105 protein-coding genes, 4 tRNA genes and 1 pseudogene (2 of these 110 only partly in view) are annotated in these 114,402 nt (G+C 65.6%); 44 read left to right on the top strand and 66 right to left on the bottom strand.

All coding sequences use genetic code 11. The features are described 5' to 3' along the window. Both O1A05_RS07785 and rpoB read right to left on the bottom strand, forming a co-directional pair. Positions 1–3,352, bottom strand: partial view of a DNA-directed RNA polymerase subunit beta' gene (locus O1A05_RS07785; RefSeq protein ID WP_270107457.1) — the 5' portion only. The gene continues 539 nt to the left of window position 1, outside the view; 3,352 of the gene's 3,891 nt are visible here — the first part of the coding sequence; it begins with the start codon at positions 3,350–3,352; its stop codon lies beyond the left edge, outside the window. A gap of 63 nt (positions 3,353–3,415) precedes the next feature. Further along, positions 3,416–6,934: a DNA-directed RNA polymerase subunit beta gene (rpoB, locus tag O1A05_RS07780; protein ID WP_270107456.1), complete on the bottom strand. Its 3,519-nt coding sequence runs from the start codon at positions 6,932–6,934 to the stop codon at positions 3,416–3,418. A gap of 345 nt (positions 6,935–7,279) precedes the next feature. Here rpoB and O1A05_RS07775 point away from each other — a divergent pair, with 345 nt between their 5' ends. From O1A05_RS07775 to O1A05_RS07745, 7 genes are all read left to right on the top strand, one after another. Beyond that, entirely contained in the window at positions 7,280–8,191 is a 912-nt protein-coding gene (locus O1A05_RS07775; RefSeq protein ID WP_270107455.1) for a MurR/RpiR family transcriptional regulator, read from the top strand. Positions 8,192–8,320: 129 nt separating this feature from the next. Further along, on the top strand, positions 8,321–9,061 hold the full coding sequence (locus O1A05_RS07770; RefSeq protein ID WP_270107454.1) for a tyrosine-protein phosphatase: 741 nt from the start codon (positions 8,321–8,323) through the stop codon (positions 9,059–9,061). Next, positions 9,058–9,921: a metallophosphoesterase family protein gene (locus tag O1A05_RS07765; protein WP_270107453.1), complete on the top strand. Its 864-nt coding sequence runs from the start codon at positions 9,058–9,060 to the stop codon at positions 9,919–9,921. The genes O1A05_RS07770 and O1A05_RS07765 overlap by 4 nt, the downstream gene beginning before the upstream one ends. Before the next feature lie 4 nt (positions 9,922–9,925). Then, positions 9,926–10,978, top strand: coding sequence for an ABC transporter substrate-binding protein (locus tag O1A05_RS07760; protein ID WP_270107452.1), 1,053 nt, complete (start codon positions 9,926–9,928; stop codon positions 10,976–10,978). Next, entirely contained in the window at positions 10,975–12,621 is a 1,647-nt protein-coding gene (locus O1A05_RS07755; RefSeq protein WP_270107451.1) for an ABC transporter permease, read from the top strand. Before O1A05_RS07760 ends, O1A05_RS07755 begins: the two co-directional genes overlap by 4 nt. A 38-nt stretch (positions 12,622–12,659) precedes the next feature. After that, on the top strand, positions 12,660–13,775 hold the full coding sequence (locus O1A05_RS07750; RefSeq protein WP_270107450.1) for an ABC transporter ATP-binding protein: 1,116 nt from the start codon (positions 12,660–12,662) through the stop codon (positions 13,773–13,775). 2 nt (positions 13,776–13,777) lie between these two features. Continuing rightward, on the top strand, positions 13,778–14,320 hold the full coding sequence (locus tag O1A05_RS07745) for a histidine phosphatase family protein (RefSeq protein WP_270107529.1): 543 nt from the start codon (positions 13,778–13,780) through the stop codon (positions 14,318–14,320). Here the strand turns inward: O1A05_RS07745 and O1A05_RS07740 are convergent. The 4 genes from O1A05_RS07740 to O1A05_RS07725 form a co-directional block, all read right to left on the bottom strand. Continuing rightward, on the bottom strand, positions 14,292–15,557 hold the full coding sequence (locus O1A05_RS07740; RefSeq protein ID WP_270107449.1) for an acyltransferase family protein: 1,266 nt from the start codon (positions 15,555–15,557) through the stop codon (positions 14,292–14,294). The genes O1A05_RS07745 and O1A05_RS07740 overlap by 29 nt on opposite strands. 145 nt (positions 15,558–15,702) lie before the next feature. Then, the gene (rplL, locus tag O1A05_RS07735) at positions 15,703–16,092 is read right to left on the bottom strand and encodes a 50S ribosomal protein L7/L12 (RefSeq protein WP_270107448.1); all 390 of its coding nucleotides are present in this window, start codon (positions 16,090–16,092) and stop codon (positions 15,703–15,705) included. 84 nt (positions 16,093–16,176) lie between these two features. After that, the gene (gene rplJ / locus O1A05_RS07730; RefSeq protein ID WP_270107447.1) at positions 16,177–16,704 is read right to left on the bottom strand and encodes a 50S ribosomal protein L10; all 528 of its coding nucleotides are present in this window, start codon (positions 16,702–16,704) and stop codon (positions 16,177–16,179) included. A 262-nt stretch (positions 16,705–16,966) separates the two neighbouring features. After that, complete coding sequence (locus O1A05_RS07725) at positions 16,967–18,151, bottom strand: acyl-CoA dehydrogenase family protein (RefSeq protein ID WP_270107446.1); 1,185 nt, start codon at positions 18,149–18,151, stop codon at positions 16,967–16,969. Positions 18,152–18,260: 109 nt separating this feature from the next. On the opposite strand from O1A05_RS07725, the gene O1A05_RS07720 reads away from it, so the two are divergent. Both O1A05_RS07720 and O1A05_RS07715 read left to right on the top strand, forming a co-directional pair. Continuing rightward, the gene (locus O1A05_RS07720) at positions 18,261–20,009 is read left to right on the top strand and encodes an AMP-binding protein (RefSeq protein WP_270107445.1); all 1,749 of its coding nucleotides are present in this window, start codon (positions 18,261–18,263) and stop codon (positions 20,007–20,009) included. Between the two features lie 63 nt (positions 20,010–20,072). After that, positions 20,073–20,615, top strand: coding sequence for a MarR family winged helix-turn-helix transcriptional regulator (locus O1A05_RS07715; protein WP_270107444.1), 543 nt, complete (start codon positions 20,073–20,075; stop codon positions 20,613–20,615). Between the two features lie 11 nt (positions 20,616–20,626). Here O1A05_RS07715 and O1A05_RS07710 read toward each other — a convergent pair whose 3' ends face one another. The 4 genes from O1A05_RS07710 to O1A05_RS07695 are packed head-to-tail and all read right to left on the bottom strand — an operon-like array spanning position 20,627 to position 24,996. After that, positions 20,627–21,430 carry an enoyl-CoA hydratase gene (locus O1A05_RS07710; protein WP_270107443.1) on the bottom strand — a complete coding sequence of 268 codons (804 nt, stop codon included), beginning with the start codon at positions 21,428–21,430 and terminating at the stop codon, positions 20,627–20,629. 2 nt (positions 21,431–21,432) lie between these two features. Beyond that, positions 21,433–22,374 (bottom strand): 3-hydroxyisobutyrate dehydrogenase, encoded by a 942-nt coding sequence (gene mmsB / locus O1A05_RS07705; protein ID WP_270107442.1) that lies wholly within the window; start codon positions 22,372–22,374, stop codon positions 21,433–21,435. A gap of 32 nt (positions 22,375–22,406) precedes the next feature. Next, entirely contained in the window at positions 22,407–23,498 is a 1,092-nt protein-coding gene (locus O1A05_RS07700) for an enoyl-CoA hydratase/isomerase family protein (protein ID WP_270107441.1), read from the bottom strand. A 1-nt stretch (position 23,499) separates the two neighbouring features. After that, positions 23,500–24,996, bottom strand: coding sequence for a CoA-acylating methylmalonate-semialdehyde dehydrogenase (locus O1A05_RS07695; RefSeq protein WP_270107440.1), 1,497 nt, complete (start codon positions 24,994–24,996; stop codon positions 23,500–23,502). Positions 24,997–25,096: 100 nt separating this feature from the next. On the opposite strand from O1A05_RS07695, the gene O1A05_RS07690 reads away from it, so the two are divergent. Continuing rightward, complete coding sequence (locus tag O1A05_RS07690; RefSeq protein ID WP_442867672.1) at positions 25,097–25,870, top strand: SDR family NAD(P)-dependent oxidoreductase; 774 nt, start codon at positions 25,097–25,099, stop codon at positions 25,868–25,870. A gap of 91 nt (positions 25,871–25,961) precedes the next feature. On the opposite strand, the gene rplA is transcribed toward O1A05_RS07690, so the two are convergent. The 5 genes from rplA to O1A05_RS07665 form a co-directional block, all read right to left on the bottom strand. Then, positions 25,962–26,669 (bottom strand): 50S ribosomal protein L1, encoded by a 708-nt coding sequence (gene rplA / locus O1A05_RS07685; RefSeq protein ID WP_270107439.1) that lies wholly within the window; start codon positions 26,667–26,669, stop codon positions 25,962–25,964. A gap of 74 nt (positions 26,670–26,743) precedes the next feature. Beyond that, on the bottom strand, positions 26,744–27,175 hold the full coding sequence (gene rplK, locus O1A05_RS07680) for a 50S ribosomal protein L11 (RefSeq protein WP_270107438.1): 432 nt from the start codon (positions 27,173–27,175) through the stop codon (positions 26,744–26,746). A gap of 127 nt (positions 27,176–27,302) precedes the next feature. Beyond that, positions 27,303–28,145 carry a transcription termination/antitermination protein NusG gene (gene nusG, locus O1A05_RS07675; RefSeq protein ID WP_270107437.1) on the bottom strand — a complete coding sequence of 281 codons (843 nt, stop codon included), beginning with the start codon at positions 28,143–28,145 and terminating at the stop codon, positions 27,303–27,305. A 90-nt stretch (positions 28,146–28,235) separates the two neighbouring features. Next, positions 28,236–28,499, bottom strand: a complete 264-nt coding sequence (secE, locus tag O1A05_RS07670; RefSeq protein WP_270107436.1) for a preprotein translocase subunit SecE — start codon at positions 28,497–28,499, stop codon at positions 28,236–28,238. Positions 28,500–28,561: 62 nt separating this feature from the next. Next, positions 28,562–28,634, bottom strand: a tRNA-Trp gene (locus O1A05_RS07665). A gap of 230 nt (positions 28,635–28,864) precedes the next feature. On the opposite strand from O1A05_RS07665, the gene O1A05_RS07660 reads away from it, so the two are divergent. The 3 genes from O1A05_RS07660 (at position 28,865) to O1A05_RS07650 (ending at position 32,034) form a co-directional block, all read left to right on the top strand. Beyond that, positions 28,865–30,070, top strand: a complete 1,206-nt coding sequence (locus tag O1A05_RS07660; protein ID WP_270107435.1) for a pyridoxal phosphate-dependent aminotransferase — start codon at positions 28,865–28,867, stop codon at positions 30,068–30,070. A gap of 163 nt (positions 30,071–30,233) precedes the next feature. Beyond that, complete coding sequence (locus O1A05_RS07655) at positions 30,234–31,265, top strand: 6-phosphofructokinase (RefSeq protein WP_270107434.1); 1,032 nt, start codon at positions 30,234–30,236, stop codon at positions 31,263–31,265. Further along, entirely contained in the window at positions 31,255–32,034 is a 780-nt protein-coding gene (locus O1A05_RS07650) for a GNAT family N-acetyltransferase (protein WP_270107433.1), read from the top strand. Before O1A05_RS07655 ends, O1A05_RS07650 begins: the two co-directional genes overlap by 11 nt. A gap of 19 nt (positions 32,035–32,053) precedes the next feature. On the opposite strand, the gene ygfZ is transcribed toward O1A05_RS07650, so the two are convergent. The 5 genes from ygfZ to O1A05_RS07625 form a co-directional block, all read right to left on the bottom strand. Then, positions 32,054–33,223 carry a CAF17-like 4Fe-4S cluster assembly/insertion protein YgfZ gene (gene ygfZ / locus O1A05_RS07645; RefSeq protein WP_270107432.1) on the bottom strand — a complete coding sequence of 390 codons (1,170 nt, stop codon included), beginning with the start codon at positions 33,221–33,223 and terminating at the stop codon, positions 32,054–32,056. Continuing rightward, positions 33,224–33,886: an FABP family protein gene (locus O1A05_RS07640; RefSeq protein ID WP_270107431.1), complete on the bottom strand. Its 663-nt coding sequence runs from the start codon at positions 33,884–33,886 to the stop codon at positions 33,224–33,226. Positions 33,887–34,063: 177 nt separating this feature from the next. Continuing rightward, the gene (locus O1A05_RS07635; RefSeq protein ID WP_270107430.1) at positions 34,064–34,399 is read right to left on the bottom strand and encodes a hypothetical protein; all 336 of its coding nucleotides are present in this window, start codon (positions 34,397–34,399) and stop codon (positions 34,064–34,066) included. Positions 34,400–34,403: 4 nt separating this feature from the next. Beyond that, entirely contained in the window at positions 34,404–35,363 is a 960-nt protein-coding gene (locus O1A05_RS07630; RefSeq protein ID WP_270107429.1) for a hypothetical protein, read from the bottom strand. An 84-nt stretch (positions 35,364–35,447) separates the two neighbouring features. Continuing rightward, positions 35,448–36,497, bottom strand: a complete 1,050-nt coding sequence (locus O1A05_RS07625; RefSeq protein WP_270106554.1) for an IS30 family transposase — start codon at positions 36,495–36,497, stop codon at positions 35,448–35,450. 147 nt (positions 36,498–36,644) lie between these two features. Between O1A05_RS07625 and O1A05_RS07620 the strand changes: the two genes are divergently transcribed. From O1A05_RS07620 to asd, 8 genes are all read left to right on the top strand, one after another. After that, positions 36,645–37,379, top strand: a complete 735-nt coding sequence (locus O1A05_RS07620) for a winged helix-turn-helix transcriptional regulator (protein WP_270107428.1) — start codon at positions 36,645–36,647, stop codon at positions 37,377–37,379. Then, the gene (gene mshD, locus O1A05_RS07615; RefSeq protein ID WP_270107427.1) at positions 37,376–38,371 is read left to right on the top strand and encodes a mycothiol synthase; all 996 of its coding nucleotides are present in this window, start codon (positions 37,376–37,378) and stop codon (positions 38,369–38,371) included. Before O1A05_RS07620 ends, mshD begins: the two co-directional genes overlap by 4 nt. Positions 38,372–38,438: 67 nt before the next feature. Continuing rightward, entirely contained in the window at positions 38,439–39,464 is a 1,026-nt protein-coding gene (locus O1A05_RS07610; protein WP_270107426.1) for an NUDIX hydrolase, read from the top strand. A 42-nt stretch (positions 39,465–39,506) separates the two neighbouring features. Next, on the top strand, positions 39,507–39,875 hold the full coding sequence (locus O1A05_RS07605; protein WP_270107425.1) for a GNAT family N-acetyltransferase: 369 nt from the start codon (positions 39,507–39,509) through the stop codon (positions 39,873–39,875). 2 nt (positions 39,876–39,877) lie between these two features. Further along, on the top strand, positions 39,878–40,705 hold the full coding sequence (locus O1A05_RS07600) for a thymidylate synthase (protein ID WP_270107424.1): 828 nt from the start codon (positions 39,878–39,880) through the stop codon (positions 40,703–40,705). Between the two features lie 70 nt (positions 40,706–40,775). After that, positions 40,776–41,342: a dihydrofolate reductase gene (locus tag O1A05_RS07595; RefSeq protein WP_270107423.1), complete on the top strand. Its 567-nt coding sequence runs from the start codon at positions 40,776–40,778 to the stop codon at positions 41,340–41,342. Next, positions 41,335–41,568: an NF038396 family protein gene (locus O1A05_RS07590; RefSeq protein WP_270107422.1), complete on the top strand. Its 234-nt coding sequence runs from the start codon at positions 41,335–41,337 to the stop codon at positions 41,566–41,568. The genes O1A05_RS07595 and O1A05_RS07590 overlap by 8 nt, the downstream gene beginning before the upstream one ends. Positions 41,569–41,600: 32 nt before the next feature. After that, positions 41,601–42,782 carry an aspartate-semialdehyde dehydrogenase gene (gene asd, locus O1A05_RS07585; RefSeq protein WP_270107421.1) on the top strand — a complete coding sequence of 394 codons (1,182 nt, stop codon included), beginning with the start codon at positions 41,601–41,603 and terminating at the stop codon, positions 42,780–42,782. Positions 42,783–42,797: 15 nt separating this feature from the next. Here the strand turns inward: asd and O1A05_RS07580 are convergent, their stop codons facing one another. The 4 genes from O1A05_RS07580 to O1A05_RS07565 all read right to left on the bottom strand — a co-directional run bounded on the left by O1A05_RS07580 (position 42,798) and on the right by O1A05_RS07565 (position 45,162). Then, positions 42,798–43,913 carry a UDP-N-acetylmuramate dehydrogenase gene (locus O1A05_RS07580; RefSeq protein WP_270107420.1) on the bottom strand — a complete coding sequence of 372 codons (1,116 nt, stop codon included), beginning with the start codon at positions 43,911–43,913 and terminating at the stop codon, positions 42,798–42,800. Then, entirely contained in the window at positions 43,910–44,383 is a 474-nt protein-coding gene (locus O1A05_RS07575) for a MaoC/PaaZ C-terminal domain-containing protein (protein ID WP_270107419.1), read from the bottom strand. Before O1A05_RS07575 ends, O1A05_RS07580 begins: the two co-directional genes overlap by 4 nt. Then, complete coding sequence (locus O1A05_RS07570; RefSeq protein WP_270107418.1) at positions 44,383–44,844, bottom strand: FAS1-like dehydratase domain-containing protein; 462 nt, start codon at positions 44,842–44,844, stop codon at positions 44,383–44,385. The genes O1A05_RS07575 and O1A05_RS07570 overlap by 1 nt, the downstream gene beginning before the upstream one ends. A gap of 69 nt (positions 44,845–44,913) precedes the next feature. Continuing rightward, on the bottom strand, positions 44,914–45,162 hold the full coding sequence (locus O1A05_RS07565) for a hypothetical protein (protein ID WP_270107417.1): 249 nt from the start codon (positions 45,160–45,162) through the stop codon (positions 44,914–44,916). A gap of 88 nt (positions 45,163–45,250) precedes the next feature. On the opposite strand from O1A05_RS07565, the gene O1A05_RS07560 reads away from it, so the two are divergent. Next, positions 45,251–46,606, top strand: a complete 1,356-nt coding sequence (locus O1A05_RS07560) for a Na+/H+ antiporter family protein (protein WP_270107416.1) — start codon at positions 45,251–45,253, stop codon at positions 46,604–46,606. Positions 46,607–46,613: 7 nt separating this feature from the next. On the opposite strand, the gene O1A05_RS07555 is transcribed toward O1A05_RS07560, so the two are convergent. Then, complete coding sequence (locus O1A05_RS07555) at positions 46,614–48,230, bottom strand: DUF5129 domain-containing protein (RefSeq protein ID WP_270107415.1); 1,617 nt, start codon at positions 48,228–48,230, stop codon at positions 46,614–46,616. Between the two features lie 274 nt (positions 48,231–48,504). Between O1A05_RS07555 and O1A05_RS07550 the strand changes: the two genes are divergently transcribed. Continuing rightward, a complete protein-coding gene (locus O1A05_RS07550) occupies positions 48,505–48,771 on the top strand; it encodes a TM2 domain-containing protein (RefSeq protein WP_270107414.1) in 267 nt (88 codons plus the stop codon). Positions 48,772–48,871: 100 nt separating this feature from the next. Here the strand turns inward: O1A05_RS07550 and O1A05_RS07545 are convergent. Beyond that, a pseudogene (locus O1A05_RS07545) lies at positions 48,872–49,705 on the bottom strand (amidohydrolase family protein). A 124-nt stretch (positions 49,706–49,829) separates the two neighbouring features. On the opposite strand from O1A05_RS07545, the gene O1A05_RS07540 reads away from it, so the two are divergent. Together O1A05_RS07540 and O1A05_RS07535 are read left to right on the top strand one after the other, a co-directional pair. Beyond that, complete coding sequence (locus O1A05_RS07540) at positions 49,830–49,919, top strand: helix-turn-helix domain-containing protein (RefSeq protein ID WP_270107413.1); 90 nt, start codon at positions 49,830–49,832, stop codon at positions 49,917–49,919. Next, the gene (locus O1A05_RS07535) at positions 49,920–50,507 is read left to right on the top strand and encodes an IclR family transcriptional regulator (protein WP_270107412.1); all 588 of its coding nucleotides are present in this window, start codon (positions 49,920–49,922) and stop codon (positions 50,505–50,507) included. A 284-nt stretch (positions 50,508–50,791) separates the two neighbouring features. Here the strand turns inward: O1A05_RS07535 and O1A05_RS07530 are convergent. The 5 genes from O1A05_RS07530 to O1A05_RS07510 all read right to left on the bottom strand — a co-directional run bounded on the left by O1A05_RS07530 (position 50,792) and on the right by O1A05_RS07510 (position 56,163). Next, positions 50,792–50,868 (bottom strand) — tRNA-Met (locus O1A05_RS07530). A 47-nt stretch (positions 50,869–50,915) separates the two neighbouring features. Beyond that, positions 50,916–50,987, bottom strand: a tRNA-Thr gene (locus O1A05_RS07525). A 139-nt stretch (positions 50,988–51,126) separates the two neighbouring features. Beyond that, on the bottom strand, positions 51,127–53,124 hold the full coding sequence (locus O1A05_RS07520; RefSeq protein ID WP_270107411.1) for a DEAD/DEAH box helicase: 1,998 nt from the start codon (positions 53,122–53,124) through the stop codon (positions 51,127–51,129). 283 nt (positions 53,125–53,407) lie between these two features. Beyond that, positions 53,408–54,580 (bottom strand): cystathionine gamma-synthase, encoded by a 1,173-nt coding sequence (locus O1A05_RS07515; protein ID WP_270107410.1) that lies wholly within the window; start codon positions 54,578–54,580, stop codon positions 53,408–53,410. 62 nt (positions 54,581–54,642) lie between these two features. Next, a complete protein-coding gene (locus O1A05_RS07510; protein ID WP_270107409.1) occupies positions 54,643–56,163 on the bottom strand; it encodes a pyridoxal-phosphate dependent enzyme in 1,521 nt (506 codons plus the stop codon). 59 nt (positions 56,164–56,222) lie between these two features. On the opposite strand from O1A05_RS07510, the gene O1A05_RS07505 reads away from it, so the two are divergent. Further along, a complete protein-coding gene (locus tag O1A05_RS07505; RefSeq protein ID WP_270107408.1) occupies positions 56,223–57,230 on the top strand; it encodes a DNA-3-methyladenine glycosylase family protein in 1,008 nt (335 codons plus the stop codon). On the opposite strand, the gene trxA is transcribed toward O1A05_RS07505, so the two are convergent. The 3 genes from trxA to O1A05_RS07490 form a co-directional block, all read right to left on the bottom strand. Beyond that, positions 57,231–57,635, bottom strand: coding sequence for a thioredoxin (gene trxA, locus O1A05_RS07500; RefSeq protein ID WP_270107407.1), 405 nt, complete (start codon positions 57,633–57,635; stop codon positions 57,231–57,233). Positions 57,636–57,715: 80 nt separating this feature from the next. Next, on the bottom strand, positions 57,716–58,324 hold the full coding sequence (locus O1A05_RS07495; protein WP_270107406.1) for a FadR/GntR family transcriptional regulator: 609 nt from the start codon (positions 58,322–58,324) through the stop codon (positions 57,716–57,718). 126 nt (positions 58,325–58,450) lie between these two features. Then, positions 58,451–58,532, bottom strand: a tRNA-Tyr gene (locus O1A05_RS07490). A gap of 191 nt (positions 58,533–58,723) precedes the next feature. Between O1A05_RS07490 and O1A05_RS07485 the strand changes: the two genes are divergently transcribed. Further along, positions 58,724–59,212 (top strand): YajQ family cyclic di-GMP-binding protein, encoded by a 489-nt coding sequence (locus tag O1A05_RS07485; protein ID WP_270107405.1) that lies wholly within the window; start codon positions 58,724–58,726, stop codon positions 59,210–59,212. A gap of 33 nt (positions 59,213–59,245) precedes the next feature. Then, positions 59,246–59,755, top strand: coding sequence for a hypothetical protein (locus tag O1A05_RS07480; RefSeq protein ID WP_270107404.1), 510 nt, complete (start codon positions 59,246–59,248; stop codon positions 59,753–59,755). A gap of 90 nt (positions 59,756–59,845) precedes the next feature. On the opposite strand, the gene htpX is transcribed toward O1A05_RS07480, so the two are convergent. The 3 genes from htpX to O1A05_RS07465 all read right to left on the bottom strand — a co-directional run bounded on the left by htpX (position 59,846) and on the right by O1A05_RS07465 (position 63,583). Next, positions 59,846–60,733, bottom strand: coding sequence for a zinc metalloprotease HtpX (gene htpX / locus O1A05_RS07475; protein ID WP_270107403.1), 888 nt, complete (start codon positions 60,731–60,733; stop codon positions 59,846–59,848). 75 nt (positions 60,734–60,808) lie between these two features. After that, positions 60,809–62,146, bottom strand: coding sequence for an MFS transporter (locus O1A05_RS07470; RefSeq protein WP_270107402.1), 1,338 nt, complete (start codon positions 62,144–62,146; stop codon positions 60,809–60,811). Positions 62,147–62,170: 24 nt separating this feature from the next. Then, entirely contained in the window at positions 62,171–63,583 is a 1,413-nt protein-coding gene (locus O1A05_RS07465; protein WP_270107401.1) for an FAD-dependent oxidoreductase, read from the bottom strand. Positions 63,584–63,763: 180 nt separating this feature from the next. Between O1A05_RS07465 and O1A05_RS07460 the strand changes: the two genes are divergently transcribed. From O1A05_RS07460 to O1A05_RS07445, 4 genes are read left to right on the top strand one after another with little or no spacing between them, the layout of a single operon-like run. Continuing rightward, a complete protein-coding gene (locus O1A05_RS07460) occupies positions 63,764–65,431 on the top strand; it encodes an L-lactate permease (protein WP_270107400.1) in 1,668 nt (555 codons plus the stop codon). Positions 65,432–65,485: 54 nt separating this feature from the next. Beyond that, entirely contained in the window at positions 65,486–66,217 is a 732-nt protein-coding gene (locus tag O1A05_RS07455; RefSeq protein ID WP_270107399.1) for a FadR/GntR family transcriptional regulator, read from the top strand. Between the two features lie 9 nt (positions 66,218–66,226). After that, a complete protein-coding gene (locus O1A05_RS07450; RefSeq protein WP_270107398.1) occupies positions 66,227–66,769 on the top strand; it encodes a hypothetical protein in 543 nt (180 codons plus the stop codon). After that, positions 66,766–67,263, top strand: coding sequence for an HIT family protein (locus O1A05_RS07445; protein WP_270107397.1), 498 nt, complete (start codon positions 66,766–66,768; stop codon positions 67,261–67,263). Before O1A05_RS07450 ends, O1A05_RS07445 begins: the two co-directional genes overlap by 4 nt. Before the next feature lie 10 nt (positions 67,264–67,273). Here O1A05_RS07445 and O1A05_RS07440 read toward each other — a convergent pair whose 3' ends face one another. Together O1A05_RS07440 and O1A05_RS07435 are read right to left on the bottom strand one after the other, a co-directional pair. After that, entirely contained in the window at positions 67,274–68,350 is a 1,077-nt protein-coding gene (locus O1A05_RS07440) for a polyprenyl synthetase family protein (protein ID WP_270107396.1), read from the bottom strand. A gap of 10 nt (positions 68,351–68,360) precedes the next feature. Then, positions 68,361–69,725, bottom strand: a complete 1,365-nt coding sequence (locus O1A05_RS07435; RefSeq protein WP_270107395.1) for an NAD(P)/FAD-dependent oxidoreductase — start codon at positions 69,723–69,725, stop codon at positions 68,361–68,363. A gap of 21 nt (positions 69,726–69,746) precedes the next feature. Here O1A05_RS07435 and O1A05_RS07430 point away from each other — a divergent pair, with 21 nt between their 5' ends. Continuing rightward, positions 69,747–71,156: an isochorismate synthase gene (locus tag O1A05_RS07430; RefSeq protein WP_270107394.1), complete on the top strand. Its 1,410-nt coding sequence runs from the start codon at positions 69,747–69,749 to the stop codon at positions 71,154–71,156. 24 nt (positions 71,157–71,180) lie between these two features. Here the strand turns inward: O1A05_RS07430 and O1A05_RS07425 are convergent, their stop codons facing one another. From O1A05_RS07425 to O1A05_RS07415, 3 genes are all read right to left on the bottom strand, one after another. Continuing rightward, positions 71,181–71,780, bottom strand: coding sequence for a PadR family transcriptional regulator (locus O1A05_RS07425; RefSeq protein WP_270107393.1), 600 nt, complete (start codon positions 71,778–71,780; stop codon positions 71,181–71,183). Positions 71,781–71,855: 75 nt separating this feature from the next. Next, positions 71,856–73,595: a 2-succinyl-5-enolpyruvyl-6-hydroxy-3-cyclohexene-1-carboxylic-acid synthase gene (gene menD / locus O1A05_RS07420; RefSeq protein ID WP_270107392.1), complete on the bottom strand. Its 1,740-nt coding sequence runs from the start codon at positions 73,593–73,595 to the stop codon at positions 71,856–71,858. Between the two features lie 10 nt (positions 73,596–73,605). Beyond that, positions 73,606–74,640 carry an o-succinylbenzoate synthase gene (locus O1A05_RS07415; protein WP_270107391.1) on the bottom strand — a complete coding sequence of 345 codons (1,035 nt, stop codon included), beginning with the start codon at positions 74,638–74,640 and terminating at the stop codon, positions 73,606–73,608. Between the two features lie 243 nt (positions 74,641–74,883). Between O1A05_RS07415 and O1A05_RS07410 the strand changes: the two genes are divergently transcribed. Further along, complete coding sequence (locus tag O1A05_RS07410; RefSeq protein WP_270107390.1) at positions 74,884–75,960, top strand: phosphatase PAP2 family protein; 1,077 nt, start codon at positions 74,884–74,886, stop codon at positions 75,958–75,960. Between the two features lie 60 nt (positions 75,961–76,020). Here O1A05_RS07410 and O1A05_RS07405 read toward each other — a convergent pair whose 3' ends face one another. From O1A05_RS07405 to O1A05_RS07395, 3 genes are read right to left on the bottom strand one after another with little or no spacing between them, the layout of a single operon-like run. Then, positions 76,021–77,424: a dihydrolipoamide acetyltransferase family protein gene (locus O1A05_RS07405; RefSeq protein ID WP_270107389.1), complete on the bottom strand. Its 1,404-nt coding sequence runs from the start codon at positions 77,422–77,424 to the stop codon at positions 76,021–76,023. Between the two features lie 2 nt (positions 77,425–77,426). Then, the gene (locus O1A05_RS07400; RefSeq protein ID WP_270107388.1) at positions 77,427–78,521 is read right to left on the bottom strand and encodes an alpha-ketoacid dehydrogenase subunit beta; all 1,095 of its coding nucleotides are present in this window, start codon (positions 78,519–78,521) and stop codon (positions 77,427–77,429) included. Further along, on the bottom strand, positions 78,518–79,714 hold the full coding sequence (locus O1A05_RS07395; RefSeq protein WP_442867681.1) for a thiamine pyrophosphate-dependent enzyme: 1,197 nt from the start codon (positions 79,712–79,714) through the stop codon (positions 78,518–78,520). The genes O1A05_RS07400 and O1A05_RS07395 overlap by 4 nt, the downstream gene beginning before the upstream one ends. A gap of 178 nt (positions 79,715–79,892) precedes the next feature. On the opposite strand from O1A05_RS07395, the gene O1A05_RS07390 reads away from it, so the two are divergent. Further along, positions 79,893–80,366 carry an Lrp/AsnC family transcriptional regulator gene (locus tag O1A05_RS07390; protein ID WP_270107387.1) on the top strand — a complete coding sequence of 158 codons (474 nt, stop codon included), beginning with the start codon at positions 79,893–79,895 and terminating at the stop codon, positions 80,364–80,366. Between the two features lies 1 nt (position 80,367). On the opposite strand, the gene O1A05_RS07385 is transcribed toward O1A05_RS07390, so the two are convergent. Then, positions 80,368–81,642, bottom strand: a complete 1,275-nt coding sequence (locus O1A05_RS07385) for an MFS transporter (RefSeq protein ID WP_270107386.1) — start codon at positions 81,640–81,642, stop codon at positions 80,368–80,370. Between the two features lie 48 nt (positions 81,643–81,690). Between O1A05_RS07385 and O1A05_RS07380 the strand changes: the two genes are divergently transcribed. After that, positions 81,691–83,154, top strand: a complete 1,464-nt coding sequence (locus O1A05_RS07380; protein ID WP_270107385.1) for an NCS2 family permease — start codon at positions 81,691–81,693, stop codon at positions 83,152–83,154. A gap of 27 nt (positions 83,155–83,181) precedes the next feature. Here O1A05_RS07380 and O1A05_RS07375 read toward each other — a convergent pair whose 3' ends face one another. After that, positions 83,182–84,486 (bottom strand): glycine cleavage T C-terminal barrel domain-containing protein, encoded by a 1,305-nt coding sequence (locus O1A05_RS07375; RefSeq protein WP_270107384.1) that lies wholly within the window; start codon positions 84,484–84,486, stop codon positions 83,182–83,184. A 305-nt stretch (positions 84,487–84,791) separates the two neighbouring features. Between O1A05_RS07375 and O1A05_RS07370 the strand changes: the two genes are divergently transcribed. Beyond that, entirely contained in the window at positions 84,792–87,026 is a 2,235-nt protein-coding gene (locus O1A05_RS07370; RefSeq protein WP_270107383.1) for a S9 family peptidase, read from the top strand. A gap of 7 nt (positions 87,027–87,033) precedes the next feature. Here the strand turns inward: O1A05_RS07370 and O1A05_RS07365 are convergent, their stop codons facing one another. From O1A05_RS07365 to O1A05_RS07355, 3 genes are read right to left on the bottom strand one after another with little or no spacing between them, the layout of a single operon-like run. Beyond that, on the bottom strand, positions 87,034–90,201 hold the full coding sequence (locus O1A05_RS07365) for an FtsX-like permease family protein (protein ID WP_270107382.1): 3,168 nt from the start codon (positions 90,199–90,201) through the stop codon (positions 87,034–87,036). Further along, positions 90,198–90,935 carry an ABC transporter ATP-binding protein gene (locus O1A05_RS07360; RefSeq protein ID WP_270107381.1) on the bottom strand — a complete coding sequence of 246 codons (738 nt, stop codon included), beginning with the start codon at positions 90,933–90,935 and terminating at the stop codon, positions 90,198–90,200. The genes O1A05_RS07365 and O1A05_RS07360 overlap by 4 nt, the downstream gene beginning before the upstream one ends. Further along, positions 90,932–91,504 (bottom strand): PadR family transcriptional regulator, encoded by a 573-nt coding sequence (locus O1A05_RS07355; RefSeq protein WP_270107380.1) that lies wholly within the window; start codon positions 91,502–91,504, stop codon positions 90,932–90,934. The genes O1A05_RS07360 and O1A05_RS07355 overlap by 4 nt, the downstream gene beginning before the upstream one ends. A gap of 111 nt (positions 91,505–91,615) precedes the next feature. Here O1A05_RS07355 and O1A05_RS07350 point away from each other — a divergent pair, with 111 nt between their 5' ends. Genes O1A05_RS07350 through O1A05_RS07340 form a run of 3 tightly spaced genes read left to right on the top strand, consistent with a single transcriptional unit; the run spans position 91,616 to position 94,707 of the window. After that, on the top strand, positions 91,616–92,578 hold the full coding sequence (locus O1A05_RS07350) for a 1,4-dihydroxy-2-naphthoyl-CoA synthase (protein ID WP_270107379.1): 963 nt from the start codon (positions 91,616–91,618) through the stop codon (positions 92,576–92,578). Beyond that, a complete protein-coding gene (locus O1A05_RS07345) occupies positions 92,578–93,834 on the top strand; it encodes an AMP-binding protein (protein ID WP_270107378.1) in 1,257 nt (418 codons plus the stop codon). Before O1A05_RS07350 ends, O1A05_RS07345 begins: the two co-directional genes overlap by 1 nt. Then, the gene (locus O1A05_RS07340) at positions 93,835–94,707 is read left to right on the top strand and encodes a 1,4-dihydroxy-2-naphthoate polyprenyltransferase (protein WP_270107377.1); all 873 of its coding nucleotides are present in this window, start codon (positions 93,835–93,837) and stop codon (positions 94,705–94,707) included. Here O1A05_RS07340 and O1A05_RS07335 read toward each other — a convergent pair. Beyond that, positions 94,681–95,040: a DUF4229 domain-containing protein gene (locus tag O1A05_RS07335; RefSeq protein WP_270107376.1), complete on the bottom strand. Its 360-nt coding sequence runs from the start codon at positions 95,038–95,040 to the stop codon at positions 94,681–94,683. The genes O1A05_RS07340 and O1A05_RS07335 overlap by 27 nt on opposite strands. Positions 95,041–95,144: 104 nt before the next feature. Between O1A05_RS07335 and O1A05_RS07330 the strand changes: the two genes are divergently transcribed. Next, on the top strand, positions 95,145–95,570 hold the full coding sequence (locus O1A05_RS07330) for a PLD nuclease N-terminal domain-containing protein (protein ID WP_270107375.1): 426 nt from the start codon (positions 95,145–95,147) through the stop codon (positions 95,568–95,570). A 366-nt stretch (positions 95,571–95,936) separates the two neighbouring features. Here the strand turns inward: O1A05_RS07330 and ccsB are convergent, their stop codons facing one another. The 5 genes from ccsB to O1A05_RS07305 all read right to left on the bottom strand — a co-directional run bounded on the left by ccsB (position 95,937) and on the right by O1A05_RS07305 (position 100,936). Then, positions 95,937–97,067, bottom strand: a complete 1,131-nt coding sequence (ccsB, locus tag O1A05_RS07325) for a c-type cytochrome biogenesis protein CcsB (RefSeq protein WP_270107374.1) — start codon at positions 97,065–97,067, stop codon at positions 95,937–95,939. A 45-nt stretch (positions 97,068–97,112) separates the two neighbouring features. Then, the gene (resB, locus tag O1A05_RS07320) at positions 97,113–98,735 is read right to left on the bottom strand and encodes a cytochrome c biogenesis protein ResB (protein ID WP_270107373.1); all 1,623 of its coding nucleotides are present in this window, start codon (positions 98,733–98,735) and stop codon (positions 97,113–97,115) included. Further along, entirely contained in the window at positions 98,732–99,487 is a 756-nt protein-coding gene (locus tag O1A05_RS07315; protein ID WP_270107372.1) for a cytochrome c biogenesis CcdA family protein, read from the bottom strand. Before O1A05_RS07315 ends, resB begins: the two co-directional genes overlap by 4 nt. After that, positions 99,484–100,101: a TlpA family protein disulfide reductase gene (locus O1A05_RS07310; RefSeq protein WP_270107371.1), complete on the bottom strand. Its 618-nt coding sequence runs from the start codon at positions 100,099–100,101 to the stop codon at positions 99,484–99,486. Before O1A05_RS07310 ends, O1A05_RS07315 begins: the two co-directional genes overlap by 4 nt. Before the next feature lie 166 nt (positions 100,102–100,267). After that, positions 100,268–100,936 carry a histidine phosphatase family protein gene (locus O1A05_RS07305; protein WP_270107370.1) on the bottom strand — a complete coding sequence of 223 codons (669 nt, stop codon included), beginning with the start codon at positions 100,934–100,936 and terminating at the stop codon, positions 100,268–100,270. A gap of 118 nt (positions 100,937–101,054) precedes the next feature. Here O1A05_RS07305 and O1A05_RS07300 point away from each other — a divergent pair, with 118 nt between their 5' ends. Next, positions 101,055–101,870 (top strand): hypothetical protein, encoded by an 816-nt coding sequence (locus tag O1A05_RS07300; RefSeq protein WP_270107369.1) that lies wholly within the window; start codon positions 101,055–101,057, stop codon positions 101,868–101,870. On the opposite strand, the gene O1A05_RS07295 is transcribed toward O1A05_RS07300, so the two are convergent. From O1A05_RS07295 to O1A05_RS07275, 5 genes are all read right to left on the bottom strand, one after another. Beyond that, positions 101,842–102,516, bottom strand: coding sequence for a redox-sensing transcriptional repressor Rex (locus O1A05_RS07295; protein WP_270107368.1), 675 nt, complete (start codon positions 102,514–102,516; stop codon positions 101,842–101,844). The two genes, O1A05_RS07300 and O1A05_RS07295, sit on opposite strands and share 29 nt — an antisense overlap. Further along, on the bottom strand, positions 102,516–102,794 hold the full coding sequence (locus O1A05_RS07290) for a glutaredoxin family protein (protein WP_270107367.1): 279 nt from the start codon (positions 102,792–102,794) through the stop codon (positions 102,516–102,518). Before O1A05_RS07290 ends, O1A05_RS07295 begins: the two co-directional genes overlap by 1 nt. 99 nt (positions 102,795–102,893) lie before the next feature. After that, positions 102,894–102,992 (bottom strand): 30S ribosomal protein bS22, encoded by a 99-nt coding sequence (locus tag O1A05_RS07285; RefSeq protein ID WP_009882927.1) that lies wholly within the window; start codon positions 102,990–102,992, stop codon positions 102,894–102,896. A gap of 167 nt (positions 102,993–103,159) precedes the next feature. Next, positions 103,160–103,378 (bottom strand): helix-turn-helix domain-containing protein, encoded by a 219-nt coding sequence (locus O1A05_RS07280; RefSeq protein WP_270107366.1) that lies wholly within the window; start codon positions 103,376–103,378, stop codon positions 103,160–103,162. 283 nt (positions 103,379–103,661) lie between these two features. After that, entirely contained in the window at positions 103,662–104,894 is a 1,233-nt protein-coding gene (locus O1A05_RS07275) for an acetoin utilization protein AcuC (protein ID WP_270107526.1), read from the bottom strand. Positions 104,895–105,047: 153 nt separating this feature from the next. Here O1A05_RS07275 and O1A05_RS07270 point away from each other — a divergent pair, with 153 nt between their 5' ends. Together O1A05_RS07270 and O1A05_RS07265 are read left to right on the top strand one after the other, a co-directional pair. Beyond that, a complete protein-coding gene (locus tag O1A05_RS07270) occupies positions 105,048–106,520 on the top strand; it encodes a TrkH family potassium uptake protein (protein WP_270107365.1) in 1,473 nt (490 codons plus the stop codon). Between the two features lie 28 nt (positions 106,521–106,548). Beyond that, positions 106,549–107,187: a potassium channel family protein gene (locus O1A05_RS07265; protein WP_270107525.1), complete on the top strand. Its 639-nt coding sequence runs from the start codon at positions 106,549–106,551 to the stop codon at positions 107,185–107,187. A gap of 4 nt (positions 107,188–107,191) precedes the next feature. Here O1A05_RS07265 and O1A05_RS07260 read toward each other — a convergent pair whose 3' ends face one another. The 5 genes from O1A05_RS07260 to topA all read right to left on the bottom strand — a co-directional run. Then, positions 107,192–109,057, bottom strand: coding sequence for a BCCT family transporter (locus tag O1A05_RS07260; protein ID WP_270107364.1), 1,866 nt, complete (start codon positions 109,055–109,057; stop codon positions 107,192–107,194). 81 nt (positions 109,058–109,138) lie between these two features. Beyond that, positions 109,139–109,981, bottom strand: a complete 843-nt coding sequence (gene proC, locus O1A05_RS07255) for a pyrroline-5-carboxylate reductase (protein ID WP_270107363.1) — start codon at positions 109,979–109,981, stop codon at positions 109,139–109,141. Continuing rightward, the gene (locus O1A05_RS07250; protein ID WP_270107362.1) at positions 109,978–110,868 is read right to left on the bottom strand and encodes a sugar phosphate isomerase/epimerase family protein; all 891 of its coding nucleotides are present in this window, start codon (positions 110,866–110,868) and stop codon (positions 109,978–109,980) included. The genes proC and O1A05_RS07250 overlap by 4 nt, the downstream gene beginning before the upstream one ends. Further along, the gene (locus O1A05_RS07245; RefSeq protein WP_270107361.1) at positions 110,861–111,892 is read right to left on the bottom strand and encodes a Ppx/GppA phosphatase family protein; all 1,032 of its coding nucleotides are present in this window, start codon (positions 111,890–111,892) and stop codon (positions 110,861–110,863) included. The genes O1A05_RS07250 and O1A05_RS07245 overlap by 8 nt, the downstream gene beginning before the upstream one ends. An 18-nt stretch (positions 111,893–111,910) precedes the next feature. After that, positions 111,911–114,402, bottom strand: partial view of a type I DNA topoisomerase gene (gene topA, locus O1A05_RS07240; RefSeq protein WP_270107360.1) — the 3' portion only. Its footprint extends 295 nt past the window's final position; 2,492 of the gene's 2,787 nt are visible here — the last part of the coding sequence; the start codon falls outside the window, past its right edge; the stop codon is at positions 111,911–111,913.

Raw genomic sequence — 114,402 nt, 5'->3', positions numbered from 1 at the left:
AGACGTCTTGGACCTCCTTGACGAGGAACTTCTGTGCGGCACGGGGGCCGAGCACGCGAAGCACCTGCTTGGGGTCGACGGCGCCAGCCACCAGCTGGGTGCCGACGGCGACGTGCTCGCCGTCTTCCACCAGCAGACGCGAACGACGCAGCACCGGGTAGATGATCTCCTCGGAACCATCGTCCGGAGTCAGCACCAGACGGATCTGGGACTGGTCGTCCTCGATGCGCACACGGCCGGCCACCTCGGAGATCGGAGCGACACCCTTGGGGGTACGCGCTTCGAAGAGCTCCTGAATACGGGGCAGACCCTGGGTGATGTCGTCTGCGGAGGCGACACCACCGGTGTGGAAGGTACGCATGGTCAGCTGGGTACCGGGCTCACCGATGGACTGGGCGGCGATAATGCCCACGGCCTCGCCGATGTCCACCAGCTGGCCGGTGGCCATGGAGCGGCCGTAGCACTTGGCGCAGGTGCCGACAGCGGACTCACAGGTGAGCACGGAGCGGACCTTGATCTCGGTGATCCCGGCCTGGATGAACTTCTCGATGAGCACGTCGCCCACGTCTTCGCCAGCGGCGCCGAGGACGGTGCCCTCGGAGTCGGTGACGTCGACAGCCAGGGTGCGAGCGAAGGCGGAGGTCTCCACGTTCTCGTCGCGCACCAGCTCGCCGTTGTAGTTGGCGGAGGCGATGGTTTCGGCCAGACCGCGGGAGGTGCCGCAGTCTTCCTCGCGAATGATGACGTCCTGGGAGACGTCGACCAGACGACGGGTGAGGTAACCGGAGTTCGCGGTCTTCAGCGCGGTATCGGCCAGACCCTTACGTGCACCGTGGGTTGCGGAGAAGTACTCCAGCACCGACAGGCCCTCGCGGTAGGAGGACTTGATCGGACGCGGGATGATCTCGCCCTTCGGGTTGGCCACCAGGCCACGGATACCGGCGATCTGGCGGACCTGCAGCCAGTTACCACGAGCGCCCGAGGACACCATGCGGTTGATGGTGTTCAGACGCCCCATGCCGGCCTGCATGGCTTCGGCGACCTCGTCGGTGGCCTTGTTCCAGATGTCGATCAGCTCGGCACGACGCTCCTCGTCGGCGATCAGACCGGTGTCGTACTGCGACTGCACCTTCTGCGCCTGCTCTTCGTAGCCCTCCATGATGGAGGCCTTATCGAAGTCGGAGGTGATGTCGGAGATCGCCACGGTCACGCCCGACCAAGTACCCCAGTGGAAACCGGCATCCTTGAGGTTGTCGAGGGTGGCAGCGGTCTGCACCATCGGGTAGCGCTCGGCGAGATCGTTGACCAGTGCCGAGAGGGTGCCCTTGGTGGCCTGACGGTCCACCCACGGGTAGTCCTCCGGCAGCAGATCGTTGAACAGCACCTTGCCCAGGGTTGTGGTGATCAGGGCGGTCTGACCGGGCTCCCAGCCTTCCGGCGCCGGAGCGTCGGCCGACGGCACGAAGCCGTCGATAGCGATCTTCACAGGAGCGTTCAGGTGCAGCGCCCCACCGTCGAAGGCCATGATGGCTTCGGAGACGGTGGAGTACTCGTTGCCTGCGCCTTCGGCGTCATCACGAGCGGTGGTGAGGTGGTTCAGGCCGATGATCATATCCTGAGCCGGAACGGCCACAGCGCGACCGTCCGAGGGCTTCAGGATGTTGTGGCTGGAGAGCATCAACAGGCGTGCCTCGGCCTGAGCCTCGGGGCTCAGCGGCAGGTGTACGGCCATCTGGTCACCATCGAAGTCGGCGTTGAACGCGCCACACACGAGTGGGTGCAACTGCAGAGCCTTACCCTCAACGAGCTGAGGTTCGAAGGCCTGGATGCCCAGACGGTGCAGGGTGGGTGCACGGTTGAGCAGCACCGGGTGCTCGGTGATGACCTCTTCGAGGACATCCCACACCTGTGGGCGGAAACGCTCCACCATCCGCTTGGCGGATTTGATGTTCTGAGCGTGGTTCAGATCCACCAGCCGCTTCATGACGAACGGCTTGAAGAGCTCCAGCGCCATCTGCTTGGGCAGACCACACTGGTGCAGCTTCAGCTGCGGGCCGACGACGATCACGGAACGACCGGAGTAGTCCACGCGCTTACCAAGGAGGTTCTGACGGAAACGACCCTGCTTACCCTTGAGCATGTCGGAGAGCGACTTCAGCGGACGGTTACCCGGTCCGGTGACCGGACGACCGCGACGGCCGTTGTCGAACAGCGAGTCAACCGCTTCCTGGAGCATGCGCTTCTCGTTGTTCACGATGATCTCGGGGGCCCCGAGATCCAGCAGGCGCTTCAGGCGGTTGTTGCGGTTGATCACACGACGGTAGAGGTCGTTGAGGTCCGAGGTGGCGAAACGGCCGCCGTCGAGCTGGACCATCGGGCGCAGTTCCGGCGGGATCACCGGGACGGCGCCGAGGACCATGCCCTCGGGCGAGTTGTCGGTGGTCATGAAGGCGTTGACGACCTTCAGTCGCTTCAGCGCACGGGTCTTGCGTTGGCCCTTGCCGTTCTGGATGATCTCACGCAGCGACTCAGCTTCGGCTTCGAGGTCGAAGTTCTGCAGACGTCGCTGGATGGACTCGGCACCCATGGAGCCTTCGAAGTACTGGCCGTACTTGTCACGCATCGCACGGAAGAGACCCTCGTCTCCCTCGAGGTCGGAGACCTTGAGGTTCTTAAAGCGGTCCCAGATCTTCTCCAGGCGCTCCAGCTCGGCGTCGGCGCGCTTACGCACCTGCGCCATCGTCTTGTCGGCGAGGTCGCGAGCCTTCTTCTTCTCGGGTGCCTTGGCGCCCTCGGATTCCAGCTTGGCGAGGTCCTGCTCGAGGTCAGCAGCCACCGCAGCGATGTCGGCGTCGCGCTGATCGGCCAGGTACTTGGCTTCCTGGTCGTACTCAGCCTGCAGGTTCGGCAGATCCCGATGGCGAGCTTCCTCGTCCACGGAGGTGATCATGTAGGCAGCGAAGTAGATGACCTTCTCGAGGTCTTTCGGCGCCAGGTCCAGCAGGTAACCCAGGCGTGAGGGCACGCCCTTGAAGTACCAGATGTGGGTCACGGGTGCGGCGAGCTCGATGTGGCCCATGCGGTCGCGACGCACCTTGGAGCGGGTCACCTCTACGCCACAGCGCTCACAGATGATGCCCTTGTAGCGCACGCGCTTGTACTTGCCGCAGTAGCACTCCCAGTCACGAGTGGGTCCGAAGATCCGCTCACAGAACAGGCCGTCCTTCTCGGGCTTCAGAGTGCGGTAGTTAATGGTCTCGGGCTTCTTGACTTCGCCGTAAGACCAGTTTCGAATATCTTCGCCGGTGGCCAGGCCGATGCGCATAAGGCCGAATGAGTTTTCAGTGGACATGGTCCGTTGAACTCCTGATGTCTAAAAGTGGATGACGTCTTGTGCGGGCTGGTGAACCGGGTCTCAGACTTCCTCGACCGAGCTGGGCTCGGCGTGGGAGAGGTCGATTCCCAGCTCATCGGCGGCCCGGAATGATTCCTCATCCGAGTCACGCATTTCGATGGTCTGGCCTTCGGTGGAGAGGACCTCCACGTTCAGGCAGAGTGACTGCATCTCCTTGATGAGCACCTTGAAGGATTCGGGAACGCCCGGCTCCGGGATGTTCTCGCCCTTGACGATGGCCTCGTAGACCTTGACGCGTCCGTGGATGTCATCGGACTTGATGGTGAGCAGCTCCTGCAGCGTGTAGGCGGCGCCGTACGCTTCCAGGGCCCACACTTCCATCTCACCGAAGCGCTGACCGCCGAACTGCGCCTTACCGCCCAGCGGCTGCTGGGTGATCATGGAGTACGGTCCGGTGGAACGCGCGTGGATCTTGTCATCCACCAGGTGGTGCAGCTTCAGCATGTACATGTAGCCCACGGAGATCGGGTCCGGGAACGGCTCACCGGAGCGGCCGTCGAACAGTTGCGCCTTACCGTTGGTTCCCATCAGACGATCGCCGTCGCGGGTCTTGTTGACATGGCCGAGCAGTCCGGTGATCTCGTCTGCTTCTGCACCGTCGAAGACGGGGGTAGCAACGGTGACCTTGCCGGATTCGCGAGGCAGGTTCGGCAGATTCTTGATCCATTCGGGCTCTCCCTCGATGGTCCAGCCGTTAGCGGCGGCCCAACCGAGGTGCAACTCCATGACCTGGCCTAGGTTCATACGACCGGGCACACCCAGCGGGTTCAGGATGATGTCGACGGGGGTGCCGTCCGCGAGGAACGGCATATCCTCCATCGGCAGAATCTTCGAGATGACACCCTTGTTGCCGTGGCGGCCGGCCATCTTGTCACCGTCGGTGATCTTACGCTTCTGCGCCACGTAGACGCGGACCAGCTGGTTCACGCCCGGGGGCAGATCGTCGTCTTCATCGCGGTCGAAGATGCGCACACCGATGACGGTGCCGGACTCGCCGTGGGGCACCTTCAGGGAGGTGTCACGAACTTCCTTGGACTTCTCACCGAAGATGGCGCGCAGCAGGCGCTCCTCCGGGGTCAGCTCGGTCTCACCCTTCGGGGTCACACGACCCACCAGGATGTCGCCAGCTTCCACCTCGGCACCGATGTGGATGATGCCGCGCTCGTCGAGCTGGGACAGCACCTCATCAGAAACGTTGGGGATGTCGCGGGTGATTTCCTCGGCACCGAGCTTGGTATCGCGGGCATCGACCTCGTACTCCTCAATGTGGATCGAGGTCAACACATCGTCGGAGACCATGCGCTGGGAGATGATGATGGCGTCCTCGTAGTTGAGGCCCTCCCACGGCATGAAGGCGACCAGCAGGTTCTTACCCAGGGCCAGCTCACCATTGTCGGTGGAGGGACCGTCGGCGATGACCGAGAGCTTCTCGACGCGATCGCCCTCGGTGACCCGGACACGCTGGTTGTATGCGTTGCCCTGGTTCGAGCGGGAGAACTTCATAATCGGGTAGTGCTGGGTGGTGCCGTCGTCGTTCATGACGGTCACCAGGTCAGCAGCAACTTCGGTGACCACACCGGGGGCGTCAGCGGTGACGGAGTCACCGGCATCCACGGCCACATACTTCTCCATACCGGTACCGACCAGCGGAGCCTCCGACTCCAGCAGCGGCACCGCCTGACGCTGCATGTTCGCGCCCATGAGCGCGCGGTTGGCGTCGTCGTGCTCGAGGAACGGAATCAGCGCGGTTGCGGCAGACACCATCTGGCGCGGGGAGACGTCCATGTAGTCGATCTCATCGATGGCAGAAAGCACGGGCTCACCGTCACCGCCACGCTGGCGGCAGAGCACGAGTTCTTCGGCGAAGGTGCCGTCTTCGTTGAGCTGCGCGTTGGCCTGAGCAATCTGTGCGTCCAGCTCATCGTCAGCGGTCAGGTACTCGACCTGGTCGGTGACCTTACCGTCGACCACCTTGCGGTACGGGGTCTCGATGAAGCCGAAGGCGTTGATACGACCGAAGGTCGCCAGCGAGCCGATCAGACCAATGTTCGGGCCTTCAGGGGTCTCGATGGGGCACATACGGCCGTAGTGCGAGGGGTGCACGTCACGGACTTCCATGCCGGCGCGGTCACGAGACAGACCGCCCGGGCCCAGCGCGGACAGACGACGCTTGTGCGTCAGGCCAGCCAGCGGGTTGTTCTGGTCCATGAACTGCGACAGCTGCGAGGTTCCGAAGAATTCCTTGATCGAGGCCACCACGGGGCGGATGTTGATCAGGGTCTGCGGGGTGATCGCTTCGACGTCCTGGGTGGTCATGCGCTCGCGCACGACGCGTTCCATGCGAGACAGGCCGGTGCGGATCTGATTCTCGATCAGCTCGCCGACCGCGCGGATACGACGGTTGCCGAAGTGGTCGATGTCGTCGCGCTCCACGCGAACGTCGACCTCTTCACCGTTGCGCTGGCCCTTGATGGTCTTCTGACCGGCGTGCAGGGCGCAGATGAAGCGGATCATCTGAGCGACGTCGTCTTCAGTGAGCACCGAGGAAGCCGGGTCGCCCAGCGGGGCGTCGACGCCGAGCTTGCGGTTCAGCTTGTAGCGGCCGACCTTAGCCAGGTCGTAGCGCTTCTCGGTGAAGTACAGGTTCGACAGCAGCGACTGTGCGGCGTCAACGGCAGCGGGCTCGCCCGGACGCAACTTGCGGTAAATGTCGAGCAAGGCCTCGTCCTGGCCTTCGGTGCCGTCCTTCTCCAGGGTCAGACGCATGGAGTCGTAGTCGCCGAACTCTTCCAGAATGCGGGACTCGGACCAACCCAGGGCCTTGAGCAGCACGGTGACGGGCTGCTTGCGCTTGCGGTCCAGACGGACGGAGACCTGATCACGGCGGTCAATCTCCAGCTCGAACCAGGCGCCGCGCGAGGGGATGATGCGCGCGGTGAAGACGTCCTTGTCGGTGGTCTTATCCGGAGCCGACTCGAAGTAGGCGCCCGGGGAGCGAACGAGCTGCGACACGACGACACGCTCGGTGCCGTTGATGACGAACGTGCCCTTGTCGGTCATCAGCGGGAAGTCGCCCATGAACACGGTCTGCTGCTTAATCTCGCCGGTGTTGTTGTTCATGAACTCGGCTTTGACGTACAGCGGCGCGGCGTAGGTGGTGTCGCGTTCCTTGCACTCGTCCACCGGCATCTTCGCATCAGCGAACTCCGGCTCCGCGAAGGAGAGTGACATAGTGCCCTGGAAGTCTTCGATCGGAGAAATCTCCTCGAAGATGTCGGCCAGGCCGGAGGTCGCGGCGATCGAATCGTCGCCGATCTCCTGGGCGTGGGCGACGCGTGCGGTCCAGCGCTCGTTGCCGACGAGACGGTCGAATGACTCCGTCTGCAGTGCCAGCAGATCCGGCACGTCCAACGGCTCATGGATCTTCGCGAACGAAATACGTCCGGCGCTGGCGGCTGAACGAGGCGAAACGTTCTGGTTGTTAGCGGCTGAATTTTCAGAGGTGCTCGAAGCGACCAAGAGGGATCCTTTCACAGACCTTCTTTGTTTTCGTTCGTGTCCACCGCTTCCCGACTCCCTGCCGTCGAGAAACGATCACCACGGTGGCCCACCGCTATATGAAGGCTCATACCGTGTACCGTGTATCTTGGTTGCATCACCTGGTCGCGCGGGGCCGATCTCACCGAAGTGACGTTGACTCGAACGCAAGCAGGCACAGCGAACCCAAGATGGGGATACGCAAAGAACCAGCATAGCTGACGACGCCACGCGCGTCCACCCCAGCACTCGTCAACCGCGCAGAGATGTGTTATTGAGGTGCAGCCGCTCCCCTGGTAGCACCAGAAGCGGCACTAGGATTGCGACATGACTGACATCAGCCCGCCGCGCACCCATCAGGCATTTATTGCTCATGTTCGCGCCAGCGCCGGCCAGTTCGGCCCCGCGGAGAAACGGGTGGCCGAGGCTCTCGTCTCCGACATCGACGAGATTACAGCGCTGGCCACCTCTCAAATTGCTCGCCGCGCCCAGACGTCCGCAGCAACGGTGGTGCGGACCTGTCAGCGATTAGGTTACAGCGGCTACAACGCGCTGAAGGCGGAGCTGACACGGTTCCAATACCTGCAACCCAGCACAGCAGACGCCGACACTCCATCCACCGACATCGACTCCCCCTCAACGATCATCGACCGCGTCTTCTCAACCGCGCAGGCCGATCTCGCCAGCGCCGTCACTCTACTGGACCGAAAGTCCTTCGATCGCGCCGTCGATGTATTGAGCTCCGCCCAGCGCATTCTCTTCGTCGGATCCGGTGAGTCGGCGACCCCTGCCCAGGACGCGGCGCTGCGCTTCACCATGGGCGGCCGGCAGGCGGTGGCACCGGTGGAGACTCTCTCACAGCAGTTCACGGCTCGACTCCTGAGCAAGGAGGACGCCTGTGTCGCGATCAGTTTCTCCGGTGCCAACAGACACACCCTGGACGCGGTCTCGGCGGCCCGCTCGGCCGGGGCACGGATCATCAGCATTACCAGTTCCGGGGTCTCCCCCTTGGCCCAACGGGCCGACGTTTCACTGGCCACAGGATCTCCGACCCAGGAAACTGACGTGTTCGTGGGCCGCATCGCGCATACTCTGGTGCTCAACGCACTCAACCTCGCGATCCAGCAACAATCCGGCGAACCTGCTTTCGGCCCGTCCCAAGACCTGATAGACGTGTTCGCGCGCACACTTCGCCCCGAAATCCCGTCCGAGTTAGACGTGCCAGACGCGCAGCAGTGAACAGGGTTATTCCGACCTTCACGTCCGGGTGACCCCTCGTTCACCTGACGTCCACATCGGTCCGCTGAGATCATTTCGTAACGCCGTTTCATGAGTTGTGAAACGCTGTAACGAAAGGATCAACGCCCAGTGACCTCCCTCCCGGCCCAAGCCCAGGAGTCGCCCCCGATCGCCAATCTGCGAGCGCTCCCGGCGATTTCGCCGCTTCGAGTCTTTCGCTCGGCTGCGTTGCATCGGCTCGGCGCCGCCGGGCGAGAGGCACTCACCAATTTGGACCTGGCCGCTGTTATCGATCTACGCGAACTCGGCGAGATCATGGATGCACCAGATGAGCTCGAAGGATCCTGCGCTTCGGCCGCCTGGATCAGCATTCCGCTGTACCAGGGTCCGGTGCCCCTGAGCACCCCGATCGATCGCGTCTACCGAGACCTGCTCGAGCGACGGCAGCCACAGCTGTGCGCCGCCGTCAGCGCCCTCGCCCGCTACGCCGCATCCGGAGTACTGGTGCACTGCAAAGCAGGGAAGGATCGCACCGGCCTGGTCGTCGGTCTGTCGCTGGCCGCCGCGGGGGTCTCCCGCGACATCATTGCCACAGATTATGCCCGTTCCGGCTCCGCGCTGCCTCCCGAGTATCGAGAGCACGTGACGGCGATGGTCCAGGCAGCGGGTCTAGACGGCGCGGAGGCAGCCACCGCGCATGAGCTGCACCTGGAGAGCCCTCCGGCCGCACTGCTTTCCGCGCTGGACTTCGTCGATACTACGTACGGGTCGGTCTCCGAATATCTGCACGCCGGAGGGGTCACTGCAGCCGAACTGGACGCGCTTGCCACCCCGTTAACCGAGCGCTCCGTCCAGGAGTCCACATCGTGACCGGCCCTCGCCCCGCTCACCGTCTGGTACATCTCACCGACCCGCATCTCACCGCGGAGCAGGTGCTGCTCCACGACCGGTTGGAGCCCTGGTCGCGGCTGTTCTCTGCGTTGTCCGCTGCTGCGCAGTTCGCCCCCGATGCCGTGCTCCTGTCGGGAGATGTCGGCGAACGCGGACATGCCATCCATGACCGCGCCGCCCAACTGCTGCGTCAGGCCGAAAAGCAATTGGGGTGTCCGGTGATCACCGTACCGGGCAATCATGACGCTCCGGGGGCCATCGGGGCAGGGTTTAACACCAGCCGCACCGATACCGGCCCGAACCCTACGGACACGGTTCACGAGGTCAACGGTCTGCGGGTACTGGCGCTGGACAGCCACGGCTACAACGAGCCGCGCGGCAAGCTGGACCCGGAACAACTGGACTGGGTGACCTCAGTGCTCGCAGAACCGGCACCGCACGGCACGGTGATGGTCCTGCACCATCCGCCCATCCCCACGATCGACCCGTTCCTGGCCACGGTCGGCCTGGCCGACCCCGCCGCCTTGGCTGCGCGGTTACAAGGCGCCGACGTCCGAGTGATTCTCAGCGGCCACCTGCATCTGAGCACTGCTGGCTCCCTTGGATCGGTTCCCGTCTGGTCGGGCCCGGCGCTCTCTTATAACCACAACCCGTTCACCCCCGTAGGCACCCTGCAGGGCCTGGATTCCAGCTGGATGAGTGTCGTCGATCTACATGAGTCCACCGTGGTGACCTCCGCCGTGCCCATGCAGACGCCCGCCGCCGTCTTCACGCGCCATCTGCCCCCACCGATTCCATCCCCCACCACCCCCACAGAACCCCACACCACTCAGGAGTAACCCCATGCAGCGTTCCACCACATCCCGACCGATCGCCCGCACCCGTTCCGCAGTGCTCTCGCTGACCGCGGTCTCCGCTCTCGCCGCGCTCACAGCCTGCGGGTCCGCGGCCGGCGACGACACCGCCGACGCCGGAGGTGAAACAAATCAGACCATCACCGTCTACACGTCCGAGCCCCAGGCCAAGATCGACGAGATCGTCAGCGCCTTCGAAGAGCAGCACGACGGCGCCAACGTGGAGGTCTTCCGGGCCGCGACCGGCGAACTGAAGGCGCGCCTGGCTACCGAGCAGGAATCCGGTGGCATCCAAGCCGACGTCCTGCTCGCCGCCGACGTCCCCACTTTCGAGGCCTACGCCGCCGAGGGTGCCCTGGCTGAGCTCGACATCGACAACGCCGGTGATTTGGAAGACAACCTCGTGGACAAGGAGGGATTCTGGGTGGGCACCCGCATCATCCCGACCGTCATCGCCTACAACACCGAGGTCATCTCCGATGCACCCACCAGTTGGGCCGAGCTGACGAATGCAGAGTATTCCGGGCAGATCGCCATGCCGAACCCTGACGTCTCCGGCGCGGCCGCCTTCAACACCGCGGTGTGGCTGGCGGAGGATGATCTGGGTGAGACCTGGTTGGAAGACTTGGTGGCCAATGACCCGACCGTGTTGGAGAGCAACGGGCCGGTAGGCCAAGCAGTGGCCGGAGGGACCAACGGAATCGGCATCGTCGTCGACTATGTCATCCGTGAACTGGCCGAGCAGGGCTCACCCGTCGACCTGGAGTACCCCACCGACGGTGTCCCCTATGTTTCCCAACCGGCGGGCGTTTTCGCTGACTCGGAGAACCAGGAGACCGCCAACGCATTCGTCGATTTCCTCATCTCGGAGCAAGGCCAACAACTGGCCGTCGAGCAGTCCTACTTGCCGGTGCGCGGTGACGTGGGTGTGCCGGAAGGTGCACCCGAACTGGCCGAGTTGAATCTGCTGGATCCGGACCTGAACGAAATCGCCGCCACCCAGAACGACGCGGTGGATCTGTTCAATTCGATGGTGCGATGAGCGCAATCGGCATCAGACCGCTCACGGGTCCCGATGGGGTGCGCTGGCTGCGTTGGGCCGCCTTCGCCCTCCTCGGGCTCGTGGTGGTTTATCCACTGATCGAGCTGACGCTGATGGGCGCTCGTCCCGACGCGCTGGCCGCGCTGGCCCGCCCCGCCGTCGGCCAGGCCACCCTCAACTCGGTAGCCTCGGCTGCTGGTTCCGCTCTCGGGGCCACCGTACTGGGTGCATTCTTCGCCCTGGTCCTGGATCGTTTCCTGCTCCCGGGTCGGCACGTGTTGCGCTGGCTGATCCTATTGCCGTTCCTCATTCCGCCGTTTATCGGTGCGATGTCCTGGATGGCGCTGCTTGGAGTCAATGGCCCGGTGAATCAACTGCTGGCCGCCGTCGGGCTGGACACCCGGCTGTCCATCTTCGGTGGTTGGGGCGTGGTCTTCCTTCTCACCGTGCATTCCTACCCGATGGCCTACCTGGTGATCTCGGGCACCCTGAAACGCATCCCGGGCAATCTCGAAGAAGCCGCGCGCATTTCCGGCGCCGCTCCGTGGCGCGTGCTGACCACCGTCACCCTGCCTTTGATGCGCCCCGGACTGACCGCCGCGTTCATCCTGACTTTGGTAGCCAACCTGTCGGATTTTGGCATCCCGGCGCTGATCGGGCTCCCCGAGCGCTACACCACGCTGACCACGCTGGTGTATCGGGAACTCTCCTCGACGTCGACGACGAACCCGCTGCCCGCCGTCTCCGCCATCGGGCTCGTCCTCATGGTGCTCGCCGTGATCGCTATCCTCGCACAGCGGCGCCTTCCAAGCGATACTCAACTCACCGCCAGTTCGGCCTCCAGCCGTTTCGACGTCGGCTGGGTGGGTGGCACGGCCCTCTCTGCCGCGGCATGGGGGTGGGGGTTGCTGATCTGTGTGCTTCCACTCCTGGCACTGACATCACAGGCGCTCCTGCCGGCCCCTGGAGTTCCGCTGACCTGGGAGAACCTCACGTTGGACAACATCAGCAGGGCACTCGGTTCTCCCGGCGCCCTGTCCGGGGTGCAGAATTCGGTGATGCTGGCTGGCGGCGCCGCGGTCATCTGCATGGTCCTGGGCTTGGTGATCGCAGTGCTCCTAGTCCGAGTACCGCATCGCAGCAACGCGCTTCTGGACGGACTCACTACCCTCCCCCAGGCGCTGCCCGGTCTAGTGATCGCAGTGGGCTGGCTGCTGGTCGCCCCGCAACTGGGCATCTTCAACACGCCGTGGGTGATCCTGGGAGCGTATGTCATGGCGTTCCTGGCAATCGTCGTCCAGCAGGTCCGAGCGCCGCTGAGCACCATCTCCGCGTCTCTGGAGGAAGCCGCCCTGACTTCCGGAGCCTCCCGCCTCCGCGCGCTGGCCGATGTGAGCGCCCGCATGGTGCTCCCGGTGGTCGCTTCCGGCGGCCTGGTGGTGTTCCTCACCGCGGTCCGAGAGCTGACGATCTCCATTCTTTTGGTGGCGCCGGGAAGTCAGACCCTGGGCGTGACAATCTTCAACTTGCAACAGGCCGGCGACTACAACTCAGCCTCCGCCCTGGCGCTGGTGGTCGTCATTGTCGGGATTATCGGCCTGAGTATGGCCGCCGCAGTGACCTCACGACAGTCGAAAAACTGACCCGCTCGCCCTTCACAACCCGCAGATCAGGACACACGATGGCAACCATCTCCCTTTCGCAGCTGACCCACCGCTACGCCAACGGCCATGTGGGCCTGCACGACATCGACCTTGCAGTGGCCGAGGGCGAGTTCGTCGCCCTGGTGGGCCCTTCAGGATCAGGCAAGACCACCCTGCTGCGCACGATCGCCGGGTTCCTGCGCCCCAGTTCGGGAACGATCTGCATCGGCGAGCGCACTGTCGTTTCTGACGACGAGGGCGCTTGGATCCCGCCGGAACACCGCCGGCTAGGTATGGTGTTCCAGGATCATGCGGTATGGCCGCACCTGACGGTCCAAGACAATGTCGCTTACCCGCTGCGACGGGCACGGTGCCCACGCCGCGACATCACGGCACGAGTCGACGCGGTGATCAGCCAGGTCGGGCTGAGCGATTACGCTCGGCGTAAGCCCGGTCAGCTTTCCGGGGGACAGCGGCAACGAGTCGCCCTGGCCCGGGCCATCGTCGCCCGTCCACAAGCGTTGCTTCTCGATGAAGCGCTCTCCGCCTTGGACGAGCCACTGCGCGCCCGGTTGCGGAGGGAGATCAAGCGCCTCACCCGAGAAGAGAATCTCACCACAGTCCACGTCACCCACGACCGGGCCGAAGCCCTTGCGCTTGCCGACCGGCTGGTGGTTCTAGATCGCGGCGGAATCGTCCAGATCGGCACGCCGCACGAGCTACTCACACAGCCGAACTCCAGCTTCGTCGCCTCCTTCCTTGCCGACGCGTCCGTATTCTCCGGCGTGGTGTCCGGCGGGCGGTTCTACCCTGAGCACCCATACTTCCGTCCGCCGGCAACAACCACCTGGGTGAGCGACGGCGTGCACGACGGCAGCACTCACCACGCGATCGCCACAGTGGCGCCCGAAGACGTACGACTTCGTCGCCTCGACCCCTCGGTCGCGCCACCCGAGGACCACGCTACGGTCGTGTCGGTGTTGCGCGGACAGTACGGCGTCGAGGTCAGCATCGACTGGGCCGGCACCACGGCGCGCGTCTACCAGAGGAGCACCGACCTATCGGAGGCAGATCTCGTGCAAGTCGACCTGGCCGCCGCGCGGCTCTTCGTCGGTATCTCAGCTCGGCACGGTGCCGAGACCGGAGCACGGTGAGCATGCGGTGGGCCCTGGTCCGACACGGTCAGACGGAGTGGAATCAACGGCGGCTACTGCAGGGAGTCACCGACAACCCGCTCAATGTGGCGGGACAACACCAGGCCACCATGGCCGGTGAAGAGCTGGCACGGTCAGGAGTCTGGGATCGGATCGTGTCGTCTCCCCTGTTGCGAGCCCGTCAGACCGCGGAACGCATCGCCGACATCCTCGGGGTGTCCTGCGTCGAGCTTGTCGCCGAACTGTCGGAACGTGATTTCGGTACCGCCGAGGGAGCCTCGGTCGCCGGACTCGACGACGCGGCCCGCAGTCAACTCATGGCCCAGGGCGAATCGGAGCCGGCGGTTCTCCTCCGTGCGCACGCAGCTCTCGACCAACTCGTCCAGTGTTTCCCAGAAGATCGGATCGTCATCGTCACCCATGGCACGTTGATGCGGACCGTCTTGGACCACGCCTATCAGACAGCCACGCCGCGGGTAGACAACGGTCAGGTTGTCTCCGTCGATGCGGCACTGCTCACTCGGCCGATGTCCCTGCCGAAGTGACGGCCCCGTCGGCCATCGATGCGGGGCCCAGACGGCGCCGCGGCTCCAGTAATTTCAGCGTGCCGCTCCGCAGCCGCGGCCCCCAGGAGCGTTCGACCCAGCGGTGCACGAGCGCTGCGGCAACCACGACCGCGCCGAGCGCAATCAGCAGCACTACCGGCGCCGGTAGATGCTCGGACAACAACGAGATGATCCACCACCCCCACAGCTGGTGCAGCAGATACACCGGGTAGGTCAGATTCCCGGCGATCGAGGCCCCCGGAATGCGCCACCGAGCGCACGGAGTGAGAGTCACCATCGCCACCACCGCGAAAAGTGCTCCGACGACGATCCAGTATCCCCACCACGGATGGTGATGGCCCGTCAACTCCGGAGTCTCCCGCATCGCTGTGGTCGCGCTCGTGGCTGCCGCTATCACCGCATTCAGCCCGATGGCACCCCATCGAGCCAGGCTGTGGCCCTCGCGATACACCAGGTAGAGCACCATGCCTCCGGCGAACAGCGCAGCGTACTCGGGGAACATCACCTGCTGCAGCAGGTCACGCAGCCAGTCGGGCACTCCCAGCATCGGTCCGACCACCTGGACGATCTGGCCGGCCACGGGCCACGCCACGGCGAGGATGAGCACGCGACGGGCGGTGATGCCGAGCCAGCAGAAAACCGTCATCAGCAGGTAGAACTTCAACTCCACCCACAGGGTCCAATAGACCGCGTCCAGATGACCCACCCCGGGCATCCCGCCCTGGAACATGGTCAGGTTGGGCAGGATCTCCCAGGTCTCGCGGTTGGTGCCCATCTGTGGCCAGATCACGAATTGCAGCAGCGCCGCCGCCAGCACGGCCACCAGATAGGCCGGATACAGCCGTCCCACGCGGGAGGCGATGAAGCGTGCCGGACTGCGGCCCCAGCAGCTGAGCAGGATCACGAATCCGGAGATGAGGAAGAACAGCTGCACCCCGAAGTTGCCCCACGAGGTGACGACGCTCAGTCCGGGCCACACATCCCCCGCGGCCTGTTCCCGTTGGGTGCTGTCCCAGTACGTGTGATGGAACGCGGTCCAGTGAAAGAGGACCACGGCCAGTGCGGCCACGAGCCGGGTGATGTCCAGAGCCGCCAGCCGTCGCGGCTCACCACCGGCGGCCGGGACGACGGTTCGTGCACCGCTGGACGCAGAAGCAGACTCAGAATGCGTCGGTGTCGTCGATGCTGGGTCGGAGGGTGGGGCGAGGGAAGACATCAGCGAACACCATAGAAACAGCAGGTGGGTGCGCCCTGATGACTTCCTGAATGCCCGGTGACGATGTGCAGACAGTCAACGGCCCCGAGATCCGAATCGGATCTCGGGGCCGTTGAGGTACAGCTAGCGGCTCAGGCCGCGATCATCACTTCAGGGTGACGGTCGCGCCAGCGCCCTCGAGCTGCTCCTTGGCCTTGTCGGCGGTCTCCTTGTTGACGCCCTCGAGGACAGGCTTCGGAGCGCCGTCGACGAGCTCCTTGGCTTCCTTCAGACCCAGCGAGGTCAGAGCGCGAACTTCCTTGATGACGCCGATCTTCTTGTCGCCGGCAGATTCCAGGACGACGTCGAACTCGGTCTGCTCTTCAGCAGCGGCAGCCTCGCCGCCGGCAGCCGGGGCAGCAGCGCCAGCAACGGCGACCGGAGCAGCGGCGGTCACATCGAACTCTTCCTCGAAGGCCTTGATGAACTCGGAGAGCTCGATCAGGGACAGTTCCTTGAAGGCGTCCAGCAGTTCTTCGGTGGTCAGCTTAGCCATGGTGATGGCTCCTTTACGTTGTCAGATCGTTTCGGTGAAACGTGCGGATCTTGGGGGTGGCAGGTTCCTGCCGGTGTTCTAATATCAGGCAGCTGCGGACTCTTCGTTGCGGACGCGCAGGGCTTCCACGGTACGAACAGTCTTGGACAGCGGAGCCTGGAACAGGGCTGCGGCCTTCGACAGGTTGCCCTTCATGGCACCTGCCAGCTTGGCCAGCAGAACCTCGCGAGACTCAAGATCCGCGAGCTTCTTAACACCGTCGACATCTAGGGCTTGGCCATCCATGTAGCCGCCCTTGATGATCAACTTGTCGTGGTCCTTGGCAAAGTCACGCACAGCCTTCGCCACGTCCACCGGGTCACCGGAGACGAATGCGATTGCGGAGGGACCTGACATCTTGCCTTCGAAGGCATCGATGCCGGCTTCCTTAGCCGCAATATCGGTCAGCGTGTTCTTCACCACGGCGTAGGTGGCGTTCTCACCGAGGGAGCGTCGCAACTGCTTCAGCTCGTCCACAGTGAGACCACGGTATTCCGTCAGCACGGCAGCCGCAGAGTTACGGAAAAGTTCCGTCAACTCGGCCACTGCTGCGGCTTTTTCAGACGTCGCCATGGCACTCCTTTCCAGTACTGGGACCGGCCTTGCTGTTTCACTCGCATGAAAAAACGCCCCGTGCAGGTGCACAGGGCGTTGCATACGTCTAGACTGACGCGTCAGCGGCTCGTGTTCACCTGCGCAGGTCGCTTCATCTAGAGAAGTCTTTACAGCTGTTCCTTCTGCGGGATCCACTGCCACGTGGACACCAGAAACAACGACCGGCGGTCTTTGGTGACTTCATCGTACACGCAGCGGCCGCGCGCCACCAAATTCACGGTCAGACAAAGGCGGAGACTCCGGTGAGCGCCCGGCCCACAATCAAGGAGTTGATCGAATGCGTCCCCTCATAAGTGTAGATCGCCTCGATATCGCACATCGTTTTAGCCATCCCGAAATCCGTGACGATACCGTTGCCACCCATCGCGTCCCGTCCGATCGCAGCAGATTCGCGAGCCAGTCGCGTCACCGTAGCTTTCGCCAGGGCGGCCTGAGCCATTTCCAATGGCCCCTCATCTTGCACGCGGGCAATGTCGGCCATCAGCGAGGTCGACAGCGCCAGATTGCCCGCGACCTGCGCCAAGGCGCCCTGAATCAGCTGGAATCCAGCCAATGGCCGACCGAACTGTTCTCGCCCCATCACGTAGTCGCGCAGGATGGCCAGGATGGACTGCTGGGCACCCACCGCCTGCCAGCCCACCCAGGCGCGGGAAACGCAGAGCAGGTCGTTGGCAGCATTGAAAGAACTGGCACCAGGGAGCAACGCCTCGGCCGGTAGGTGCACCTCATCGAAGGTAATGTCGGCGTTCTGCATGATGCGCAGGCCGATCTTGTGTTCAATTTTCGTGGCCGTGTATCCGGGGCTATCAGTCGGTACGAGGAAGCACTTCACGTTCCCATCGGACGCATCACGCGCCCAGACCAGAGCAAAATCCGCCAGGGTGCCGAGTCCAATCCAGCGCTTCGCACCGCTGAGCACCCATTCCTCACCGTCGCGGCGCGCTAGAGTCTCCATCCCGCCGGCCACATCTGATCCGTGATCTGGTTCGGTCATACAGAACGCCCCCAGCGCCTGCAGAGAACGCAGGCGGGGCAGCCACGTATCCCGCTGCTTCTCGGAACCGAACGAAGCGATCATGCCAATGATCAACTCGTTATGGATCCCGACCAGCGCCGACAGCGACAGATCAGCTCGAGCGAGAGCAGCGTGGGCGAGCCCCTGGTACAAGTGCGTGGCACCACTCAGCGCAAGGTCGCCGAACCCAAGCTCCACCAAGTCCGGGAGCAGCTCCGGAGCAAAGGCGTCGCGATTCCACGCATCAAGAGCCCGTGTCGCAATCCGAGATTCAATGCCGGCATCCACGACGGAGAGCCGCTCCGATTCAACCGCGGAAAGTCGACGTCGCACTCCGAGCAGGTCACCGCCAGAAAAGTCACCCGCATCTCGATGAATTGTCTGCGCCATCTCGCTCCCTCAGATCGTCGCCCTTCAGATCATTCCATTGCCAACTATAGGTCATCCAAGTACATTTGTGTGAACCACCTCACAGTTTGATGATGCGATGATGGAGGGCATGATGCCGACTGTCACTGAACGTTTCCGCCATGTCCGCGACCGTCTGGTCGAGAATCAGCTTGATTGGAGTCAAGCCCGGGCGGATTTCGAATGGCCTCATTTCGAGCACTTCAATTTCGGTCTGGATTGGTTCGACTCGATCGCTGCGTCCAGCGCGCGGAAAGACGCTGCCGCCCTGATCATCGCCGAGGAGAACGGGCAGGTGCTGCGCCGAAGCTTCGCCGAACTCTCCCGCGATTCCAATAAGGTGGCCCGCTGGCTGCACCGTGTCGGTGTACAGCGCGGCGACCGGGTGATCCTGATGCTGAACAACCAGATCGAACTCTGGGAGTCGATGCTGGGATGCATCAAGATCGGTGCGGTGATGATTCCAACCACCACCCAAATGGGTCCGGAAGATCTGCGCGACCGCGTCGAACGCGCTTCGACACGCTGGGTGATCGTAGGTGCTGCCGATGCGCGAAAATTTGCGGACGTGTCCGGCGCCTACACGGTGATCTCGGTACCAGGGCACTACACCCCGGACGCGCCCGCTCCACCGTTGGGTGAGCGCAGCGTCCTGAATTTCACCGAGGCCTACCAGTGTGACGGTGATTTCCAGCCCGATGGCCCCACCCCCGCCGATGACACGCTCCTGCTGTACTTCACCTCCGGTACCACGTCGAAGCCAAAACTGGTCGAGCATACCCACGTCTCCTACCCGGTGGGACACCTCAGCACGATGTATTGGATCGGGTTGGAGCCCGGGGACGTGCACCTGAACCTGGCTAGCCCGGGCTGGGCCAAGCACGCCTGGTCGAATTTCTTCGCCCCGTGGATTGCCGAGGCCACCATCTTTGTGTTGAATTACCGCAAGTTCGATGCCGCTGGCCTCATGTCGGCGATGGACGCCAACGGGGTCACGAGCTTCTGTGCTCCACCCACCGTGTGGCGGATGCTGATCAAAGCGGACCTGAGCACGATGAAGCACCCGCCGCAGAAAACGGTCTCGGCTGGTGAGCCGCTCAACGCTGAGGTGATCGACCAGGTGCACCGGGCGTGGGGCGCCACCATCCGCGATGGATTCGGCCAGACCGAATCCAGCCTCCAGATTGCGAACACCCCAGGCCAGCGTTTGGAGATTGGTTCCATGGGCCGCCCGTTGCCCGGATTCAACGTCGTGCTCATTGACCCGATCACCGGTGCCGAGGCGCGCGAGGGCGAAATCTGTCTGAAGCTGGAACCGCGACCGATCGGCCTGATGCGCGGCTATGCCGGTGACGCCGAGAAAACGGAGGAAGCCTTCCGAGACGGTCTCTATCACACCGGCGACATTGCCTCGGTGAACGAGCACGGCGTCTACACCTATGTGGGACGCTCCGATGACGTCTTCAAATCCTCGGACTACAAGATCTCGCCCTTCGAGCTGGAATCGGTGCTGGTGGAGCACCCGGCGGTGCTGGAGGCAGCAGTCGTGCCCGTTCCCGACGAACTGCGGCTCACCATCCCGAAGGCGTTCGTCACCTTGGCTTCCGGCGTCGAGCCCACTAGGGAGACGGCGCAGCAGATTCTTCAGCACACGCTGACCAAGCTGCCGCCATACAAGCGGATCCGGCTCATTGAGTTCCGTGAGCTGCCGAAAACCATCTCGGGGAAGGTGCGCCGGGTGGACCTGCGCAGTCTAGAAGCCGACCGAGACGAGGCGGCATCACCGCGGACGGCGGAGTTCCATGAGAGCGATCTCCAGCTGGACCGCGATAACCGCTAAGCGCCCTGCTCGCCCGTACACTGATCCTGTTCCGTTATCCGCCGAAGAGATGTGACACATACGATGACCGCCCACCCCGAGACCTCACGTAACCGCGACCTCGCCTTCGACCCCATTCACGAGGCGCGCAGTAACTGGGTGCGCCAGGGCTGGGAGGACGTCGCAGATTCGATGGCGGCGGTGACCTCGGTGGTGCGTGTTCAGCAAATTCTGATCAATCAGGCCAACGAGACGCTCAAGCCGTTCGCGCTCACTTTCGCCCGATTCGAACTGTTGGCGTTGCTGAGCTTTTCGCACGAGCAGCGCATGCTGATGAATAAGGCCTCGGCCCGGCTCCAGGTGCATCCCACCTCGGTGACCCATACGGCGGACCGGCTGGAGAAAGACGGATTGGTGGAGCGCCGTCCCGTGGAGGCAGACCGGCGCGCCGTGCTGCTGGTGCTCACGGATCAGGGACACCGCCTGGCACGCGAGGCGGCCGAGGCATTGAACCGTGATTATTTCAGCGGTTTCGGGCTCTCCGCGGAAGAGGCCCGCGAGCTGTTTCAGATACTGAGGAAGCTACGCATCGGGGCCGGCGATTTCGCCGACACCGCCCCAGCCTGACTGAGATCGGCTCAGCAGTGCGACCACTGCGGGTCGCGCTTCGAGACGAACGCGTCCATCCCATCGGTCTGGTCTTGGGTGGAGAACAGGGCGTGGAAGACCCTCCGCTCGAACTGGATCCCCTGATGCAGGGTGGTCTCAAACGCGGCGTTCACCGCTTCCTTGGCCATCTGCGCCACTGGCTTTGATTTCGCTGCGATCTCGGCAGCCACGGAGCGCGCGGTATCGTCGGCGTCGGCGTCGGGGACCACTCGAGACACCAGGCCGATCCGTTCGGCCTCAGCGGCGTCGATGCGGCGTCCGGTGAGAATCAAGTCCATGGCCTTGGCTTTGCCCACCGCACGGGTCAGCCGCTGGGAGCCGCCCATGCCGGGAATCACCCCGAGGGTGATCTCGGGCTGCCCAAAGGCTGCCGTTTCTGAGGCGATCAGAACATCTGCCATCATCGCCAGCTCGCAGCCGCCGCCGAGGGCGAAGCCACGGACTGAGGCGACGATCGGGGTGCGGAGCCGGGTCAGGGCGTCCCAGCCGGCGAACCAGTCGGCGGCGTACATGGTGGCGAAATCTTGCTGGGACATCTCCTTGATATCGGCTCCCGCGGCGAATGCGCGCTCGGAACCCAGCAGCACGATGGCTCCGATGTTCGGATCGGCATCGAATTTTTGGGCTGCCGAGACCACCTCGTCCATGGTCTGCGCGTTGAGTGCATTCAGTGCCTTGGGCCGGTTCAGCTGAATGGTGCCCACCCGGCCCGCCGTGGAGACCAGGATCGTCTCAAAGGCACCGTCGCGGTGGGGGTATTCGCTCGTCGTCATCGCTAGTTCTCCCTCAGCTCGTGAATGATGGCGGAAAAGTCCCGGTGCGCGCCGTCGGTTGCGGCAAATTCCCGGTAGATCTGGTGGGCCAGGGCACCCATGGGGGCGGCCGATCCCGTGGCTTCCAGCGCTTGGGCGGCCAGGCCGAGGTCTTTGTTCATCAGGGCGGTGGCGAAACCGGGTTGATAGTCGCGGTTGGCGGGCGAGCTGGGCACCGGTCCGGGCACGGGGCAGTTGGTGGTGACGGCCCAACATTGCCCGGAGGCTTGGGAGATGACGTCGAAGAGGGCTTGGTGCTCGAGCCCAAGTCGCTCCCCGAGCACAAAGGCTTCGGCCGCCCCGATCATGGTGACACCCAACAGCATGTTGTTGCAGATTTTCGCCGCTTGGCCCATCCCAGGGCCACCGCAGTGCACGATGCGCGCGCCCATGATGTCCAGCAGCGGGTGCACAGCGGCGAACGTTTTGTCGGTGCCGCCCACCATGAAGGCCAGAGTGCCGGCTTCGGCGCCCACCACTCCCCCGGACACCGGCGCATCGGCGGCGGTAAAGCCTGCTTGCACCGCCATCTCGGCGGCTTGTTGAGCTTCGGCCACATCGATCGTCGAGCAGTCGAGAAAGATGGTGCCTTCCCGGGCTGCGGTCAGAGCTCCGCCGGAGGGATCAGCATCCGAGCCGCGGTAGACCTCGTGCACGTGTGCCCCGCTAGGCAGCATGGTGAGCACGACGTCGGCCTCCCGCACCGCCGAGGGGATGTCCTCGGCGATGACCACGCCGGTGGCGCGTGCTGCCTCAACCGCGGCCGGGACCACGTCATAGCCGGTTACCCGCACGCCAGCGGTCACCAGGTTGCCGGCCATGGGGCCACCCATGTGGCCCAGCCCAATGAACGCGACGTGGACGTCTGCGCCGGGGGCGTTGGGATGAGGAGGAGATTCGGTCATGGTCATCACTCTCTCGCGGTTCGCCACGGTACTCAGGCGAACAGTCGGTAGCGCTCGTCCGGTTCGAATTGGGCCTGCACCCACTCGGCGTCGACTTCGGCAAGACTGGCCGGAGTCCAGGATGGGTTGCGGTCTTTGTCGATCACCTGGGCACGGATTCCTTCGGCGAAGTCGGGGTGGTCACAGCGGCGCATCCCTACCGTCAGTTCCCGCTGCAGGCTGTCTTTGAGGCTGCCGCCGTCCGCGCGGCGGACCAACTCAAAAGTCAGTGCCAGCGACGACGGTGATTTCGCTTCCAGCGTTGTCCGTGTCTCATGTGCCCAGCGGGCGTCGGAGTCGTTGTCCGCGTTCTCGGCACCGGCGCTCAGCGACTCCAGGGAGTCCAAGATATGTTCCAGGGTGTCCTGAGCGAAGACCCGGTCGATCCGGGCGCCATCGGCCTCGGCGGCGAACAGTGATTCCCCGGCCTCGGTCTGAAATGCGGAGATCACATCGTCGATGCTGTCCCGGGTGAGCGCGTCAACAAGTTCATCCAATCGCGAGGAATCCGTGGCTGCATCGGCCAGTCCCAGGTGCACCGCTTCGGCAGGGCCCAGGTGCTGGCCGGTCAACGCGGCATAGACTCCGTGTGCGGCCCGCTCCCCCGACGCCTGGGCGAGCAGATGTGGTCCGCCGACGTCGGGAATGAAACCGATCGTCGTCTCGGGCATGCCGGCGCGCGTCCGTTCGGTGACGAACCGGTGGGAGCCGTGGGCAGAAATGCCGATGCCACCACCAAGGGTCAGCCCGTCCATCAGGGCGATATACGGTTTCGGATACTCATCGATGAGAACGTTGAGTTCGTACTCGGTGCGCCAGAAATGCTCGGTCTCGGGGTGGCCCTGAGTCGACGATGTCAGCTCCCGGTAGATACCCACGATGTCGCCACCGGCACACAATCCGCGCTCGCCCGCACCGCGCAGGACCACCTGGGCCACGGTATCGTCGTCACGCCACGATTGCAGCGTGCTCAGTAGCGTCTCCACCATGCCGACGTTTAGGGCATTCGCGGCACGGGTCCGGTTCAGGGTGAGGATGCCGAGGTGACCGCGCACCTCGACCAGAACTTCGGGGCTCTGGGTCATCTCAGCTGCCCTCCGGCATCACGAAGCTCAGTTGTGAGGTCGTCGAGGAGGGCCAGCGGGTGGTGACCGTTTTGACCTTGGTATAGAACTTCAGCCCGTCGGTGCCGTACTGGTTCAGATCGCCGAAGCCCGAGGCTTTCCAACCGCCAAAGCTGTAGTAGGCGATGGGTACCGGAATGGGGACGTTGATCCCCACCATGCCGACGTCGACCTGGGTGGCAAAATCGCGGGCGGCTTGACCGTCGCGGGTAAAGATGGAGACGCCGTTGCCGAATTCGTGCTCACTGGGCAGACGCACCGCTTCTTCAAAAGTCTCGGCGCGGATGACGGAGAGCACCGGGCCGAAGATCTCCTCTCGGTAGATCCTCATGTCGCCGGTGACCCGGTCGAAAAGCGTGGCACCCACGTAGAACCCGTTCTCGTGGCCGGCCACGGTGGCCCCTCGCCCGTCGACGAGCAACTCAGCGCCCTCATCGACGCCGGACTGGATGTAGTTCTCCACGCGGGTTTTCGCTTCGGCGGTGACAAGCGCACTGTAGTCGGCGTCGGGATCGTCTGAGGCGCCCATGCTCAGCTCCTCCATGCGCTGCTGGAGCGCCGCGACCAGACGGTCGGCGGTGTCCCGGCCCACCGGCACCGCCACGGAGATCGCCATGCAGCGCTCACCCGCGGAACCAAAGGCGGCACCGACCAGCGCATCAGCGGCCAGGTCGATGTCGGCGTCCGGCATGATGATGAGGTGATTTTTCGCCCCGCCGAAGCACTGAGCGCGTTTGCCCAGTGTCGTCGCGTGGGCGTAGATGGACTGAGCGATCGGGGTGGAGCCGACGAACGCCACGGCTTGGACGCGTGGGTCTTCGATCAGGGCGTCGACGACCGTTTTGCCGCCTTGCACCACGTTCAGCGCCCCCTCGGGCAATCCGGCTTCCAGTGCCAGCTCCGCCAAGCGGACCGGCACGGAGGGGTCGCGTTCTGAGGGCTTGAGCACGAAGGTGTTGCCGGCGGCCAGCGCAATCCCTGCTTTCCAGAGCGGGATCATCGCCGGGAAATTGAACGGGGTGATGCCCACGACCACACCCAGCGGCTGGCGCAGGGAATGCACATCGACGCCTTGGGAAGCATCGGAGGTGAACTCACCTTTGAGTAGCTGCGGGGCACCCACCGCGAACTCCACGACCTCCACGCCGCGCTGGATGTCACCGTAGGCGTCGGCGATGGTCTTGCCGTGTTCGGACGAAAGGGTCTGCGCCAGTTCGTCTTTGTGCTGATCGATCAGTTCCACCCATTTCGCGAGCACTCGTGCACGGCGCTGCGGATTGGTCTGTGACCAGACTGGAAAGGCCTGCTCGGCCGCATCAATGGCCGCACTGGCATCGCTGGCGCCGCCCAGAATCACCTCAGCAGTGATCTCACCGGTGGCCGGACGGTATATCGGCTGAGTAGCGTTGGCGACCCCGACGGTGCGAGCTCCGTTGATGAAATGCGGGACCTGAGCCATGCTGGACATCCTCTCACACGCGGTAGTGATCTGCGTCTCACTGCGATAATCTACTACCAAATAATTGGTGATGCAATGAAACGGAGCGTGGCTTATGCCCATGGTGAATCTTGACGGAAAATCGGCCATTGTCACGGGTGGAGCCTCGGGGCTCGGCCACGCCACCGCCACAGCTTTAGCGGAAGCGGGCGCACACGTGGTGGTTATCGATCTTCCGGATGATGAACGGGTCCGCCGCTCGGAAGCAGTGGCAGAGATCGGTCAGCGTGCCACTTTCGTGCCGGGCGATGTCACCGACCCGGCGGTGGCCACCCAGGCGGTGGCCGCCGCGACAACACATGGTCCTCTACGTGTGGTCGTGAACTGTGCTGGAATCGCCACGCCGGGCAAGCTGGTGGGACGCGATGGACCCATCGCATTGGACACCTTCCGCAGGGTGCTAGACATTAACGTCACGGGCACCGTGAACGTACTCGGGCAGGCGGTCGCGGCAATGAAGAACCAGGAGCTCGATGGCGAGGACCGCGGGGCATTGATCAACACCGCATCAGTAGCGGCGTTCGAAGGGCAGGTAGGTCAGGTTGCCTATGCCGCGTCCAAGGGCGCGGTGGCATCCATGACGTTGCCGTTGGCCCGTGAGTTGGCCCGGGATGCAATCCGGGTGATGACGATCGCCCCGGGATTGTTTGAGACGCCCATGATGGCTGGCCTGCCGGATGCAGCACGCACCACCCTGGCCGAGTCGACGCTGCATCCGCACCGGCTCGGTCAGCCACAAGATTACGCGCTGGCGGTGCTGCAGATTCTGGAGAATCCAATGCTCAATGGATCGGTGATTCGCCTGGATGGAGCGGTGCGCCTGGCGGCCCGCTGAGACCCGTACGGCCGAACCGAGCTTTCGGATTAACCGCCAAGGGCGCCCAACTCGTACGAGTCGGGCGCCCTTGAGGTTTGAATGGTGAGGATTACTCCTCGCCGCCGACCACACGGGTCACGTTCGGGTCCAGGGCAATGCCCGGGCCGAAGGTGCTCGAAACGGTGGCCTTCTGGATGTAGCGACCCTTGGAAGCCGAAGGCTTCAGACGCAGGATCTCTTCCAGAGCGGCGGCGTAGTTCTCGGTGAGCTGCTTCTCGTCGAAGCTGACCTTACCGATGATGAAGTGCAAGTTGGCGTGACGATCGACGCGGAAGTCGATCTTGCCGCCTTTAATATCGGTGACAGCCTTGGCCACGTCGGGGGTGACGGTACCGGTCTTCGGGTTCGGCATCAGGTTACGGGGACCCAGGATCTTACCCAGGCGACCCACCTTGCCCATCATCTCAGGGGAGGCCACGGCGGCGTCGAAGTCCGTCCAGCCGTCGGAAATCTTGGCGACCAGGTCGTCGGAGCCGACGAAGTCGGCACCTGCGGCCTCGGCGGCTGCGGCCTTGTCGCCGGTGGCGAAGACGACCACGCGGGCAGTCTTACCAGTGCCGTGGGGCAGGTTCACGGTGCCCCGCACCATCTGGTCGGCCTTACGCGGGTCAACCGAGAGGCGCATGGCGACCTCAACGGTGGGGTTGGCCTTCGAGGTGGTGGTCTCCTTGACCAAGGCGATAGCCTCGGCCGGAGAGTAGAGGCGATCTTCGATCTTTGCCGCGGCTGCCTTGTATGCTTTGCTGCGCTTTGCCATCTGCTTGTTCTCCTTGTGCAGTTGTGGTCTGCGGACCGCGCTCGGCCCTGCCACAGAATGGGTGTGAGGGGGAATCAGCCTTCGACGGTGATGCCCATGGAACGTGCTGTGCCGGCGATGATCTTCGCGGCAGCCTGCACGTCGTTGGCGTTGAGATCTTCCATCTTGGTCTGGGCGATCTCTTCACACTGAGCCTGGGTCAGCTTGCCAACCTTGTCGGTGTGCGGGGTGGAGGAGCCCTTCGCGACGCCAGCTGCCTTCTTGATCAGCTGAGCGGCCGGAGGGGTCTTGGTGACGAACGTGAAGGAACGGTCTTCGTAGACCGTGATCTCCACGGGGATGATGTTGCCGCGCTGGGATTCTGTGGCAGCGTTGTACGCCTTGCAGAACTCCATGATGTTCACGCCGTGCTGGCCGAGCGCCGGACCGACCGGAGGAGCCGGGTTAGCGGCACCTGCTTCGATCTGCAGCTTGATCAGACCAGAGACCTTCTTCTTCGGGGCCATGTTGGGTCCTTTTCTACCTTCGGTTTCCCTGGGACACAGGAGCGTGGGCCAGGGGGTTGGCCGCTGTGGCGCAGCAGCCGGTCCGTCGCCTGCCGACCAAAGCAATCGGCAGCGACGAAGTCTTTAGTTACTGGATCTTGCTGACCTCGTGGAAGCCCAGCGTCACCGGGGTTTCGCGCTCGAAGATCGTCACGAGCACGACCAGCTGGCGTGCTTCGACCTTGACCTCGGAGATCGTGGCCGGCAGCGACTCGAACGGGCCGTCCTTGACGATGACGGACTCGCCGACCTCGAAGTCAACCGAAACCTGCGGGGCTGCTTCCTCGGTGCCCTTCGGTGCGGGGCGCCCTTCGGACTGGGCAGCCTTGGCGGCTTCCTGCAGCACCGACGGGGCCAGCATTGAATAGACCTCGTCCAGCGAGAGCGGGAACGGATCGTAGGCGTTACCCACGAAGCCGGTCACACCGGGGGTGTGTCGAACGACGCCCCAGGCCTCTTCATTGAGGTCCATGCGAACGAGCACGTATCCGGGGATGCGCACTCGGTTGACCACCTTGCGGGTGGTGTTCTTGATCTCGACGGCCTCCTCCATGGGGACCTCGATCTCGTAGATGTTGTCTTCCATGTCGAAGGTCTGAAGACGGGTCTCCAGGTTCGACTTCACGCGACGCTCGTAGCCGGCGTAGGTGTGGATGACGTACCAGTCACCGGGCTGGCGGCGCAGACGTGCACGCAGCTGCTCGGCCACCTGATCCTCGTCGAGAACCTCTTCTTCGGCCTCTTCGGCCTCAGCAGTCTCGGATTCCGCAGCGTCTTCGGACACCTCGGCGTCCTCGACAGGGGCCTCGGCCTGCTCGACGACGTCGTCGATCTGCGCTTCGTCGGCCTGGACCTCGTCGGTCACGTCAGCTTCGACAGCCTGTTCCGTGGACTCGTCGATGTTCTGCTGTTCGAGTTCCTGCTCGGACACGGGTTCCTGCTTTCTCGCGGTCTGGCACGTTCGGTCGTAACGGTCTCTCGTCGGTTCAGGTCGGCTCGGGGCACTGACACCAGGTGGGCGTCAGAGTCCGTCCGGAGTACCGAAGATGAACGACGCTCCCGTGCCGAAGAGCCAATCGAGGCCCGTCACCAGCAGAACGACGATGACCACGAAGACCAAGACGACACCCGTCATCTTGATCAGTTCCTCACGAGTGGGGGTAACGACTTTCTTAAGTTCGTCGACCACCTGCCGCAAGAACAGCATGAGGCGTCCGAAGACGCCGCGCTTCTGAGGCTTGCCGGAGCCGTCGTGGCCACCATTTTGGGCTACTACCTCAGACACGTACCCTCACTTGATCGCTGATCGTTCTGCCGGCGGTTCCGGTATTCCGTGAACCTCCTGCGCAGGGCAGACAGGACTCGAACCTGCAACCTACGGTTTTGGAGACCGTTGCGCTACCAATTGCGCCACTGCCCTTCGGGTTATCCGAGCACACCCCGTAAGGGTGCTGAACACCGAGAGACAAGTCTACGGTGCGGGTGAGCGTTTCGACAAGTTCACGACGTGGAGCACGGTGATAGTCCAGGATAGCCACGGTGTTCACCGCCGCACCACAGGAGCGATGTCAAGACCGTAGGCAGGGGACCGACATGGGACTACTCTGGAACCTAGCCACTGCTTCCCTACCTCAGGAGGACCGTTTCCGCATGGTTGCCCCCCACCGCCGCGTCTCCCAACGGCTCGGTGCGATTTCAGAATCAGCCACACTCGCCGTCACCGCCAAGGCGAAGGAACTCAAGGCTCAAGGGCGGCCGGTGATCGGTTTCGGCGCGGGCGAGCCGGACTTCGCGACTCCGGACTACATTGTCGATGCCGCCGTAGCAGCAGCCCAGGACCCCAAGAACCACCGCTACACCGCCGCCAGCGGGCTTCCGGAACTGAAGAAGGCCATCGCGGAGAAAACGCTGCGCGATTCGGGCATCGAGGTCGATCCCGCCCACGTGCTGGTGACCAACGGTGGTAAACAAGCCGTCTACAACGCCTTCGCTGCTTTGTTGGACCCACAGGACGAAGTGCTGGTCCCGGCACCGTACTGGACCACCTACCCCGAGGCAATCCGCCTGGCCGGCGGTGTTCCCGTGGAGGTTTTCGCCGGCGCCGAGGCCGAGTACAAGGTCAGCCTCGACCAGTTGGATGCGGCGGTGACCGAGAAGACCAAGGTCTTGTTGTTCGTCTCTCCCTCCAATCCCACTGGCGCCGTCTATACCCCGGAGGAGACGGCTGCCGTGGGCCGCTGGGCCGCCGAGCGGGGTCTCTGGGTGGTCACCGACGAAATCTACGAGCACCTCACCTACGACGAGATGCCGTTCACCTCCATCCTGAAGGCCGTTCCTGAGCTGGCGGATCAGACGGTGATCCTCAATGGGGTGGCCAAGACGTACGCGATGACGGGCTGGCGGGTCGGTTGGATGATCGGGCCGCAGGACATCATCAAGGCAGCCACCAACCTGCAGTCGCATGCCACCTCCAACGTGGCCAATGTCTCGCAGCGGGCCGCCCTGGCTGCCGTGACCGGGTCACTGGACGCGGTCCATGAGATGCGCGAAGCCTTCGACCGGCGGCGCAAGACGATGGTCGCTCTGCTCAACGAGATTCCGGGATTCACCTGCCCCACCCCGAAGGGCGCGTTCTATGCCTATGTGGATGTCCAGGCGGCTCTCGGCAAGGACATCCGCGGTCGCACGGCGAACTCGTCGGCCGAGCTGGCCGAGATCATCCTGGAAGAAGCCGAAGTGGCTGTCGTTCCAGGTGAGGCCTTTGGCCCCTCCGGCTACCTGAGACTGTCGTACGCACTCGGCGACGAGGATCTGGCCGAGGGTGTCGACCGGATCAAGGCGCTGCTCTCCGAGTAACCACATCACCGGGTCCGTCACACGACTATCGTGGCGGGGACGTCCGACCTGGGCGCCCCCGCCGCGGCGACGCAACCGGCGCAACGCAACTATTCTTCCCCGGGCCCACACCCGACTAGCCTGAGAATGTGTTGCACCTCCACCTCGCCACGAAGGGATTCACATGCGCATCGGCCTGCTGACCAGCGGCGGCGACTGCCCCGGACTCAACGCCGTCATCCGTTCCGCCGTGCTCCACGGAATCAAAACCTATGACTACGAATTCGTCGGCATCCGCAACGGCTGGCAGGGGCTGATCGACCGCAACGTCATGGATTTGCCCCGCCAGGTGGTCCGCGGCCTCGCCCGCACCGGTGGCACCATCCTCGGCACCTCGCGCACACACCCCTACAACGCCGAGGGCGGGGGCCCCGACATCATCAAACACAACATGAGCCAGCTCGGATTGGACGCCCTGGTCGCCATCGGCGGTGAAGGCACCCTCGCCGGCGCCAAACGGCTCTACGACGACGGTATTCCGCTCGTCGGCGTACCCAAAACCATCGACAACGACCTACGCGGCACCGACTATACCTTCGGCTTCGACACCGCCGTCTCCATCGCCACGGACGCCATGGACCGGCTCCGCACCACCGGCGAATCTCACCACCGTTGCATGGTCGCCGAAGTTATGGGCCGCCACGTCGGCTGGATCGCCCTGCACTCCGGCATGGCCGCCGGTGCCCACGCCATCCTCATCCCCGAGGTCCGCACCCCCATGGAACAGATCTGCCAGTGGGTGAAGCAGGTCCACGAACGCGGTCGATCACCGCTCGTCGTCGTCGCCGAGGGCTTCATCCCCGAGGGCCACGATGATCCCCTGGCCGAAGCCGGCGTCGAAGCCTCCGGGCGACCGCGTCTGGGCGGCATCGGGGAATGGGTGACTCGCACTATCGAGGACATGACCGGTGTGGAGTCCCGCTCTACCGTGCTCGGCCACATCCAGCGCGGAGGTGCACCCACCGGGTTCGACCGGGTGCTCTCCACCCGGTTCGGCATGGGTGCCGTCGACCTCATCCACGCGGGCCGCTACGGCCGGATGGTGTCGCTGAAGGGCACCGAAATCGTTCAGGTCGATCTCGCCGAGGCGCTCGATGGGCTCAAAGAAGTCCCCGCGCACCGCTACGAGGAAGCGAAGGTGCTCTTTGGCCGCTGAACTCACCCAGCACCTCCGCCAGGTGGTGCTGCTCGCGTGGAGTCGCAGCTTCGGGCTCGATGACCACCTCCTCCTCGACGCCGCCGAACGCGGCGGAACTCAGCGCGTGGAAATCATCACCGACGACCTTGACCGCACCGATGCCGGAGACGACGGGCACATCGCCACTTTCCTGCGGCTCTTCTCTGTGTCCGTCGTCTACGGTCCGCGGTGGCTGGTGGAAGCCGCCCGCCCCGTCCACGATGAGGTTTTGGCGGTGGAATCTACGCTGATTCGGCTGGCCACTGACTACGGAGACCTCCCCGGAGCGGCCCGGTCCCTCGGCGAGACCACGCTGTACTACGCCGACGATTCACCGCAGGTCGAGCCCTCGACCACCCTGGCGGTCTCCTTCGAGCGCGACGACGTCGACGCCCTGGAACGGGCCTGCCCCGCCGACGACGTCACCGCCGCCGCCATCTCACATCTGGACTCCACGGTGGCCCTGGTACCCGACGACGGGCAGGGCACCCCCACCGGCGAGGCTGTCGCTGCTTCCGGGTTTGAAGAGTGGGAAAACCTGGTGGCTGGGATTTCGACCCTGGTGCACCCCGACTTACGGTTACGGGGCCTGGGCTCCTATGCCACCGCGGTCACCATGGATGAGGCCTTCGCCGCCGGGTTGATCCCGCAATGGCGGGCGCCCATGGGGCACCGGGCCGCAGAACGCCTGGCCGACCGGCTCGGCTTCGTGCTCTCCGGTTCGCAAACCACGGTGCTACTGGACTAGATGCGGGGCGGGCTTCGGCCTAGAGGTGCCGGCGGGCTCCGCGCAGGAAATCGCCCTGCGGACGACCCACGATATTGCCGGCATCGGGTGAGACCAGCACCTGCTGGCTCGCCGCCACCAGCTCGGTGACCGCACCCTCGGCATCCTTCTGCCGAACCACCAATTCTGCTTCCGGATCCACGGTGCGCTTGAGAATGGCCAGACCGATCGGACCCATCTCGTGGTGGTGTGCCACCGAGGTCACGGTGCCGACGCTACGCGCGCCGGCCAGGGCGGCTTCGTCAGCGTCTGGGTCGCGCACCACCAGCTCGGAGCCGGGCTCGGGAAGGCCGTGCATCGACCCGTCAAGCATCAGCTGCACCAGCCGGCGCGGCGGGTGGCCCAGGTTGTGCACGCGTGCCACCGTTTCCTGGCCCTTGTAGCAGCCCTTCGTCAGGTGCACCGCGGTGCGCAACAAATCCAGTTCGTGCGGAATCGAGCGCTCATCGGTGTCCACCAACTGGCGGGGTCGGGCAGCGGCGATCCGCAGCGCCTCCGAGCTCAGGGTGCCGGCCAGTCGCCAACCCTGCGGCAACACCTCCGACAGACGGTCCAGTTCGGCACGACTCATCAGATACAGCCGCCACGACCAGTCGGCCCCGGGGTGATCTTCCGGGTCGGGTGCGGCACTGTAGGGGAAGCCGCCGGGGGCGATCGCCGGCCACGGGTCCTCCCAGACGGCGTGTACGCTCAGTGCGCCGTCGCTGGCCCCCCAGCCAGGGACCTCGGCGGTGGAACCAATCACCGCAATATCGTCCGTGCGGTCGGTAACCTCCACCCGGGAGGCGAACCGCATCGAATTCAGCCATTCCGTCAGCCCGGTGTTCAACCCGGGTTCAACGATCAGCCAGGCAGTGGCGCCGTCGTCCACGAGGGCGACATCATATTCGAGCCGGCCGCGCAAATCCAAGAACAGCATTTCGGTGGACACACCGGGGCGCAGCGAGGCCACATCCTGACTGGTGAGCACGTGCAGCCAGCTCAGCCGGTCGGGCCCGGTCACGCCCACGACCCCGCGGTGGGAAAGGTCCACGACGGCGGTGCCCTGCTCCAGGGCACGCTGCTCGGCGTGGGGTTGGCCGTAGTGGGCGGCCACGGGTGCGTCGATACCGCTACCGAGAATCGGGGTGGGTCGCGCGTCTGCGCTCATTCAGGCGTCCTTCTTGCCCGGCGTGTGCGGGGTGCCCGGGGCCAGGCGGCCATCGGTGAGGGATGGCAGTCGGTCCAGGATGGCGGAGGCGTGGGCTTCTTTCTCCGCCCCCTCCGTGGCGGCCACATCCCAGCGCCAGAACAACTGGGTGTTGACCAGGCCGAAAATCCGGCTCGCCGAGTGGTATTCCCCGGCCAGCGGTCCGCGCATCACGGCATCGGAAATCAGCTGAATCTGCGGGCCGCGCACCCGACCGTAGTACAGCTCAGACAAGGAGCCGGGGTGGGTGATGGTCGCGGTGATGGGGAAGCTGTCTTCCGAGGCGCGCAAGGCTTCCACGTCTTCGGCGGAGCGGTAGGCGGGCACCACATCGGCGGGCGAGAGCCCGGGGCCAACATCGGCGTCGTGCCGATCGCGATCCAGCGACCAGAATCCGGACTCGGTGGTCAGCGGACGCACCAGGGTACCGTCGGCTTCACAGATCCACGATTCGGCCCGGTATTCGATAAATGGCAGGCCCTGTTCGGTGAAGTCCACGCGCTGGTAGAAGATCTGGTCGTCGTCCTCACCGGAGCCCAGCCGGCCCTGGCCCTCCCAGGAGCCGAGCACCCACGAGAGCGGGGCGAGCTCGGGAATGAGATCGTACGGTAACTCAGTCGCCATAATGCAGTGGAATCCGCAGGGGTGGGGTTACTGCTGGCCCTTGAACAGGCCGGCAACCACGAGCACGGCGAAGGCGGCCATGGCCAGTCCGGCCAGACCCAGCAGGACCAGGAAGAAGATTTCGAGTGCGAGAAGTGACATGGCTTCAGTCTACTGCACGCGAACGCACCCCACCGATCATGAAGGACCGACGTGACGCCCCTCGTGTTCGGCGTGCAACCATTCCTCGGCGAACTCCGGGGCGGTCATGGCCTCCAGGTCCGCGGCGATCAGCTCCAGGATCTGCTCCCCGGCGGACTCATCCGGCACATCAATACGCAGCTGAGAGGCTCGATCGGAGCGGCGGCGCACCACCACGGATTCACCGATGACGTCCTGTCCGCGCCCGCCCAGGGCCGAGGTGAGCACCCCGCCGATGAAGCGAAAGGCGCGTTCAATCACGTCATCTCCACCGTCTTCGAGGGCGACGGTGTAAGCCTCGGTGGCCGGTTGCTGTGTGGATGCGCTACTCATGGCCTTATCCTAACGGCGGAACCACCCAGAGCGTGAAGTAGAGCACCATGCCGCTGACCAACACGGGCGCGGCCCCCAGGCTCAGTGTGGCAATCAGTTCCCCGCGCCGGGCACCCGAAGCAGCCTTGGCGGTGAGTGGCTCATCGGCCACCAGGGTCGAGGCGTCGTCGATCAACGTCATGGCCTGCACGTCTTGCTCCTGCTCGACGGCGGCGCGGATCAGCCCGACGAGGGCACCACTGAGCACCCCGGCCACGGCGAGTGTGGCCACATAGTGGATCTCCCCCTGGTTCAGCCCGGAATACACCCCTAGGGGTAGCGCGCCGGCCACCACCACCATCACGAAGACTCGCACGGGCAGGGTGGTCGGGAGTAGCCCGATCAGCGCAGCCGCCACCGTGCCGGTGAGCAAAGACACCGTGAGCACCGGGATCTCGGACACCCCTCCGGTGGGGGTCAGCGCCCCGAGGTCGGCCCCGGTTTCGAACCAGGCGGTCACCGCATCGGTCTGGGTGCGGATCAGCAGCGCCCAGGCCGAAGCAGAAGTACCAATCGCCACACCGGTCACCGTGGAGGCGGTGGATTCCAGCCGGAATGGGCGCCCCTGGCCGCGCAGCACCTGCACCACGAATCCGACCATGGTGCCCAGCGCGGTCGCCGCAGCCACCGGTGCCAGCCACAAATCCGGGCGATCGCCCAGCATGACCTCATTGGAGAAGTTCCACCGGTCCTCTAACAGGGTGACGGCCCACACGACGACGACCGCGGGCACCGCGATGGTCGCACTGAGCGAGCGGCGCGACGGCGCCCCCAGCAGCCGGGGCCACCCCCAGGCAAAGATCAGCAACAACCCGGTCAGCACCGCGGGCACCGCCCAGCGCGCCATCGCGGGCGGAATGGACGCCGCCACCATCAACAACACGGCAGCGGCCACCGAACTAAATGCCAGGGCCGGGAGTCTCACCGTTCCATCTTTGCATGGTTCTGCGCACAATTCCCGGCGCGTCTCAACACCCGGATTTTAGTTTGGAGTGCAACACCCGGTGAGTTAGGTCAATGATAGCTCGTCAAAGATCTCTGCCGGGGTTGCCCAGTCGAGGATTTTCCGGGGCCGATTATTGATCTCCCACACGTATTCGTCGAGTTCTTCTTGGGTGAGATCTGTGAAGCTGGTGCCTTTCGGAAGATACCGGCGGATACGCCGGTTGAAGTGCTCGTTGCTGCCCCGCTGGAACGCGCTGTACGGGTCACAGAAATAGGTGGGTACCCCGATGGTGTCCGCGAGCTGGTGGTGGTGGGCGAACTCGCTGCCGTTATCGACCGTGATCGATTTGACCGCGTGCGCGGGTAGCCCCTGGTAATAGTCGAGTTGCGCATGCAGGGTGGGTGCGGCTGCGACCTGGGGGATCTTGATCGCGACGTAGTAGCGGCTGGTTCGCTCAACGCTGGTGTGGAGTGCTCCAGTACCCCGGGCCCCGAGGACGCTATCGGATTCCCAATGTCCGAACTCTTCCCGGGACTCGATCTCGACAGGCCGGTCATGGATCGAGACCCGGTGCTTGATGCGTTCGGTCTGCACGTTACGCCCCTTGATCCTGCGGCGTTTCTTCTGCCCTCGTTCCAGGTACTGCCAGAGCTCGCGATGTGCCTGGTTGGGCGAGTAGATCCACGCGTATAGGGTCTCAGGTGAGGCCCGCATGCGGGGATCGTCAGGGAACTGGGCCCCGAGGCGTCCCGCGATCTCTTCCGGTGTCCAGCCACGACGCAGGTGGCTGATCACCCAGTGAACGAGTGGGTCGTGTTCCATGCGATAGGGCTGGTGAGAACGCGCAGCCCTGGCCTGGGATTGGAGGTGCGCTTGCCCAGCGAGGTAGAGACGCTGGTGCGGGGTACGAGTATCGAGTTTGTTGCGGAGGTAGGGGCGGAGGTTCGCGTGATCGTGTTCGGGCTGCCAGGAGCCCCGGCTCAATTCCCGCGTGATGGTCGAGCGATGCACACCGATCCTGCGGGCGATCTCGGCGCGGGAGACGCCCCGCTCGGAGAGAATCTCAATCTGGATTCGGTCATCGAGGGAGAGGTGGCGATAGTGTGTGGACAAGGAAGCGCAATACCTTTCGGTGGTGATCTGAACACTCACACTCTAGGTGTTGCGCTTCCGTTCAGAACCCGCGACACCCCGGCCCACTCCAACGTCGTTCTATACTGAAGCCTGGGCGTTCCCACCCCCGCCCGCCGAAGGAGAACGATGGCTCGCTTGTTGATGCTCTCGCCCCAGGCCACCACCCCGGGAGCAGCGCTTCCGGCCCTCGAGTTCCTCTCCCACCACATCACCGTGCGCCCCTTCTCATCGGCCGCACTGCGTGACGTCGACGACGTCGACCTGCTGCTCATCGATGCCCGCACCGATCTCACCGGCGCCCGCAACGTGACCCGCCTGGCCCGGCAGACCGCCGAGACCACCCCGGTGGTGCCGATCGTGACCGAGGGCGGGCTGGCGGCGATGAGCTCCGAGTGGCCGATCGCGGATTTCCTGCTCGTCTCCGCCGGGCCCACTGAAATCAGCGCCCGACTGCGCATCGCCCTGGAACGGGCCGCCACGGTGGCACAGCTGGCCGGTCCGACCACCCAGCTACGCGCTTCCGGGGTGACCGTGGACGAATCCACCTACACCGCCAAGGTCAACGGGCAGCCGATGAACCTGACCTACAAAGAGTTCGAACTGCTGAAGTTCCTGGTGGCCGCCCCGGGCCGGGTGTTCACCCGCGAGGAGCTGCTGCACCGGGTGTGGGGATACGACTATTACGGCGGCACCCGCACCGTTGATGTGCACGTGCGTCGACTGCGGGCCAAGCTGGGTTCCGATCACGAACAACTCATCGGCACGGTGCGCAACGTGGGCTACCGGTTCGCCCCGCGCGAAGGCCAACGCGCCGAGGCGCTGGCCACCGGTACTGATGACGGCGTTACAGTGGAGTCATGAGCGACGCTTCTTCCCGTTCCTCCGAGCTCACCGATCCCCCTGCGACCGAGATGCTCGACGCCCTGTCTCGGCTGGCCGCGGCCGGCCAAGAAACCGATGGTCAACCGGCGTTCTCCGATCAAACCTGGGTGGAACTGCGCCGCGGCACCGCCCGGCTGTTCACGCTCCCCGGTAACAACACCGATCACCACGACGGCGACAACGATGGCGACAACACGGTGCTCCTCGGCGCCGCATCCCTCTCTGGGGCCGGCACCGAATCCGAACCACTGCTGATCGAGATGCTGATCCACCCCAACCACCGGGGCCGCGGCCACGGCACCGGCTTGGTCCAAGAACTGCGCAGCCACCTCACCGAGCACCACCCCGACGCCGCACTCAGCGCCTGGGCCCACGGCGACCACCCAGCCGCCCGACACCTCGCCGCCACCACCGGGCTGACCCCGGCCCGCGAACTCTGGAAGATGGCCCTGCCGCTCTCCACGCCACACCCCACAGCCACCTCCACACACTGGGACGACACCGCACCCGAGGGGATCACGGTGCGGGAATTTGTGCCCGGCCAGGACGATTCAGCCTGGCTGGCCACCAACGCCGCGGCCTTCGCCGACCACCCTGAGCAGGGCCGGCTCACCCAGGAGGACCTACGCGAACGTCAGGGCGAAGACTGGTTCTCGGCGGCCGGCTTCTTCGTCGCGGAGGACCCCCGTCTCGAGGGCGCCTTCGCCGGCTTCCACTGGACGAAGATCCCGGTGGGCTCCACCGACGGCGAGGTCTACGCCGTCGGCGTCCACCCCCAGGCCCAAGGCAGTGGACTCGGACGCGTGCTCACCGCCCGCGGGCTGAACCACCTAGCGGAGCAGAATCTGGAGCGCATCGTGTTGTATGTTGATGCAGACAACGCCCCCGCCGTGGCCCTGTACCGTTCCCTGGGCTTTACCATCGACGAAACCGACGTCCTCTTCGTCGGCGCAGTCACCTCCACCGTCTGAATCCCGCCCCGAGGCCGGGACACGCTCGCCATCAGCACCGTTCGCACCGAGGAGAGGCATCCGCACCATGCCGACTACTGCGTCCACCTACCCGGGTCTGACCGCCGCCCGCTCCGCCGAGCACCTGTGGGATGAAGCTCCGCGCGCCACCGTGCTCGCGGCCGGGGTGCTGCCCTGGCGCGTCCGGGCAGGCGAACTGGAGGTGCTGATCATTCACCGCCCCCGCTATAACGACTGGTCCTGGCCCAAGGGCAAGCTCGACGACGGCGAAACCCTGCCCGAGTGCGCGGTCCGCGAAACCCGCGAGGAGATCGGCCTCGACATCCGGCTCGGCATCCCGCTGCCGGTGACCCACTACACCCTGAAGTCCGGGGCTTCCAAAGAGGTCTGGTACTGGGCCGCGGAAGTCACCAAACAGGAACCCACCCCGGACCACGGCGAGGTAGACAAGGTGGCCTGGGTCAGCCCGAAGAAGGCCCGCCGCAAGCTCACCAATGACGGTGATGTGCTCCCCCTGGAGGCCCTGGAACAGGCCCACGCCGAGCGACGACTGCGCACCACCCCGTTCGTAGTGCTGCGCCATGCCAAAGCCAAGCCTCGCTCCTCCTGGACCCGGGCGGAAGGCGAACGCCCGCTCGCTGCCACCGGACGTCGTCAGGCTTTGGCCGTGCGCGCCCTGCTTCAGGCCTGGAAGCCCGTCAAGATCGCGTCCTCCCCCTGGCGGCGCTGCGTCGAAACAGTGGCTCCCTATGTGCAGAGCACCAAGCGGTCGCTGAAGGAGATCAGCGCGCTCACCGAAAAGAAGGCCGGGAAAAACCCGAAGCGGGCCGGCCGCGAGATCGCCGGACTGCTCGATCGGGGGCGCCCACAGCTCGTGTGCATGCACCGGCCCGTGCTGCCGCTGGCCCTGCAACAGTTGCGTGCCTGGACTCTCGACGCCGCCACCACCAGCGAGCGCCACCAGGCCATCCTCCGCGCCCTGCCCACCGCCGACCCGTATCTGCGACCGGGCGGAGTCATCGTGGCCCACCAGTCGGTGGACCGGGAGGGGTGGATCGTCGCCATCGAGGTGTACGACGCCTACGACGGATGATCCCCTACCCAGCCGGCGCCCCGATTCGATAAGCTCAAAGACATGACGCCCGCACCGAAAATCGTCCACGAGCACATCCGCATCGAGCACGACGCCGACCGCGCCCGCTTCGAGCTGTGGCAGGATCACCCCGGCACCGAAGGGGAGTCCGCCGCCGCCCCGCAGTTCATCGGGTTCCTCGGCTACACCGTGGACGACGCCGAGGACGCCTCCGGGCACATCGGACCGGTCTACCGGTTGCAGCACACCATCATCGACGAGCAGTTCTCCCGCCGCGGCTACGCCCGCGCCCTGGTCACGGTGGTCCTGGACCGGTTGCGGGAGGAAGAAGCCCGCATCAGCCCCGAGTGCAGCTACGTCGCTGACTTCCTGCAGCGCTACCCGGAATATCAGGACCTGGTGGCTCGTTGATCATGACCGTGACTATTCCTACCCCTTATGAAGATCTGCTTGCTGAGGTGCTGACCGAAGGCTCCGTGAAAACCGATCGCACCGGCACCGGCACCCGCAGTGTCTTCGGGCGCCAGCTGCGGTTCGACCTCTCCGCATCGTTCCCGCTGATCACCACCAAGCGGGTGCATTTCAAGTCCATCGTGTACGAACTGCTGTGGTTTTTGCGTGGGGACTCCAATGTGCGCTGGCTCCAGGAGCGCGGCGTGAGCATCTGGGATGAATGGGCCGACGAGAACGGCGACCTCGGACCCGTCTACGGGGTGCAGTGGCGGTCCTGGCCGACCCCCAGCGGCGCCCACGTGGACCAGATCGCCCGGGTCCTCGAGCAGCTGCGCACCTCCCCCGATTCCCGGCGCCACCTGGTCACCGCGTGGAATCCGGCCGAAGTGGACGACATGGCGCTACCGCCCTGCCACGCCCTGTTCCAGTTCTATGTGGCCCCCGGCGCAGACGGCGAACCCGGCACCCTGTCCTGCCAGCTCTACCAGCGCTCCGCCGACATGTTCTTGGGCGTGCCCTTCAACATCGCCCAGTACTCACTGCTCACCCTGATGTTTGCCCACCAGCTGGGGCTGAAGCCCGGGGAGTTCGTGTGGACCGGCGGGGACGTGCACATCTACTCCAACCACGAGGACCAGGTGCGCGAACAGCTCTCCCGCGATCCCTACCCGTACCCAAAGCTACGGTTCACCCGCACCCCGGAGGACCTCTTCAGCTACGAGTTTGAGGACTTCGAGCTCGTGGACTACCAGCACCACCCCACCATCAAGGCACCGGTCGCCGTCTGAGCGCGGCTTCTCTGCCCTGACTCCCGATCTCATCCCACCTGACGCCAACCCGAGGACTGAACACAGCAGCATGAACCCTGACGACGAACCGACCATCCGCGTGGGCATGATTTGGGCCCAGGGGCTCAACGGGGTGATCGGGCGCGATGGCACCATGCCCTGGCACCTGCCCGAGGACCTGCGTCATTTCCGTGAGCTGACCGTGAACCACCCGGTGGTGATGGGGCGCCGCACCTGGGAGTCCTTCCCCGAACAGTTCCGGCCGCTGCCGGATCGCACCAACATCGTGGTCTCCCGCACCCTGACCATGGACGACGAGATCGCCACCCAGCAAGCCGCCGGCGCCGTGGTCGTGCCCGATTTTCAGTCGGGACTCAACGCCGCCTTGGAGTCCGACGGGCTGGACCAGGTGTGGGTGATCGGCGGGTCCTCCATCTACGAGCAAGCGCTCGACGTCGCCACCGTGGTGGAACGCACCCTCATCAATGCGGAGCCCGAGGGCGACACCTACGCCCCCGAGCTCGATGAGTCCTGGCAGCGCACCCGCGTGGAACCGGCCGAAGGCTGGGTCCGCTCCCGCGAGGGTCTAGAATACCGCTACGAACGCTGGGAACGAGTGGAGAACAACGATGACTGAACCGCAACGCACGTCCGGACTCTTGGACCAGCAGTCCATCACCTTCCTGGCCCTGATCGCCTGCCCCGTTCTCGCTCTGGTGTGTGCGGGCATGGGCCTGGTGTTCATCCTGCAGGGTCATCTGATCATCGGGGTGCTGTTCATCCTGGTGCTGGCCCAGATCTTCGTGGCCGGCGGACTGTGGGCTTACACCCGGCGCAAGCGCGCTCGTGACGAAACTCGCTGAAGCCGCGCCGCGTCCCGCGTAGAATGGGGGCCATGACTTCACAGGCTGCCCCCGAGACTCAGACCCTCAACCCCGCTGATACCGCCGCCACCCAGACCGTGGGCTTGGTCGGCTGGCGCGGCATGGTCGGCTCCGTGCTGCTGCAACGCATGGTGGAAGAAGGCGACTTCGCCAAGATTAACCCGGTGTTCTTCTCCACCTCCAACGCCGGCGGCCCGGTTCCCGCCCTTCCCGGAGTGGACCCGGACGACACCCTGCGCGACGCCTTCGACATCGACACCCTGGCCTCGTTGCCGATCATTCTCACCACCCAGGGCGGGGACTACACCAAAGAGGTGTACCCGCGACTGCGTGCCGCCGGCTGGGACGGACTCTGGATTGACGCCGCCTCCACGCTCCGGATGGAGGATTCCTCCATCATCGTGCTCGACCCGGTGAACCGCGACGTCATCGACGCCGGACTCGCCTCCGGGGTCAAGGAGTTCGTGGGCGGCAACTGCACCGTCTCCACCATGCTGATGGGCCTGGGCGGACTGTTCCGCCGTGGGCTGATCGAGTGGGGCACCTCCATGACCTACCAGGCGGCTTCCGGTGGCGGCGCCCGCCACATGCGTGAGCTGCTCTCCGGTTTCGGCTCCCTCAACGATGTGGTGGCCGAGGAGCTGGCTGACCCGTCGTCGGCAATCCTGGAAATCGACCGTAAAGTCCTCACCGCTCAGCGCGACGGCTCCATGGACACCACCCAGTTCCAGGTGCCCCTGGCCGGCTCCCTGATTCCGTGGATCGACTCGGATCTGGGCAACGGCACCTCCCGCGAGGAGTGGAAGGCCGGGGTCGAGACGAACAAGATCCTGGGCAACACCGGCGAGATGGTGATCCCCCTGGATTCCCTGTGCGTACGCATTGGCGCGCTGCGCAGCCACTCCCAGGCGCTGACCCTGAAGCTCAATCAGGATGTGCCGGTCGACGAGATCGAGCAGATCATTGCCGAGGATAATCAGTGGGTCCAGCTGGTGCCCAACACCAAGGAAGCCACCATGGAGGCCCTCACCCCGGTGGCCGCCTCCGGTAGCCTCACCATCCCCGTGGGCCGGGTGCGCAAGCTGGCGATGGGCCCGGAGTACATCTCCGCCTTCACCGTGGGCGACCAGCTGCTCTGGGGTGCCGCCGAGCCGGTGCGCCGCATGCTGCTGATCGCCACCGGCAACCTCTAGACCCCTCGAAACTCGCTAGAGCGAACAGCCTAGCAGCACCGGTTCCGGGGTGAGTTCGATTCCCCAGGCCCCCTGCACGCCGTCACGCACCGCGCGGGCCACCGTGATCAGGTCCTCGGTACAGGCCTGCCCTCGGTTGGTCAACGCGAGGGTGTGCTTCGTGGACAGGGACGCCCGCCCTTCGACCAGGTCAGTGCCGAAACCGCGCGGGAATCCTGCGTGCTCAATCAGCCAGGCCGCCGAAAGCTTTACCAGCGCCTCACCCGACTCCGGGTCCTCCCCCGCACCGAAGGCCGGTGCGGTGTCGGGCAGATGCGCCCGCAGAGCCGCCGGCACAATCGGGTTGGTGAAGAACGAACCGGTAGACCAGGTGTCGTGGTCGTCCGCGTCGAGCACCATCCCCTTACCGGCGCGCAGCTGCAAGACGTGATCGCGCACCGCCTGCAGGCTGGCGTGCTCGCCCTCCTCCACGCCCAGTGCGCGGGCCAACTGCGCATAGCGCACGGGCGCCTCCGACCCGCTGCGACGTAGGTCGAACTCGACGGAGAGCACCACCCAGCGCGGAGTGGCCGCGCGCGGGTCAGTAGCAGCATCGGCCAGCGTGCGCTTAATGATCGAATCGCGGTACCCGAACTCCAGCTCCGCGTTGCTCAGCTCCACGACCTCCCCGGTGGCGCGGTCCAGCGCCCGGATCTGGTGCAGGGTCTGGGCGACATCGGCCCCATAAGCGCCCACGTTCTGCACCGGTGTCGCCCCGGCACAGCCAGGAATCCCGGAGAGCGCTTCCAGTCCGGTGAGCCCTTGGTCCACGGTCCACGCCACGACGTCGTCCCACACATGACCGGCAGCCACCGTCACGCGCACCCGGGGCTGACCGGAATCCTCGGTCAGTTCCTCGGTGCTGATGCCGGTGGTGGCCAAGCGCACCACAGTGCCCGGGAACCCGGCGTCTGCGGCCAGAATATTAGACCCGCCGCCAAGCACCAACACCGGGGTGTCGGCCTGGTCTGCCGCACGGATGGCCTCCACGATCTGTTTTTCGGTGTCGGCCACCACCCACGCCTGCGCCGGGCCGCCGACCCGCGAGGTGGTGTGCGCGGCCAGGGCTTCGGTGTTCACCTGCGTGCTCACAGACGCACCAGCACCTGCGCCTTGGTCAGCACCCGGGCGTTCTCGGCATCGGGGTTGATGACCGCCAGGTCGATTCGTGCGGTGCCCTGCTCCTCGTTAATCGCTCCCACGGTGGCTTTCACCTCGAGTCGGGCACCGGGCACGGCGTCGTCGCCGAAAGGATCCGCCGGGTTCGATTCCGGCGTCGTGTCGGCCACCGGCACCATGGCGGTGAAGCGGGTCTGGTAGTCAAGAATCCGGCTGGGATCCCCGCACCACTGGGACACGATGTCGACGGCGGTGCCCATGGTGAGCATGCCATGCGCAATCACCCCGGGCAGGTCCACACCGCGGGCGGTGGACTCGGACCAGTGGATCGGGTTGAAGTCACCGGAGGCCCCGGCGTAACGCACCAAATCGGCGCGGTTGAGCTCGATCGTCGTCGTGGAGACCACGTCACCCTTGGTCAGGTCCGTCAGTGCAATGCTCATCAGTTCCCCTCCTCGGTGTCGGGTGCGCGCATCAGCAGGGTGGAATACACCGTGGCCACATCCTCACCGGCGACGGTGGTGACCTCCACTTGGGTGGTGATCATCGAGTTGCCGCCGAGCGCCTTCACGGAGGCAATGGTGGCTGCGGCCACCAGTTCGTCGCCGGCGACCACGGGGCGATGGTGGGTGAAACGCTCATCGGCGTGCAGCACGCGGGAGAAGTCGATGCCCACCTCCGGGTCGGCAATAACAGCAGCCTCGGCGCGTTGGGCCAGGCTGACCAGGAAGGTCGGCGGGGCCACCAGGTCGGCGTGTCCGGCCGCGCGGGCGGCATCCACGTCATGGTGGAACGGGTGGTTGTTCTTCACCGCGGTGGCGAAGTGGCGGATCGCCTCACGTCCCACTTGGTACGGCGCGGTGGCCGGATAGCTGCGCGACTGCACAGCGGGATCGATGCTCATCGCAGAGCGTCCTTCCGTCGAAAAATGATCGGGCTCGGGCCTCGTGTTCACCAGCTTAGTGCGCCGGGGTCAGCGTTGCGTGCGGGCCCGCTCTCGACGACGCGCGTCGCGGAAACGGATCACCTGGGCGCACACGTGCACCACCAGGCCGGCGCCAATCAGGCTGAGCGCCACCCAGGAGACCGGCAGCATCTGGGCCACGGCGCCGACAATGGCCAGCAGCACGCCCACACCGATCAGTGCCATTCCGGTCAGCAGCAGCCGACGGTAGGTCTGTGATCCGGTGTCCCACGGGGTGGTGAATGACGTGTTGCCCATGCCTCTAGTGTCTCACCTGTCGCCTCTTCTGTTGTCTCATCTGGTCAGCCGATCGTGGTGGGTATATATTCTCGCCTATGCTGAATCGGTGAATTCCGTCGTCATCGCCGTTCTTGTCATGCTGGGCCTCGCTCTCAGCCGCGTCCATGTGGTCATCGCCCTGTTCATCGGAGCTGTCGCCGGCGGCCTCGTCGCCGGGCTAGGCTTGGACGCCACCATGCTCGCCTTCCAGGGTGGGCTGGGTGACGGCGCCAAGATTGCCCTGAGTTACGGACTATTGGGCGCTTTCGCCATGGCGGTGGCGTCCTCCGGTCTGCCTCAGGCACTGGCCAACTCTCTGATCCGCCGGCTGGATTCCTCGTCTGAGCGGGCCTCGGACCGGACGGTGACGGTGACCAAATACGCCCTGGCCGGTGGCGTGCTGCTGATGTCGGTGGCCAGCCAGAACCTGATCCCCGTACACATCGCGTTCATCCCGCTGCTGATCCCACCGCTGTTGAGCGTGATGAATCAGCTGCGCATCGACCGCCGACTCATCGCTTGCATTCTCACCTTCGGCCTGGTCACCACCTACATGTACATCCCGCTGGGATTCGGCAAGATCTTCCTCGAAGACATCCTGATGGGCAACATCGCCTCAGCCGGCATGGAGACCGAGGGCATCAACGTGATGGATGCGATGGGCATCCCCGCATTGGGCATGATGGCCGGCCTGCTCGTCGCGGTGTTCGTCAGCTATCGCAAGCCGCGCGACTACGCCGACCTGCCCCTAGTCTCCGGCAACGTGGGACAGCCCGAGGAGTCCTCGCGCTACCGGATGATCGTCTCCGTGGTGGCAATCCTGTGCTGCTTCGGCATCCAGCTGGCGCTCACCCTCTCCGGTTCCGAAGCAGATGGCTTGTTGCTCGGCACCTTGGTCGGGCTCGCGATCTTCCTGGTGACCGGCGCGGTGCGATGGCGGGCGGCGGATGATGTTTTCACCCAAGGCATGCGCATGATGGCGATGATCGGGTTCATCATGATCACCGCACAGGGATTCGCCGCGGTGATGGCCGAGACCGGCGACGTGGCGAACCTGGTGACCGCCACGGAGTCGATCTTCGGGCACAACAAGCCGATGGCAGCCTTTGCCATGTTGGCGGTCGGCCTGTTGGTGACCATGGGCATCGGTTCGTCGTTCTCGACTCTGCCCATCATCACCACCATTTACGTGCCACTGTGTCTTGCCCTGGGCTTCTCGCCGTTGGCGACCGTCTCGATCATCGGCACCGCCGGTGCCCTCGGCGATGCCGGCTCGCCCGCATCAGACTCCACGCTGGGCCCTACCGCTGGTCTGAACGCAGACGGCCAGCACGATCACATCCGCGACTCCGTGATCCCGACCTTCCTGCACTTCAACCTGCCCCTGCTGGGCGCTGGTTGGGTTGCGTCTCTGGTCCTTTAGAAGAGTGCTAGAACCGAGACGACGACCCGGCGCCGGAGAAGCTGCCACCGCCGGCGCCGTAGCCGGACGAGGAACCGCTCGATGACGAGGAGCGAGAGGACTCCACCGAGCTGGTGCCCGAGGTGTAGCCGTGGCTAAACGCGATAGCAGTCCAGTACGGATTCACCCCGCCCGAGTAGGACGAGTCCAGAATGGTGAGGCGCCGGCGCCGCTGTGACTGCGCTTTCTCCATCTCTTGATCCATGTCGGATCGCTCTGACGAGGTCTTGGTGAAGTCCGCAGCGGCCACGTCGTAATAGGTTTTCAGTTGCTCCGACAGGCGGGACTGGATGTCGTCCAGCCGGTCTAGCGCCTCGGTTGGGCTGATCGTTTCCTCGGTCACACCACCGCTGATCTCCTCGAGTTCGGCCTGCGCGGTCCGCTGGAATTCGCCGAGAGTGACGGCCTGGCTCTTCAGAGCCGAGGAATCAAAGAGTTTTGAGTCGGTGTACTCGCTCAGTGCGTTCAGGTCCTCGCGCACCGGCTCCGTCTGACGCATCCAGGCCCGTTCCCAGCCCGACTGACGGTTGAGGAACGTGTTCGTGTCGACGATGACGTCGTCCATCATGTTCAGGAGCGACGCCGTCTCGTCGGCGTCCTTGGCCCGCTGGCGCACCCCGGCCTCCCCCAGCTGTTCTGGGGTCAGCTCCGAGAGCGCGTCGATCTCGTCATGCAGCTTCAGATAGTCATCATGGAACACGCGGAACCGCTCCAGGATCCGCGCACCGTAGGGAGTGTCTTCGGGGATGGTCGACGCCGAAAGCTCGGTGGCTTCCATATCCATGGTCACCTGTGCGTAGTGCTCCTGAGCGGAGACGATCAGATCGCGCGTCTTGCGTCGTCTGTGGGTGCGGGCGCCGAACACACCCGCCGCACCGCCGAGCACGAGAGTCCCGGCGCCACCTGCTGCGACCCACAGGCCCGGAGCCGCCAGCGTCGGGCGGTTGACGAGCTCCGAGGCCCGCTCCGAAGCATCCACCATCGCATCCGACCAGCGGGCCTCACGGGCGGCGTCGAACCCGGATTCCTGGATGTCCTCCTGCATGTCCATCGATACTTTGCGGTCTTCGCCGAAGTACGAGCCGATGTGCCGTCCTTCGGGATCGATGCCGATGATCACCACACCGTCAGCCCATTTCTGTCCATCGTCCGAGATCAACTCCGGATGGTTCGCGCGCATATAGGCCAGCACACGTTCGTTGAAGTTATCCGAGGCCGCGCCGCGCTCGGTGAAGAGCACCAACCGGGTGGGCTCGTAGAAGTTCACATCCGACAGCCCTTCAGCGACCGTGGGCTCGTGCAGAACCCCAGCCGTGTCAACATAGCTGACCCCAGGCGACTGGGTATCGATGGTTCCCGAGTCGCTGGCGTCTTGAATGCTCTCGACCTGCAGCTCGCCGCCGCCATCACCGCCGAAGAGAGAGGGGGCCGCCGCAGCCATCCAGACTCCGCCGATGCCGATTCCCGCCGCGAGCACGCCGGCAATCATGGCCTTGCGGTAGGACAGCGGGGCCGCCTTGTTTGACCGAATCGACGTCGAGGCCGGTGAAGCCTCCACCGGTGCTGAGTGCGGATCGGATGTCATCGGGGCTCCTTCAGTCTCGCCTGCCATACAGACGTCGTCGTTGTCTGAGATTGAGCCTAGAAGATTGTCGACCAGCCCGCTTCCCCCGCGAGTAGGATCATCTCACCCAAGAAATCATCCATAGAACGGACCCACACAGGATGAAACGGGCTCCCTCCCCCTGTAATGTGGGCGACGTGGGAATCCCCCTTCCCACTGGTGGGCTACAGGTCGCAGAGCGAAACTCTGGGGCCCACCCCTGGTGGGGGCTTCGACGAACGAGCAAGGACAGTGGATGAGCTACTCCCCGCACCCGTACCAGCACCCCGCAACGAACTCCGGCATGCAGTACAGCACCCCGCCGAAGAGTTTTGTGGCGACCATTCTGTTGTCGTTCTTCCTCGGCAACCTGGGCATCGATCGCATGTACCTCGGCCACGTCGGCCTCGGCATTGCCAAACTGCTGCTGAACTGGGCTACCCTCGGCCTCTGGTGGCTGATCGACTTCATCATCATCGCGTGCAAGGGCACCGAAGCCCTGCGCCGCATCAACTGGGTGTAGCAGAGGCGGCCTCGAATCCGTCGGCAACTCGCGAGGTCCTACAGCGCGCAGAGGCTCCCACAGCGTGATGCTGTGGGAGCCTCTTCTCAACAGTGCTGAGTCATTCGAGGTCGAGACCGAACACTTCTTTAGCGATCCCCTCGAAGAAGCGATGCTTCTCGTCGTCAGAGATCGGCAGGGCGTCCATGGAGCTCACCTCGTCGGGCTCGTGCTGATAGGGGTAGTCCATCGCGTACATCACCCGGTCGGCTCCCATCACGGTGCGAGTGAACATCACCTCGTCGGTCCAGTTCACCCCCGAGGTGGTGATCCACACGTTGCGGCGCAATTATTCGGAAGGGTTCAACGGCAGCGGAGCCACGTGCTGGTATCGGCCCCCGGCGATCTGGCGCTGATACATGTAGTCGATGCGGTTGATCCAGAGGGGGATGGCCTCTCCCAGATGGCCGACCACCATCTTCAGCCGCGGGAAGCGCTCGAAGACGCCGGAGACGATCAGCCGTAACAGGTGCAGTCCGGTTTCCACCCCGAAGCCATAGATGGAGCCGTCCAATCCCCGCTCATGGAACGGTCCCAACAAGCGCGCAGACGGCGCGTTGGGGTGCAGGTAGCCCGGCACGTCGAGAGCCTCGGCGGCCTCATAGAAGCTGAAGAACTCTGGACGGTCGGTATACGCGTCCCGGACATGGGAGTTCAGGATCGCGCCTTTAAGCCCGAGCTGGCGGACCGCCCGTTCCAGCTCCGTGGCTCCGGCGTCCGCAGCCGTGAACGGCACCGCTGCCAGACCGGAGAACTTGGTCGGGTTCTTCTGGACGATCTCGGCGTGACGATCGTTCGACAGCTCCGAGATCTCCGTCGCCAGCTGCGCTGGCAGCGGATTGACGCCCGGCGAGGTCAGCGACAGGATCTGGTGATCGATGCCCGCGGCCGCCATCTCCTCCAGCCGGATCGATTCGGTATCCGTCATCCGTCGGCGAATGAACTGGGGACGCTCTGAGTCGCCGAGGGCGTAGTAGCCCATCAGGCGGTGCAGGCCGGGATCGTCCTCGGGCGAGGAGGTGAGCATCTCGCGGAAGGTCTCCGAAGAGCTGTCGATCTCGCCGTCCAGCGCCCACCGCCTGTTGGCTACGCTGGCCTATCGCCAGTAATTGGTTCAGGCTCCGGCCAGCAAGATCTACCGACCCGGCGCCAAGCTCATCGACCGTCGCGGGTACGGCGGCGACCTCCTGACGCTGCGGAGGATCATGAAACCGTACATGGACCAGGTAGCCGAAGCGACCCTTGAATCGGTCTCGCTGTCGCGGCTGATGGGTGACCATATCGAGTTCGTCGACGGCGTGGAGTCCGCCCGCACCCTCCGGGCGAGCCCGAGAGTCGGTGCACGGATGCCCGCCTACGCCACTGCCGGTGGAAAGATCCAGCTGGCGCAGCTGGACCGGCAGGAGCTGATCGACCTGTTCCCGGAGGGCCTGAAGCCACTCACCTCGCACACCGCGACCGATCTGGCGACCCTGCTCAAGGAGCTGAGGCGATGCCGGGACCGGGGCTATGCCTTTTCTCGCGAGGAGAGCACCGAAGGCATCTCAGCGATCAGTGTTCCCCTGAAGGACTCCCACCAACGCACGGTGGCCGCACTCAGCGTGGTGGCGCCGTCGGCGCGCCTGCCTCACACGCGGCTGGACCCCACGCTCAGCCTGCTCACCGAGGTCGCTGCCGCGGTACGGTCCAGGCTCTGATCGCGGCGCCACTTGGGCAGGTATTGATCAATCGTGTATTGCAGGCGCTCGGCTCCCTGCTCGGCCGGGAGGAACGTTTACGCTACCGCTGGAACAGTCTCGTCGGCCCGTTGATGCCCAAACCGTATTCACCTGCCACGGTTACTCGGAACACGGGCGCTGGCGCAGGGCTTGTTCTTTAGGCGACCGGGGGCAGTAATGGGGGCACCAATGTGGGGACCCGCCCGGAGTTTCGGCAAAGAAAAGCCCCGGACCACTGATGCGATCCGGGGCTTCATTTCGCCTGGTAGCGGTGGCGGGACTCGATCCCGCGACCTCACGATTATGAGTCGTGCGCTCTAACCAGCTGAGCTACACCGCCACGAAATGAAATGCCCGCGCGGGATGCGCGCGGGCTCTTCATTTCAGAGCCCCGACCGGGAATCGATCCCGGGACCTCAGTCTTACCAAGACTGCGCTCTACCACTGAGCTATCGGGGCAACGAAGAAAGACTTTACCAGCGATTCACACGGATGTGAAATTGAGAACGGGCCCGTGATGGTGACCTCTCTCACGCCAGGATGGAGCGGTGCTCATCCAGGTCAATCTTCAGTTTTTTCGCGCCCTCAGACGCGAAGATCAGTACCGCGAATCGCGGCTCTTGCGGTCGGAGGAGGACCAGCGATCCTTCTTCTTCCGGCCCTCGCCATATCCCCCGCGAGCGTCGTCGCGAGAGTCTCCGCGGCGGTCGTCTCGCCGGTTGTTGTCGGAGCCGCCCTTGAAGCCGCCACGACCGCCTTTGTAGCCGCCCTTGGTGTAGCCGCCGCGGCCACCGCGATCATCGCGATCGTCACCGCCACGCTCGGCGCGGGTGGGGCGTCCGGAGTCCAGGCGCAGCTGCAACGGACGACCGTTGATGGTGGCGTGCTGGAGTGCCTCGCGCTGTTGGGCACTCAGGTTTGCAGGCAGTTCCACCAGGGAGTGGGTCGGGCGAATGTCGATGCCACCGATCTGGCGGGCGCTAATGCCGGCTTCGTTGGCGATGGCGCCCACGATGTTGCCCGGCTGTACGCGGTCCTTGCGACCCACGGCAATCCAGTAGGTCGCGTTCCCTTCAGACGGGCCACGGCTGGGTCCGCGGGAGCCACGACCGTCACGATCGTTGCGGTCGTTCTTGCCGGCGCCACCGCGCATGGGAGGCAGATCCGGCTCTTCGGCCAGCAGCGACTTGCCGCCCTGGGCGATCTTGGCCAGCGCGGCAGCCACATCGGCGGCGGGCACGTCGTGCTCGTCCACGTAGCGGTCCACGAGGTCGCGGAACACCGACAGCGCTCCCTCCTCACTCTGAGCCAGGGTGCTGGTGATCTCCTCGGCGAACCGGGAGAGCCGGGAGGTGTTCACGTCGTCGACGCTGGGCAACTGGATCTGCTCGACCGTCTGCTTGGTGGTCTTCTCGATGGCGCGCAGCAGGTACTTCTCGCGCGGGGTCATCAGCAACACGGCGTCACCCTTGCGCCCGGCGCGGCCGGTACGGCCAATGCGGTGCACGTAGGAGGCGACGTCGTGAGGGATGTCGTAGTTGATGACGTGGCTGATGCGCTCGACGTCGAGACCGCGGGCCGCCACGTCGGTGGCCACGAGGATGTCGACGGCACCGGAGCGCAGGTTCTCCACGGTCTTCTCGCGCAGGTTCTGCGGGATGTCACCGGAGATCGCAGCCGCGCGGAATCCGCGGGCGTTGAGCTTGGCGGTGAGCTCCTCCGTGGAGTTGCGGGTGCGGACGAAGGCGATCACGCCGTCGTGGTCTTCGGTCTCCAGGATGCGGGTCATCGCCTCGAGCTTCCAAGGGCCGGTGACCTGCAGGTAGCGCTGGCGGATGTTGGTGGCCGGGGTGGACTGTGCGGAGACGCGCACCTCGGCGGCATTGTTGAGGTAGTTACCGGTGATGCGGCGGATCGCCGAGGGCATGGTGGCGGAGAACAGCGCGGTCTGCTTGCCCTCGGGAGTGGCGGAGAGGATCTTGTCGACCTCTTCGGCAAAGCCCATGCGCAGCATCTCGTCCGCCTCGTCGAGCACCAGGTAGTCAAGCGCGGAGAGGTCCAGGGAGCCCTTCTCAATGTGGTCGATCACACGGCCAGGGGTACCGACGACCACGGGGGCGCCGCGGCGCAGGCCGGCCAGCTGAGGGCCGTAGGGGGCGCCACCGTAGACGGGCACCACGGAGATGTTGTCGAGGTGCTTGGCGTAGGAGGTGAAGGCCTCGGCAACCTGCAGGGCGAGTTCGCGGGTGGGCGCCAGCACCAGGATGCGCGGCGAGGTTCCGGGGCCGGTGACGTCGATGGTCTCGGCCAGCCGCGACAGGGCGGGCAGCGCGAAGGCGGCCGTCTTGCCGGTGCCGGTCTGGGCCAGACCCACGACGTCGCGTCCGGCGAGCAGCAGCGGGATGGTCTGCTCCTGGATCGGCGAGGGGGTCTCATAGCCGAGATCCTCGAGCGCAGCCAGCACGCGGCCGTCGAGGCCGAGCTCGGTGAACGGCGTCGCCGTATTCTTCGACGTGTTCTCGGCGGTTTCGGTCGTTGCGGCTGGTTCGGCGGTTTCGGTGGTGGGGTCAGTGGTGACAGGGGTGTTTTCGGACACGAGTTTTCCTCATCAGGGGTCGCAGCGCACAGCATGTTGGGAGCGTGCTCGGATGGTCATCTACCTGAGGTGATCTTCCGGCGACATCCCTGCGTGCACGGTCCAACATCGTGCTACTTTCACTTCCCTGACGCTGACGCTCAGCGCTTCACAGGCACACCCACGGGACGCAGTTTTTCTGCGGCAAACGGTGTGGGGGATAGACCGGATCTGGTCTCAGTACTCCTCCAGTGTACGTCACATCCGCGCAGCCCCCGTACCCGGGGCCCGCGCACGTGAGCAATCACACCTGTTTCAGGGCCCGATCCAGGTCGTCGATGAGGTCGGCGACGTCCTCGATGCCCACGGAGAGACGCACCAGATTGTCCGGCACGGCCAGCTCGGTGCCGGCGACCGAGGCGTGGGTCATCTCGGCCGGGTAGTTCATCAACGATTCGATGCCGCCCAGGGATTCGGCGAGCTGGAACAGGCGGGTGTGCTCGGCGACGGTGCGGGCTGCGGCTGCTCCCCCGGTGAACTGCACGGAGACCATACCGCCGAAGCCGGACATCTGACGCGCGGCCAGCTCGTGGTTGGGGTGGTCGGCCAGTCCCGGGTAGAGAACCCGCTCCACGCCGGGCTGGGAGGTCAGCCAGTCGGCGATCTGGGCGGCGTTGGACACGTGGCGATCCATGCGCACCCCCAAGGTCTTCAGCCCGCGAGTGGTCAGGTAGGCGTCCAGCGGGCCGTTCACCGCGCCGGCGGCGAACTGCTGGAACTGCACCGCCTCGGCCAGCTGCGGATCCTCCACCACCACAGCTCCTCCGACGACGTCGGAATGGCCGCCGATGTACTTCGTCGTCGAGTGCACCACCACGTCGGCGCCCAGGCTCAGCGGCAGCTGCAGGTACGGGGTGGCGAAGGTGTTGTCGACCACCAGCAGGGCGCCGGCGGCGTGGGCCAGCTCGGCGAGGGCGGAAATATCCGAGATCTTCATCATCGGGTTGGAGGGCGTTTCCAGCCACAGGATCTTGGTCTTCTGCGCGGCCAGTGCTTTCTCTACGGCGGCCAGGTCGCCCATGTCGACGACGCTGTGGGTCATCTGCCAGCGCCCCAGGATCTTGTTGATCAGCCGGTAGGTGCCGCCGTAGACGTCGTTGCCCATGACGATGTGGTCGCCGGGCTCGGCCACGCCCATGATGAGCGCGGTTTCGGCGGCCAGACCGGAGGCAAAGGTGAACGCCCGGGCGCTCTCTTTCGAGGATTCCAGAGCCGCCAGCTGGGCCTGCAGCGAGTCCCGGGTGGGGTTGGTGCCGCGGCCGTAGTCGTAGCCCTGGCGCAGCTGGCCGATCTTCTCGGGCGCATAGGTGGTGGAGAGGTGCACGGGCGGAACCACGGCTCCGGTGATCGGTTCGAAGTCTTGCCCGGCGTGGATGGCGCGGGTGTTGAAGCCGGTGGTGGGGGTGTTCTCAGTCATCTCTGCGGTGCCTTTCGTTGCGGCGGTGACGTCGGTCGGGACGGGCGATGGGGAGGCGGGGGTCACTCCCCCAGGCGGGCCACCAGGTCGTGAACGGTGAGGATGCCCTGGATGACGCCGTCGTGGGCCACCATCACCGCGCCGGCGGAGCGCAGCACCGGGTACACCGAGGCTGCGGTGGCGTGCACGGAGACCTGCGGCAGTGCGGCGTCGGCGTGGGTGAGCACCTCGTCCTCGGGACGGGCGGTGCCGTGCAGGACCTGATCGGCGAGCCCAGCGGAAGATACGGAGCCCAACACTTCGCCAACGCGGAGATCATCGCGCATCTGGGAGACCACGGGTATCGCGTCGATCCCGTAGCGGTTCATGGTGGAGAGCGCCTCGGCCACGGTGGTGGTCTTGACGGCGGAGACCACCGAGGGCAGGGAATCCGGCAACCACGTGCCCTTCTCGGCCACGATGTCGCCGATGCGCAGCCCGGCCACGGAATCCAACAGGTTGGCGCTGGCGCTCGAGGTTCCAGCATCGGCACCCTGGGGCTGGGTGCGCGGGTCGGCCGCCCCTCCATCGCGGTAGGCGGAGCCGAGGGTGTCCGGCACCGGTGTCTCGGCGTGCTCGACGGTGAATCCCTGGGTGTCCATCCAGGAATCTGAGAAGATCTTGCCCAAGTAGCCGCGGCCGGAATCCGGGAGAATGATCACCATGATGTCGTCGGGCCCGAGCTCCTGAGCCGCGCGCAGACCGGCGACGACCGCCATCCCGGAGGAGCCGCCCACGAGCAGCCCTTCTTCAGCGGCCAGGCGGCGGGTCATCGCGAAGGATTCCGCATCGTTCACCGCATGGATCTCGTCAGGGACGGCCGGATCGTAGTTGCCCGGCCACATGTCCTCGCCCACACCCTCCACGAAGTAGGGGCGGCCCTCTCCTCCGGAGTAGATGGACCCATCGGGGTCGGCCACCACCACGCGCACCGGCCCGGATTCTCGGTCGGCGGAAACCTCTTTGAGGTAGCGTCCGGTGCCGGTCACAGTGCCGCCGGTGCCCGCACCGACCACCAGGTGGGTGATGGCGCCATCGGTGTCGTTCCAGATTTCCGGTCCGGTGGACTCGTAGTGCGACTGCGGTGCGGCCGGGTTGAAGAACTGGTTGGGCTGGTAGGCGCCGTCAATGTCGGCTTCGAGCCGGTTGGCCACCCCGTAGTAGGAGTCCGGGGAGTCCGGGGCCACCGAGGTTTTGGTCACGACGACTTCGGCACCGTAGGCCTTGAGCACGTCGCGCTTTTCTTGCCCCACCTTGTCGGGGGTGATGAACACGGAGCGGTAGCCCTTCTGCTGGGCTACCATGGCGAGTCCCACGCCGGTGTTGCCGGAGGTCGGCTCGACAACGGTGCCGCCGGGGGCGAGCTTGCCCTCGGCTTCGGCCTCCTCAATCATCTTCAGCGCGATCCGGTCTTTGATGGATCCGCCCGGGTTGAGATACTCCAGCTTGACCAGCACGGTGGGGGCCACATCGCGGGCCACGGAGTTCAGTTTCACCAGCGGGGTGCTGCCGATGAGATCCAAGACGTTCTCGGCGTAGTTCATGGTGTCCACGGTACCGGCAGGGACGGGGGAAACAGGAATACCATGGTGCTGATCTGCTCATGAATCGCAACAATCATCCCCCAGCGAACATCGCCCGCGCGCACCGCACGCTCGTCCCCGCCGCACCGCTCGATGTGGCTCGCACGTTGCGTCCCCTGCAGCGCGGCACCGGCGATCCCGCGTTCCGCCTCACCGAGCAGGGTCTCTGGCTGGGGCTGCGCCACGGTGGCGTGCCCGTGAGCGTGCACCTCCGTTCCCGGACGCGGCTGGGGCTGGATGCTGAGGTGGAACTCGAGGCGTACAGTCCGGACCCCAGCACGGCGGAGGCACTGCTGGACAGGGCCGAGATTCTCCTCGGTGTCGACGCGCAAGCCCTGGCCGGCTGGGCAGAATTTGATAAGCGGCTACAGCGAGATCAACACTGGCGCATGTTGCTCCCCGAATGGGTACCTGAGGCACGACGACGGCGTCCGGGGCTGCGCTTTCCGGCCACCGGCGCCCTGGTGTCGCAGCTCTTCGCGGTGGTACTGGAACAGAAGGTCACCCACGATCAGGCCCGCGCCGGCTGGCGCTGGCTGCTGCGCTCCGCAGGCGAACCCGCCCCGGGGCCGGTACCCGAGGGGCTCCGGGTGCCACCGGATCCCGAACAGGTCCGGCTGATCCCCTCCTGGTGTTGGCACCAGGGCTGGGTGCAGCCGGCGATGTCGCGCGCCATGCTCCAGGTGGCTCAACGGGCGTCCGCCCTGGAACGCCTCGCAGTAACAGAACCGGTGGACCGCTTGGCGTTAACGATCACCGCCGTCCCCGGGATCGGCCCGTGGACGGCGGCGGAGACTCTGCAGCGCACACACGGTGCGGCAGATGTGGTCTCGGTGGGTGATTATCACCTTGCCCATCAGGTGGGTGAGGCGTTAACGGGGCGACGCACCGATGACGCCGGAATGCTCGAGTTACTCGAGCCCTTCCGCGGTCATCGTCACCGGGTGGTGCGTCTCTTGCTTTCCGGGGGGATGCGCTTTGCGCGGTTCGGTCCGAGGCTGGCGCCCACGGATTTTCGCGACCGCTAATTAGCTCTGTTCGTCGGAGCCTTCCGGAGCACCGGACTCGTCGGCGTTCTGCTGGGCGGCAATCTGTTCGCGGACCTGGTCCATGTCCAGCTCCTTGACCTTGCTGACCAGCTCTTCGAGCTGCTGAGCGTTGATCGCGCCGGGCTGGGCGTACACCAGCACCTTCTCGCGGAACGCCATCAGCGTCGGGATGGAGGTGATGTTCGCTGCGGCGGCCAGGCCACGCTCCGCCTCGGTGTCGACCTTGGCGAACACGACGTCCTCATGCTTCTGGGACACCTGGTCGTAGACGGGAGCGAACTGCTTGCACGGCCCGCACCAATCTGCCCAGAAGTCGACCAAAACAATGTCGTTGTCGGTGACGGTGGTCTCGAACTCTGCTTCAGTGATATCAACTGTTGCCATAGGTTCAGCCTAACGAAGCAGAGCGCGCAACGATACCGGGAATCAACGCTGGCAGCGAACACGCACGCGACCAAAGCAGATCACTCTGAGGTGTCGGACTCATCCCGCGGTGCGCTCACTACGAGGTCGCGGTCCATGTGTTCGGCGCTGAGCCGGGCGGCGGCCACCACTCCGCGGTGGAACTGCCCCGGCGTCGGCAGGTTCATCATCGCTGCCAACCGGTCGCGGCGGTATTCGTCGGACTCTGTGTCAATTTCCGTGGGACGGTCGCTGATGTCGAGAGCCCGGCGCAAGGTGTCCACGTGTTCTGGGGTCGCGTGCAGAGCCGCGTCATGAGCCGATTGGACGCCAACAGCACGCCGGTAGGCCACCAATTCCGCTGCCGGAAATGTACCAAAATAATGGGTGAGCAGCCGCTCCGAGGGGGTCTGGGCGCGAACGAAAGTCCCGCGCGACACCTGAGGTTCCAGCACACCCAGGGCCACCAGAGATTGCACCGCTTCACGCACCGCGCTGCGCCCCACCTGCAGGGTCTCCCTCAGTTCCGGTTCAGTGGGAATTCGCGAGCCGACGGGCCAGGAACCGCTGACAACTTGGCTGCGTAGGTAGCGCAGCATTTCCTCCGAGCGCGACCGGGTGGGTCCGTGTACTGCGGAGTGTGTTGAACCGGCCCGGCGTTCTCGTCTCACAAGCTCAACTCCATGTCAGCCTCTCGGCGGAATTCACGGATATGGTGCCGTACGCGAGTGCGGAGATACAGCAAAGGCTCCGAGCTGGTGCTCGGAGCCTTCCCCGGTGTTCACTACCGTATTCCGTGGCAGATGAGGGATTCGAACCCCCGTAGGCAATGCCAGCTGATTTACAGTCAGCCCCCTTTGGCCGCTCGGGTAATCTGCCGCGGCCGTCTCTGCACAAGCAGAAGACGAACGAGATAAAAGGTTACCCGATCCGGTCCTCTTTTTCGAATCGACCCGGCCCAACGTGATCAGCGTCGCTCCGTCATGTCGCAGCCGGGGCGGGTGCCGGTAGGCTGAGTCTGAAATATTCGCGGTACAGCCGTGCCGTCACCATTCGACCCAGGAGGATCTGTGGCCAGCGATTCAACATTCGACGTCGTCAGCAAGGTGGACTCGCAGGAAGTCTCCAACGCGCTGAATCAGGCACAGAAGGAGATCGCACAGCGTTACGACTTCAAGGGTGTCGGCGCCGAAGTCGATTTCTCCGGCGAGAAGATTCTGATGAAGGCCAACTCAGAAGAGCGCGTCAAGGCGGTCCTCGACGTCTTCCAGTCCAAACTGGTCAAGCGCAATATTTCGCTGAAGTCCCTCGACGCCGGTGAGCCATTCGCCTCGGGCAAGGAGTACCGGATCGAGGCCGCCATCAAAGAAGGCATCGACCAGCCGACGGCCAAGAAGATCTCCAAGCTCATCCGCGATGAGGCCCCGAAATCCGTCAAAGCCACCATCCAGGGCGACGAACTGCGCGTTTCGTCCAAGTCACGCGATGACCTGCAGGAGACGATCTCGCTGCTGAAGGATTTCGAAGACGCCGCACTGCAGTTCATCAACTTCCGCTGACCTACTGCCCCACCTGACGAGAAGGGACACCTCGTGCTCTACCTGCTGGATGCCGATGGCACCGTCTACCAGAATTCGATGTCGGTGGGCCGCGCCCTCGTACGGCGCAAAATTGAGCGGAAATCGCTGGATACCCTGAAGTGGAAGCCCGCACCAGAAACCGTGACCATGGAGCGCGTGCTCCGCGCGGCGCTGCGGTTCGGCATTCCCACCGGGCGCGGGCTCATCGTGGCCGCTGGCTACGTTCGCACCTTAGAGGCCCCTGACCTGCTGGACGACGGCCGCAGCCAGCAACGGGATCTCACCGAACAGCTGGCCGTACTGCCCGATCCCACCCCGCAGTTCGGCGCCGCCCCGACGGACGCCTACCGGGCGCGCCTGACGAAGCTCTCCGAGCAGCGCAGCGCTGCCGAGGCCAAGATGACGGCATCGCTCGAGCGTGCTCAGTCGCAGCGCGATGATCTCCTGCAAGCACCCATCAAAGATGATCTCGCTGAGCACTGGGCATCCGTTGTCAAGAACCTTTCGCGGCAGGCTTCCTAGCCTCCCGTACGAGACGTCAGTCGACCCCCAAACCCATCGATGGGCTTGGGGGTCGATTCGTTTCTGTCAGTTCAGCTGAGTTGGTGAGAATTACTCCAGCTGGCCCTGCGACCGGGCCATCTGTTCCAAACGACCGATACGGTCAGCCATCGGCGGGTGCGTGGAAAACCATGCCTGAGGCTTCATGCGGAAGGGGTTGGCGATCATCATGTGCGCGGTGTTGACCAGTTTCTGGTTGTCCTGCGGAAGCGGGGCAGCCTGAACGCCGTGCTCCAGCTTGTACAGTGCGGACGCCAGTGCCAACGGGTCTCCGGTCAGTGCTGCGCCGTCCTGGTCAGCATCGTACTCGCGTGAGCGGGAGATCGCTGTCTGCACGAGGGCTGCGGCCAGTGGCGCCAGCAAGGACATACCAATCAGAGCGATGATGGCCAGCGGCCCGCCGTTGCGATCGCGTCCGCCACCGCCGAAGAACAGCAAGAACTGTGCGACTGAAGTGATCACCCCGGCTACCGCTGCGGCCACCGAGGAGGTGAGGATATCGCGGTTGTAGACGTGCATCAGCTCATGACCGAGCACACCACGCAACTCACGGGCATTCAAGATGCGCAGAATCCCCTCCGTGCAACACACCGCCGCGTTCTGCGGATTGCGGCCGGTGGCAAAAGCGTTCGGGGATTCCGTCGGTGAAACGTAGAGCCGCGGCATCGGCTGACCGGCCTTGTCCGAGAGCTCACGGACGATGCGGTACATCTCGGGCTGCTCTTGCTCGGTCACTGGGTAGGCCTGCATCGCGCGAATCGCGATCTTGTCGGAATTCCAGTAGCTCACCGCGGTCGAAACCACACCGATACCAGCGAATACGAAAATAAACGCCGGAGTGTTCGTCGAGTACGCAATCACACCGCCGATCGCCAACAGCAGGGCGAACATCACGCCGAAGAGCAGCACCGTCTTAAATCGGTTGTTGTGTGTGTGCATCCGCTTCACTCCTTGGACACGACCGGGGAGGCAATTCTCAACGCCTTTGCTTCAAAATTCTACCCAGTAAATCTGTCAAGCAACTGGGTGCCGGGAGTCATAGCGCAAGAACCCGGGCGCGACGGCGACGGCGATACTCACACCAATGACGCAGAGGATCCCGCCGGAGATCATGGTGATGGATTCACCGACACCACCGGCGACGGCCCCGGTGAGCATCTCCCCGATGCGAGGGCCACCGGCCACCACCACGATGAAGACGCCCTGCAGTCGGCCGCGCAGGTGATCCGGGGTGGCGGTCTGCAGGATGGTGTTGCGGAAGATCCCGGACACCGAATCTGCGGCACCAGCAATCACGAGCATCAGCGCGGCCACCCACAAGAACAGTGCGCTCGGTGCTCCCAGCTCTGCCTGGCGTACACCCAGCCAGACCACCACGCCAAACCCAGCAATCGCCAGTCCCCACACCACGATGGACCAGTACACCGCCCGGCCTTGAGCGGTGATGCGGGTGAAGGTCCCGGAGAAGAGTCCGGCGATGAAGGCTCCCCCGGCGATGCCGGCGAGCAGCATGCCGGTGGCTGCTTCGGCTCCGTCGCCGGCCCCGGAGGTCGACCCGGTGACCTGGACGCCGATCAGCAGCGCGCCGACGGCAGGCAATACAGCGCGCGGGAAGGCGGTGGCCATGGCGATGATGTCCACGATGAACGTCATGCGTAGGTTCTTGCGGGTCCCCAGGAACCGGAACCCCTCCCACACCGAGCTCAGGCCCACCATCCGCGAGCGCCTCTCTCCAGCTCGGGCTGGGTCCTGCTCGGGCGGCATCGAGGGCAGTTTCCACACCGCATACAGGGTGAACAGGAAGGTGACAGCGTCGATACTGTACGTCCAGGCATAGCCAATGGACGCCACCAGCACGCCAGCCGCCAACGGTCCGGCCATCATGGCCACCGAGAAGGTGAGCATGTTCAACGCGTTGGCTGCGGGCAACAGGGTGGGCCCGACCAGCGCCGGAATGATGGCGCCCCGGGTGGGCTGGTTGATGCCGGAGGCCCCGGAATGCAGGGCGATGAGTCCGTACAGCACCCAGATGTTCTCGATCTGCATCCAGGCGTGCGCGCAGATCGCCACCGTGGTCAGCCAGAGCACGAACGATGAGGCCAGCGCCACCTTGCGTCGATCCAGGTGATCGGCCACCGCACCGCCGTAGAGCCCGGCAATAACCAGCGGCACCAGGGCGAACGCGCCCAGCAGCCCGACATAAGCAGAGGAGCCCGTGAGGGCGAAGATCTCCAGCGAGACCGCGACCAGCGTCAGTTGGGTGCCCACCGCCGAGAGCGAATTGCCCACCCAGAGCCGCCGGTAGTCGCGGCTGACTTTCAGCGGGGTGATATCGGCGAGGAAGCGGGGCACCGCTTCAGCCTAGCTCAGGTGAGGTCAGCCGAGGTTGCGGGAAATCTCCACCATCTCGGCCCGCTCCACGACCTTCACACGCTCGCGCTGGACCGGCCCGGCCTCGCTGCGCTCCTGGCCCAGGGACTGCTCGTGGGCATCCAGGGCCAGCCAGCCCTCCCACGTCGTGTATTCCACACCGCGGTCTTCCAACAGCTGCAGGATGGAGGCTTCAGACGGCTCGGCGGCAGTGAACAGGTGCTCGGCGTCAGCCAGCAGATGGGTGATGGTCTCCAACGCGTCGGACTTGGTGTGTCCGATCAGCCCCACCGGGCCGCGCTTGATCCATCCGGAGGTGTAGATTCCGGGCACCGGAGTACCGGCGTCGTCGAGCACCCGACCCTCCTCGTTCTTGATCACGCCGCGGGTCTCGTCGAACTCCACCCCGGCCACGGGCGAGCCGAAGTAGCCCACCGCCCGGTACACGGCCTGAACCGGGTAGTCGAGGATCTCGCCGGTGCCGGTGACGTTTCCGGTGCCGTCGAGTTGCATGCGCTCCATACGGAGCCCGGTGACGACACCGGACTCCCCCACGATTTCCACGGGCTGCTGCAGGAAGTGCAGGTGCAGTCGACGCGAAGCGGCCTGGGCTGGGTCGCGCTCTTCCTGCTCCATCAGCCAGTTGGTCAGGGTGCCCAGCATGGTCTTGATCTGGTTGTTCGTCTCGGCGGCCTGCTCGGAGGCCTCGTCGAACTCGAAGTCCTCAGGGTAGAGCACAATGTCAACGTCGCGGGAATGAGCCAGCTCGCGCAGCTCCAGCGGGGTGAACTTCACTTGGGCGGGGCCGCGGCGGCCAAAGATGTGCACATCGGTGACGGCGGAGTCGCGCAGCCCGGCGTACACGTTGTCCGGGATTTCGGTGACGAGCATGTCCTCGGCGTGCTTGGAGAGCACCCGGGCCACGTCCAGGGCCACGTTGCCGTTGCCGATGACGGCAACTTCGCGGGCGGTCAGCGGCCATTCACGGCTGACATCCGGATGACCGTCGTACCAGTTGACGAAGTCGGCGGCACCGTAGGATCCGTCCAGGTCCACCCCGGGTACGTCGAGTTCGGCGTCGCGAATGGCGCCGGTGGAGAAGACGACGGCGTCGTAGTGGCGGCGCAGATCTTCCAGACTCACGTCGCGACCAAAGTCGACGTCGCCGAGGAACCGGATGTCACCGCGGTCCATCACCTTGTGCAGGGCTTTAACGATGCCCTTGATGCGCGGGTGGTCGGGGGCCACCCCGTAGCGGATGAGCCCGTAAGGGGCCGGATAGCGGTCGAACAGGTCGATCGACACCTCGAAGGGTTTCTCGGCTTTGGTGAGCAGATCGGCGGTGTAGACACCGGCAGGGCCGGCGCCGACGATGGCGATGCGCAGCGGGCGCGAGGGAGTCGATGCGGTTTCGGTCACGGTCCATCCTTATATGCGGTGAGGTTCGCCTCCACTGTACCCGGCACAGCCCGTCACGGCACCCGCTTCCCCGCCATCGTGCCACCAGCGAAAATCAGGATTGACCGATGTGATGCATCTCATATAAAGTCTGTGGTCAGACCACTGTGGTCGGACCACATCAACAGCAGGAGGCCCATCGTGGACACCTTCACCGCCCTAACCGATGCTGTGGGCAACAGCGTCGGTCTCTCCGCCCTCGTCGGCGCACTGCCGCTGATCACGTTCTTCGTCATGCTGCTGGCAGTCAAGGCCCGCGCCCACATCTGTGGTGCCGTGGCCTTGCTGGTAGCTCTGCTGGTCTCCATTGTCGGATTCCAGATGCCCTGGGACCTGGCAGTCCTCTCGGCCACTCAGGGCGCAGTCTTCGGGCTCTTCCCCATTGTGTGGATCGTGGTGCTGGCGCTGTGGTTCTACCAGGTCACGGTGCTGAGCGGCCGCTTTGAAGACATGCGCACCCTGTTCGACACCATCGGCGGCGGCGACCTGCGCATCCAGGCGATTCTGATTGCGTTCTGCTTCGGCGGACTGTTGGAGGCCCTGGCAGGATTCGGTGCCCCGGTGGCCATCACCGCCACCATGATTCTTGCCCTCGGGCTGAAACCGCTGAAGACTGCGACTGTTGTGCTCATTGCCAACACGGCTCCCGTCGCGTTCGGCGCCGTCGGTATTCCGATCACCACCGCCGGGGTACTCACCGACCTGGACCCGAACACCATCGGAGCCGTGGTCGGTCACCAGGCCCCGCTGTTGGCCGTGATGGTGCCGTTCTTCCTGTTGTTGATCATCGACGGACGTCGGGGTCTGCGCGAGGCCTGGCCGGCAGCCCTGGTGATCGGTGCCTGCTTCTCGCTGGCCCAGTGGTGGAGCGCCACCTTCTTCTCCTACGAGCTCACCGACGTCGTCGCCGCCCTGGCCGGTCTGGCCGGTGCTGTGATCCTGCTGCGCTTCTGGAAGCCGCGCGGCACCGAAGAAGTCCGTCAGCGCTTGGGCGTCGATGCACCCGCCCCGGCCGAGACCCTCACCGCGGTGCGCGTGTGGATGGCGGTGCTGCCCTACGTCATCGTCGTCGCAGTGTTCGGCATCGCCAAGCTATGGACCGTCGGAGTGAACGTACCCGCGGCCCTGGCTGGCACCGATCTCAAGCTGCCCTGGCCCGGACTGGATGGGCGCCTGGTGGACGCCGCCGGGGACCCGATTTCCGGCACGGTGTACAACTTCCAGTGGCTGTCCAGCCCTGGCACCCTGTTGCTGATCGCCGGGCTGATCACCGCCGTCGTGTATGCGATCTTCCACGGCAACGGCGCCTTCCGCCTCACCCTGGGCAACGCCGTGGCCGAGATCGGACGCACCATGTGGAAGATGCGCTTCGCCGCGATGACCATCGTGTCGGTGCTGGCCCTGGCCTACGTCATGAACTTCTCCGGCCAGACCATCGCCATGGGCACCTGGGTGGCCGGGCTCGGAGCGGCCTTCGCCTTCTTCTCCCCGGTGCTGGGCTGGATCGGCACCGCCGTCACCGGTTCGGACACCTCCGCCAACGCCCTCTTCGCGAACCTGCAGAAGACCGCAGCGCTGGAGGCCAGCCTCGACCCGCATCTGATGACCGCGGCCAACACCTCCGGCGGCGTCGTCGGCAAGATGATCTCTCCGCAGTCCCTGGCCATTGCCGCCACAGCCGTGAGCATGGACGGCAAGGAGTCCCACATCTTCCGGGCCGTCATCTGGTGGTCGGTGGGGCTCTTGCTGCTGCTGTGCACTGTGGTGTTCCTGCAGTCCAACGTGCTCGCCTGGATGCTGCCGCTCTAAGGCACGACGGCGGCGGGTATGATGAAGCGGTCATTCTGAACTCAGGAGTACATCGTGCCCGCTGCCTCACGCGCCTACACCATCGTTCTCGATTGGCTGGAACAACGTCTTCGCTCCGGTGAGATCGCGGTGGGCGACAAGCTGCCCAGCGAACGCGACCTGGCCGAGGAATTCGGCATCTCCCGGGCCTCCGTGCGCGAGGGAGTGCGGATCCTGGATGCCATGGGACTGGTGCGCTCGGCCACCGGTTCGGGTCCGCGCGCCGGCGCGGTGGTCATCTCCGAACCGTCCACCGCCCTGGCCTGGGCGCTGCGGATGCACATCGCCACCCAGTCGCTACCGGTGTGGGATATCGCCCAGACCCGGTTGCTGCTGGAAACCCAGTCCGCCCGGGATGCGGCCGCCGCACCGGAGTCGGAGCAGCGTCAGGAGGTCCTGGATCGGGCTGCGGCGTTGCTCGACGTCATGGATGATCCGGACCTGCCCTCGTTCCGCTTCCACGAGCTGGACACGGAGTTCCACACAGTGCTGACCTCGCTGGCGGGCAACGTGGTGGTGGAGACCATCATGGACTCGCTGCGCCAGGCCACGATCGGCTACGTGCAGGAAACCGTGGCCGGGCTCTCCGACTGGCCCGCGGTGCGCTCCGAGTTGCAGGTCCAGCACCGGGCGATCCTGCAGACCTTCCGTGACCGCGACGGCGAGGCAGCGGCCGCCACGTTGCACCACCACATCACCTGGTTCTACCGTCTGAGCGCGCCCGACAGGGACTCTGTCGACCACTAGACTGGTGGCATGGCCTCATCGCGTTCTGTTTCGTCCCGCCGTTCCTCCGACCCCATGGATGTGTTCACCCCCGCGTACCGTCGGCTGGTCCCGGAATTGCTGGGCATCGAATGGAGTGCTCAGGAAGGTATGAGCGCCCAGGAGTTCGGCGCACGCTGCGCGCAGAGCCCGGCGGCCGAGCACTTCACCGAGACCGATCTGCAGATCCCGGTGGCGCTGAGTCGGTTCTATCTGGCCGTGGGCGGTTGCGAAGAGGTGTTGGAAACCGACCACTTTTTCTTCGCGCCCGAGGAGTTCGACGTGCGCGACGGGCATCTGATGTTCCTTGAAGACGCCGAGGAGTCCACAGTGTGGGGCATCCCGGTGGACCAGCTGAGCCTGCCGGACCCGCTCGTCGCACAGCGCAGCTCCGGGGCCGACGCCGAGACGGGCGCGTGGCGTCCGCTGGAGGGCACGGTGTCAGAGTTCATCACCGACTTGTTCGCCTGGATGCTCGAGACCGCCGAGTCTGAGTCCGGCAATGAGCGCGACGACGAAGATGGGCGCTCATGAGCGGGGCACGGGCTTTCCCCTCGCACGCCCCGGAGCATTACGTGTGCCCGTTCTGCGGGCTGGTGAACGGTGATGTCACCGACCCAGGGAATCGCTGCGCATTAGAAGACCTCGTCTATCAGGATGACGAGCTGATCGTGTTCATGGCGGTCGACGGGTTCGGTCCGCACGAGGGCCACGCCATGATCAGTCCCGCCGCCCACATCGAAACCCTCTACGAGATGCCGGATCGGGTGATGCAACGCATCGGCCTGATGGCCCGTCAGGTGGCGATCGCGATGAAGGACGCCTGGTCGCCGGAGGGCATCAGCACCCGCCAGCACAACGAGCCGGCCGGGAATCAGCACGTGTGGCACTACCACCTGCATGTGTTCCCGCGGTACACCGATGACATGCTCTACCGGCAGCTGCGCCACCCGGTGGATCCGGAAGTGCGCGCGGTCAAGGCGCAAGAACTGGCGGCGGCACTCGACGCCGCTCCGACGCTGATCTGAACCCAGCAGCTCAGCCGTTGCGGTGCACCACGTAGTCGGCGAACTGGGCCAGGGCCTCGGTCACCGGAGTGGGCTCCAGCGGCTCCAGCGCCTGCTTGGCCCGGGCGGCCCAGGCGCGGGTGAGCGACCAGGCTTCGTCGATCACCGGGTGGGACTTCACCGCCTGCACGGCGGCATCCAACTGTTCATCCGTCTCCAGCGGGCCGTCCACCAGCTCGAGCGCGGCCACGGCGTCGTCGTCGCCATTCTGGGCGGACTGACGCAGCAACAACACGGGCAGGGTGGCCACCCGTTCACGGAGATCGGTGCCCGGGATCTTCCCAGAATTGGCCTGTTCCGCGGTGAGGTCGATGATGTCGTCGGCCAGCTGGAACGCCATGCCCACGTAGTCGCCGTACGCTTTCATGATCTCGATGGTGGTCTTATCGGAGCCGCCGTGCAGCGCACCAAGACCAGCAGAGGCGGAGATCAGCGACGCCGTCTTGCCGTTGATCACCTTCAGGTAGTGCGCCAGCGGGTCCTCATCGTCCTGCGGGCCAACGGTCTCCCAGAGTTGCCCCATCACCAGAGCCTCGAAGGTTTCGGCGTGGACTTTGATGGAGTCGTAGCCCATCTCGGACATGCCCAGCGAGGCCCGGGCGAAGATCAAATCGCCGGCCAGGATCGCCACCAGGTTCGACCACTGGCGGTGAGCGGTGGGGGCGCCGCGGCGCAGTTCGGCCTCGTCCATCACGTCGTCGTGGTAGAGGGTGGCCAGGTGGGTCAGTTCCATCACGGTGGCCACGCGGCGCACCTGTGAGGAAATCTCCACGGTGGTGCCCGCAGCCACGTTCGGGTCGGCCAGCAGGGAGGCGAGCACGGTGAGCAGCGGACGCACGCGCTTGCCGCCGGCGTCGAGCAGGTGCCGGGAGACGTCGTCTGCCAGCCGATCGGCGTTAGTCAGGGCAGCGGCCAGCTCATCCTCGATCACGCTCAGGGAGTCGACGAGGGCGCTGACCAGCTGCTCATGCTCTTCCAAGGCGTCGAACCCGGGAGGCAGGCTGAGGGTCGCGGCCAGGCCTGCTGCGTCGTCGGTTGCGGAACTCACCTGCACCACACTAGCGAACTTGGACCGCTGATGCGCCCTGATTGATCTGGGTGTCCTGCGTGGAAGCGGCCGGCACCATGGACTCGATGATGCGCACGGCCCGGTCCACGGCCGAACCGCCGTCGGGATCCACCACGTTCGACATGATCTGCACGACGACACGCAAGAGGGCCGGAACGCTCATCCCGGTGGCCAGCGCGGCGCGCAGCACCTGCGGGTGGCCGATGAGCCGGGCGAACACCGTGCCCAGGGCGAAATGGGAGCCCCACTCCTCGCGGGTCAGTCGCGGGTAGCGGGAGAGCTGGGCCTCCCGACCCGACACGGTGGGCGAAGCCAGGGCAGTCACCGTGAGGTCAGCAGCATGACGCGCGGCTTCCATGGCAAAGGAAATACCCTCGCCGTTAAATGGGGACACCATGCCTGCAGCATCGCCGACCAAGAGCATGCCGGGCACGTACTGCGGGGTGCGGTTGAAGCCCATGGGCAGCGCCGCCGAGAGGATCTTGGAGCTGCGGGTCTCCTCCGAAATGCCCCAGGACTCGGAGAGCGCGCCGGTCCAGTCCTTGAGCACGGTCCGATAGTTCAGGGTGCCGAATTGGGGCGAGGTGTCGAGGATGCCCAGCCCGACGTTCACGGTGCCATCGCCCACCGGGAACAGCCAGCCGTAGCCGGGCAGCGGGTTGCCGTCGGCGTCGGGCAGCTGCAACCAGGACTCGATCCAGTCGTCGTCGTGGCGCGGGGAGTCGTAGTAGGCACGCACGGCCACACCCATGGGACGGTCGTCGCGCTTCTCCAGACCCAGGGAGACAGCAGTCCGCGTGGAGTTGCCATCACAGGCCAGCACGACGTCGGCGTAGAAGTCCTGGAATTTCCCGGTTTTGCGCCCGGTCTCGGAGAGCAGTTCGGCACGCAGTCCGATCACCGTACCTGCGGGCGATGTCAGCGCCTCGGTCACCGAATGGCGTTGCAGCAGCCGGGCCCCGGCGGCGACGGCGTGCTCGGCGAGCAGATGGTCGAAATCGTGGCGGGTGCGCACCAGGGAGTAGTTCGGCCAGGTGGCCGTCTCCGGCCAGGGCACCTCCACCGCACGTCCGTGAGCCACCAGCCGCAGCCCGCGCATGTGCCGCCAGCCCTCGGACTCCGGGTGGTCCAAACCCATCAGATCCATCTCACGGACCGCCTGCGGGGTGAGCCCATCTCCGCAGACCTTCTCCCGCGGGAAAGCCGTCTTCTCCAACACGATCACGTCCACCCCGGCCTGGGCCAGATGCCAGGCAGCGGTCGCACCGGCGGGGCCTCCCCCGGCAATGAGCACCTGAGCTCGATGGTCGCTGCGGGCAGGGGCGGCCGGGGGAATGCTCTGGGTGGGAACCATACCGGCTAGTCTAGGTGAGTCATGACTGAACTCGTGTGTGTTGTCCGGGCGGTGAACCCCGCGTCGGTGCCGATACCTGCCCTGCTCGATATTGGCCCCACCTCGATGTGGTGGCGTCATGGTGCCGGACTGCTGGGCTGGGGCGAGGCCGCCGTCACCACCACCCGTGGCCCCTCCCGCTTCGCCGATGCCCGCGACTGGTGGGAAGACACGGCCGGGCGCGCCCGAGTCTTCGGCGACACCGTGCCGGGTCGGCACGTACCGGTGGCCTTCGCTTCGTTTACCTTCGATGCCCGCTCCCGCGCCGAGTCGGTGATCACGGTGCCCGAGATCCTCATCATCAACCGCCCGGAGGGCACCTGGCTGGTGTGGCAGCGCCCCATGGAACACACCGATGAGCTCTCCGTACGCAAAGCCGCCTCCGTCACCACCGAAGAGATGATGGATCGGGCCCGCGAGTTCTGGGACCCGGTGGGCACCGCCGTGCACTTCAAACGCAAAGAGATCGCCGACTTCCCCTGGCCGCGCACCTCGGTTCCCGTCCATGAGCTGCAAGCTATCCCCAGCGCGGCCATGGGTGAGCACGACTACGTCGAATCAGTGGCAGAGGCGCTATCCGCCCTGCAGCGCGGCCCGGTACGCAAAATCGTGATGGCTCGTGACGAGGTGGTCTACCTGCCCGAGGGCATCGATGTGCCCCGCACCCTCACCCGCCTCACCCGCGACTACGAGCATTGCTGGACCTACCTGGTGCACGGCCTGGTCGGGGCCACCCCGGAGTTGCTCATCGCCCGCAAGGAGGGCCACGCCGAGGCCCGCGTGCTGGCCGGTACCGCCGATCGGAATGTGGTGGATGCCGAGCGGCAGTTTCCCAGCACCGACGCGGACGAGGCCTATGTGGCCGAGCAGCTGGTGAACCATCCGAAGCAGCGCCAGGAACACCGTTACGCCGTCGATTCCCTCGTTGAACGGTTACAGCCCTACACCCGTTCCCTGCACGCCCAGGACACCCCGTTCGTGCTACGGCTGCCCAATGTCTGGCACCTGGCCACAGACGTCTCAGCAGAATTGAACGACGACGACGGCGCCCCCGTTTCGGTGGTGACTCTGGCCGAGGCGGTGCACCCGACCGCCGCGGTGGGCGGCACGCCGCGAGACCAGGCAGTCGACGAGATCCACCGCCTTGAAAACGAGAAGCACGGCATGGACCGTGGCCGCTACGCCGGGCCGGTGGGCTGGATGGATGCCCGCGGCGACGGCGAATTCGGTATTGCTTTGCGCGGGGGCCAGCTGGAATCGCCCCACACCATCCGCCTCTACGCGGGCTGCGGTATCGTCGCCGGTTCCGACCCGGAGGCGGAGCTGGCCGAGACCAAAGCGAAGATGCGCCCGATGCTCTCCGCCTTGGCGGAGCTACCCGAGTCCGAATAGCAGACCCCGCGCAAGGCGGCCGAGCTAGACCTCGACCCGGCCCTCGCCGAGCTGGTCGACGAGCTTCAGCCCGCGCTTGGCCCAGTCGATCTCGTGCTGGGCCTGATCCCGCTTGCCCTCGTAGGCGAAGAGCTTGAAGGCCAGGATCCGCTCGTGATCGTCCGCGGAGTAGTGCTCCAGCCGACGAGCAATGGTGGGCTGCTCCCGGCTGGAGATCGCCTCCAACTGCTGCTCCGCATGCGCCCGTTCGGTTTCAAAGTGTTGGATGTGGGCCCTCAGCTGCGCTGCGACCGCCGCGGAATCCGCCCACTCAAAGTACGCGGCTTTTAGTCGGGCCGGATCCCGGTCCGGAGTGTAGGGCTGCACCGTGGCCTGCCAGTCGCGCACCGCTTCCCGCCCCTGGTCCGTGATCAGATACTGGGTCTTGGTTGCGCCCTTGGATCCCCACGGCACCGATTCGGCATCCAGCAGCCCTTCCTTGTGCATGCGGCGCAGTTCAGGATAGATCTGCGAGTCAGCGGCGTGCCACACATTGCCCACCGACGACGAAAACTGTCGGGACAGGTCATAGCCGGTCATCGGCTGGGTGGTCAGCAGCGCCAACAGCGCCATCCGCAGACTCATAGTGATTGATCCTTGTTCTGTGTTGGTACTGGTTGCCCTACATCGGGCCAGCCCACCCGCAATGGGTGAGCTGGATCACCTAAAAGTAGCACGGACGCGCCGAGCCACTGCCGCACGCACTTCCGGGCGCGCCTCGCGATTGGAGACGACTTCCAACACCCGGCGGCCTTGGGTGGGTCCGCCCAGCGCGGCGATGACGTCGTATTCCGAATTCAGCCGCCGGTATGCCACCCCGTGAGCCGCACACAGCGCACCCAGATCAGCGTGGTGCGGGGTGCCGAAGAATCGCTCCACCGTGCCCGCCATGCCGGGTCGTCGCGCCACGTCGCCGTGCTCGAGCCCGGCGAAAATCGCACCACCCTGATCATTGATCACCACGATGTCGAGGTCCGGTTCCTCTTCCTCCGGCCCCAGCCACAATCCGTTGGTGTCGTAGAGGAAGGTCAGATCCCCGCACAGTAAGGTGGTGCGCATCCCGGAGGCCAGGGCGATGCCCGACGCCGTGGACACCGTGCCGTCAATGCCGGCCAGCCCGCGGTGGGCGTACACCTGCGTCTGCGGGCTCATCGGCGGCCGCCAAGCCTGGTCGACGTCGCGGATCACCGAGGAGGAACCCAACACGAGGTTGCCCTGGGTGGTGGAGGCCAACAGCTGTGCGACCCGCATCGCCCCGGGCCGGCCCACTTCGTCCTGGCGTTCATTCAGCGCCTGCTCCAGTGCCGACTGCGCGCGCATTGACGCCGCCTGCCAGGCCGCCAACCAGCCCGGAGCGCCCTGTCCGGACCGCCGAGCCAGCTCCCCGAGGTTGTCTACGAGCTCCTCGCGGCGCCGCCCCTGCTCGAACCAGCCCACGGGCTTCGGGTGATACAACACGGTGGACACATCCTCTCGACGCATCAGGGCCGAGAGCTGGCGGGACAGAGTGGGGCGGCCGAACATCACCACCTGTTGGATGTGCTCGCCCAGCGGATGAGCGTCGCCGCCGAGCCCGCCCTGCGGCCCCAGCAGCAACGGATAAGCAGCCAAAGCGTTGCGGCCAAACCGGGCGTTCGAGCTGGGTTCGGCCATGAGCGGCAGCCCCAAGGCGGAGGCGAATTCCGAGGCCAGTGGCCCGGCGTCGTGCCCGGCCACCACCACGGTGCGCCGTTCCGGTAGCTCGGTCACATAGAGATTCAGTTCCTCCCCCACGGTCTGGGCCGCCGGCACCACGGGGGTGGGTCCGGTGGCGGCGGCAGCGGTGGGACGCAGGTCCTCTGGCTGCGGCACCAACGGCTCCCGGAAGCGCAGGTTCAGGTGCACTGGACCCGGGGCGGATTCGCCGACGCCGCCGCCGAAGCGCACGGTGTCGAGTACCTGGGCGTGCAGTTCGGGCGCGGTGTTCTCATCGCCGCTGAGGGTGATGGTGCGGCGGGTGTGCACCCCAAACAGCGAGCGCTGGTCGGTGGTCTGGTTCGCACCCGTGCCTTGCAGCTCATCGGGGCGGTCCGCGGTGATCGCCACCAGGCGCACATCGGCATGGGCGGCCTCCATCATGGCCGGCAGCAGGTTACCGGCGGCGGTGCCCGAGGTCGTCACCACCGCGGCGGGACGGCCGGAGGCCAGGGAGAGACCGAGTGCGGTGAAGGCGGCGGATCTCTCGTCGACCCGCACGTGCAGGCGCATCTGCAGCCCGGTGCCTTCCAGCTCATCACCGGCTACCTCGGCCAGCGCGTACACCAACGGGGCGGAGCGGGAACCGGGGGCTACCACCACTTCGCGCACCCCCGCTTGACGGAGCGCGGATACCGTGGTGCGAGCCGTGAGCAGTGAATCCATGAGACCCATCCTAGGTGGGCTCGACCGCGCTGAGGACTCGGTGCGCGTGAATGAGGCGCTGACGCCACCACTGTTCCCGTTCGGCGGGCAGGCGCAGCCGCTCCAGCGCCCGCGGGTCGGGTTCGGGTGCGGGTCGCACGGCCAGCGCCCCGTGGTGTGGCACCCACGGATCGGCGACGACGTCGTCGGCAAACAGTGCGGCGGTTCCTAACCCGCAGGCGTAGGGCAGTCTCGGCAGTGCAGCCGCCAGCGCCACTCCCCCGGCCAAACCCACCGAGGAATCCAGGGCGGAGGACACCACGGCGTCTAGCCCTGCGGCTTCCACAATGCTCAGCGCCCGGCGCACCCCACCCAGGGGTTGGACTTTCACCACCGCCAGATCCGCAGCACCGGCACGGGCCACCGCCAGGGGATCGGTCTCCTTGCGAATCGCCTCATCCGCGGCCAGCCGGGTGGACACCCCGCGTTCCGCCAGGGCTTCGCGTAGTCGAGCCAGCCCCTCGATGCCGGGAACCGGCTGCTCGGCGTACTCCAGCTTGGCGATCTCCGCGATACGGCTGAGCGCCTCCACGGCTTCGTCATGCTTCCACCCGGCATTGGCATCGATGCGCAGGCCCACCTCAGGTCGTTCCCTGTGCACCGCGCGCACCCGCGCCAGGTCATCGTCCATAGACTGTCCGGACTCGGCCACTTTGATCTTTACCGCCGTGATGCCCTCTCCAAAACGGGACAGCACCCCCGGCACCTGCTCCGCAGTCACCGCCGGCACGGTGGCGTTGACCGGGATGGATTCCCGCACCGGTTCCGGCCAGCCCCGCCAGCCGGCCTCCACCCCGGCGGCCAGCCAGCGGGAGGATTCAACGGCGTCGTATTCGGGAAACGGGGAAAACTCTGCCCAACCGTAGGGGCCGCGCAGCAACATCACCTCGCGCAGCGTGGTGCCGCGGAACCGGGTGTTCATGGGAAGCCCCACCACCACCGCTCCGTCCAGCAGCTCCTCCACCGGGGGCGGCACGGGCAGCGGGAGGATCTCGGTGGAGTTCATGGGGCTGATTCTAACGGGCGCACAGGAGGACATTGATTCCCTGCACGGTACTGAAAACCGGCGTCGTGAGGCTGAACAATCCGTATGCACCAGCGATGTTGACGGCTCTTTCTTAAGAGACTCGCCGGTTTTAACGCACTCGCTTCGTTCAGGGGTCCTTCAAGACGATGCGCACGGGTAGCAAAATATGACGCGGCCCTCTCCCCTCTCCGGCTCAGCCCGAACATCAGCGACAATGGAAGAGTGACTGAGCATCGTCCTTCCGAACCCATCTCCGCGCGACGGCCCCTGCCCGTTCAACCGCCGCGAAACGCTGGTGCGCCGGAGCCGGACGACGTCGAGATTCAGTCGGCCACCGATCTGAGAGTGCCCATTCACCCGACCCGCGGCTTGCGCACAGCTCCGGCCTACGTGCCGGAGGCGCGACGCCTGCCCGGCGCTCGTGTCTGGGCCTGGCTGATAGCCGTCATCGTCCTCGGTGTGGGCTTGGGCTTCGTGCACCGGATTTTCGTCACGTCCAACACGGGCCAGATCTGGGAGTACGCGGCCCTGCAGTCGGCCACGGAGTCCCTGCCTGATCTGCACGCCGCCACCTCACAGCTGCTGCAGCACCTGCCACAGGTGGTAGGGATCATCGCCATTTTGGCCTTCATTGTGCTCACCGTGTATCGGCGGCGCTGGCTGGCTTCGCTCATTGCGGCAGCCACCTTCGGGGCAGCCAACCTCACCACGCAAGTGCTGAAAAACATCGTGCTGGATCGCCCGATGCTGGAAAACGGCGTGCCCTACTACACCGGCAACTCGCTGCCCTCCGGGCACACCACCTTCGCAGCGGCTGCTGTCGTTGCGGTGTTCCTCGTGGTGGCGCCCCGTTGGCGTCCTGCGGTCGCGTTCATTGGCGCCCTTTTCGCCACCGCCGTCGGCGTGGGGACGTTTGTCGAGGCGTGGCATCGTCCCTCGGACATGGTGGCGGCGTACCTGGTGGCCGGCATCTGGGGGCTGGTCGGCGGATTTGTCACCTTCCGCACCGGGGCGAACTGGAACATGCTGTCCTCGCGCACGCACCGGTACCCCTGGCCTTCCGGGCATCCGATGTGGGACGTGCTGATGTGGCTCACCGGTGCCGCCATGCTGGCCGGAGCCTGGTTGGCATTACTGCCGGTGGGCGGAGCAGAAGCGCTCCCCGCAACCGTGGACTCCGGGTTCGGCACCTCCGCCTGGTATCTACTCTCCGGGGCGCTGTTCTCCGCGGGCGGCGGCTTCCTGCTGTTTGCGCTGCTGTCCTCGTTCTTCCGCTGGGAAGCCGGGCGGAAGAACTGACTACGACGACGACGGGCCGACCACGCGCAGTGGTCGGCCCGTCGGATGGCGGCACCCGGTTCAGAGGTCCGCGAGTGCTGAGGCGGGGTTCTCCATCGCCCGGGCCACCATGGTCAGGAACGCTGATGCGGTTCCGCCGTCGGTGACTCGATGGTCGAAGGACAGGGTGAGCTCGGTGACCTTTCGCACCAGGATCTGCCCGTCCACCACCCAAGGACGGTCGATGATCCGGCCCACGCCCAGGATCGCCACCTCGGGGGCGTTGATGATGGCGGCCGCGCCGTCGGTGCCGAACACCCCGTAGTTGTTCAGGGTGAAGGTGCCGCGAGTGAGCTCGGCCGGGGTGCACTTGCCGTCCCGGGCCTTGGCGACCAGCTCGGCGATGGCGGTGTTCAGCTCGCGGGCCGTGAGCTTCTCGGCATGCTCGATCGCAGGCACCACGAGTCCGCGGTCGGTCTGGGCGGCCAGGCCGAGGTTGATCCCGTCGAAGTGCAGGATCTCCTCCCCGGTGTCGCCCTCCCCCACCACACGGGAGTTCATCACCGGGTAGCGCTGCAGCGCGGCCGTGGTGAACCGGGCGATCAGCGCCAGCAGGCTGGGCGCGGTGGCGGCGTCCTGGGCTTTCAGGTCCGCGCGCAGCTCCACCAGTTTCGTGACATCGACGTCGAGCCAGGCGGTGGCCTCCGGAATGGTGCGACGCGAGCGCACCATCTGCTCGGCGACCATCTTGCGCACCCCCTTGACCGGGATGCGCTCGGCAATGCCCAGCCCGGAGCGTGCGTCGACGTCATCCACCGGTGCCGCAGTCGCGGCGGGAGCGCTCTGCACTGGCTCGGAAGCAGCTGTGCCCGCCACTGCCGCCTCGACGTCGGCGCGCAGGATCAGCCCGTCCGGGCCGGAACCCTGCAGGGTGGCCAGGTCGATCCCGTGCCGGCGGGCCAGGCCGCGGACCAGAGGGGAGATGACCCGCGGAGCACGCCCCGCCGGAGCAGCACTCGGTGCTGCCGGTACCGAGGCGGACGCGGAGCTCTTGCGGGCCCGGGTGCGGCCGGTGGCTTTTGCCCCGGTGGTGCCGTAGCCGATGAGCACGGAGCCGGAGCCCTCGTCGTCGGCCTCCACGTTCGAATCCTGCTCGGGCTTGACCCCGGCCTGCTCCTCCTCGCGGTAGCTCAGCGCACCGGGCTGTTCAGTAGCTGGCTCTGTGCTCGGGCCCGCGCCATCATCCCCCGGGTCGCCCACGGTGATCAGCGGGGCGTCGACTTCCATGGTGTCGCCCTCGGCACCATGCAGAGTGAGCACGGTGCCAGCGTAGGGGCAGGGCACCTCGACGAGAGCCTTGGCGGTCTCCACCTCGGCGATGGGCTGGTCGACCACGACCACATCGCCCTCGGCCACCAGCCAGCGCACGAGCTCGGCCTCGGTGAGGCCCTCACCCAGATCGGGGAGATCAAATGTCTGCGCCATGATCACCGCACTCCTTCCGGCGTACGCAGCGCCGTCTCGTCCCATTGCAGATCATCGATCGCGTCCAGAATCCGGTCGACGTTGGGCAGGTGGTACTTCTCCAGCATCGGTGCGGGGTAGGGGATGTCGAACCCCGTCACCCGCAGCACCGGTGCGGCCAGCGAGTGGAAGCAGCGCTGCTGAATCCGCGCCACCAGCTCAGAGGCCACCGAGGCGAAGCCCTGCGGCTCGGCGACGACGACGGCGCGACCGGTCTTCTCCACGGAGGCGGCCAGGGTGTCCTCGTCCAGTGGGTTGATGGTGCGCAGGTCCACCACTTCGACGCTGCGGCCTTCCTGGGCGGCGGCTTCGGCGGCCGCCAGGCAGGTGACCACCGAGGGGCCGTAGGTCACCAGGGTGACGTCGTCGCCAGTGCGGGCCACCGAGGCACGCGCCCAAGCCTCGCCCTGGTCGCGGGCGGACTCGACCTTCGCCCAACGGGCTTCGAACTCGGCGCGCAGCTCCTCCAGGGAAACCTCAGATTTCGTCCAGTACAGCTTCTTCGGCTCCATGAACACCACGGGGTCGTCGAGTCGGATCGCAGCGCGCAGCATCAGGTACGCATCCGACACCGTGGCCGGGGTGTACACCTTCAGTCCCGGGGTGTGCGCGTAGTAGGACTCGGAGGAATCGCAGTGGTGCTCCACCCCGCCGATGCCGCCGCCGTAGGGAATTCGGATGGTGATCGGCAGCGGCGCCCGGCCCTTGGTGCGGTTGCGCATCTTGGCGATGTGCGAGGCGATCTGCTCAAACGCCGGGTAGGCGAAGGCGTCAAACTGCATCTCGATGACGGGGCGCGCCCCGCCCAGCGCCATGCCGACCGCGGTGCCGGCGATGCCGGATTCGGCCAGCGGGGTGTCGAAGCAGCGGGATTCCCCGAACTGTTGGGTGAGCCCCTCGGTGATACGGAAGACTCCGCCCAGGGTGCCGACGTCCTCGCCGAACACCACCACCATGTCGTTGTCCGCCATCTCGTCGGCGAGCGCGGCATTCAGGGCGGCGGCGAAGGTCACCGCCGACTGCTTGGTGCTCTTGGTCGTGGTCGTCGCGGTGCTCATGATGCGGCTCCTTCGCGCTCGAGTTCCTCCGCCAGCTGCGCGCGCTGGGCGGCCAGCTGCGGGGTCTGCACGGTGTAGACGTGGTCAAACAGTTCCAGGGGATGCAGTTCTGGTTGCACGCTCATCGCCTCGCGCAACCCCCGGGCCACGTCCTCAGCGGCTTCCGTGATCTCGGTTTCGACGTCGTCGTTCAGCACATTCGCCTCAGTCAGGTAGGTGCGCATCCGCTTCAGCGGGTCCTTATGCTGCCATTCGGCGACTTCCTCGTCGTGGCGGTAACGGGTGGCGTCGTCGGCGTTGGTATGCGCCTGCATCCGGTAGGTGTCCGCCTCCACCAAGAAGGGGCCACCTCCCTCGCGGCACAGCGAGACCGCCCGACCCAGCACGGCCAGCAGCGCAGCCAGGTCGTTGCCGTCCACTCGCTCGCCGGCCACGCCATACCCCACCGCTTTATGAGCAATGGACGGCGCTGCGGTCTGTTTCGCGATCGGCACCGAGATCGCGTACTTGTTGTTCTGCACGAAGAAGATCACCGGGAGCTTGAACACCGCGGCGAAGTTCAGCGCCTCATGGAAGTCACCCTCGGAGGTGCCGCCGTCACCCACCATGCCCAGTACCACGGTGTCCTCGCCCTTGAGTCGGGCCGCCTGGGCCAGACCGACGGCGTGCAGCAGCTGGGTGGTCAGCGGAGTGGACTGCGCGGCGGTGCGGTGTTCGATCGGGTCGTAGCCGCAGTGCCAGTCACCGCGGAACGAGGTCATCACGTCCAGAGGCGCAACGCCGCGGGCCAGCACCGCCACGGTGTCACGGTAGGTGGGGAAGAGCCAGTCGCGGGCGTCGAGGCAGAGTGCGGCCGCCACCTCCGAGGCCTCCTGGCCGTGCGACGACGGGTACACGGCCATCCGCCCCTGGCGGACCAGCGCGTGATTCTGGTCGTTCACGCGGCGCCCGATCACCAGCTGTCGGTACGCGTTCAGCAGCGTTTCATGATCGGGCATCGGGTACTCATGCCCGGGCGTGCTGCCCTGTTCCTCCACCGGCAGCAGGGCGCCTTCGGGAGAAATCAGCTGGATGCGCCCGTGGGTGGGCAGCAAGTAGTCTTCAATCGTGATGCCGAACGACTGGGCCGACTGTTCGGCCCAGGGCACCTCAGTGGTCGTCCGGTCGGCGTCCTGCTCTGCAGTCACGCGGATCACATCCTTCCCCTCAACACATCTCGTGCTTTCATTGTCCCGTTCATGCACGATCGTCCGAGGTTTTTCGGAATTTCCCAGACAGATCGATCACCATCCGTGCAATCTCGAAAACATTTTGATACTGTGAGCCCAGTCACATAAACAGTTCTGGCATTCGAATGGACCCGAGGTACCCATGGTGAGCCTGACCCCCTCCGTGGCGGAGGATCTGGACGACGTCGATCTGCGCATCATCTCCGCGCTGACCCAAGACGGGCGCATGGCAGTGGCCGCGCTCGCCGAGCACGTTCATGTCTCCCGCGCCCACTGCTATGCGCGCCTGCGGCGCCTGCAGGATTCGGGGGTGATTACCGGGTATTCCGCAGTGATTGACCCGGTGAAAATCGGCCTGGGAGCCTCCGCCCACGTGATGCTGAAACTGCGTCAACACAACTGGCGCGCGCTGAAGGCCGCACTGCTGAAGATCCCGGAGGTTTGGCACGTCTCGCTGGTGGGCGGGAACATGGATGTGCTGCTCCTGGTGCGTGCAGGATCGATTTCAGACCTGCGGACCGTCGTCTTCGACCAGATTCAGACCCTGCCCGGCGTCGTCGACACCCAGACGTACATGATCTTCGAGGACATCGAGTCGCGCACCGCCCTGGAGTGAATCAGCGGGGCACGGGATCCGTCGGAGGTTCAGCCACCGGGCCCGGGCCGCCGGGGAGCGTGCGCGCGAAGATCAGCGCCCCGAGACCTGCGAGTCCGGCCAGCGCCCAGATCCCAGTGGCCAACGAGGCCACGGCGGTCACCCCGGCCACCAGCATCGGGCCGAGAAGGAATCCGGCGTCAGAAAGTAACCGCCACAGCCCGAGGAACTGGGCGCGACCCTGCGGCGGGGAATAGTCCGCACCCAAGGTCATCACGATGCCGGCCCCGAAGCCGTTGCCCAACCCGATCAGCACCGCGGCCACCATCAGCCAGCCGGCCGAACCGGCGAACGGCACCACCGCCATGCCCACCGCGAGCACGGCCAGGCAGGGCACAGCGACCATGCGGCGTCCACGGCGGTCCATCAGCGTGCCGGCCGGATAGAACATCAGGGTATCCACCGCCCCCGCCAGGCCGTAGATCAGCGAGGCCTGAGCCGGGGAAAGCCCGAGATGCTCGGCCCACAAGGGAATCACCGCGGAACGGGAGGCACGGGTAGCCGCTAGGCACAGCACCCCGATCCCCGAGGAGAGCAGCACCTTCCAGTAGCGCCGGGCCAGGGCGCGCATGGTCGGCTGGGTGACCGCGTCCAGCGCCTCTGCAGGGCTGACCGGGCTGGGCTGGTCCTGGGTGGGGGCACGCCCGGGTTCGAGCTCCTGGATCCACAGGCTGATCACCATGGCCGCGCCCATCGCCGTCGCGCCCACCGCAAACGCGCCCTGCAGTCCCATCAGCGCCTGCACGCCCGCCCCGAGGAAGGGGCCGGCGAACATGCCGATGCGCATCATCCCGCCCAGGAGTGACATGGCCCGGGCCCGGTGACTGGGCGGCACCGCCACCGCCAGATACGACTGCCGCGCCAGATTGAACCCAGCCCCGGCCATGCCGATCATCAGAATCCCGGCCAGGTAGCCGGTGAACGCCGGGGTGCCTGTCACGCCGAACCAGCCGGCCACCGTCCACCAGCTGAGCAGCACCCCCAGGGTGCCCCAGGCGGCGGAGACGATGATGGTGGTGCGTTCGCCGGCCCGGGCGGCCAGATGCGCGGCCGGGGCGTTGGCGATCAGGGAGCCCACGCCGATCAGGGTGACCGACGCTGCCGCGAGCGCGAACGTGGCCCCAAAATACGACGCCGCCGCGGCGATCGCCGGGGTCACCGCACCCACGCCGAGCGAATAGACCAGCGACGGCGCGTAGATCTGGAAGGCCCGGGACAGCGGTGCGTCGTCTCTCATACCGGGTGCCATTCTTCCTCCACGTGCGAATACCATTACGATATCTGCATGGCGATCACCACTGTGAACACTGATCCGAACGCGCGCCCCCGCAACGGCGTCGACCGATACTTCAAAATCTCCGAACGCAGCTCGACGTTCGGTCGAGAGGTACGCGGCGGCATCGCCACGTTCCTCGCGATGAGCTACATCATCGTCCTCAACCCGCTGGTGCTCTCCGGTCCCGACGCCGCTGGCAACACCCTGGGCATCCCCCAGGTCGCCTCGATCACTGCACTGCTGGCCGGCATCACCACGATCGCCATGGGCCTGTGGGCCCGCCACCCCTTCGCATTGGCCGCCGGTCTCGGTATTAACGCGTTCCTCGCCGTCACCATTGCCACCACCCCGAATCTGACCTGGCCCGAGGTGATGGGTCTGGTGGTGCTCGCCGGACTCGTGATGGTGGTGCTGGTGGCCACCGGGTTCCGCCAGGCGGTGTTCAATGCGGTGCCGGAAGCACTGAAAACCGGCATTGTGGTCGGCATCGGCCTGTTCATCGCCCTGATCGGTTTGGTGAATGCCGGGTTCGTGCGCCGTCTCCCCGACGCCGCCGGCACCACGGTTCCGGTGGGTCTGGGCACCGGCGGCGAGCTCAACGGCTGGCCGGTGCTGGTGTTCGTGATCGGTCTGCTGGTGACCGCCATCCTGGTGATCCGCAAAGTCCGAGGCGCCATCCTGATCGGCATTGTGGTGGCCACCGTGCTCGCCAACATCCTGGAAGCGGTGTTTCACGTGGGCGCCTCCAGCGCGGACAACCCGCTGGGCTGGTCGCTCGTCGCGCCGAGCCTCGAAGGCTGGTCGGCACCGGATCTGTCGCTGTTGGGCGAGGTTTCCCTGTTCGGCGCCTTCACCTCATTGGGCCCGGTGATCGCCTCACTGCTGGTGTTCGCCATTCTGCTCTCGGTCTTTTTCGACGCGATGGGCACCTCGGTGGGCATTGCCCGCGAGGCCGGCAACGTGGACGAGCAGGGTAATATTCCACACCTGAACCGAGTGCTGATGGTCGACGCACTGGCGGTGTCGGCTGGTGGTGCGGGCTCCGGCTCGGCCAACCAGATCTTCGTCGAGTCCGGCACCGGGGTGGGCGAGGGGGCACGCACCGGTTTCGCTTCGATCATCACCGGCGCCCTGTTCCTGGTGGCCATGTTCCTGACGCCGCTGATCCACCTGGTGCCCTTCGAAGCGGTCGCGCCCGCGCTCGTGGTCGTCGGGTTCATGATGGTCACCCAGGCCGTGCACATCGATTGGAGCGACTGGGGTGCCGCCCTGCCGGCCTTCTTGACGTTCATCCTGATGCCGTTCACCTACTCGATCGCCAATGGCATCGGAGCCGGCATGATCGCCTACGCCGTGATTCGTACCGGGCAGGGTCGCGCCAGAGAGGTCCACCCGCTGCTCTGGGTGGTGGCCGCCGCCTTCGTGCTGTACTTCGGGCTCGGCGTGTTCCGCGGGATCTTCGGTCTGGAGTAGACCCGACGGGGCGTGCGGTCGGCCAGGCTAGAAGGCGGCGTCGAGCCCTTTCTGCTTCAGGATTTCGCGCTGGTTCGGGTTCACCGAGGGCCGGAACGGCACCTCCACTACTTCGGCGCGCTCCGGAATTCCGGGGTTTTCCACGTACTGATCCGGAAGGTGCACCCAGAACTCGGTGCCTAGGGCGGTGGATTCCACTGGTACGTGTGCCAGGGCGATATTGCACTCCAGCTCCGGGGAATACCAGGGCGAGGTGATGTAGCCGACCGGTTTGTCTTCCGGGTTCGCACTGATCAGCCAGAAATCCGGGGCGTAGTCGTCAATCGGTCGTCCGCCGAGCTTCAGCCCCACCAACTGGGTTTTGTACGGTGGCCGACCCGCCTCAATCTGGGCGCGTGCGGACTCGAGTGCGGCCTTGCCGATATAGTTCGCCGACTTCATGCGTGGCACCTGATACCCCAGATTCACCTGGAACGGGAGCGTTTCGACGTCCATGTCCTGCCCCCAGGAGAGGATACCGGCGGCGATGCGCCGATGGTGCGCCGGGGCCACCACGCGCAGTCGGTGCCGATCCCCCGCCCCCACCACCGCACTCCACAGGTCCTCCGCGTGCTGCGTGGCATCACGCAGGTACACCTCATACCCCTTCTCCCCGGTGAAACCCGTTTGAGAAATGACGACGTCGCGGCCGGCAATCTGGGTGGCATGCAAACCGTAACTGGGGATCTCGCGGGCTACCGGACCGATCAGATCCTCGAGCAGGTCCACCGATTTCGGCCCCTGAATCTGCACGGGAGCGACGTCGATTTCTGCAATGTCAACGTCGAAGCGCCGCCCCACATTCACCCCCTGCAACCACAGCATCAGGTCGGAATCGGAGAGGCTGAACCAGAACTCGTCCTCGGCCAGCCGCAACAGCACCGGGTCATTGAGGATGCCGCCGGACTCGTTGCACAGAATCACATAGCGGGCGCGCATCACCGGAATCCGGGTGGCATCGCGGGTAATGACGAAATCGACGAACTTTTCGGCGTCGGGACCTTTGACCTGAATTTGCCGTTCGACGGCGACATTCCACAGCGTGACGTCGTTGACGAGGGATTCGTATTCCACGGACATGCCACCCTCCTCGCGCGGCACGTAACCGCGGGGGTGGTACATCCGGTTGTACACGGAGGCCCGCCAGCACCCGTGCTCCATCGACAGCGCCCAATACGGGGACTTGCGCACCCGGGTATCAATGAGCATTTCCACGGGCGTGGGGCCGGACTGGCGGAGGTTGATCGGAACGAGACGGTCGCTCTGATCGACGGAAGGCACGTTGTAATTCATGATTCCTCCTGAGCTCCGGTGATGGAGTTCTCCCTTATGAAACTTGAATCCCAGACCATTCCAGGTGCGGTCAGTCTACGACCGGTGATCACGGGGCACAAGGGTGTTCCAGAGCGTACTTCAGCGCCCGCAGGACGAGAGCTTCACGCCCGAGGACCCCTGGGAGAAACCAGAGGGCTTCCGGATCAGCCGCGTACCACAGGGGTGCCGCCTCGGATCACCGGCGTCGTCGATGTTGACCAGCTGCGCCGGGAAGCCGAGCGACAACGTTCTCGCGACGGCCGTGGCGCGCTACTGTGGTGCCCATGACCCACCACACCACCGGCACTGACACGACCACGCCCGTCGCAGCCTCCGCCACCGCGCCCGTTGCTGAAACTCGCCCCGTCCAGCGCACGCACCACGGGATCACCGTCACCGACGATTTCGACTGGCTGCGAGATAAGGACTCCGACGACGTGCTGGCGCACCTGCACGCCGAGAACGCCTACACCGAATCGCTCACCGCCGATCAACAGCCGCTACGCGAGGCCATTTTCGCGGAGATCAAGTCGCACACCGTGGAGACCGATCTCTCCGTGCCTTCCCGCCGCGACGGCTGGTGGTACTTCTCCCGCACCGAAGAGGGCCAGCAGTACGCGATCCACTGCCGGGTGCCCGCATCCGACACCGGCGACGCCGAAGCCGACTGGACGCCCCCGGTCATCGAGCGCGGCGTGGCCCTAGACGGCGAGGAAGTCATTTTCGACGCCAACCGGGAAGCCGAGGGCACCGCGTTCTTCGCCCTGGGCGGGTTGGCGGTGAGCCGAGACGGCACCCTGCTGGCCTACGCCGTCGACACCACCGGCGATGAGCGATTCACGCTGCGGGTCCGGCGTCTCGACACCGGGGAGGAGCTGGGCGACGTCGTCGAGAATGTCTCCTACGGGCTGGCCTTCGATCCGACTGGCGAGCGGATTTTCTACATGGTTCCCGATGACACCTGGCGTCCGTACCAGTTGTGGACGCTGAATCTGGGCGGGGAATCCGAGCTGCTGCACCAGGAGGACGACCCCGGGTTCTGGACGGGATTTGACCTGTCCGCCGAGCGAGACCAGCTGGTGATCGGCAGCGGCAACTCCGAGGTAGCCGAGACCTGGATTCTGGATCTGACCGACCCGACAGCCCGGCCCGAACGTCTGGTCTCGCGCGAGCACCAGATGCTGCACAGCATAGACCCGGTACGGCTCGACGGCGCCCCGCACTACCTGGTGACCCACGACCGGGACCTCGCAACGCAGAATCCGGCGCCGAACAACATGGTCTCGGTGGTGGCCGCGGAGCAGATCACCGACCCGAGCGCTTGGCACACCGTGCTGCCGCATTCGCCCACCGTCAAGATCGACGGGGTGCACCCGAACCGCACGCACCTGATGATCGCCGCACGGGCAGACACCACCCCGCGCACGCTGATCCTGCCGCTGTCCGAGTTGCCCGCCGAGAGATCTGCCGGGCACCCGTGCCCCACGGAGCCGCGGTTCGGTGAGGAACTGTACTCGGCGGAACTAGCATCAGCACCCTTTGACTCCCCGTTCATCCGGCTCGCGTACTCCTCCTGGGTGACCCCCGACCAGGTGCTCGACTACGCGCTCGCCACCGGGGAAACGCTGCTGCGCCGGGCCACCGAGGTTCCGGGTTACGACCCGAACCAGTACCTGGTGGAGCGGTGGTGGGCTCCGGCCGAATCCACCGACCGTCGTGTGGCCATTCCGCTCACGGTGATCCGGCATCGCGACGTCGAATGGAACGGCTCCAACCCCTGCGTGGTGTACGGCTACGGCTCCTACGAGGCATCGATGGACCCCGGGTTCGCGGCGTCGCGGCTGTCACTGCTGGACCGGGGCGTGGTGTATGTCGTCGCCCATGTGCGCGGCGGCGGCGAGCTGGGCCGCGCCTGGTACGACCAGGGGAAGAAGCTGCACAAGAAGAACACGTTCACCGATTTTGTGGACGCCACCCGGTTCGTGGCGTCCTCCGGGTGGGTAGATCCTGACCGCATCGGCTGCATGGGCGGCTCCGCGGGCGGGCTGCTCATGGGCGCGGTGCTGAACCTGGCACCGGAGCTGTACCGGGTGTGCGTGGCCCAGGTGCCGTTCGTGGACGCACTCACCTCGATCCTGGATCCGGACCTGCCCCTCTCGGCCCTGGAATGGGAGGAGTGGGGCAATCCGATCGCCGACGAGCAGGTGTACCGCTATATGGCCGAGTACACCCCGTATGAGAACGTGCGGGCCGTGAACTACCCGGCGATTGCGGCCATGACCTCGTTGCACGACACCCGGGTGCTCTATGTGGAGCCTGCGAAATGGGTGCAGCAGTTGCGGCGCACCGTCACCTCGGATCAGGCCACGGCCCTGCGCGACGGCGGCTCCCCGGTGGTGCTGCGTACCGAGATGGACGGCGGTCACGGTGGGGCCTCCGGGCGCTACCGCTCCTGGGAGGAGCGCGCCTGGGAGTACGCGTTCCTGCTCACCGGGTTGGGGCTCGACGTCGAACACTGACCCGCAGCTACCGGGCGCTGAACCGGGCCGGGGTGACCGCCCAGGTGACCCCGGCCGCCACCACAGGCAGCGCCACGGTGAGGGCCAGCAGCTGCCACCACGGGATCCACGCCAGGGTGAGGTCGGTGATCAGCTGCATGGCGGCGAACGGCAGCACCCCGGCCACCGTGCCCAGCACCAGGCTGACCACCATGGCGGTAAACATCTGGGCGGCGGCCATGGTTTTGCGCGCGCTGGGGGCGGCGCCGATGGCGTCCAGGGCGCGGTGGTCGCGGCGGGCATCGGCCATCGCCAGCCCGGCGAGGATGCCCGCGGCGGTGAGCACCAACAGCGCCACGATCCCGGCCACGATCCACAGCGAGGACTGGACCCAGTCCGGTCCCGAATCCCCCGAGCTCACCCAGAGGTCATCCTGCTCCAGGGCTAGGGTGAACAGCTCCCACTGCTCGGCGTTGGGCTCCTGCGCGAAGCGCACCACCATGCCGCTCGGATTCAGCAGTGGTTCGGCCCAGTCGATGCGGTCCTGCGGTACGACGACGCCGATCTCGCTGAAGGCGGACGGGGCCACGCCCGCCACCGCCGGCACGGACCGGGTGTCCTTCGGCTCCCACAGCATCCCGCGCTGATCCGCGATCGGCGACATCGCCAACACCTGCTCGCCGTCGTCGCTGGCACCGATCACCGCATAGTCCTCAGCATCGGCGTCGACGCTCAGCCCCGGCACCTTGTGCAGGTCCGTGTCGAACCGGCCCAGCGTCACCGTGTCGTCGTCGGCGAGCAGCATCGGGTCCAGCACCACGGCCTGTCCGCGCTCATAGGCGGCGGTGACTTCCGGGTCGTCGCCCCAGAGCTCGGTGGGACTCGGATCGTCCAGGTCGGTCACCGCGATCTGACTGGGACCGAAGTACGCGCCGAACATCGAGAAGGAACTGTAGCCGAAGGAGTTGCAGGCGGCGGCCTGGCTGCGCGTCCGCTCGCCGATGGCGCGATCCAGGGTGAGGTAACGCTCGGTCAAGGTGGCGTCATCTGGAACCGGCAGGGCGCAGGCGGAATCTGTCGGAGTCAGCGCGTGGATCTCCTCGCAGTCCACCATTCCGTAGCTCAGGCAGTCCTGCACCACCTGGGAGTAGAACCGGGTCCCGCTGAGCTGTAGCCCGGCGGTGCGTGCCGCGGCCTCCACCGCGGCGCGGGCCTCGGCCGGGGTATGGGTGACCAGGCCCTCGTCATAGCCCTCGGCCTCGGTGTCGATCCCGGCTTCCTGGTCGGCAACCTGAAGCATCTCGCGTTCGAGGTCGGTGGTCAGGGTCAGCACGCCCAGGTGCGCGCCTGAGGGGCGCTGGGCGTCGTCGCTCGACACCGTCTCATAGGCATTCAGGCTGGATCCGGTGAGGCTGAGGGTGGCCGCGCCCAGACAGGCGGCGGCCACCATCGCCACGGTGATAGGCACGGTGCGGGAGCGGTTCCGGTCGGCGTCGCGGGCGGCAATGCGCAGCGTCCACGGCAGCCGGGAGGCCGAGCGGGCCAGCCCGTGCAACACGGTGGGGATCAACAACAGGACCCCGACGATCAGCATGATCCCGGCCAGTACCACCACCATGCCGAGCGCCGGTACCCAAAGATTCAGCGCCCGGACCGTGGGAATGCTCATCCCGACGGCGGTGGCGACGACGAGGAACAGCAGCGCCGTGCCCACCAGGATGGCTCCGGCGACCCGCACCGGCGTTGATAGTCCGCGCCGTTCCCGGGCGCCGCCCTTGATCGCAGCCCAGGCATCCTGTGCGGCCACGGTGCGGGCGGGAATCCAGGCGGCCACCACGGAGACCACCACCCCGATCACCACCGTGGCCAGGATGATCCACCACGGGATGCTCGGCGGTTCGAAGACCAGCAGCCGAACCCGGCCGACCGCCCAGAGCGCGTAGGCCAGGGCGATCCCGACGACGGCTCCGCCGACCGCACCGATGAGCCCGCACCACAGCCCGGACAGGCCCATGGTGCCGCGCACGGTGGCCGGGCTGGCCCCGACCGCGGAGAGCATGGCGGTGGCCCGCTGCTGGGAGCGCGCGCCGACGGCGAAGGCGGCACCGGCCAGCAGCCCGGTTTCCACTAGCGCGAGGGTGCCGAGGAACAGGATGGAGGCGTAGCGTCCCGGGTCGTCATATCCGGTTCCCACGAGCCGCACCGCCTCAACAGGCGGGTTCTCGGCCACCGGACGGAACAGCACCTGCACCCCGGCATCGTGGAAGTTCAGGTAGCTGGCGTAGTCGGTGGGCACGTCCCCGGTGAGGTAGTAGGTGGTGGTGCCGTAGCCGGTGGAGAGTCGCTCGGTCACCGCCTGCGCCAGGTCCGAGTCGGGGTGCACAAACACGGTGGAGAAACTCTGGTCTCCGGTGAGCAGCACCTGCGGCCCGGCCTCGGCTGAGCCCTGCCGGTCCACCATGGTGCCGCCGATGTGCAGCGGAAGCCCGGCCAGGGTCGCCTCGCCCGGTGGGTCTCGGTCCAGGGTCGCGGCGTGCTCCGCCCGGCGTTCCAGCTCCGGGGCGTAGCCGCGCGAGACAGTCACGGTGTCCCCGGTTGGCACGGCGTCGTCGACCGCAATGAACCGCTCCGCCAGCGCGGGGTCGGTGAGGTCGGCGATGATCACCGAAACCTCCATGGTCATCCCGTTGCCCAGATCCAGCGGGGCATATCCCTCGGTCACCGGGTGCAGGGTCACTGTCTCCGGGAGCGCTGCGGCCAGGGAGTCGGCATCGCTGCCGGCGGGTGCAGGGAACTCATCCGCGTTCTCGCTGACCTCATCCCACCACGCCCCGGCGCCCTCGAATCCGCCCACATAGGGGTCCTCGAGCTCGTCCCGGTCGGCGAAGTAGCCCTCCGCGTACAACATCCCCGGGTGCGGGATACGGATCATGTCGGCCCCCGACGGGCTGACGTAGGCCGCAGCCCCCACGGAATCCACCTGCAGCGCCCCGTCGGTGCCGTACAGTTGGTTGTCGATCTGGCGCTGTGGGGTATAGGCGGTGCTGGCGGTGGTAATGGACTGCAGGGTCATCGCCAGCACGGGCAATCCGATGAGGGCAATGATCAGCGCGCTGCGCCAGCGGTCTCGACGCAGCTGCCGCCAGGACAGTCGCGCCGCCAACGAGCTGGGCCGCCTCCGGCCCCGGGCGCTCATCGCGACTCACCGCTTCGGTCTACGACGGCGCCGTCGCGCAAGTAGATCACTCGGTCCGCCCAGCCGGCGTGGCGGGCCTCGTGGGTGACGAGCATGACGGCGGCTCCGGCCTCCGCGCGGCGTCGCAGCAACGCCAGAATCTCTTCCCCGGTCACGGTATCCAGCGCCCCGGTGGGCTCATCGGCCAGAATCAGCCGACGGGAGCCGACCACCGCGCGGGCGATCGCGATCCGCTGCTGCTGGCCGCCGGAGAGCTCATCCAGGAACCGCTCGGCGAGGTCCTCCAGGCCCATTTCGCCGAGCACCTCCACCGCCTCGGTGCGAGCGTTAGCCGGGGTTGCGCCGTCGAGTTCTAAGGGCAGCGCCACGTTTTCCGCCGCCGTGAGCGTGGGGATCAGGTTGTACTCCTGAAACACGTAGCCCACGGAACGGCGCCGCAGTGCCGCTCGATCGGCCAGGCTCAGCCGCGTCAGCGGGGTGCCCTGCACGTAGATTTCCCCGGAGGTCACGGTGTCCAATCCGCCAGCCAGGGCCAGCAGCGAGGACTTGCCTGAGCCGGAGGGGCCCATCACCGCCACGAATTCTCCGGCGTCGAGGCTCAGGTTCACCTCCCGCAGGGCGGCCACCGAGGTGGGGCCGGTGCCGTAAATTTTGCTGACGTCCTGGAGTTGCAGCACTTGCCGGGGCCGAATGCCCGGGGCCGCGGGGCTGCCAAACGGGGTGGGGGTGATCATGATGCGCCGCCTTTCGACACGCTGGCCCCGCGCAGCAGGTGCGCCTCGCAGTGGTCCAGCCAATTGATGTCCGCCTCCGCGGAGAAGATGAGAGATTCCTGCACGAGCAGGCTGGCCAGTGCGGCGGGTTCGGCCGTACCGCCGCCCCCCGACACCTCGGCCAGCAGAGTCTGCTTGGTGCGGGTGAGAGTGCGTAGCGAAGCCACCGTGGCGGCGCGTTGTTCTTGAATGACGTCGCGGACCGCTTCCACCTCGTGGGTGACGACGGCGAGCGCCAGTTTGATCGCGAGCTCGCTGCGCGGCGGCGAGCTCGGTTGCAGCGGAGCGGAGAACCATGCGGAGAGCTCCTCGCGCCCGGCGGGGGTCAGGGCGAAAATGCGGTGGCCGTCGCCGTCGTCGCCGTCGTCGCGCACCAATCCGTCGCGCTCCAGCCGTTCCAGGGTGGTGTACACCTGGCCGATATTCAGAGGCCAGGTCCGCCCGGTGGCTTCCTCGAACTCGGCGCGCAGCTGGTATCCGTAGGCGGGGCCGCGGTGCAGCAGCGCCAGCAGTGAATGTTTGACCGACACGACGCGCCCCTTTCCGAAGACCAACCGCCAGGTGTATATCGAGTATGCATACTCAGTATCCAGCCGGTCAAGGCACGATTCGGTCACGATCCGCTCACACTGACTAGACTCATGCGTGTGAAACCCGAGCATCCCCTCCCCGAGTCCGTGTCCGATATTTTCGACCCGCAGCGCTGGCGCGTGGTGCAGGGCTTCGATTTCGCCGACATCACCTACCACCGCGAAGTGGAGCGCGACGACGACGGCGCCTGGGTGCGCGACCTGCCGACCGTGCGCATCGCATTCAACCGCCCCGAAGTCCGCAACGCTTTCCGCCCAGGCACCGTGGATGAGCTGTACCGGGCGCTGGACCACGCCCGAATGACCTCCGAGGTCGGCTGCATCCTGCTCACGGGCAACGGGCCGTCGGCGAAGGACGGCGGCCACAGCTTCTGCTCCGGTGGCGACCAGCGCATTCGCGGCCGCGACGGCTACCGCTACGCCGAGGGCGAGACGGCCGAGTCGATTGATCCGGCCCGGGCCGGGCGCCTGCACATTCTGGAGGTGCAGCGGCTGATGCGCACCACCCCGAAACCGATCATCGCGGTGGTCAACGGGTGGGCGGCCGGCGGCGGGCATTCCCTGCACGTCGTCGCCGATCTCACCCTGGCCTCCCGGGAACACGGCAAATTCAAGCAGACCGATGCCACCGTGGGCTCCTTCGACGCCGGCTACGGTTCCGCGCTACTAGCCCGGCAGATCGGGCAGAAGCGGGCCCGCGAGATCTTCTTCGCCGCCCGCGAGTACTCCGCTGAACAGATGGTTCAAATGGGCGCGGTGAACGAAGCGATAGACCATGACCGACTCGAAGAGGTGGCCCTGGAATACGCCGCCGACATCAACCGCCAGTCGCCACAAGCGATCCGGATGCTGAAGTTCGCGTTCAACCTCGCCGACGACGGCATGGCCGGCCAGCAGGTGTTCGCCGGTGAAGCCACCCGGCTGGCCTATATGACCGATGAAGCGGTCGAGGGCCGGGATGCGTTCCTGGGCAAGCGCGACCCCGACTGGTCCGAGTTCCCCCGCTACTTCTGATGATCACGGAGCAGACGGCGGCGTTGCGCTCGGCGCTGGAGGGCACCGGGGCTCCGGTGGAGTTCACCCTCGACGACGCCCACACCACAGGCGGGGTGCTCTTCCGGCCCGAGGCGCGTGACGCCGCACGGTGCGGGCACCCGGATGCGGTCGCTGTGGTGCGTACCTCCGGCTCTACCGGCACCCCGAAGCAGACGGTGCTCACCGGTGCCGGGCTGCGTGCCTCCGCCGGCGCCACCGCCACCCGGATCGGCGCCCCGGAGCAGGGCACCCAGTGGCTGCTCGCCGTCGGCACCCAGTACGTCGCAGGCCTGGCGGTGGTCTCGCGTTCCATCCTGGCCGGCACCGATCCCGTGGTGCTGGCACCGGGCACCTTCACCGCCAACAAATTCACCGCCGCCGCCCGCGAACTCCGCGCCCGCGCCGGGACCACCGGGTTCACCGCAGTGTCCCTGGTGCCCACCCAGCTGACCCGGCTGCTCGACGACGGCCCCGGCTCCCCGACCGTCGCAGCACTGGCCGATCTGGACGCCATCCTCGTCGGCGGCGCCCGCCTGCCCGATTCCGCCCGCCAGCGCAGTGCGGAGGCGGACCTGAATCTGCACTTGACCTACGGCATGGCCGAGACCTGCGGGGGCTGCGTCTATGACGGCGTCCCCCTGGACGGTGTCTTTGCGGATCTCGTCACCGAGCCCGACAACCCAGACATCACCCGGTTGCGGCTGGCCGGACCCATGGTCGCCGCCGGGTACCTGGACGATCCCGAGCGCACCGCCGCCCACTTCAGCGCCGGCCCCCAGGGGCGGCGCTTTCTCACCGAGGACACCGGCGTCGTCAGCCTCGAAGACTCCCCCGCCGCCGGAATCCGCACCCTGCGCCAGCGCCTGCAGGTCACCGGGCGCGTCGACGACGTCATCAACACCGGCGGGGTGAAAGTGTCGGCGGCTCACGTCCAGCGGGTGCTCGAGGAATCCCCCGAGGTCCGAGACGCCTTCGTCACCGGCATCCCAGATGACCAGTGGGGCCAGCTCGTCTGCGCCGTGCTCGTGCTGGCGGACCCCACCTCCACGCCCGACGCCGGACCGACCACGGAGCTCGAGTCACGCCTAGCCGCACGCCTGCGCACCGAGCTGGGCCGTGCCGCCGTGCCGAAAAAGTGGGGGTATCGTGAATCCTTGCCCCTCTTGGCCAATGGCAAGACCGACCGCCAGGCTTTGCGCCGAGAGCTCGAGAACAGAACAGACGAGGACAGCTGAATGGCAACCGTTTCACAGTGGGTTCAGGGCGCACGCCTGCGCACCCTGCCGATGGCGATCGCACCGGTGGTAGTCGGCTCCGCTGCCGCCGCCGACCTGGACGGGTTCCACCTCGGCCGTGCGGTGCTCGCCCTGCTGGTGTCCCTCGCCCTGCAGATCGGGGTGAACTACTCGAACGACTATTCCGACGGCGTCCGCGGCACCGATGATGTGCGCGTCGGCCCGCTGCGCCTCACCGGCTCCGGCGCGGCCCGCCCGGGGCAGGTCAAAGCGGCAGCGTTTGCTTGCTACGGCGCCGCCATGGTGCTCGGGCTCATCCTGGTGGTCTGGGCGCAGACGTGGTGGCTCATCGCCGTCGGAGCACTCGCCGTGCTGGCCGCCTGGTACTACACCGGGGGCAAGAAGCCCTACGGGTACCTGGGCCTGGGCGAGGTGTTCGTGTTCATCTTCTTCGGCCTGGTCGCCGTGCTGGGCACCACCTACACTCAGGCCCTGGAGATTTCCGGGCTCGCCTGGGTCGGCGCCATCGGCTGCGGGCTGATCTCCACCGCCCTGCTGATGGCCAACAACGTCCGTGACATACCCACCGACCGCGAGGCCGGCAAGCGCACGCTGGCCGTGAGGCTCGGCGACACCGGCGCTCGCTGGTCCTACCCGGTGATGATCGGCGTCGCCGCCCTGCTGCCGCTGATCTTCATCGGCCAGCATCCCTTGCTCTTGGCGGTGGCGGTAGCCACCCTCGCGGCCGGATTCGACCCCTCCCGGACGATGATCCGGGCGAAGGAACGGCACGAGCTGATCCCGGTGCTCAAGGCCACCGGGATGCTCGGATTGATGTACGCGCTGCTATTCGCCCTGGCGACGCTGCTCTGAGTCGTCCCGACTCGGCGCTGACTCCGGCTCTGACCCCTGAGTAAACTCATGCATTTCGGCGGGGTCCATGAACCGGCCTTGTGTGTAAGAGTCCTCCACGTCGGCGTCTTCGCTCTCGGTCTTCCCGGCGGCCCCGCGACGACCCTCCCAGGCGTTCTGCAGCTCGCGATTGGCGCGCATCCGCATCGGGTTCAGCACCAGGTAGCTCACCGCGAAGGACACAATAGTGGCGACGACGGCGGCCCAGAGCCAACCGGTGCGCAACACGACGCACAGGGCAAACACGGCGAAGAAGATGGCGAGGCGCACGGCCCCGTATTTGAGGATCTGCATGGTGCACCCAGTCTACCGCCCGGGGACACCGGTCGCCTCCGCTGTGAGCGGATAGCGCGTCGTGAGGGCGGCAACACTCAGCTCAACCTCCTAGAATAGATGCCATGATGCGACTGTTGATCCCGCTGGCGATCGTCTCCCTCGGTGTGATGATCTACTCGATCATCGAGTGCGCCCAGACGCCGCGGCACCGGATTCGCGCCATTTCAAAGCCGATGTGGATGATCGCGATCATCTTCATCCCGCTGATCGGCGGCGTGCTGTGGCTGGTCTTCGGCAACGCCCGCGGCGGCATCAACACCATGGGCCAGTCCGGGGGTACTCCTCCGCGCCCGACCTCACCCGACGACGACGCCGATTTTCTGCGCCGCCTCGATGCCCAGCGTCGGCAGAAAGCCCGCGACGAGGAACTGAACCGCCGCGAGCAGGAACTCCGCAAGCGCGAAGAAGAACTGCGCCGCGGCCAGCAGAACGACGGCCCCAACAATAACGGCCGCGACGACATCGGCGAAGGCCCCGCCTCGTCCTGAACGTATGCCTCGGCCAGGGCATCTATGTTGTTCCGCGGCCCACGATGAGCGCACACCCCTCGTCGCCGCATAGCTATCGCTGGATCGCTCCGCCCTCGCTGAGGATCGGCTGGCTGACCCCATCGACTCTGGTGTGGTGTCGCATGATTCGGCCACGGCCTTCTACAGTCTCGGCGATCTCCCTGATGACGAACCAGAAATCACTCTCCCGATCGCAAACAGACCCGCCGAGGCATCCGCCAACATCGTCGGTGATGCGTAGCGCCACCATCTCGCGTCACGCCACGATGTGGCGGCAACACGCGATCCTCTGGCGAAGAGGACCCAACAGCCCAACTGCGCCACGTTCCTGGAGCGACTGCTAGATCAGAGTCCAGCGTAGGAGTGCAGTGATGGGAAGTATATGTTCACGATGGTGTAGTTGAACACCAGGCAGCCGAAGCCGACCATGTTCAGCCAGGCGGCGCGGGTGCCGGTCCAGCCGCGGGTAGCGCGGGCGTGCAGATAGCCGGCATAGACCACCCAGATGACGAAGGACCACACTTCCTTGGCGTCCCAGTTCCAGTAGCGACCCCAGGCCTGCTCGGCCCAGATGGCGCCGGCGATCACGGTGAAGGTCCACATCACGAATGACACGGCGTTGATGCGGTACGACCAGTTCTCCAGGGCGAAAGACGGCGGTACCAGCCGCAGGAACGCGAACTTGGTGGGCACACCCGCTTTCTGCGCGGCTTCCTGACGCTGTTTGAACAGTTGAAGCAGGCTCATGGCGAAGGTCAGCGAGAACAGGCCGGTGGCGGCCACCGCGACGGAAACGTGGGTAACGATCCACCAGGACTGCAGCGCCGGCTGCACATTACCCACCGGGGTGGGGAAACCGATGGTGGCTGCGATCATCATCAGCAGCACCACACCGGAGACGAAGGTGCCCACGAAGCGCAGGTCCTTGCGGATCAGGAACACCAGGTACACCACGGCGATGACCAGTGCACCAGTGGTCATGAACTCATAGAGGTTCGCCCAAGGCACCCGTGAGGAGGCGATACCACGGGCGAGCACGGCGAAAGCGTGTAGCAGCATGCCGATAATCATCAGCGCCACGGCGACATTTGCGGCCGGGCGCTTCACGGTGCCGGTGTACTCCATGTCCTCATCGACGAGGGTGGAGTCCAGTTCCTGCTCGCGGCGGGCCGCCGCACGGGCGGCTCGCTCGTTCTGGACCTGCGCGTCAGCATTCGTCTGTCCCGTGGCCACGTCGATCTCCGTGCCGCCGCCCGCGGTGACCAGGGACTTTTCGGAGACCCGCGCCGAGGCTTGTTCGACCTGTGCCGCGTGCTCGGATTCGAGCTCGGCCTCCATGCGCCGGATTGAGGCCGAGGAGCGGGCCATGTCCCACGAGAAGACGAAGAACGTGACCGTGTAGACCAGGGCAGCGATGAGCATGAACAGCTCGCTGTAGCTGGCGAGGACTTCGTTGATGGGCTGGGTATTCTGCATCGTCACTTCCGGTGATGGACTGGCGCGGATGGTGTGCGTCCGAGCTTACTCTGCTGGGGTTGGGTCTTGGGGTGGGATGACGGGCCAGGCCGCGTCGAAACGCTGACGCAAGCGGATGTTCTCGTCGCGCAGCCCGAAAGATTCGCCGCGGGCGAGCAAACCGTATTCGACCACGGTGTTACCGTCGACGTCGGTGGCGCGCACCCACACGCGGCGGCGGCGCACGAACAGGGAGACGGTCAGGGCGAACAGCGAGAGGGTCGCGAAGAAGCCCACGCCCCACTTGCCTGGATCGTAGTGGAGGTCTAGACCGACGTAACGAGAGAGCCCGTCGAAGGTGATGGAGCCTTTGCCGTCGGGCAGCTCGTAAGTCTCTCCTAGGCCCAAGGTGATGCCGCCGTTCTCGTTGTTGCGCGAGTTCAGTTCGGTGAGTCCCTCGGTGTCGAGGACGTACACATTGTGAGGGGTGCCGTCGTCGAGCCCGAGGTCCCCGAAGTAGGAGTTCAGACCCAGTTCCGGGTTGAGGGCGTCTGGATCGGCCGAGTAGGCCACGCCGTCTTCATCTTCGACCGCGGTGGGCAGGAAAAAGCCCACAAAGCCGAGCTGATCGGGCCGGGCGTCGGGAGCTTTGATGACGGCCAGCGAAGTGTTCAGTGCGTCCTGGACCTGGGCGATCATGGTGCCGTCCAGGGCGATGTCGCCGTTGCCGTCGCGCACGGTGATGTGCGGCGCGTAGCCGTTGCCGACCAGGAAGACGCGCACGCCGTCGACGGTCAGTGGATCATTCACCCGCAGCTCGGTCTCGTAGGGGTCCTCGCCCGGTTCCTGGACCTGGATTGTGGCCCCGTAGTCAAGGGGCTGGCCGTAATGGGATTCCGATTCGCGATCGTATTCGACGTGGAACTCATCCAACTGGAGCGAGAACGGGGTGAGGCGTTCCTCGGTGAAGGCGCTGCCGGGGGTGAACGAGTCGTAGGCGACCAGGTTGTTGGTGAATCCCTCGCCCTCGACGATGATCTTCTGACCGTTGTACTTCATCAGCGACCCGTAGGCCATGAAGATGAGCACGCCGATGAGCGAGAAATGGAAGACGATGTTGCCGATCTCGCGCAGGTAGCCGCGCTCGGCGCCCACCGAAGCGGCGGTGTGGCCCTTGGCGGGCTGGTCCTCATCGCGCACGGCGACCCGGTAGCCGCGCTTGCGCAGGATGGTGGCGGCTTCGTCCACCGCAGTATGGGGGTCGGGACCCGAGTCTTCGAGCACAAGCTTGCCGTATTCGGGCAGGCGGCTCAGACGGCGCGGGGTGCGCGGCGGTTCGGCGCGCATTTGCTGGTAGTGCTTGACTCCGCGGGGGAAGACGCACCCGACCAGGGAGATGAACAGCAGCAGGTAGATCGCCGAGAACCAGACGGAGTTGTAAACGTCGAAAAACTGCAGCGCGTCCAGGATCGGGCCCACGGTGGGGTTGTCTTCGATCCACTGGTCCACCACAGCTTCACCGGCGCGACGCTGCGGGAAGATCGACCCGGGCACGGCAGCCACGGCGAGCAGCAACAACAGCAGCAGCGCGGTGCGCATGCTGGTCAGCTGGGTCCAGAGCCAGCGCAGGGTGCCGGTGAAGCCGAGCGCGGGCAGTTCGACGTCGTTTTTCTGCTTCTGCGGGGTCAAATCGGCAACCTTACTTCATTCGCGAACCAGGTCTGGAGTTGTAGCACCCAGGTGTTCCACAGTCCGGAGACCATCAGCAGTCCGAGCAGGATCAACAGCCCACCGCCGAAGCGCATCACGGCGACCCGATGGCGGCGGAAAAAGCCCAGGGCGGCCATCGACTTGTTGAAGCCCATGGCGATCAGGATGAAGGGCAGGCCGAGTCCCAGACAGTAGACGAACGCCAGTACCGCGCCGCGCCAGGGGCTGGGGGAGCCGGCGGTGGACAGCAACAGCACCGCGGACATGGTCGGCCCGATGCAGGGCGCCCAGCCGAGCCCGAAGATCATGCCCAGCACGGGTGCGCCCCACAGTCCGGCGCGGGGTTGGACGTGCAGGCGTGAGTCGCGCTGGAACCAGGAGAATCCGCCCATGAAGACGACGCCGAGCAGGATGACGACAAGTCCGAGCACCTGGTACACCCAGGCGCCTTCGAATTGGAGCCAGACGACCACCCGGGAGAAGACCAGGCCGATGAGCACGAAAACCACGGTGAAGCCGAGCACGAACAGGCTCATGCCGGCGACCATACGGCCGCGCTTCTGCTCGGCTATGTTCGCCCCGCTCAGCCCGGTGACGTAGCCCAGGTATCCGGGGACCAACGGGAGCACGCAAGGCGAAAGGAAGGAGACGAGTCCGGCGAGCACCGCGACCGGGATGGCCAGCAGCAGAGACCCGTCGAGGGCGATCTCTGCGAAGACGTTATCGGTCACGCCGACTCCGCGACCACGGTCTGGATGAGCGAGCGCAGGGTGGAGTGCTCGGCAATACCCAGCACGCGGGCCGAGACCCGACCGGCGCGATCCAACACGATGGTGGTCGGCACCGCCTGCGGGGGCACGTAATCGGTCATGGCCAGCAGCACCTTGCCGTTGCGGTCCTCAAAGGAGGGATAGGTGATGCCGAAGTTACGCTCGAAGGCTTCCGCCGTACCGATGGTGTCGCGGACGTTGACGCCGTAGAACTGCACCTCATCGGCGAATTCCTCGTTCAGGGCTTGCAAGTCGGGGGCCTCCACCCGGCAGGGGGCGCAGGCGGCGTACCAAAAGTTCAAGACCACCGGCGTGCCACGCCAGTCGGAGACGGTGATCTCTTCGCCCGAGAACAGAGGCGCGGTGAAGTCCGTGGGCTCCGGGCGGTCCTCGACGGCCAGTTCGAGCACCGAGCCGTCACCGGCAATGTAGTTCTTGCCGTCGGCGTTGCCGGCTTGGTCGGCCAGCGGGTCCTCCGAAGAGCAGGCGGCCAGCACCGGCAGAGCGAACACACCGGTCAGACCGGCCAGCACCTGGCGACGCGACGGACGACCGGACGGGGAGGATATGTTCATGAAAGCCCCATTCATCGGGATGGATCGGGACGACCAACGACGTGCCGCACGGGCCGCCGGGCCGTCCTCGAGTCTATCGCCGCCCCCCTCACCTGACTGAATCCTGTGAACTGACTCCACCGCGGCTGAGTGCAATATGACGTGGCTGTTCTCTGCTAACCGAGGCTCAGGCGCCGGGCAGGGCGATCGCGTCGGCGAGCAGGTGCCGGTTGGGTTCTTGATATTCCACGCGCGGGCGGGTGGCTCCGGCGTCACAGTGCAGGGACGTGACCGAAGTCAGGCTGCATTCGCGGTCGCGCGGGTCGTGCCAGAGCTTCTTGCCCTCCGCGGAGAGCCGGGTGACCCAGATCGGCAGCTGATGGGCCACGATGACGGCTTCCGCGCCGTCGCCGTGGTTGCGGATCAGCTCATCGCGCAGATCATGCACCGCAGCGGCCACACGTGCTGCTTGCTCTGCGTAGGGCTCGCCCCAGGAGGGGCGGAAGGGGTTAAGCAGCAGTCCCCAGTTCTGTGGGCGGCGCAGCTGGCGCTTGATGTTGGACATTCCTTCAAAACCATTGGCTGCTTCAATGACCCGATCGTCGGTCCGCACCGGCAGCTGGAGCCGCTGTGCCAGCGGGGCGATGGTCTCCTGGGCGCGCAGGAGCGGTGAGGCGACGAGGATGCTCGGGGCGGAGCCGGTCTGTTCGGCGCGCTGAACGAACCAGTCCGCGAGCTCTTCGGCCATCTGGTACCCCAGCTCCGAGAGGTGGAATCCGGACAGCCGCCCGTAGAGGACGCGGTCGGGATTGTGGACTTCTCCGTGGCGAACAAGGTGAACGGTGGCAGTCGTCATACCTGCCAGTCTTCCAGAAGATGACGCGACGCGCGCGACGTCCAGGTTTTGTCCGGTTCTACCGGGGACAATGGAAGCAACATCCCGGTCCGCCACAAGGCACAAGGAGTACAGCATCGTGTCTCAGCATTCCGATCGTCCCGACGACCACGACAGCGACGAGGGCCCCGCAGATCCGCAACAGGGTCGTGCCGAGGGCGGTCGTTGGGAAGACGCCGAGGGTCAGCCGCGCTACGGGGTGCGCCTCCCGGACGGCGAGCAGCCCCCCGCGACTCCGACCACACCGAACACCCTGCCGCGTCAATACGGCCGGTTCACCCCGCATGAGCAGTCCGGCGCGCAGTCCGGTGCCGAATACGGGTCTGGCCACGGGTCCGAGTACGGTGCGCCGCCGCAGCCCCCGGGCCAGCAGTACCCCGGGTACCCGCAGCAGTACGCCCAGCAGCAGTACCCGTACCCGCAGCAGCCGCAGCACACCATGCCGCAGCCACCCCGGGTTCGGTTGGCGTCGCGGCTGATTCTGGTAGCCGGTGTGCTCTATGCGGTGGTCAATATCGTGACCGCCTTCCTCCCTCGGTTCGGCGTGCCCCAGGATCAGTGGGATCAGCTGCAGGAGATGTTCGCCGAGATCGACCCCACCGTGAGCCTCGATGCGATGCTCGCCCCCATGCGATTCGTGATGGTCATCATGGCCGTCATCTTGGGCTTGGTCTACTGGGTGATCGCCCGCGGTGTGGCCAACGGTTCCAACGCCGCCCGGATCATCGGCACTGTACTGGCAGTGCTGTCATTGCCGAGCCTGTTCAGCATCTCGGCGGTCTACGTTCTGCTGGGCGCCATCGGCATCGGCATGACCTTCACGGCCACCGCGAACGAATACTTCCGCTACAAGGCCTGGGAGAAGTTCAACGCGCGGAACCAGCCTCCCCGCTGATGTGGTGGAAAGCTAACAACTGCAGCTCAGCTGAGACGTCGACGACGCGAACGGAAACCTCCTCGGGAACTTCAAGCTCCACGGGGGCGAAATTGAGAATGCCGCGGATGCCGTAATGCACCAAGTCGTCCGCAGCCAGCTGAGCAGCCTCGCCGGGCACGGTGAGGATCGCCAGGCGGGCGCCGGTGCGCTCGATGACCTCGGCGGAGCGGGACGCATCCTCGATGGTCAGCTCCCCGCAGGGCTGTCCCACCCGTTGCGGGTCGGTGTCGAGCACGCTGACGACGTCGAGACCGCGGGCGGCGAAGCCACCGTATTGCACCAGGGCGGTGCCCAGGTGCCCGGCACCGACCAGGATGACCGGTTGGTGGGTGGAGATGCCCAGAATCTGCTCGATCGCCGCTTCCAGTACCCCCACCGGATACCCCTTGCCGGGTCGTCCCAGTTGACCGAGAGCGGAGAGGTCTTTACGCACCAGGTCCCGGCTGGCACCGGCTACTGCGGCCAGCTCGGTGGAAGAGACATACTCGGTTCCGGCCGCCGCCAGGGCGTTGAGTCTGCGTAGGTAGACGGGGAGCCGGTCCAGGGCGCGGCGCGAGAGCGGGCCGGCACTCATCGCCCCGGGGACATCGCGCTGGCGGCTCATCACGGGGTGGGGTCCTGCCGCGATGTGCGGGCGGCGGTGATGAGCCGGGCCAAGCGGTCGGCGTCGATTGACCAGAAATCGCGCTGAACGCCATCGATAAACAACACCGGGATCTCCTCAGAGTGCCGCTCCCCCAGTGCTGGCTCCTCCGTGGTGCTGACCTCGCGCCAGGCCACCCCGTGCTCGGCACAGACCCGGGCCACGGTGGTTCGGGCGGCGGCGCACAAATGACACTCGGGCCGGGTGAACAACATGATGTCGGGGCTGGAATCACTCAATGTAGGGTCCTTTGCCGTGCCTGAGGGTGGGGGTCAATGCGACGAGCCGCCCGATCTATGACCGGGCGGCTCGAAGAGTCTTGAGCGTGAAGAAGAAGCTTACTTCTTGTTGCGGCGCTGGTGACGAGTCTTGCGCAGCTGCTTGCGGTGCTTCTTCTTGGACATGCGCTTGCGGCGCTTCTTGATGACTGAACCCATCGATAATCCTTCGGATTGTCGTCGTTGTGTGTGAACATCACGCGGATGCGAGCACAGCACAACCTGTCTAATGTCTGAACGTTCCGGTACATCCTACCGCTCCACGGCGGGAAGAGCGAACCGAGACGCGGCTGGCACGAGGCCGAGCGACTTCTGGACTCACGCCTTTAGGCGCGGCCGTCGGTCCCGGTGACCTCGGTGTACCCGGCGGAGAGAATCTCCTGAACGGCATTCTCGGGGACACGGTAGGAACGACCGAAACGCACGGCGGGAAGCTCACCGGCATGGATCATCCGGTATACGGTCATGCGAGAAACGCGCATCATCTCCGCGACCTCGTTGACCGTCATGAATTTAGCTTCGGCGAAGTTGCCAGCAGGGGCCACGCTCGACTCCTTCTTGTGTCGTGTCGGATCAGCTGTTCCAGGTTTCCCTCAACGTATCGGTGGCGGCCTGACGAACCATCATCGCTCTTCTCGATGGTCCGAAGACCATTCCGGAGAGGGAATGGCGGGTCTGCCGTGCCGCCTGAGGGAAGTGGATCAGTGCTCCACCCGCACTTTCGTGCCAGTGGTGAACCGAACCAGGCGTGGCGCCTCCTGTGCGATTCTAACCAGAAAACGGCTGAGACCAAAGTGTTCGTCTGAAACTGATGTGAATATCGTCGCTTCAGTCGAACCAGGGGTCCAGGCCGTGCAAGGGAAACACAGCTTTTCGAGTGGCCATCACCGACTGGTCGGTAGGATCGGCCGGGTCAAAGCCGACTTCCCAGGAGCGCCACCACACGTCGACGGCGTCGTGCATGGTCTCCGGTAGTTCGTCGAGATCCATGCCGGACCGCTGCGAGGCCAGGGCTAGCCAGGCATCGGGCAGCGGCTCGGCGCGGGCTACCGGGTGGCCGGCGGCGATGGCGATCAGGTGGGTCCAGGCCCGAGGCACGACGTCGAAGGGGCTGTATCCACCGCCGCCCAGGGCCAGCCACCGGTCGCCGGCGTAATCGTAGGCCCAGTCACGGGCGTCGAGCATCAGCTGGCGCTGACCGTCCACGGAGAGCTGCAGGTCCGCCAGCGGGTCGCGACCGTGCCCATCACAACCGTGTTGGGTGACGAGGACGTCGGGGGAGAAAGCGCGCAGTAGCTGCGGCACCACCGCGTGTACGGCGCGCAGGTAGGCGGCGTCGTTGGATCCGGCGGGCAGCGCGACATTGACCGCAGAGCCTTCGGCCCCGGTGCCGCCGATGTCGTTGGCGAAGCCGGTGCCCGGGAAGAGAGCAACCCCGGTTTCGTGCAGTGACACGGTCAGCACCCGCGGGTCGTCCCAGAAGATGGATTCCACGCCGTCGCCGTGGTGAGCATCCAGGTCCACATAGGCCACGCGTTCGGCGCCCAGATCGAGCATCCGCTGAATGGCCAGGGCGGCGTCGTTATAGATACAGAACCCGCTGGCCTTCTCGCGGTGGGCGTGGTGCATGCCACCGGCGAAATTCACCACATGCTGGTAGTCCCCCGACCACAGTGCCTCGGCGGCCGCCAGGGAGCCCCCGGCAATGCGGGCGGAGGAGGAATGCAGATCGGAGAACACAGGACAGTCATCCGTACCGAGGCCGATTTCTTCGAGACGTTCGGCGCTCATCCCTTCCCCGTCAGCATCAAGCTGTGAGGCTTCGCGAACCCGTTGAATGTAGCCGGCGTCGTGCACAGCGCTGAGCTGCTCATCGCTGGCCATGGGCGGGGTCAGCACCGTGACCGTGGGGGCGTTGAAGACGCCCAGGTGGCTGGCCAGGGCGTGGGTGAGCTCCAGTCGCACCGGCGCCATCGGGTGGGTTTCGCTGAAACGGTAGCGCAGCAGCGACTCATCCCACATGACCGCGGTGGGCACCGGTTCCATGTTTGTGGGTTGCATCACTTGCCAGCCTAGATCCCCGCGGAGGATTCGGCGATTCCGCGTCGTTCTGAGACAGCACCGTGACCGTGTTGTGCGGGCTGGCTGTGAAGTCTCGGGATGAGAGGCATGGGACTGGTAAATTCGGGACAGAAGGAGGAAGATAGGTGCGTCATGCACGCTCGCACCTCCCGTCCGGCTCGGCCGGCTCGTTCCAGCGCGCGTTCCGGTTCCCCGTCGAACGCCCAACTCGCCGCTTCCCTGCACCATCGCCCGGTGAGGGTGGCCCGTGCGCTCGCCCGCTCCCGCCACTCCGGCGTGCTGTTCGTCGCGGGCTCTCCGGCGCGTGCCGCGCTGATGGCGTTCATGGTGATCATGGGGTTCTTCACGGCACTGCTGAAGCTGCCGGTGGCAGCCGAGGAGGGGCAGTCGACGTCGTTCGTCGATGCGATGTTTACGGCAATTTCCGCGGTATCGGTCACCGGGCTCACCGTGGTTAACACGGCCGAGCATTGGTCGTTTGCGGGCCAGGCGATCATCCTCGTCGGCATACAGATCGGCGGGCTGGGTATCCTCTCCACGGGTGGACTCTTGGGCCTGGCTGTCTCGCGTCGGCTGGGACTGCGCTCCCGCCTGGTCACCCAGGAGGGCATGACCACCGGTCGGCTCGGCGAGGTCAAGCAGTTGTTGCTCACCGTGGTGATCACCTCGCTGACCTTCGAGGCCCTGCTGGCGCTGGTGTTGGTGCCACGCTTCATTGCCGCCACCGGGTCGTTTGCCGAAGGGCTCTGGCAGGGCATTTTCTACTCGGTGTCTGCTTTCAATAACGCTGGTTTTACTCTGCACCCGGAGGGTTTCGGCGCTTATGTGGATGACCCATGGATCATCTGGGCGGTGATGATCGGGGTGATGGTGGGCTCGTTGGGCTTCCCCGTGGTGTTGGTGTTGCACCGGTGTCTGTGGCACCGCGGCAAGCTGAATCTGCACACCAAGATCACCCTGGAGATGACGGCGGCACTGCTGCTGTTGGGCGCGGTGCTGCTGGGCTGGTTCGAGTGGGACAACCGAGACACCCTGGGGAAGATGAGCATCGGTGAGCGGTTGCAATTCGCCCTCTTCGCCTCTACGATGACCCGTTCGGGCGGATTCTCCGTCTACGATATGAACGACCAGAACCCCGAGTCATTGCTGCTGATGGACGCCCTGATGTTTGTGGGTGGCGGCTCTGGATCCACCGCCGGCGGGATCAAGGTCACCACCCTGGCGGTGTTGCTGCTGGCGATTATTGCCGAGGCGCGCGGCGCCGAGGAGGTCACCTCCCACCACCGCACTATTAACGCCGCGACCGTTCGGGTAGCGATCGCCGTCGTGATGGCCGCCGCCACGCTGATTCTCGTGGCCACCATGGTGCTGCTGGCGATGACGCATGAGCCCCTGCATCGGGTGATGTTCGAGACGCTGAGCGCCTTCGGCACCGCCGGGCTGACGACGGGGCTCTCCGAGGATCTGCCACCGGCCGGGCGTATTGTGTTGAGCCTGCTGATGTTCGCCGGCCGGGTGGGCACCATTACCTTCGCGGCGGGGCTGGCCCTACGTCAGCGCCGTACCCTGTACCGACACCCCGAGGAAAGGCCGATCATTGGCTGAGCACAAACGTATTGACCCCCACTCCCCCGTGTTGCTGATCGGGCTGGGCCGGTTCGGTTCCGCCGTCGCCGAACAACTCATCCATCAGGGCCGGGAGGTGATGGCCATCGAGAAGGACCGCACCCTGGTGCAACGATACTCCGGGGTGCTCACCCACGTGGTGGAGGCCGACGCCGCCGATATCGACGCCTTGAAGCAGCTGGGGGCGGAGGACTTTTCAGTGGCAGTGGTCGGGGTGGGCACCTCCATCGAATCCTCGGTGTTGATCACGGTGAACCTGGTGGATCTGGGCCTCGAGCATGTGTGGGCGAAAGCCATTACCCCGTCCCACGGCACCATTCTGCGGCGCATCGGCGCCCACCATGTGATCTACCCCGAGCACGACGCCGGGGTGCGCGCCGCCCATCTGGTCTCGGGGCGGATGTTGGACTTCATCAAGTTCAACGACGGCTACGCGATCGTGAAAATGTTCCCGCCGGCCGATGTGGTGGGCAAGCCGCTGGGGGACGCCCGTATCCGCACCAAATTCGGGGTGACCGTGGTGGGTGTGAAGTCGCCGGGCGAAGCGTTCGTTAATGCGCAACCGGACACGATCATCGGTCCAAAGGACGTGATCATCGTGTCCGGTCACGAGGAGAAGATCGAGAAGCTCGCCGAGCGGCTCTAGTCCACTAGCGCTCCTCGGTCTGTTGCGTGGTCTGGTGGACGTCGCGGGCATTCACATAGGTTTTGCGCGCGGTGTCGGTGCGGGCCGGCAGGGTACCGCCGCGACCCACCCGTCGGGTAAGGCCGTCGACCAGCGGCGGGGCGCTGGTCCCCGCTGATTCCTGCTCTGCGTCGTCCTCGGGCAGGTACGGGTCAACCATGACGGGAGCCTCGCCGACCGCCTCTGGTTCGACCACCACATCGCTGGTGTCGTGCTCGTCTTCCTCCTCACGGCGGGCGAGCTCCTCGGGCGGCAGCACTTTCTTCCAACGACGGGTGCGCACCGGGGGCAACTCCCCGGCGTCTTCGCGCAGCGCCCGGTACAGAGCGTACATCTGGAAGTAGGCGAACACGAAGAACGGAAGTCCCACGAGGATGATGGTGGATTCCAGCGCCTCCAGTCCACCGGTGCCGGAGAACACGAGCAAGGTGGCGGTGATCAGACCGATGGCCACCGCCCAGAAAATGCGCTGGCCCAGCGGGTTGAAGTCCTCATGCCCGTTGGCCATGGTGTCGGTGACCAGGGCCGCGGAGTCCACGGAGGTCACGAAGAAGATGACCACCAGCACGATGGAGAGCACCGAAATCAGGAACCCGGCCGGATAGTGCTCCAGGAACGCGAAGAGCGCGCCTGGAATATCGCCGTCGTCGACGACGCGTTCCACCAGTCCGCCGTCGCCGTTGAGCTCAATGTCGATGGCGGACATGCCGAAGATGCCGAACCACAGCACCGAGAAGCCAGCGGGCACTGCCAACACGCCGGAGACGAACTGGCGCACGGTGCGGCCCTTCGAAATGCGGGCGATAAAGAGCCCCACAAAGGGCGACCAGGTGATGGTCCAGGCCCAGTAGAACACGGTCCAGCCGTTCTGCCATCCCGAGTCGGCGAAGGTGTCGTTCCAAAAAGCCAGCTCCGGAAGGTTCACGATGTAGGTGCCCAGCGACTCGATGGTGCCCTTGAGCACGAACAGGGTGGAGCCGCCGGCCACCAGCACGAACACCAGCAACCCCACGGCCATCCAGATGTTGACGTTGGAGAGCACCTTAATGCCCTTGTCGAGCCCCAGCGCGACCGAGATCATGGCGAGGCCGCCGACGATACCGATGATCACCAGCTGCCAGACGGCGGATTCGGGGACCCCGAAGAGCTGGTTGAGGCCGCCGTTGATCTGCAGGGTGCCCAGGCCGATGGAGACCGCGATGCCGAACACGGTGCCGACAATGGCGACGACGTCGATGAACTTGCCGATCGGGCCGTGGATTCCCTCACCGAGGATGGGTTGGAAGATCGAGGACACCCGCGGCGGCAGGTTCCTCTTGTGGATGAAGTAGGCGAAGCACAGTGCGGGCAGGGTGAAGATCGTCCAGGTGTGCAGGGTGAAGTGGTAGAACGTGAAGTTCATGGCGTCGGTGGCGGCGGCTTCGGTGCCGGGCTCGATGCCCAGGGAGGGCCCGCGCGGCGGGTCGCCGAAGTGGCTGACCGGTTCGGCCACACCCCAGAACATCAGGATGGAGCCGATGCCCGCGGCGAACAGCATGCCGAACCAGGCGGGTCCGGAGTGTTCCGGGGCTTCGTCGTCGGGACCGAGTTTGACGCGGCCGAACCGTCCCACCGCAATGAACAGCAGGAAGGCCAGGAACAGGGTCACCCCGAGAATGTAGAACCAGCCGAAGTTGGACAGCAGCCAGTCTGAGGCCCCGCTCACCGCCCGGTCCAGGGGCTCGGTGAACGCAATGGTGGCGACCACGAACAGGATGATCACGGCCGCCGAACTGAAGAAAATCGCCGGCGAGGTCCGTAACCTCAACGAATCATGGAGTTTTGTCAGCATGCGCTCGAGGTTACCGAAGGGGCAACCGTAGATCGCAAGGTCTGAGCGACGGTGCCCGCCGGTCATCGACGCGGAGCGGGGTCAGCTCCCGAATTCGGCGGAGAGTTCCTCCGAGCGGCGGATATTAGCCGCGATGCCGCGGGCCACCACCCCGGAGAGATCGTCCTCGGTGAAGCTGCGCAGCGCGGCCTCGGTGGTGCCTTGCGGGCTGGTGATGTTCTCGCGCAGTTCGGCGGCCGAGACGTTCTGGGTGGCGATCATCCGGCCCGCGCCGGCCAGCGTGGCGGAGGCCAGCTGTTCAGCGACGTCCGCGTCCATGCCGTGCGCCACCGCCGTCTGGGCCAGCAGCTCGGCCAGGTGGAAGAAGTAGGCGGGCCCGGAGCCAGAGATGCCAGCCACCAGGTCGATCTGTGATTCGGGTACCACGACAACGGTGCCTGCCTGTTCAAACAGCCCGCGTGCGGCCTCTAGCTGGGACTCGGTGACGTCCGCCGAAGCAGCGAGCCCCACCGCACCCTGTTGCACGGCCAGCGGAGTGTTCGGCATGGCGCGCACGATCGGCTGGCCTGCGGGCAGCCGGGACGCCATCGAGGCGATGCTGATGCCGGCCGCCACGGAGACCACCACGGTGTCCGGACTCAGAGCAGGGGCGATCTCCTCGCAAACCTCCACTATGGCCTTGGGCTTGACCCCGAGCACCACGAGGTGAGCGTTGGCGACCTCCTGGTTAGCTTCCGTGTGGTCCTCGGTCGCGGTGACCGCAATGCCGTAGCGGGTGGACTTCGTCTCGGCGGAAAGCACCCGACCTACGGTGGCGCGCACCGATTCGGGATCGTGCCCGCCGGCGAGCAGTCCCTCCAGCACGGCCGAGTTCATGTTGCCCAGCCCGATGAAGCTGACGGTGGTGGAGGGAGTGAGGCTCATGGGTGTTCCTGTGTTTCTCTCGGGGTCTGGTTCTGGTGCTGTTGGCGGGCTTGGCGCTGCCCGAGGGCGAGGTGGCGGCGGGCGAAGTTCAGTGATTCGGCGAGCATCTCCTCGCGCTGCCCGGCATATTTGGCGTTGCGGGTGCTGACCTCCACGCACACCGAGCCGGTGAAGCCGGAGGCGCCCAAAAACTGCAGGCACTCGGCCACCGGCTGAGCGCCGTGGCCGGGCAGCAGGTGGTCGTCCTTACCGGTGTTCGTGCCGTCGGTGAGGTGCACGTGGCGCAGCCGCTCGCCGAGCAGTCGAAAAGCAGCCAGCGAGTCCGCTTCAGCGGAGGCTGCGTGGGAGAAATCCCAGGTCACGAAGTCGTAGTCCAGGGGCACCGGGTCGTGGTGGGGCAGATACATTTTGGCTTCGCGGCCGCGCACTTTCCATGGGTACATGTTCTCCACGGTGATCATGATGCCGGTGGCCTCCATGATGTCGCGGATGCCCTCGGCAAAATCCCGGGCGTAGTTGCCCTGCCAGCGGAACGGCGGATGTACCACCACCAGTTCGGCCCCGAGTTCACGGGCCATGTCCGCGCTGCGGGCGATCTTGTTCCAGGCCGAACCCCAGACCTGCTGAGTGAAGAGCAGGGTGGGGGCGTGGATCGAGTGGATGGGCATCTCGTGCTGTTCGGAGAGCTGGTCCAGACGCACCGGGTCCTGCGACCAGGCACTCTGGGTCACCATCATTTCGATGCCGTCGTACCCCAGATCCTGGGCCATGGCGAAAACATGCTGCGGGTGCAACGTGAACACCGACGACGACGAAAGCGTCACCGGAATCGGGCGAATCGGGGTACGCTCCGCGCCGGAAAGGTCGGCTCCTCGTGGCTCAGGCACCGACAACCCCCACCGAGAATCCGGGCGCTTGGCTGCCCGGCGTCAGGTTCACGTGCCCGACCCAGGGTTCGACCTCGCGGCCGATCACCCCGTCCATGAGCAACGCGTCGAGACGTCCCATGATCAGACCTTCTCGCAGGGCCCACGGGCAGATCAAGATCCGCTCGACGCCGAACGCGCGCAGCGCCGCCTCGGCCACCAGTCCGCCCGCAAGAATCTGCGGGGCACGCAATTCCGAGACGCCGGGCAGCTCGGAGCGCTCTTCCACGGTCATGGTGGACAGTCGGCTGTTCCAGCGGCGCAAATCCTGCAGTTCCAGGTAGCGGGGCACGAAGGGGCCATCGGAATAGGGGGCCGCCCCGGCGATGCGTGCCAGGGAGCGGAACGTCTTCGAGGTGCCCGTCACCACCGTCCCAGCAGGCAGCGCGGGGAAACCCGGTACCTGCTCGGCCAGCACGGTCTCGATGTGCTTGCGGATTTTCTTCAGCGCCTTGGGCTTGGGCGGGTCGGCCGAGTCCAGGAAGTCGCGGGTCAGCCGTTGGGCACCCAGCGGCACAGAGACCGCGCGGGAGGGGAGCTCGTCGACGCCGTAGGAGATTTCGAAGGAGCCGCCGCCGATGTCGAAATTCAGCAGATGCTCCACATGCCAGCCGTGCCAGCGTCGCACCGCGAAGTAGGTCATCGCCGCTTCTTGGTCACCGGTGAGCTCGGCCAGGTGCACCCCGGTGGTGCGGGTGACTTCCTCGAGCACTTCGGCGCCATTGGCCGATTCTCGGATGGCGGAGGTACAGAACGCGATCATGTCCTCGGCGCCGTTACGCTCGGCGAAGGCCACCGCCTCGCGGATGAACCCGATCAAATCCTGCACGCCTTCGGCCGTGATGGCCCCATCGTCGTCGAGACGACGAATCAGCGATAGCGGCCGTTTGTGATCCGCGTAAGCTGTGGGGCGCGCGCCCGGGTGGGCGTCCACGAGCAAAAGGTGGACCGTGTTCGATCCGATGTCCAGGACTCCTAGACGCATGCGCGGCTCCGAACCTCGTTACTTCTTTGCGGCGGTTTTGCGCCCGCCGCGCTTGACAGGTCCTTTGGCCCGCTTCTCGGCGAGCAACTGATACGCCTGTTCGGCGGTCACGGATTCGGGGGCGGTGGCGCGCGGCACAGTGATGTTGGTGACCCCGTCGGTGACGTAGGGCCCGAACCGGCCCTCTTTGATGGTGACCTTCTTACCGGACACCGGGTCCGGTGCGAATTCCGCAATCGGGGGCTTGGCCGTCCCGCGCCCGCGCTGCTTGGGTTGGGCGTAAATGGCGAGGGCTTCCTCCAGGGTGATCGTGAAGATCTGTTCCTCGGACTCCAGGGAGCGGGAATCGGTGCCTTTCTTCAAGTACGGACCGAACCGGCCGTTCTGCGCGGTGATCACCTCGCCTTCGGCGTCCTCACCCACGATGCGCGGCAGGGCCAACAGCTTCAGCGCGTCCTCCAGGGTGATGGTCTCCAGCGACTGCGATTTCAACAAGGAAGCGGTGCGCGGCTTGACCTTCTTGGGCTTCTTCTTCGGCTTGGGTTTGCCGTTTTTGTAGTACTCGACCGGCTGTGCATCCATGTGAGCCTGGATTTGTTCTTCGGTGAGCTCCGGCACCACCTCGGTGACATACGGGCCGTAGCGGCCGTCCTTGGCCACAATCTGGTATCCGGATTCGGCGTCGACGCCAAGATCGACTTCCGAGGGTCCGGCGGTGGCGAAGAGCTCCTCGGCTTTCTCCGGGGTCAGCGCGTCCGGCGGCAGGTCCTCGGGCACGTTGGCACGCTGCGGCTCCTCGGCCTCCGGTCCGCCGTCGCGCTCCAGGTACGGGCCGAATTTGCCCACCCGCAGGGTGATCGTATCGGTCACCGGAATGGAGTTCACCGCGCGGGCGTCAATATCGCCCAGGTTCTCGACGATGTTGCGCAACCCGGTTTCGGCGTCGTCGGCACCAAAGTAGAAGTTCTGCAGCCAGGCTTCGCGCTGGATCTCACCGGCGGCGATCTGGTCGAGGTCGTCCTCCATGCGCGCGGTGAAGTCGTAGTCGACGTAGCGGCCGAAGTGTTCCTCGAGCAGTCGGATCACGCTGAACGCGGTCCAGGAGGGCACCAGGGCGTTGCCACGCTTATTGACGTAGCCGCGGTCCATGATGGTGGAGATGGTCGGGGCGTAGGTGGAGGGGCGCCCGATTTCGCGCTTTTCCAGCTCCGCGACAATGGAGGCTTCCGTGTAGCGCGGCGGCGGGGTGGTCTCGTGGCCGTCGGCGGTGAGCTCTTCGGCGTCGAGCCCCTGGCCCACGGAGAGATCCGGAAGTCGCTTGGATTTCTCGTCCTTCGCGCCGTCCTTGCCCGACTCACCACTCGTGTCCTGGCTCGTGTCCTTGCCCTCTTCGTAGGCGGCGAGGAAACCGGGGAAGGTGATCACGGTGCCGGAGGCGGAGAACTCGGCGGCGCGGGTGCTGTTATCCACCACAGCCTCGCCGACCACCTTCACGGTGGCGGTGTAGCCGGTGGCGTCAGCCATCTGGGAGGCGATGGTGCGCTTCCAGATCAGTTCGTAGAGCCGGAACTCATCAGCGCTCAGGGCCGAAGACACCTGGGCTGGGGTGCGGAAGTAGTCACCGGCGGGGCGGATCGCTTCGTGAGCTTCCTGGGCGCCGGCGTTACGGGAGGTGTAGTACCGCTTGGCCTGCGGCACCGAGTCCGCCCCGTACAGCTCCGTAGCCTGACGGCGGGCTGCGTTGATGGCCTCATCGGAGAGCGTCACCGAGTCGGTACGCATATAGGTGATGTAGCCGTTTTCGTATAGTCGCTGGGCCACCTGCATGGTCACCCGTGAGGAGAACCGCAGCTTGCGCGAGGCCTCCTGTTGCAGGGTCGAGGTGGTGAAGGGCGCGGCCGGACGACGCTTGTAGGGCTTGTCCTCTACGGAGGTCACCGCAAAATCTGCGTCAGTCAGTCCAGCAACCAGTGCTTCGGCGGTGGCCTGATCCAGGTGCACGACCTTGGACTTCGAGGCAGGCTTCAGCTGACCGGCGTCGTCGAAATCTCGACCGGCGGCCACCCGCGTGCCGTCCACGGCCGACAGGCGGGCCTGGAACGTTTCGGTCGCCTGCGTGCTGGTGGCACCGTCCGCACGGGTCACGAAGTCAGCGGTGAGGTCCCAGTAGGCGGCGGGGACGAACGCCATGCGTTCGCGTTCTCGCTCGACCACCAGGCGGGTGGCCACGGACTGCACGCGCCCGGCGGACAGGCCCGGAGCGACCTTGCGCCAGAGCACCGGGGAGATCTCGTAGCCGAAGAGCCGGTCCAGAATGCGCCGGGTCTCCTGGGCATCCACCAGGTCCTGGTCGATCTCGCGGACGTTTTCTAGACCACGGGCTATGCCTTCTTTGGTGATTTCGGTGAAGGTCATCCGGTACACGGGGACTTTGGGCTTGAGCACGTCCAGCAGGTGCCAGGCAATCGCTTCACCTTCGCGGTCGGCGTCGGTGGCGAGGTAGAGCGCGG

Source organism: Citricoccus sp. NR2, from assembly GCF_027594385.1.
Lineage (GTDB): Bacteria > Actinomycetota > Actinomycetes > Actinomycetales > Micrococcaceae > CmP2.
The sequence above is the reverse complement of the archived record's forward strand: the minus strand, read 5'-3'. Positions and strand labels throughout refer to the sequence as shown.

What these genes read in the sequence shown, in the direction of transcription:
- O1A05_RS07775 (WP_270107455.1), top strand. Translation starts at nt 7,280, where the DNA reads ATGACTGACATCAGCCCGCCGCGCACCCATCAGGCATTTATTGCTCAT.
- O1A05_RS07760 (WP_270107452.1), top strand. Translation starts at nt 9,926, where the DNA reads ATGCAGCGTTCCACCACATCCCGACCGATCGCCCGCACCCGTTCCGCA.
- O1A05_RS07755 (WP_270107451.1), top strand. Translation starts at nt 10,975, where the DNA reads ATGAGCGCAATCGGCATCAGACCGCTCACGGGTCCCGATGGGGTGCGC.
- O1A05_RS07750 (WP_270107450.1), top strand. Translation starts at nt 12,660, where the DNA reads ATGGCAACCATCTCCCTTTCGCAGCTGACCCACCGCTACGCCAACGGC.
- O1A05_RS07745 (WP_270107529.1), top strand. Translation starts at nt 13,778, where the DNA reads ATGCGGTGGGCCCTGGTCCGACACGGTCAGACGGAGTGGAATCAACGG.
- O1A05_RS07740 (WP_270107449.1), bottom strand. Translation starts at nt 15,557, where the DNA reads ATGTCTTCCCTCGCCCCACCCTCCGACCCAGCATCGACGACACCGACG.
- rplL (WP_270107448.1), bottom strand. Translation starts at nt 16,092, where the DNA reads ATGGCTAAGCTGACCACCGAAGAACTGCTGGACGCCTTCAAGGAACTG.
- rplJ (WP_270107447.1), bottom strand. Translation starts at nt 16,704, where the DNA reads ATGGCGACGTCTGAAAAAGCCGCAGCAGTGGCCGAGTTGACGGAACTT.
- O1A05_RS07725 (WP_270107446.1), bottom strand. Translation starts at nt 18,151, where the DNA reads ATGGCGCAGACAATTCATCGAGATGCGGGTGACTTTTCTGGCGGTGAC.
- O1A05_RS07720 (WP_270107445.1), top strand. Translation starts at nt 18,261, where the DNA reads ATGATGCCGACTGTCACTGAACGTTTCCGCCATGTCCGCGACCGTCTG.
- O1A05_RS07715 (WP_270107444.1), top strand. Translation starts at nt 20,073, where the DNA reads ATGACCGCCCACCCCGAGACCTCACGTAACCGCGACCTCGCCTTCGAC.
- O1A05_RS07710 (WP_270107443.1), bottom strand. Translation starts at nt 21,430, where the DNA reads ATGACGACGAGCGAATACCCCCACCGCGACGGTGCCTTTGAGACGATC.
- mmsB (WP_270107442.1), bottom strand. Translation starts at nt 22,374, where the DNA reads ATGACCGAATCTCCTCCTCATCCCAACGCCCCCGGCGCAGACGTCCAC.
- O1A05_RS07700 (WP_270107441.1), bottom strand. Translation starts at nt 23,498, where the DNA reads ATGACCCAGAGCCCCGAAGTTCTGGTCGAGGTGCGCGGTCACCTCGGC.
- O1A05_RS07695 (WP_270107440.1), bottom strand. Translation starts at nt 24,996, where the DNA reads ATGGCTCAGGTCCCGCATTTCATCAACGGAGCTCGCACCGTCGGGGTC.
- O1A05_RS07690 (WP_442867672.1), top strand. Translation starts at nt 25,097, where the DNA reads ATGGTGAATCTTGACGGAAAATCGGCCATTGTCACGGGTGGAGCCTCG.
- rplA (WP_270107439.1), bottom strand. Translation starts at nt 26,669, where the DNA reads ATGGCAAAGCGCAGCAAAGCATACAAGGCAGCCGCGGCAAAGATCGAA.
- rplK (WP_270107438.1), bottom strand. Translation starts at nt 27,175, where the DNA reads ATGGCCCCGAAGAAGAAGGTCTCTGGTCTGATCAAGCTGCAGATCGAA.
- O1A05_RS07660 (WP_270107435.1), top strand. Translation starts at nt 28,865, where the DNA reads ATGGTTGCCCCCCACCGCCGCGTCTCCCAACGGCTCGGTGCGATTTCA.
- O1A05_RS07655 (WP_270107434.1), top strand. Translation starts at nt 30,234, where the DNA reads ATGCGCATCGGCCTGCTGACCAGCGGCGGCGACTGCCCCGGACTCAAC.
- ygfZ (WP_270107432.1), bottom strand. Translation starts at nt 33,223, where the DNA reads ATGAGCGCAGACGCGCGACCCACCCCGATTCTCGGTAGCGGTATCGAC.
- O1A05_RS07640 (WP_270107431.1), bottom strand. Translation starts at nt 33,886, where the DNA reads ATGGCGACTGAGTTACCGTACGATCTCATTCCCGAGCTCGCCCCGCTC.
- O1A05_RS07635 (WP_270107430.1), bottom strand. Translation starts at nt 34,399, where the DNA reads ATGAGTAGCGCATCCACACAGCAACCGGCCACCGAGGCTTACACCGTC.
- O1A05_RS07620 (WP_270107428.1), top strand. Translation starts at nt 36,645, where the DNA reads ATGGCTCGCTTGTTGATGCTCTCGCCCCAGGCCACCACCCCGGGAGCA.
- mshD (WP_270107427.1), top strand. Translation starts at nt 37,376, where the DNA reads ATGAGCGACGCTTCTTCCCGTTCCTCCGAGCTCACCGATCCCCCTGCG.
- O1A05_RS07610 (WP_270107426.1), top strand. Translation starts at nt 38,439, where the DNA reads ATGCCGACTACTGCGTCCACCTACCCGGGTCTGACCGCCGCCCGCTCC.
- O1A05_RS07605 (WP_270107425.1), top strand. Translation starts at nt 39,507, where the DNA reads ATGACGCCCGCACCGAAAATCGTCCACGAGCACATCCGCATCGAGCAC.
- O1A05_RS07600 (WP_270107424.1), top strand. Translation starts at nt 39,878, where the DNA reads ATGACCGTGACTATTCCTACCCCTTATGAAGATCTGCTTGCTGAGGTG.
- O1A05_RS07595 (WP_270107423.1), top strand. Translation starts at nt 40,776, where the DNA reads ATGAACCCTGACGACGAACCGACCATCCGCGTGGGCATGATTTGGGCC.
- O1A05_RS07590 (WP_270107422.1), top strand. Translation starts at nt 41,335, where the DNA reads ATGACTGAACCGCAACGCACGTCCGGACTCTTGGACCAGCAGTCCATC.
- asd (WP_270107421.1), top strand. Translation starts at nt 41,601, where the DNA reads ATGACTTCACAGGCTGCCCCCGAGACTCAGACCCTCAACCCCGCTGAT.
- O1A05_RS07575 (WP_270107419.1), bottom strand. Translation starts at nt 44,383, where the DNA reads ATGAGCATTGCACTGACGGACCTGACCAAGGGTGACGTGGTCTCCACG.
- O1A05_RS07570 (WP_270107418.1), bottom strand. Translation starts at nt 44,844, where the DNA reads ATGAGCATCGATCCCGCTGTGCAGTCGCGCAGCTATCCGGCCACCGCG.
- O1A05_RS07565 (WP_270107417.1), bottom strand. Translation starts at nt 45,162, where the DNA reads ATGGGCAACACGTCATTCACCACCCCGTGGGACACCGGATCACAGACC.
- O1A05_RS07555 (WP_270107415.1), bottom strand. Translation starts at nt 48,230, where the DNA reads ATGACATCCGATCCGCACTCAGCACCGGTGGAGGCTTCACCGGCCTCG.
- O1A05_RS07550 (WP_270107414.1), top strand. Translation starts at nt 48,505, where the DNA reads ATGAGCTACTCCCCGCACCCGTACCAGCACCCCGCAACGAACTCCGGC.
- O1A05_RS07515 (WP_270107410.1), bottom strand. Translation starts at nt 54,580, where the DNA reads ATGACTGAGAACACCCCCACCACCGGCTTCAACACCCGCGCCATCCAC.
- O1A05_RS07510 (WP_270107409.1), bottom strand. Translation starts at nt 56,163, where the DNA reads ATGAACTACGCCGAGAACGTCTTGGATCTCATCGGCAGCACCCCGCTG.
- O1A05_RS07505 (WP_270107408.1), top strand. Translation starts at nt 56,223, where the DNA reads ATGAATCGCAACAATCATCCCCCAGCGAACATCGCCCGCGCGCACCGC.
- trxA (WP_270107407.1), bottom strand. Translation starts at nt 57,635, where the DNA reads ATGGCAACAGTTGATATCACTGAAGCAGAGTTCGAGACCACCGTCACC.
- htpX (WP_270107403.1), bottom strand. Translation starts at nt 60,733, where the DNA reads ATGCACACACACAACAACCGATTTAAGACGGTGCTGCTCTTCGGCGTG.
- O1A05_RS07450 (WP_270107398.1), top strand. Translation starts at nt 66,227, where the DNA reads ATGGCCTCATCGCGTTCTGTTTCGTCCCGCCGTTCCTCCGACCCCATG.
- O1A05_RS07445 (WP_270107397.1), top strand. Translation starts at nt 66,766, where the DNA reads ATGAGCGGGGCACGGGCTTTCCCCTCGCACGCCCCGGAGCATTACGTG.
- O1A05_RS07435 (WP_270107395.1), bottom strand. Translation starts at nt 69,725, where the DNA reads ATGGTTCCCACCCAGAGCATTCCCCCGGCCGCCCCTGCCCGCAGCGAC.
- O1A05_RS07430 (WP_270107394.1), top strand. Translation starts at nt 69,747, where the DNA reads ATGACTGAACTCGTGTGTGTTGTCCGGGCGGTGAACCCCGCGTCGGTG.
- O1A05_RS07425 (WP_270107393.1), bottom strand. Translation starts at nt 71,780, where the DNA reads ATGAGTCTGCGGATGGCGCTGTTGGCGCTGCTGACCACCCAGCCGATG.
- menD (WP_270107392.1), bottom strand. Translation starts at nt 73,595, where the DNA reads ATGGATTCACTGCTCACGGCTCGCACCACGGTATCCGCGCTCCGTCAA.
- O1A05_RS07415 (WP_270107391.1), bottom strand. Translation starts at nt 74,640, where the DNA reads ATGAACTCCACCGAGATCCTCCCGCTGCCCGTGCCGCCCCCGGTGGAG.
- O1A05_RS07405 (WP_270107389.1), bottom strand. Translation starts at nt 77,424, where the DNA reads ATGGCGCAGACATTTGATCTCCCCGATCTGGGTGAGGGCCTCACCGAG.
- O1A05_RS07400 (WP_270107388.1), bottom strand. Translation starts at nt 78,521, where the DNA reads ATGAGCACCGCGACGACCACGACCAAGAGCACCAAGCAGTCGGCGGTG.
- O1A05_RS07390 (WP_270107387.1), top strand. Translation starts at nt 79,893, where the DNA reads ATGGTGAGCCTGACCCCCTCCGTGGCGGAGGATCTGGACGACGTCGAT.
- O1A05_RS07385 (WP_270107386.1), bottom strand. Translation starts at nt 81,642, where the DNA reads ATGAGAGACGACGCACCGCTGTCCCGGGCCTTCCAGATCTACGCGCCG.
- O1A05_RS07380 (WP_270107385.1), top strand. Translation starts at nt 81,691, where the DNA reads ATGGCGATCACCACTGTGAACACTGATCCGAACGCGCGCCCCCGCAAC.
- O1A05_RS07375 (WP_270107384.1), bottom strand. Translation starts at nt 84,486, where the DNA reads ATGAATTACAACGTGCCTTCCGTCGATCAGAGCGACCGTCTCGTTCCG.
- O1A05_RS07370 (WP_270107383.1), top strand. Translation starts at nt 84,792, where the DNA reads ATGACCCACCACACCACCGGCACTGACACGACCACGCCCGTCGCAGCC.
- O1A05_RS07365 (WP_270107382.1), bottom strand. Translation starts at nt 90,201, where the DNA reads ATGAGCGCCCGGGGCCGGAGGCGGCCCAGCTCGTTGGCGGCGCGACTG.
- O1A05_RS07360 (WP_270107381.1), bottom strand. Translation starts at nt 90,935, where the DNA reads ATGATCACCCCCACCCCGTTTGGCAGCCCCGCGGCCCCGGGCATTCGG.
- O1A05_RS07350 (WP_270107379.1), top strand. Translation starts at nt 91,616, where the DNA reads ATGCGTGTGAAACCCGAGCATCCCCTCCCCGAGTCCGTGTCCGATATT.
- O1A05_RS07345 (WP_270107378.1), top strand. Translation starts at nt 92,578, where the DNA reads ATGATCACGGAGCAGACGGCGGCGTTGCGCTCGGCGCTGGAGGGCACC.
- O1A05_RS07340 (WP_270107377.1), top strand. Translation starts at nt 93,835, where the DNA reads ATGGCAACCGTTTCACAGTGGGTTCAGGGCGCACGCCTGCGCACCCTG.
- O1A05_RS07335 (WP_270107376.1), bottom strand. Translation starts at nt 95,040, where the DNA reads ATGCAGATCCTCAAATACGGGGCCGTGCGCCTCGCCATCTTCTTCGCC.
- O1A05_RS07330 (WP_270107375.1), top strand. Translation starts at nt 95,145, where the DNA reads ATGATGCGACTGTTGATCCCGCTGGCGATCGTCTCCCTCGGTGTGATG.
- ccsB (WP_270107374.1), bottom strand. Translation starts at nt 97,067, where the DNA reads ATGCAGAATACCCAGCCCATCAACGAAGTCCTCGCCAGCTACAGCGAG.
- O1A05_RS07310 (WP_270107371.1), bottom strand. Translation starts at nt 100,101, where the DNA reads ATGAACATATCCTCCCCGTCCGGTCGTCCGTCGCGTCGCCAGGTGCTG.
- O1A05_RS07305 (WP_270107370.1), bottom strand. Translation starts at nt 100,936, where the DNA reads ATGACGACTGCCACCGTTCACCTTGTTCGCCACGGAGAAGTCCACAAT.
- O1A05_RS07295 (WP_270107368.1), bottom strand. Translation starts at nt 102,516, where the DNA reads ATGAGCCGCCAGCGCGATGTCCCCGGGGCGATGAGTGCCGGCCCGCTC.
- O1A05_RS07285 (WP_009882927.1), bottom strand. Translation starts at nt 102,992, where the DNA reads ATGGGTTCAGTCATCAAGAAGCGCCGCAAGCGCATGTCCAAGAAGAAG.
- O1A05_RS07275 (WP_270107526.1), bottom strand. Translation starts at nt 104,894, where the DNA reads ATGCAACCCACAAACATGGAACCGGTGCCCACCGCGGTCATGTGGGAT.
- O1A05_RS07270 (WP_270107365.1), top strand. Translation starts at nt 105,048, where the DNA reads ATGCACGCTCGCACCTCCCGTCCGGCTCGGCCGGCTCGTTCCAGCGCG.
- O1A05_RS07260 (WP_270107364.1), bottom strand. Translation starts at nt 109,057, where the DNA reads ATGCTGACAAAACTCCATGATTCGTTGAGGTTACGGACCTCGCCGGCG.
- proC (WP_270107363.1), bottom strand. Translation starts at nt 109,981, where the DNA reads ATGAGCCTCACTCCCTCCACCACCGTCAGCTTCATCGGGCTGGGCAAC.
- O1A05_RS07245 (WP_270107361.1), bottom strand. Translation starts at nt 111,892, where the DNA reads ATGCGTCTAGGAGTCCTGGACATCGGATCGAACACGGTCCACCTTTTG.